The 114,067-nt window shown below is 65.9% G+C and carries 110 protein-coding genes and 1 other RNA gene; 50 read left to right on the top strand and 61 right to left on the bottom strand.

The genetic code is table 11. From position 1 onward, the window contains the following. Positions 1-36: 36 nt before the first annotated feature. Complete coding sequence (locus QO034_RS11170; protein WP_284485613.1) at positions 37-408, bottom strand: helix-turn-helix domain-containing protein; 372 nt, start codon at positions 406-408, stop codon at positions 37-39. Between the two features lie 339 nt (positions 409-747). On the opposite strand from QO034_RS11170, the gene QO034_RS11165 reads away from it, so the two are divergent. Next, positions 748-1,710: an NADPH:quinone oxidoreductase family protein gene (locus QO034_RS11165; RefSeq protein ID WP_284485612.1), complete on the top strand. Its 963-nt coding sequence runs from the start codon at positions 748-750 to the stop codon at positions 1,708-1,710. Here the strand turns inward: QO034_RS11165 and QO034_RS11160 are convergent. Further along, positions 1,707-2,585 (bottom strand): LysR family transcriptional regulator, encoded by an 879-nt coding sequence (locus tag QO034_RS11160; RefSeq protein ID WP_284485611.1) that lies wholly within the window; start codon positions 2,583-2,585, stop codon positions 1,707-1,709. The genes QO034_RS11165 and QO034_RS11160 overlap by 4 nt on opposite strands. Positions 2,586-2,712: 127 nt before the next feature. Here QO034_RS11160 and QO034_RS11155 point away from each other — a divergent pair, with 127 nt between their 5' ends. After that, on the top strand, positions 2,713-2,922 hold the full coding sequence (locus QO034_RS11155; RefSeq protein ID WP_284485610.1) for a DUF1127 domain-containing protein: 210 nt from the start codon (positions 2,713-2,715) through the stop codon (positions 2,920-2,922). A 189-nt stretch (positions 2,923-3,111) separates the two neighbouring features. Then, the gene (locus QO034_RS11150; RefSeq protein WP_284485609.1) at positions 3,112-3,861 is read left to right on the top strand and encodes a Bax inhibitor-1/YccA family protein; all 750 of its coding nucleotides are present in this window, start codon (positions 3,112-3,114) and stop codon (positions 3,859-3,861) included. 83 nt (positions 3,862-3,944) lie between these two features. Here the strand turns inward: QO034_RS11150 and QO034_RS11145 are convergent, their stop codons facing one another. The 7 genes from QO034_RS11145 to gatC all read right to left on the bottom strand — a co-directional run bounded on the left by QO034_RS11145 (position 3,945) and on the right by gatC (position 8,770). Further along, on the bottom strand, positions 3,945-4,631 hold the full coding sequence (locus QO034_RS11145; RefSeq protein ID WP_284485608.1) for a VIT1/CCC1 transporter family protein: 687 nt from the start codon (positions 4,629-4,631) through the stop codon (positions 3,945-3,947). 92 nt (positions 4,632-4,723) lie between these two features. Continuing rightward, on the bottom strand, positions 4,724-4,891 hold the full coding sequence (gene rpmG, locus QO034_RS11140; RefSeq protein ID WP_007814563.1) for a 50S ribosomal protein L33: 168 nt from the start codon (positions 4,889-4,891) through the stop codon (positions 4,724-4,726). A gap of 147 nt (positions 4,892-5,038) precedes the next feature. Beyond that, an RNA gene (gene rnpB, locus QO034_RS11135) (RNase P RNA component class A) lies at positions 5,039-5,484 on the bottom strand. 11 nt (positions 5,485-5,495) lie between these two features. Further along, complete coding sequence (locus tag QO034_RS11130) at positions 5,496-6,161, bottom strand: N-acetylmuramoyl-L-alanine amidase (protein ID WP_284485607.1); 666 nt, start codon at positions 6,159-6,161, stop codon at positions 5,496-5,498. A 20-nt stretch (positions 6,162-6,181) separates the two neighbouring features. After that, complete coding sequence (locus QO034_RS11125) at positions 6,182-6,955, bottom strand: hypothetical protein (RefSeq protein WP_284485606.1); 774 nt, start codon at positions 6,953-6,955, stop codon at positions 6,182-6,184. A 40-nt stretch (positions 6,956-6,995) separates the two neighbouring features. After that, positions 6,996-8,483, bottom strand: coding sequence for an Asp-tRNA(Asn)/Glu-tRNA(Gln) amidotransferase subunit GatA (gene gatA, locus QO034_RS11120; protein WP_284485605.1), 1,488 nt, complete (start codon positions 8,481-8,483; stop codon positions 6,996-6,998). Next, a complete protein-coding gene (gene gatC / locus QO034_RS11115) occupies positions 8,483-8,770 on the bottom strand; it encodes an Asp-tRNA(Asn)/Glu-tRNA(Gln) amidotransferase subunit GatC (RefSeq protein WP_284485604.1) in 288 nt (95 codons plus the stop codon). The genes gatA and gatC overlap by 1 nt, the downstream gene beginning before the upstream one ends. A 127-nt stretch (positions 8,771-8,897) precedes the next feature. Between gatC and QO034_RS11110 the strand changes: the two genes are divergently transcribed. Continuing rightward, the gene (locus QO034_RS11110; protein ID WP_284485603.1) at positions 8,898-9,308 is read left to right on the top strand and encodes a VOC family protein; all 411 of its coding nucleotides are present in this window, start codon (positions 8,898-8,900) and stop codon (positions 9,306-9,308) included. 6 nt (positions 9,309-9,314) lie between these two features. Here QO034_RS11110 and QO034_RS11105 read toward each other — a convergent pair whose 3' ends face one another. Further along, the gene (locus QO034_RS11105; protein WP_284485602.1) at positions 9,315-10,502 is read right to left on the bottom strand and encodes an MFS transporter; all 1,188 of its coding nucleotides are present in this window, start codon (positions 10,500-10,502) and stop codon (positions 9,315-9,317) included. A 135-nt stretch (positions 10,503-10,637) separates the two neighbouring features. Here QO034_RS11105 and QO034_RS11100 point away from each other — a divergent pair, with 135 nt between their 5' ends. Beyond that, positions 10,638-11,330 (top strand): metal-dependent hydrolase, encoded by a 693-nt coding sequence (locus tag QO034_RS11100; RefSeq protein WP_284485601.1) that lies wholly within the window; start codon positions 10,638-10,640, stop codon positions 11,328-11,330. Continuing rightward, the gene (locus QO034_RS11095; protein ID WP_284485600.1) at positions 11,331-12,299 is read left to right on the top strand and encodes a nuclear transport factor 2 family protein; all 969 of its coding nucleotides are present in this window, start codon (positions 11,331-11,333) and stop codon (positions 12,297-12,299) included. Positions 12,300-12,375: 76 nt separating this feature from the next. Here QO034_RS11095 and QO034_RS11090 read toward each other — a convergent pair whose 3' ends face one another. Beyond that, positions 12,376-12,834 (bottom strand): nucleoside deaminase, encoded by a 459-nt coding sequence (locus QO034_RS11090; protein WP_284485599.1) that lies wholly within the window; start codon positions 12,832-12,834, stop codon positions 12,376-12,378. A gap of 61 nt (positions 12,835-12,895) precedes the next feature. Between QO034_RS11090 and QO034_RS11085 the strand changes: the two genes are divergently transcribed. The 7 genes from QO034_RS11085 to QO034_RS11055 all read left to right on the top strand — a co-directional run bounded on the left by QO034_RS11085 (position 12,896) and on the right by QO034_RS11055 (position 20,066). After that, positions 12,896-13,732 (top strand): pseudouridine synthase, encoded by an 837-nt coding sequence (locus QO034_RS11085; RefSeq protein WP_284485598.1) that lies wholly within the window; start codon positions 12,896-12,898, stop codon positions 13,730-13,732. A 197-nt stretch (positions 13,733-13,929) separates the two neighbouring features. Next, the gene (locus QO034_RS11080) at positions 13,930-14,823 is read left to right on the top strand and encodes a 5-bromo-4-chloroindolyl phosphate hydrolysis family protein (RefSeq protein WP_284485597.1); all 894 of its coding nucleotides are present in this window, start codon (positions 13,930-13,932) and stop codon (positions 14,821-14,823) included. 18 nt (positions 14,824-14,841) lie between these two features. Beyond that, positions 14,842-16,032, top strand: a complete 1,191-nt coding sequence (locus tag QO034_RS11075) for a toxic anion resistance protein (RefSeq protein WP_284485596.1) — start codon at positions 14,842-14,844, stop codon at positions 16,030-16,032. Positions 16,033-16,044: 12 nt separating this feature from the next. Continuing rightward, positions 16,045-17,013: a DUF2927 domain-containing protein gene (locus tag QO034_RS11070; protein ID WP_456115090.1), complete on the top strand. Its 969-nt coding sequence runs from the start codon at positions 16,045-16,047 to the stop codon at positions 17,011-17,013. 8 nt (positions 17,014-17,021) lie between these two features. After that, positions 17,022-17,828, top strand: coding sequence for a COG1361 family protein (locus QO034_RS11065; RefSeq protein WP_284485595.1), 807 nt, complete (start codon positions 17,022-17,024; stop codon positions 17,826-17,828). 2 nt (positions 17,829-17,830) lie between these two features. After that, entirely contained in the window at positions 17,831-18,934 is a 1,104-nt protein-coding gene (locus tag QO034_RS11060; RefSeq protein ID WP_284485594.1) for an SPFH domain-containing protein, read from the top strand. A 49-nt stretch (positions 18,935-18,983) separates the two neighbouring features. Beyond that, entirely contained in the window at positions 18,984-20,066 is a 1,083-nt protein-coding gene (locus tag QO034_RS11055) for a TFIIB-type zinc finger domain-containing protein (protein WP_284485593.1), read from the top strand. A gap of 16 nt (positions 20,067-20,082) precedes the next feature. Here the strand turns inward: QO034_RS11055 and QO034_RS11050 are convergent, their stop codons facing one another. Next, a complete protein-coding gene (locus tag QO034_RS11050; RefSeq protein ID WP_284485592.1) occupies positions 20,083-20,502 on the bottom strand; it encodes an Hsp20/alpha crystallin family protein in 420 nt (139 codons plus the stop codon). A 141-nt stretch (positions 20,503-20,643) separates the two neighbouring features. Between QO034_RS11050 and QO034_RS11045 the strand changes: the two genes are divergently transcribed. The 9 genes from QO034_RS11045 to QO034_RS11005 all read left to right on the top strand — a co-directional run bounded on the left by QO034_RS11045 (position 20,644) and on the right by QO034_RS11005 (position 32,166). Then, the gene (locus QO034_RS11045) at positions 20,644-21,324 is read left to right on the top strand and encodes a nitroreductase (protein ID WP_284485591.1); all 681 of its coding nucleotides are present in this window, start codon (positions 20,644-20,646) and stop codon (positions 21,322-21,324) included. Beyond that, positions 21,324-21,761, top strand: a complete 438-nt coding sequence (gene dtd, locus QO034_RS11040; protein ID WP_284485590.1) for a D-aminoacyl-tRNA deacylase — start codon at positions 21,324-21,326, stop codon at positions 21,759-21,761. The genes QO034_RS11045 and dtd overlap by 1 nt, the downstream gene beginning before the upstream one ends. A 5-nt stretch (positions 21,762-21,766) precedes the next feature. Then, positions 21,767-23,746, top strand: a complete 1,980-nt coding sequence (locus tag QO034_RS11035; RefSeq protein WP_284485589.1) for a CocE/NonD family hydrolase — start codon at positions 21,767-21,769, stop codon at positions 23,744-23,746. Between the two features lie 120 nt (positions 23,747-23,866). Then, a complete protein-coding gene (locus QO034_RS11030; protein WP_284485588.1) occupies positions 23,867-25,450 on the top strand; it encodes an ABC transporter substrate-binding protein in 1,584 nt (527 codons plus the stop codon). 1 nt (position 25,451) lies between these two features. Further along, positions 25,452-26,408: an ABC transporter permease gene (locus tag QO034_RS11025; RefSeq protein WP_284485587.1), complete on the top strand. Its 957-nt coding sequence runs from the start codon at positions 25,452-25,454 to the stop codon at positions 26,406-26,408. Between the two features lie 112 nt (positions 26,409-26,520). Continuing rightward, a complete protein-coding gene (locus QO034_RS11020; RefSeq protein WP_284485586.1) occupies positions 26,521-27,336 on the top strand; it encodes an ABC transporter permease in 816 nt (271 codons plus the stop codon). Then, positions 27,336-28,973 carry an ABC transporter ATP-binding protein gene (locus tag QO034_RS11015; protein WP_284485585.1) on the top strand — a complete coding sequence of 546 codons (1,638 nt, stop codon included), beginning with the start codon at positions 27,336-27,338 and terminating at the stop codon, positions 28,971-28,973. The genes QO034_RS11020 and QO034_RS11015 overlap by 1 nt, the downstream gene beginning before the upstream one ends. A 152-nt stretch (positions 28,974-29,125) precedes the next feature. Then, positions 29,126-31,075 (top strand): DUF3604 domain-containing protein, encoded by a 1,950-nt coding sequence (locus QO034_RS11010; RefSeq protein WP_284485584.1) that lies wholly within the window; start codon positions 29,126-29,128, stop codon positions 31,073-31,075. Positions 31,076-31,329: 254 nt separating this feature from the next. After that, positions 31,330-32,166, top strand: coding sequence for an alkaline phosphatase family protein (locus QO034_RS11005; RefSeq protein WP_284485583.1), 837 nt, complete (start codon positions 31,330-31,332; stop codon positions 32,164-32,166). Positions 32,167-32,242: 76 nt separating this feature from the next. Here the strand turns inward: QO034_RS11005 and QO034_RS11000 are convergent, their stop codons facing one another. Next, entirely contained in the window at positions 32,243-34,132 is a 1,890-nt protein-coding gene (locus QO034_RS11000; protein WP_284485582.1) for an acyl-CoA synthetase, read from the bottom strand. 239 nt (positions 34,133-34,371) lie between these two features. Next, complete coding sequence (locus tag QO034_RS10995; protein WP_284485581.1) at positions 34,372-36,192, bottom strand: ABC transporter transmembrane domain-containing protein; 1,821 nt, start codon at positions 36,190-36,192, stop codon at positions 34,372-34,374. Positions 36,193-36,405: 213 nt separating this feature from the next. On the opposite strand from QO034_RS10995, the gene QO034_RS10990 reads away from it, so the two are divergent. From QO034_RS10990 to modC, 4 genes are all read left to right on the top strand, one after another. Then, a complete protein-coding gene (locus QO034_RS10990) occupies positions 36,406-37,281 on the top strand; it encodes a hypothetical protein (protein WP_284485580.1) in 876 nt (291 codons plus the stop codon). 83 nt (positions 37,282-37,364) lie between these two features. Continuing rightward, the gene (modA, locus tag QO034_RS10985; protein WP_284485579.1) at positions 37,365-38,168 is read left to right on the top strand and encodes a molybdate ABC transporter substrate-binding protein; all 804 of its coding nucleotides are present in this window, start codon (positions 37,365-37,367) and stop codon (positions 38,166-38,168) included. Then, positions 38,165-38,863 carry a molybdate ABC transporter permease subunit gene (modB, locus tag QO034_RS10980; protein WP_284485578.1) on the top strand — a complete coding sequence of 233 codons (699 nt, stop codon included), beginning with the start codon at positions 38,165-38,167 and terminating at the stop codon, positions 38,861-38,863. The genes modA and modB overlap by 4 nt, the downstream gene beginning before the upstream one ends. Then, positions 38,860-39,945 carry a molybdenum ABC transporter ATP-binding protein gene (gene modC, locus QO034_RS10975; RefSeq protein WP_284485577.1) on the top strand — a complete coding sequence of 362 codons (1,086 nt, stop codon included), beginning with the start codon at positions 38,860-38,862 and terminating at the stop codon, positions 39,943-39,945. Before modB ends, modC begins: the two co-directional genes overlap by 4 nt. A gap of 58 nt (positions 39,946-40,003) precedes the next feature. On the opposite strand, the gene QO034_RS10970 is transcribed toward modC, so the two are convergent. Further along, positions 40,004-40,264 carry a DUF2312 domain-containing protein gene (locus QO034_RS10970; RefSeq protein WP_284485576.1) on the bottom strand — a complete coding sequence of 87 codons (261 nt, stop codon included), beginning with the start codon at positions 40,262-40,264 and terminating at the stop codon, positions 40,004-40,006. 171 nt (positions 40,265-40,435) lie between these two features. Here QO034_RS10970 and QO034_RS10965 point away from each other — a divergent pair, with 171 nt between their 5' ends. Beyond that, positions 40,436-40,654: a hypothetical protein gene (locus tag QO034_RS10965; protein ID WP_284485575.1), complete on the top strand. Its 219-nt coding sequence runs from the start codon at positions 40,436-40,438 to the stop codon at positions 40,652-40,654. Positions 40,655-41,173: 519 nt separating this feature from the next. Here QO034_RS10965 and ubiV read toward each other — a convergent pair. The 6 genes from ubiV to QO034_RS10935 form a co-directional block, all read right to left on the bottom strand. Next, positions 41,174-42,085, bottom strand: coding sequence for a ubiquinone anaerobic biosynthesis protein UbiV (ubiV, locus tag QO034_RS10960; protein ID WP_284485574.1), 912 nt, complete (start codon positions 42,083-42,085; stop codon positions 41,174-41,176). 5 nt (positions 42,086-42,090) lie between these two features. Beyond that, positions 42,091-43,089 carry a ubiquinone anaerobic biosynthesis protein UbiU gene (gene ubiU, locus QO034_RS10955; RefSeq protein ID WP_284485573.1) on the bottom strand — a complete coding sequence of 333 codons (999 nt, stop codon included), beginning with the start codon at positions 43,087-43,089 and terminating at the stop codon, positions 42,091-42,093. Between the two features lie 19 nt (positions 43,090-43,108). Further along, a complete protein-coding gene (gene ubiT / locus QO034_RS10950; protein WP_284485572.1) occupies positions 43,109-43,615 on the bottom strand; it encodes a ubiquinone anaerobic biosynthesis accessory factor UbiT in 507 nt (168 codons plus the stop codon). A 79-nt stretch (positions 43,616-43,694) separates the two neighbouring features. Next, entirely contained in the window at positions 43,695-44,201 is a 507-nt protein-coding gene (locus tag QO034_RS10945; protein WP_284485571.1) for a hemerythrin domain-containing protein, read from the bottom strand. Further along, entirely contained in the window at positions 44,202-44,735 is a 534-nt protein-coding gene (locus tag QO034_RS10940; RefSeq protein ID WP_284485570.1) for a DUF2478 domain-containing protein, read from the bottom strand. 15 nt (positions 44,736-44,750) lie between these two features. Beyond that, positions 44,751-45,230 carry a hemerythrin domain-containing protein gene (locus QO034_RS10935; RefSeq protein ID WP_284485569.1) on the bottom strand — a complete coding sequence of 160 codons (480 nt, stop codon included), beginning with the start codon at positions 45,228-45,230 and terminating at the stop codon, positions 44,751-44,753. A gap of 106 nt (positions 45,231-45,336) precedes the next feature. Here QO034_RS10935 and QO034_RS10930 point away from each other — a divergent pair, with 106 nt between their 5' ends. After that, positions 45,337-45,750, top strand: a complete 414-nt coding sequence (locus QO034_RS10930) for an Rrf2 family transcriptional regulator (RefSeq protein WP_284485568.1) — start codon at positions 45,337-45,339, stop codon at positions 45,748-45,750. 13 nt (positions 45,751-45,763) lie between these two features. On the opposite strand, the gene QO034_RS10925 is transcribed toward QO034_RS10930, so the two are convergent. After that, positions 45,764-45,904: a hypothetical protein gene (locus QO034_RS10925; protein WP_284485567.1), complete on the bottom strand. Its 141-nt coding sequence runs from the start codon at positions 45,902-45,904 to the stop codon at positions 45,764-45,766. Positions 45,905-46,080: 176 nt separating this feature from the next. Between QO034_RS10925 and QO034_RS10920 the strand changes: the two genes are divergently transcribed. Both QO034_RS10920 and QO034_RS10915 read left to right on the top strand, forming a co-directional pair. Next, positions 46,081-46,788 carry a maleate cis-trans isomerase family protein gene (locus tag QO034_RS10920; RefSeq protein WP_284485566.1) on the top strand — a complete coding sequence of 236 codons (708 nt, stop codon included), beginning with the start codon at positions 46,081-46,083 and terminating at the stop codon, positions 46,786-46,788. An 80-nt stretch (positions 46,789-46,868) separates the two neighbouring features. Further along, positions 46,869-47,615 carry a GntR family transcriptional regulator gene (locus tag QO034_RS10915; protein WP_284485565.1) on the top strand — a complete coding sequence of 249 codons (747 nt, stop codon included), beginning with the start codon at positions 46,869-46,871 and terminating at the stop codon, positions 47,613-47,615. Here the strand turns inward: QO034_RS10915 and hydA are convergent. From hydA to QO034_RS10880, 7 genes are all read right to left on the bottom strand, one after another. After that, entirely contained in the window at positions 47,612-49,027 is a 1,416-nt protein-coding gene (gene hydA / locus QO034_RS10910) for a dihydropyrimidinase (protein ID WP_284485564.1), read from the bottom strand. The genes QO034_RS10915 and hydA overlap by 4 nt on opposite strands. After that, positions 49,014-50,567 carry an amidohydrolase family protein gene (locus QO034_RS10905; RefSeq protein ID WP_284485563.1) on the bottom strand — a complete coding sequence of 518 codons (1,554 nt, stop codon included), beginning with the start codon at positions 50,565-50,567 and terminating at the stop codon, positions 49,014-49,016. The genes hydA and QO034_RS10905 overlap by 14 nt, the downstream gene beginning before the upstream one ends. An 83-nt stretch (positions 50,568-50,650) precedes the next feature. Beyond that, entirely contained in the window at positions 50,651-51,604 is a 954-nt protein-coding gene (locus QO034_RS10900) for a Bug family tripartite tricarboxylate transporter substrate binding protein (protein ID WP_284485562.1), read from the bottom strand. A 21-nt stretch (positions 51,605-51,625) separates the two neighbouring features. Next, a complete protein-coding gene (locus QO034_RS10895; protein WP_284485561.1) occupies positions 51,626-53,125 on the bottom strand; it encodes a tripartite tricarboxylate transporter permease in 1,500 nt (499 codons plus the stop codon). Positions 53,126-53,127: 2 nt separating this feature from the next. Beyond that, positions 53,128-53,607, bottom strand: a complete 480-nt coding sequence (locus QO034_RS10890; protein ID WP_284485560.1) for a tripartite tricarboxylate transporter TctB family protein — start codon at positions 53,605-53,607, stop codon at positions 53,128-53,130. Between the two features lie 465 nt (positions 53,608-54,072). Further along, the gene (locus QO034_RS10885) at positions 54,073-54,498 is read right to left on the bottom strand and encodes a GlcG/HbpS family heme-binding protein (protein ID WP_284485559.1); all 426 of its coding nucleotides are present in this window, start codon (positions 54,496-54,498) and stop codon (positions 54,073-54,075) included. 82 nt (positions 54,499-54,580) lie between these two features. Continuing rightward, positions 54,581-56,722, bottom strand: coding sequence for a malate synthase G (locus QO034_RS10880; RefSeq protein WP_284485558.1), 2,142 nt, complete (start codon positions 56,720-56,722; stop codon positions 54,581-54,583). A 225-nt stretch (positions 56,723-56,947) separates the two neighbouring features. Here QO034_RS10880 and pepN point away from each other — a divergent pair, with 225 nt between their 5' ends. The 10 genes from pepN (at position 56,948) to QO034_RS10835 (ending at position 65,456) form a co-directional block, all read left to right on the top strand. Then, positions 56,948-59,503, top strand: a complete 2,556-nt coding sequence (pepN, locus tag QO034_RS10875; protein ID WP_284485557.1) for an aminopeptidase N — start codon at positions 56,948-56,950, stop codon at positions 59,501-59,503. After that, the gene (locus tag QO034_RS10870; protein ID WP_284485556.1) at positions 59,504-60,244 is read left to right on the top strand and encodes an SDR family oxidoreductase; all 741 of its coding nucleotides are present in this window, start codon (positions 59,504-59,506) and stop codon (positions 60,242-60,244) included. Next, complete coding sequence (locus QO034_RS10865) at positions 60,241-60,675, top strand: hypothetical protein (RefSeq protein ID WP_284485555.1); 435 nt, start codon at positions 60,241-60,243, stop codon at positions 60,673-60,675. The genes QO034_RS10870 and QO034_RS10865 overlap by 4 nt, the downstream gene beginning before the upstream one ends. 72 nt (positions 60,676-60,747) lie before the next feature. Then, positions 60,748-62,337: an Asp-tRNA(Asn)/Glu-tRNA(Gln) amidotransferase subunit GatB gene (gatB, locus tag QO034_RS10860; protein ID WP_284485554.1), complete on the top strand. Its 1,590-nt coding sequence runs from the start codon at positions 60,748-60,750 to the stop codon at positions 62,335-62,337. A 142-nt stretch (positions 62,338-62,479) separates the two neighbouring features. Continuing rightward, on the top strand, positions 62,480-62,734 hold the full coding sequence (locus QO034_RS10855) for a hypothetical protein (RefSeq protein ID WP_284485553.1): 255 nt from the start codon (positions 62,480-62,482) through the stop codon (positions 62,732-62,734). 45 nt (positions 62,735-62,779) lie between these two features. After that, a complete protein-coding gene (locus QO034_RS10850) occupies positions 62,780-63,376 on the top strand; it encodes a hypothetical protein (RefSeq protein WP_284485552.1) in 597 nt (198 codons plus the stop codon). Continuing rightward, a complete protein-coding gene (locus QO034_RS23345) occupies positions 63,330-63,470 on the top strand; it encodes an HNH endonuclease (protein WP_407696757.1) in 141 nt (46 codons plus the stop codon). Before QO034_RS10850 ends, QO034_RS23345 begins: the two co-directional genes overlap by 47 nt. 449 nt (positions 63,471-63,919) lie before the next feature. After that, positions 63,920-64,453 (top strand): thioesterase family protein, encoded by a 534-nt coding sequence (locus QO034_RS10845; protein WP_284485551.1) that lies wholly within the window; start codon positions 63,920-63,922, stop codon positions 64,451-64,453. A gap of 10 nt (positions 64,454-64,463) precedes the next feature. Continuing rightward, positions 64,464-64,913 carry a DUF4177 domain-containing protein gene (locus QO034_RS10840; protein WP_284485550.1) on the top strand — a complete coding sequence of 150 codons (450 nt, stop codon included), beginning with the start codon at positions 64,464-64,466 and terminating at the stop codon, positions 64,911-64,913. Positions 64,914-65,000: 87 nt separating this feature from the next. After that, positions 65,001-65,456, top strand: coding sequence for a hypothetical protein (locus tag QO034_RS10835; RefSeq protein ID WP_284485549.1), 456 nt, complete (start codon positions 65,001-65,003; stop codon positions 65,454-65,456). A gap of 9 nt (positions 65,457-65,465) precedes the next feature. Here the strand turns inward: QO034_RS10835 and QO034_RS10830 are convergent, their stop codons facing one another. After that, entirely contained in the window at positions 65,466-67,400 is a 1,935-nt protein-coding gene (locus QO034_RS10830; protein ID WP_284485548.1) for a coiled-coil domain-containing protein, read from the bottom strand. Between the two features lie 84 nt (positions 67,401-67,484). Next, a complete protein-coding gene (locus QO034_RS10825) occupies positions 67,485-67,742 on the bottom strand; it encodes a BolA family protein (protein ID WP_284485547.1) in 258 nt (85 codons plus the stop codon). 106 nt (positions 67,743-67,848) lie between these two features. On the opposite strand from QO034_RS10825, the gene QO034_RS10820 reads away from it, so the two are divergent. The 3 genes from QO034_RS10820 to cobT all read left to right on the top strand — a co-directional run bounded on the left by QO034_RS10820 (position 67,849) and on the right by cobT (position 71,794). Beyond that, positions 67,849-68,475, top strand: a complete 627-nt coding sequence (locus tag QO034_RS10820; protein ID WP_284485546.1) for a J domain-containing protein — start codon at positions 67,849-67,851, stop codon at positions 68,473-68,475. A 344-nt stretch (positions 68,476-68,819) separates the two neighbouring features. Beyond that, positions 68,820-69,806, top strand: a complete 987-nt coding sequence (gene cobS / locus QO034_RS10815; RefSeq protein ID WP_284485545.1) for a cobaltochelatase subunit CobS — start codon at positions 68,820-68,822, stop codon at positions 69,804-69,806. 113 nt (positions 69,807-69,919) lie between these two features. Continuing rightward, a complete protein-coding gene (gene cobT / locus QO034_RS10810; protein ID WP_284485544.1) occupies positions 69,920-71,794 on the top strand; it encodes a cobaltochelatase subunit CobT in 1,875 nt (624 codons plus the stop codon). A gap of 75 nt (positions 71,795-71,869) precedes the next feature. Here the strand turns inward: cobT and QO034_RS10805 are convergent, their stop codons facing one another. Next, complete coding sequence (locus QO034_RS10805) at positions 71,870-72,223, bottom strand: hypothetical protein (RefSeq protein ID WP_284485543.1); 354 nt, start codon at positions 72,221-72,223, stop codon at positions 71,870-71,872. Positions 72,224-72,359: 136 nt separating this feature from the next. On the opposite strand from QO034_RS10805, the gene QO034_RS10800 reads away from it, so the two are divergent. Further along, positions 72,360-74,150, top strand: a complete 1,791-nt coding sequence (locus tag QO034_RS10800) for an aminopeptidase P family protein (protein WP_284485542.1) — start codon at positions 72,360-72,362, stop codon at positions 74,148-74,150. Between the two features lie 63 nt (positions 74,151-74,213). Next, complete coding sequence (locus QO034_RS10795) at positions 74,214-74,558, top strand: DUF427 domain-containing protein (RefSeq protein WP_284485541.1); 345 nt, start codon at positions 74,214-74,216, stop codon at positions 74,556-74,558. A 97-nt stretch (positions 74,559-74,655) separates the two neighbouring features. Here QO034_RS10795 and QO034_RS10790 read toward each other — a convergent pair whose 3' ends face one another. The 16 genes from QO034_RS10790 to QO034_RS10715 all read right to left on the bottom strand — a co-directional run bounded on the left by QO034_RS10790 (position 74,656) and on the right by QO034_RS10715 (position 92,228). Next, complete coding sequence (locus QO034_RS10790; RefSeq protein WP_284485540.1) at positions 74,656-76,344, bottom strand: chloride channel protein; 1,689 nt, start codon at positions 76,342-76,344, stop codon at positions 74,656-74,658. Between the two features lie 152 nt (positions 76,345-76,496). Next, positions 76,497-78,146, bottom strand: a complete 1,650-nt coding sequence (gene recN / locus QO034_RS10785) for a DNA repair protein RecN (RefSeq protein WP_284485539.1) — start codon at positions 78,144-78,146, stop codon at positions 76,497-76,499. A 39-nt stretch (positions 78,147-78,185) separates the two neighbouring features. Next, a complete protein-coding gene (locus QO034_RS10780) occupies positions 78,186-79,031 on the bottom strand; it encodes an outer membrane protein assembly factor BamD (protein ID WP_284485538.1) in 846 nt (281 codons plus the stop codon). A gap of 128 nt (positions 79,032-79,159) precedes the next feature. Next, a complete protein-coding gene (gene lpxC, locus QO034_RS10775) occupies positions 79,160-80,080 on the bottom strand; it encodes a UDP-3-O-acyl-N-acetylglucosamine deacetylase (RefSeq protein WP_284485537.1) in 921 nt (306 codons plus the stop codon). A gap of 210 nt (positions 80,081-80,290) precedes the next feature. After that, positions 80,291-81,922, bottom strand: coding sequence for a cell division protein FtsZ (ftsZ, locus tag QO034_RS10770; protein ID WP_284485536.1), 1,632 nt, complete (start codon positions 81,920-81,922; stop codon positions 80,291-80,293). A gap of 397 nt (positions 81,923-82,319) precedes the next feature. Next, entirely contained in the window at positions 82,320-83,654 is a 1,335-nt protein-coding gene (gene ftsA / locus QO034_RS10765) for a cell division protein FtsA (protein WP_284485535.1), read from the bottom strand. Between the two features lie 4 nt (positions 83,655-83,658). Continuing rightward, positions 83,659-84,474: a cell division protein FtsQ/DivIB gene (locus QO034_RS10760; protein WP_321169994.1), complete on the bottom strand. Its 816-nt coding sequence runs from the start codon at positions 84,472-84,474 to the stop codon at positions 83,659-83,661. 44 nt (positions 84,475-84,518) lie between these two features. After that, on the bottom strand, positions 84,519-85,439 hold the full coding sequence (locus QO034_RS10755; protein WP_284485534.1) for a D-alanine--D-alanine ligase: 921 nt from the start codon (positions 85,437-85,439) through the stop codon (positions 84,519-84,521). A gap of 105 nt (positions 85,440-85,544) precedes the next feature. Next, positions 85,545-86,483, bottom strand: a complete 939-nt coding sequence (gene murB, locus QO034_RS10750; RefSeq protein WP_284485533.1) for a UDP-N-acetylmuramate dehydrogenase — start codon at positions 86,481-86,483, stop codon at positions 85,545-85,547. Then, positions 86,480-86,776 carry a hypothetical protein gene (locus QO034_RS10745; RefSeq protein ID WP_284485532.1) on the bottom strand — a complete coding sequence of 99 codons (297 nt, stop codon included), beginning with the start codon at positions 86,774-86,776 and terminating at the stop codon, positions 86,480-86,482. Before QO034_RS10745 ends, murB begins: the two co-directional genes overlap by 4 nt. Before the next feature lie 24 nt (positions 86,777-86,800). Beyond that, a complete protein-coding gene (locus QO034_RS10740) occupies positions 86,801-87,067 on the bottom strand; it encodes a DUF2484 family protein (protein WP_284485531.1) in 267 nt (88 codons plus the stop codon). A 40-nt stretch (positions 87,068-87,107) separates the two neighbouring features. Then, positions 87,108-88,295, bottom strand: a complete 1,188-nt coding sequence (locus QO034_RS10735) for an APC family permease (protein WP_284485530.1) — start codon at positions 88,293-88,295, stop codon at positions 87,108-87,110. 6 nt (positions 88,296-88,301) lie between these two features. After that, entirely contained in the window at positions 88,302-89,699 is a 1,398-nt protein-coding gene (gene murC / locus QO034_RS10730) for a UDP-N-acetylmuramate--L-alanine ligase (protein ID WP_284485529.1), read from the bottom strand. Positions 89,700-89,723: 24 nt separating this feature from the next. After that, positions 89,724-90,818, bottom strand: a complete 1,095-nt coding sequence (locus QO034_RS10725; RefSeq protein ID WP_284485528.1) for a UDP-N-acetylglucosamine--N-acetylmuramyl-(pentapeptide) pyrophosphoryl-undecaprenol N-acetylglucosamine transferase — start codon at positions 90,816-90,818, stop codon at positions 89,724-89,726. Next, a complete protein-coding gene (gene ftsW / locus QO034_RS10720; protein ID WP_284485527.1) occupies positions 90,815-91,981 on the bottom strand; it encodes a putative lipid II flippase FtsW in 1,167 nt (388 codons plus the stop codon). Before ftsW ends, QO034_RS10725 begins: the two co-directional genes overlap by 4 nt. A 55-nt stretch (positions 91,982-92,036) precedes the next feature. Further along, the gene (locus QO034_RS10715; RefSeq protein WP_284485526.1) at positions 92,037-92,228 is read right to left on the bottom strand and encodes a hypothetical protein; all 192 of its coding nucleotides are present in this window, start codon (positions 92,226-92,228) and stop codon (positions 92,037-92,039) included. Between QO034_RS10715 and QO034_RS10710 the strand changes: the two genes are divergently transcribed. Then, positions 92,227-93,408: a BaiN/RdsA family NAD(P)/FAD-dependent oxidoreductase gene (locus QO034_RS10710; protein ID WP_284485525.1), complete on the top strand. Its 1,182-nt coding sequence runs from the start codon at positions 92,227-92,229 to the stop codon at positions 93,406-93,408. The genes QO034_RS10715 and QO034_RS10710 overlap by 2 nt on opposite strands. A gap of 42 nt (positions 93,409-93,450) precedes the next feature. Here the strand turns inward: QO034_RS10710 and murD are convergent, their stop codons facing one another. From murD to QO034_RS10655, 11 genes are all read right to left on the bottom strand, one after another. Next, positions 93,451-94,875: a UDP-N-acetylmuramoyl-L-alanine--D-glutamate ligase gene (gene murD / locus QO034_RS10705; RefSeq protein ID WP_284485524.1), complete on the bottom strand. Its 1,425-nt coding sequence runs from the start codon at positions 94,873-94,875 to the stop codon at positions 93,451-93,453. Then, the gene (locus QO034_RS10700; protein WP_284485523.1) at positions 94,872-95,447 is read right to left on the bottom strand and encodes a DedA family protein; all 576 of its coding nucleotides are present in this window, start codon (positions 95,445-95,447) and stop codon (positions 94,872-94,874) included. Before QO034_RS10700 ends, murD begins: the two co-directional genes overlap by 4 nt. Positions 95,448-95,485: 38 nt before the next feature. Further along, positions 95,486-97,165, bottom strand: coding sequence for a tetratricopeptide repeat protein (locus QO034_RS10695; protein ID WP_284485522.1), 1,680 nt, complete (start codon positions 97,163-97,165; stop codon positions 95,486-95,488). 138 nt (positions 97,166-97,303) lie between these two features. Beyond that, a complete protein-coding gene (mraY, locus tag QO034_RS10690) occupies positions 97,304-98,386 on the bottom strand; it encodes a phospho-N-acetylmuramoyl-pentapeptide-transferase (RefSeq protein ID WP_284485521.1) in 1,083 nt (360 codons plus the stop codon). 11 nt (positions 98,387-98,397) lie between these two features. After that, positions 98,398-99,822 carry a UDP-N-acetylmuramoyl-tripeptide--D-alanyl-D-alanine ligase gene (locus QO034_RS10685; RefSeq protein WP_284485520.1) on the bottom strand — a complete coding sequence of 475 codons (1,425 nt, stop codon included), beginning with the start codon at positions 99,820-99,822 and terminating at the stop codon, positions 98,398-98,400. Then, positions 99,819-101,291, bottom strand: a complete 1,473-nt coding sequence (locus tag QO034_RS10680; RefSeq protein WP_284485519.1) for a UDP-N-acetylmuramoyl-L-alanyl-D-glutamate--2,6-diaminopimelate ligase — start codon at positions 101,289-101,291, stop codon at positions 99,819-99,821. The genes QO034_RS10685 and QO034_RS10680 overlap by 4 nt, the downstream gene beginning before the upstream one ends. A gap of 35 nt (positions 101,292-101,326) precedes the next feature. Then, entirely contained in the window at positions 101,327-103,111 is a 1,785-nt protein-coding gene (locus tag QO034_RS10675; RefSeq protein ID WP_284485518.1) for a peptidoglycan D,D-transpeptidase FtsI family protein, read from the bottom strand. Beyond that, positions 103,108-103,458 carry a cell division protein FtsL gene (gene ftsL / locus QO034_RS10670; RefSeq protein ID WP_284485517.1) on the bottom strand — a complete coding sequence of 117 codons (351 nt, stop codon included), beginning with the start codon at positions 103,456-103,458 and terminating at the stop codon, positions 103,108-103,110. The genes QO034_RS10675 and ftsL overlap by 4 nt, the downstream gene beginning before the upstream one ends. Next, positions 103,455-104,450, bottom strand: coding sequence for a 16S rRNA (cytosine(1402)-N(4))-methyltransferase RsmH (rsmH, locus tag QO034_RS10665; RefSeq protein ID WP_284485516.1), 996 nt, complete (start codon positions 104,448-104,450; stop codon positions 103,455-103,457). Before rsmH ends, ftsL begins: the two co-directional genes overlap by 4 nt. A gap of 4 nt (positions 104,451-104,454) precedes the next feature. Beyond that, positions 104,455-104,973, bottom strand: coding sequence for a division/cell wall cluster transcriptional repressor MraZ (gene mraZ / locus QO034_RS10660; protein WP_284485515.1), 519 nt, complete (start codon positions 104,971-104,973; stop codon positions 104,455-104,457). Between the two features lie 991 nt (positions 104,974-105,964). Then, positions 105,965-107,035, bottom strand: a complete 1,071-nt coding sequence (locus tag QO034_RS10655; protein WP_284485514.1) for an Mrp/NBP35 family ATP-binding protein — start codon at positions 107,033-107,035, stop codon at positions 105,965-105,967. A gap of 237 nt (positions 107,036-107,272) precedes the next feature. Here QO034_RS10655 and QO034_RS10650 point away from each other — a divergent pair, with 237 nt between their 5' ends. Next, positions 107,273-107,482, top strand: a complete 210-nt coding sequence (locus tag QO034_RS10650) for a DUF1127 domain-containing protein (RefSeq protein ID WP_284485513.1) — start codon at positions 107,273-107,275, stop codon at positions 107,480-107,482. A gap of 317 nt (positions 107,483-107,799) precedes the next feature. Next, positions 107,800-109,227, top strand: coding sequence for a cardiolipin synthase (gene cls, locus QO034_RS10645; RefSeq protein ID WP_284485512.1), 1,428 nt, complete (start codon positions 107,800-107,802; stop codon positions 109,225-109,227). Positions 109,228-109,240: 13 nt separating this feature from the next. Here cls and QO034_RS10640 read toward each other — a convergent pair whose 3' ends face one another. Next, on the bottom strand, positions 109,241-111,670 hold the full coding sequence (locus QO034_RS10640; protein ID WP_284485511.1) for an ATP-dependent helicase: 2,430 nt from the start codon (positions 111,668-111,670) through the stop codon (positions 109,241-109,243). 84 nt (positions 111,671-111,754) lie between these two features. Then, the gene (locus QO034_RS10635; protein WP_284485510.1) at positions 111,755-112,555 is read right to left on the bottom strand and encodes a glycoside hydrolase family 19 protein; all 801 of its coding nucleotides are present in this window, start codon (positions 112,553-112,555) and stop codon (positions 111,755-111,757) included. A gap of 115 nt (positions 112,556-112,670) precedes the next feature. On the opposite strand from QO034_RS10635, the gene QO034_RS10630 reads away from it, so the two are divergent. Further along, on the top strand, positions 112,671-113,819 hold the full coding sequence (locus tag QO034_RS10630; protein WP_284485509.1) for an alpha-hydroxy acid oxidase: 1,149 nt from the start codon (positions 112,671-112,673) through the stop codon (positions 113,817-113,819). Positions 113,820-113,931: 112 nt separating this feature from the next. Beyond that, a partial coding sequence (locus tag QO034_RS10625; protein ID WP_284485615.1) for a biotin carboxylase N-terminal domain-containing protein occupies positions 113,932-114,067 on the top strand: 136 nt, incomplete at its 3' end.

The raw sequence follows: 114,067 nt of genomic DNA, 5'->3' as shown, positions 1-114,067 counted from the left end.
GACATCCCAGAGCGGATTGTTCAAGCAGGCCGCCCGTCAGGCGACGTCGCTGAGCACGCGCGCCAGTTCGAACAGGCGCCGTCGCTGGTTCTCGGGAATCGCATAATAGGAGCGGACCAGATCCAGCGCTTCCTTGTCGCCCATCAGGTCGGCGGGCAGAACCGCGTCCCCGGCCTCTTCCTTTTCCGCGTCCTGCAATCCTTCGAAGAAGAAACTGACCTCCACCCCCAGCGCGTCCGCGATGTCCCAAAGCCGTGACGCGCTGATGCGGTTCGCTCCGGTCTCATATTTCTGGATCTGCTGGAACTTGATTCCAACCTGCTCCGCCAGTTGTTGCTGCGTCATTCCGATCAGCCACCGGCGGTGCCGCACCCGTTTGCCGACATGCACGTCCACAGGATGAGTCATACGTTTCTCCTTTACCATACCATTTACCCTTCAGGCCCCGCGCGTGGATCAGCCTGCAACCACAGACTACCCCCCCACACCTTGCCGAGTCCCTATTCCAAGACCCGAGCACAGCCATCGCCGGAATACTACGGGCTTTCTGGTTGAATTCAAGTTGCGAGATTCTCGGAAAACGGGAGAGCGTCGGGAAAATCGGCGGCTCTCTGCCCAAAATCCGGAAAAACTTCCCAACCAGCGGCCCGAAAGGACAGAACCATCCCGCCGCCGCCGATTCACGCCGAGTCGTTTGACTCCCGGTGCAAACTGGCCGCAAATCAACAAAAATACAAGGGTTTTGACATGCTGGCCTATCGGATCACCCAGGCGGGAGGACCCGCCCGCCTCTGCGACATTGCGCCCCTGCCCCCCGGACCGGGACAGATCGGGGTCGCGATCCGGCGGTGCGGATTGAACTTCGCCGACCTTCTCACGCAAAAAGGCACGTATCAGGATATTCCCGAGGCACCGTTCACGCTTGGGATGGAATTGTCGGGAATCGTCACCAAAACCGGCGATTCCGTCAACAATCTCGCAGTGGGCGACCGAGTCGCGGTGTTCTCCGGCCAGGGCGGCCTGGCGGAATATGGCGTGTTCGACGCCGGCCGGGCCACCCGCATTCCCGACGGGATGAGCTTCGATGACGCCGCGGCCTTGCAGATCGCCTACGGAACCAGCCACATGGCCCTGAACCACCGCGCCCGGATGCAGCCCGGAGAAACCCTTCTGGTGACCGGCGCGGCGGGCGGCGTCGGGCTGACCGCGGTCGAGATCGGCAAGCTGATGGGCGCGACCGTGATCGCCCATGCGCGCGGCGCGGAAAAGCTCGCCGTCGCCAGGGCCGCCGGGGCCGACCACCTGATCGACGACAGCGAAGACCTGCGCGCCCGCGTCCTCGAACTCGGCGGCGCGGATGTCGTCTATGACGCGGTCGGCGGGGCGGCGTTCAAGGCGGCGTTCCGCGCCTGCAAGCCCGAAGGCCGCCTGCTGCCGATCGGCTTTGCCAGCGGCGAGGTGCCGCAGATCCCCGCCAATCACCTGCTGGTCAAGAACCTGTCGGTGCTCGGCTTCTATATCGGCGGCTACATGAAATTCCGCCCCGACCTGGTGCGGGACAGCCTGGCCTGCCTGATCGGCTGGCACGACGACGGCCGCCTGAAACCGCATATCAGCCATATCCTGCCGCTCGACCGGGTCGCGGACGGGATGGAGCTTCTGCGCAGCCGCAAATCGACCGGCAAGGTGGTGATCCGGATCGGCGACTAGGATACGCTCTGCAATCGCGGCGCGCTGATGCCCGCGAAGGACTTGCGCAACAGATCGGCCAGTTCGGTCACGATCGGGTTGCGCGCCGAATCCGCGCCGTAAAGGTTGATCATCTGCGCGGGCAGATCGGGCAGGCTGCCGCCGTGATCGATCTGCCGCAGATAGGGCGGCTCCGTCCCCTCGATCATCGTGTGCACCGCGAGATCCGCGCTCACCGTCGCCTCGATCGTCCGGTCGGAATCGGTTTCCACCACCATTTCCCAGGCAATTCCCGCCGCGTCCAGCGCCTGGATCGCCCTGGGCCGAAAGGTGCAATGCCGCCCGAAGGCCAGCCGCAGCGGTCGTTGCCGCCAGGCGGACCCGTCTGCCGCCCCGATCCAGACCAGCGGGCGTTCCGCCACGGTCTCGCTGTCGCCGGTCCGCTCCACCTCCGTGGTCAGGATCAGGTCGCACCCGCCGCGCGAGAACTGAAGTTTCAGCGTCTTCGTATAGGATGTGACCAGTTGCACCTTCACCCGCGGATAGGCGGTGTTGAACCGCTGCAGGACCCGTGGAATCACCGGGTAGACGATATCATGCGGCACCCCGAGCACGATCTCGCCCTCGAAGGCCTGATCCGTCAGCCGGCCGATCACCTCGTCGTTCAGCGCCACCATCCGCCGCGCATAGGCCAGAAGCTGCTCTCCCGACGCGGTCAGCGCAATGGTGCGCCCGGAGCGGTCCAGCAGGTCCAGGCCCAGCAGTTCCTCCAGCCGTTTCAGCTGCATGGACACCGCGGACTGGGTCAGGTGCAGGAACCCGGCGGCGCGAGTGACGCCGCCGGAATCCGCGACCGCCACGAACGACCGCAGGGTGGTGATGTCGAGATTTCGCAATATCACGATCCTTGATGAATGCAGCAACAAACATTTGCTTTCAAAATGAACCACAGGCCTCCATATAAATCAAGAAATTTGATTGAGCGGATGAAAATCATCACGAACATCGAAAGGGACATGAACCATGACTTATATCGCCGCATCCCGTTGCCCGCCGGTCGCCCGGCCCTCCCTCGGCGCCCGCATCGCCCGTGCCTACGGCCTGTGGCTGCAGCGCCAGCAGCTCAGGCGGCTGGACGACGCCGCGCTCCGCGACATCGGCATTTCCCGCGCCCAGGCGGAGATCGAGGCCAGCCGCCCGATCTGGGACGCGCCGGCCAGCTGGACACGCTGATCCCCGGCCGCCGAATCAGTGAAAATTCCACCGCCGCCGCCGATCTGCCGGCGGCGGGACGGATTTGTCGATTTTTGCGTATCGAACTCGTCGGAAATACTTGAAAAAGCTTGGTGGCCGCCCGATATTTACCGAAGATTGCCGATGGACCGTTCCACCGGCGCTTCAGTTCTGAAACGGAGACCTTGAATGGCTGAATTCGACACGACTCACATGACGGGCCGGGCGGCGGCCGGAACGCGCGCCGCCGCGTTCGACGAGGGCCTGCGCGCCCATATGAACAAGGTCTACGCGACGATGTCCGTGGGCACCCTGCTGACCTTCATCGTCGCCTGGGCCGTCGGCACCAGCCCGGCGCTGCTGGGCATTTTCCGCGACCCGGTCACGCTGTCGCCGAACATCCTCGGCTGGATCGTGATGTTCGCGCCGCTGATCATGGTCTTTGCCTTCGGCGCCGCCATCAACAGGCTGTCCGTCGCCGGCGCGCAGCTGTTCTTCTACGCCTTCGCCTCGGTCATGGGCCTGTCGATGGCCTGGATCTTCGTCGCCTTCACCGGCTACTCGATCGCGCAGGTCTTCCTAATCACCTCGATCGCCTTTGCCGGCCTGTCGCTCTGGGGCTACACGACCAAGAAAGACATCTCCGCCTGGGGATCGTTCCTGATCATGGGCGTGATCGGCCTGCTCGTGGCGATGGTGGTCAACATCTTCCTGCAATCGCCGGCGATGATGTTCGCGATCTCGATCCTGGGCGTGCTGATCTTCGCCGGGCTGACCGCCTATGACACCCAGAAAATCAAGACCGACTACCTCCAGCACGCCGCGCATGGCGATGCGGAATGGATGGGCAAGTCCGCGATCATGGGCGCGCTGACGCTCTATCTCGACTTCATCAACATGTTCATGTTCCTGCTCCAGCTTTTCGGCAACCGCGAATAAGCCGGCGCTGATCCGAACGCCAAAGGGCCGGTCCTCGCGACCGGCCCTTTTTCTTTGCCCGCCCGCCCTGCGGTGCGGCCCCGTCAGACCAGCGGACCGAAGAGATGGCCGACGCCGGCCGTGACCGCCATCGCGAGGCTGCCCCAGAACAGCACCCGCAGCACCGCCGCCCGGACCGGGGCGCCCCCCAGCCAGGCGCCGGAGGCCCCCAGCAGCATCAGCGCCACCAGCGAAACCACCGCCACCGCCGGAATGCCGACGCCGGACGGCGCGAGGATCGCCGCCAGGACCGGCAAAGCGCCCCCGACGGCAAAGCTCAGCGCCGAGGCCCAGGCGGCCTGCAACGGATCGCCGGCGCTCGTCTCGGTGAATCCCAGCTCCTCGCGCGCATGCGCGTCCAGCGCGTCATGCTCGGTCATCTCATGCGCCACCCGCGCCGCGAGATCCGGCGAAACGCCGCGCGCCTGGAGTCCCTGCGCCAGCTCGTCCAGTTCGTAATCGGGATCGTCCTGCAACGCCTGCAATTCGCGCGCCAGGTCGGCGGCTTCGCTGTCGGCCTGCGCCGAGACGGAAACATATTCGCCCGCCGCCATCGAAAACGCGCCCGCGGTCAGCCCGGCGAACCCGGCCAGCAGCACGCCGCCATGGCCGGACCCGGCCGCGATCACCCCGACCAGCAGGCTCGCGGTGGATACCAGCCCGTCGTTGGCCCCCAGGATCGCCGCCCGCAGCCATCCGGTGCGGGTGTTGTAATGTCCGTCCTTGGGCATCCGCGGGCGTTCCCCCTGTCATCCCCTGCGCACGACGCAAAAGGCCACGCGCGCCGCGTGGCCTTTTCCGGGTCGAGCAATCGAAAGACCGATTACTTGATCTTGCCTTCCTTGTACTCGACGTGCTTGCGAACAACCGGGTCATATTTGCGAACGACCATCTTTTCCGTCATGGTGCGCGCATTTTTCTTGGTCACATAGAAATGGCCGGTGCCTGCGGTCGAGTTCAGGCGGATCTTGATTGTGGTCGGCTTCGCCATCTTGTCTCTCCTGCAACGAAAGGCCCTGGCCTTTCGACGAATTCATATGAAGCTGCGCTTGTACCCACGCAGCACTCCGAGTCAACAGGGGATTTGACCCGATGGCGCGTTTTGACGCGCAGCGTCACGGCACGGGCGCCGGAAAATACGCGCGGAGAGCCTGTAAGCCGGATTCTGTTCCCGGCGGGTCGCCCCGCCGTTCGATGACCATTCCTCTAGGGGCTGCGTCGCCGCAACCCTCAAGCTGCCAACCCGACCCCTCTCGACCAAGGCGGATCCAGCGGCGGTATCCCCGAAGGGACCAGCCCGCGCGGGGGTCCTATTCGGCATTGCTCCCGGTGGGGCTTGCCGTGCCGCCCCTGTTGCCAGCGGCGCGGTGGGCTCTTACCCCACCGTTTCACCCTGACCCGTGCGGATGCTCCTTTGGCGAACCTCCGGTCCGACGGGCGGTCTGTTCTCTGTGGCGCTGTCCGTCAGGTTCCCGGCGGGTTTCCCCGCCGATCCCTGCCCGGCCGTTGGCCGGCACCGTTGCCTTGTGGAGTCCGGACTTTCCTCTCGCGCCTCGCGGCGCCAGCGGCCATCCGGCTCTCCGCGCTCCTGCGATCTAGGCGCTCTCTCCCGTCCGGTCAACGCCAAACCGCGCCGCCAGATCGGCCATCATCGCCCGGTCGGCGGCACCGGCCGGCCCGGTCGCCTGCGGCCGGAACCTTGCGCGAAAGGCCGCCAGCAGCGCCGCCTCGTCCTCGACCGGATAGCCGAACCGCGCCGCGTCCCGCGCGAAATCGCCCGCCTGCCCCGCCTCGGGCCAGACCGCCAGCCCCCGCCGCGCCAGCCGCGACCAGTCGAACCTCGGCCCCGGATCGAACTTGCGCGCCGGCGCCATGTCGGAATGGCCGATCACCCCTTCCGGGCCGATCGACCAGCGCGCCATCACCTGCGGCAGCAGCGCCTCCAGCGCCGCCATCTGCGGCTCGGCGAAGGGATGCGTGCCGCGATTGTCCAGCTCGATCCCGATCGAGCGCGAATTCACGTCTCCCCGCCCGCGCCACGCCCCCGCCCCGGCATGCCAGGCGCGCATCTCCTCGCGCACCATCTGCCAGACGCGGCCGTCTCCGGCGATCAGGTAATGCGCCGAAACCTCCGCCGCCGGGTCGCAGAGACGCGCCAGCGCCGCCTCCGCGGTCTCCATCGCGGTGTAATGCAGGACGATCAGCTCAGGCCGCAGCCCGTCGCGCCGGGGTCCGAAATTGGGTGATGGGCGCCAGCGCACCCCGATCCGCCCGGCGCCGCTCAGTTCCGGACCGCGGTCCGGAACCGGGACGGATCCCAGCCGCAGGCGTAGCCGTCGCCATCCGGGTCGAGCCCGGCCCGGTCGTTTTCCGGCCCGCCGCGCGACAGGAACTCGATCTGCGCCAGGTCGGCGGATGAAAACGTGCGGCAGTTGCGTTCCGCCTTGCCCGCCAGGTTGACGCCGCTGCGGCTGTAGACCCGGGTGCCGACCGGATGGGACGTGGCCAGCGCGAAGGCGACGATATTGGGCTGCGCCGCGTCGCCGCGATCCGGCACCGCGGTCGGCTGCACGACCTGGTATTGCGACCGGTTGCTCTCGATCAGCGCCGCGTCGCCCTCGATGGTGCGGGTTCCGGACACCGCGGCGAAATCGTTCTCCGCCGACAACCCGCTGTCCGCCGTCACCACCGACGGCGTGCCCGCCGAAGCGGCCGGGGCGGCCCCCGTCGACGAGGACGCGGCCAGGACGGCGGCGGTCTGCGCGGCGATGTCATCGCCGGTTCCGCCGCTCTGCGCCGTCGCGGCGCTGCCGGGAAAACGCAGCGGGTCGCCCGGCTGCGCCGGCGGCAGGGTCTCGCTCGACAGCGCCTGCGGCGGGGCCAGCCGCTCGATGGTGGCGGGTCCGCCCGCCAGTTCCAGTTCGCGCGCCCGCATCGCATCCGCCTCGGAGCCGAACCCGGCCCCGGCCGCGCTGTCGGGCATCCGCGGCGCACAGGCCGCAAGCGCCGCCAGGGACAGTCCGAGAGCCAATGTCACCGGGATGAAATTTCGCATCTTCGCCGCCTTTCATCTCTGCCGCGGGATCGGGCGAGTCCTACCACCATCGGGCCGGCTTGGCCACAAACCCCACCGCGCCTTCCAGCGCATAGGCGGTGTTCAGCAGGTCGCCCTCCTCCCAGGGGCGCCCGATCAGCTGCAACCCCAGCGGCAACCCCTGCCGGTCCAGACCCGCCGGCACCGAAATTCCCGGCAGCCCGGCCAGGTTCACCGTCACCGTGAACACGTCGTTCAGATACATCTGCACCGGATCCGCCTCGGTCATCTCACCAAGGCCAAAGGCCGCCGAGGGCGTCGCCGGGGTCAGGATCGCGTCGATCCCTTGTGCGAACACATCCTCGAAATCCTTCTTGATCAGCGTCCGCACCCGCCGCGCCCGGTTGTAATAGGCGTCGTAGAATCCGGCGGACAACACATAGGTGCCGATCATGACACGGCGCTGCACCTCGGGGCCGAAGCCTTCGGCGCGGGTCTTCTCATACATCTCGGTGATGCCGTCACCCTGCGCCAGCTTGGCCCGGTGGCCATAACGCACCCCGTCATAGCGGGCGAGGTTGCTCGACGCTTCCGCCGGGGCGATCACGTAATAGGCGGGCAGCGCGTATTTCGTGTGCGGCAGGCTGATATCGACGATCTCGGCCCCCGCGTCACGCAGCATGTCGGCGCCCTGCGTCCACAGCGCCTCGATCTCGTCGGGCATCCCGTCCATCCGGTATTCGCGCGGAATGCCGATCTTCTTGCCCCGGATGTCGCCGGTCAGCATCGCCTCGAAATCCGGAACGGCCAAGTCGGCGCTGGTGCTGTCCTTCGGATCATGCCCGGCCATCGCGCCCAGCATGATCGCCGCATCGCGCACCGATTTCGTCATCGGCCCCGCCTGATCGAGCGAAGAAGCGAAGGCCACGATCCCCCAGCGCGAACAGCGCCCGTAAGTCGGCTTGATCCCCACGGTGCCGGTAAAGGCCGCCGGCTGACGGATCGAACCGCCGGTATCGGTGCCGGTCGCCGCCAGGCACAGGTCGGCCGCCACCGCCGCCGCTGAACCGCCCGAGGAACCGCCCGGCGTCAGCGCCGCCTCGTCGTTGCCGCGCCGCCAGGGGCTGACCGCGTTGCCATAGGTGCTGGTCTCGTTGGAGCTGCCCATGGCGAATTCGTCCATGTTCAGCTTGCCCAGCATCACCGCGCCCGCGTCGGCCAGTTGCTGGCTCACGGTGGATTCGTATTCCGGCAGAAACCCTTCCAGGATGCGGCTCCCCGCCTGGCTCGGCACGCCCTTGGTGCAGAACAGGTCCTTGATCCCGATCGGCAGCCCGCACATGCCCGGCGCGTCGCCCGCCCGGATCCGCGCATCCGCCGCCGCCGCGCGCTCCAGCGCGATCTCCGGCGTCTTGTGCACAAAGGCGTTCAGCCCGTCCGCCGCGTCGATGGCGGCCAGGCAGGCTTCGGTCAGCTCCACCGATGTGGTTTCCCCCGCGCGCAGCGCATCCCGCGCCGCCGCCAGTCCCAGCTTGTTCAGATCGCTCATCATTCCACCACCTTCGGCACCGCGAAAAACCCTTCGCGCGCATCCGGCGCGTTGGACAGAACCGCCGCCTGCCGGTTGCCGTCCGTCACCACGTCGGCCCGCCGCTTCAGCCGCATCGGCGTGACCGAGGTCATCGGCTCCACCCCGTCCACGTCGACCTCGTTCAACTGCTCGATGAACCCCAGGATCGTGTTGAATTCCGAGGCCAGCGCCGGCAGCGCCGCCTCCTCGACCTTGATCCGGGCCAGCTTTGCCACCCGTGCGGCGGTGTTCTGATCAATCGACATAGGGTTCCTCGTGCTGTGACAAGGGGCGTTTATCGCTGTCGCGCCCCTGTCGCAAGGGGCGCGGGCTTGTGCAGCGGCGGCAACTGGGGTCAAGTCGGACAGAACCGGCCAAACCGCGGAGCGCCCGATGAAACTGACCCTGCACCACATCAACCTGTGCACCGAAAACGTGCCGCGCATGGATGCCTTCTATCGCGACGTGCTCGGGCTTGACCGCGAATCCGGCGGTCTGCCGGTGCTGGAAAAGGAAAAGGGCTATGCCGGGGACGTGGCCTTCGTCACCGACGGACGGGTCCAGACCCATCTCGCCCAGCGCGACGTCCGCGCCGGGTTTTCCACCGGCCAGATCGTCAATCCGGTCAGCCACGGCCATATCGCCTACCGTACCGACGACATCGCCGCCTTCAAGGCGCATCTGGACTCGCAGGGCGTGCCCTATTCGGACTGGGGCAACAGGGCCGTGGCGGGCTGGCACCAGATCTTCTTCTACGACCCGGACGGCAACGTGATCGAGGTGCACCAGGTCGCGGCAGACTGACGGGCCTCAGGCCAGCGGCTGCTCCGCCGCGGCTTGCCGGCTCGGCAGCGAAAAGATCAGCACCAGGCCCAGAACCGCCAGGACCAGAAGCGCCCGGAACGCCATGGCATAGGCGCCGGTGGCGTCGAAAATCGCCCCGGCCAGCACCGGGCCGATCGACCCGCCGAGCGTGCCGAAGAACAGGATCGCGCCAAAGATCGCGCCATGCGCCCGCATCCCGTAATATTCGGCCACCGTCGGCGACACCACGACGAACAGCCCGCCATGGGCAAAACCGTAAACCGCGACAACCGGGTAGAGCAGCCCCGGCGCCTCGGTGGCGGCGAATCCGGCCAGGCTCGCGATCAGCGCCAGATAACAGCCCGCGAAGGCGTTGCGCCCCCCGATCAGGTCCAGCAGCCGCCCGACCGTCAAGCGGCCCAGAATGCTGGCCCCGCCGACAACCGACAGCAAGGCCGCCGCCGCCGGCGGCGTCATGCCCAGATCCATGCCATAGACCGGCAGGTGCAGCGGGATGGTCATCACGGTCACAAAGGTCAGGAACTGCACCGCGCACAGGGTCCAGAACGACCGCGACCGGCGGGCCTGGGAAAAATCCGCGCCGACGCCGGGGCCACGGGCGGCCCGCCCCTCCGGCGCGCCCGGATGCTCCATCATCAGCGCCGCGGCAAGCAGCACCGCAAGGGCCGCCAGACCCAGCACCACGACCGCGCCGCGCCAGCCCAGCGCCACGATCAGCACCGCCGCCATCGGCGGCACCAGAATCTGGCCCAGCGCCGTGCCCACCTTCACCACGGCGGTCATCATCCCGCGCCGGCCCTCGAACCACCGCGCCACCGTGGACAGGGTCACCACGTCATGCGACCCCAGCCCCAGCGGGATCAGCGTTGCAAACAGCAGGAACAGCTGCCATGGGGCGCCGACCTGGGACATCAGCACGAACCCGGCGCCATACGCGGCCCCCGACACCAGAAGCACCCGCCGCGGCCCCAGCCGGTCGCTCAGCGGCCCGACCACCATCGCGAGAATGCCCATTCCGAGAAACGCAACCGAGGTGCAGGCCGACATCAGCGTCCGGGACCAGCCGTACTCGACCTCCAGCGCCTTGATCAGCAAACCAAAGGAAAACAGCAGCCCGATCACCGTGAACTGGATCAGGCATCCGCCGATGACGACACGATATTTCGTCTGCACCCCGATCCCCCGCTGCGGCCACGCCTCAGCCCTAAGCGATCGCGCGGTCCGGGTCCATTGGACATTCGCGAATCCGCGCGATGGATTTTTCTCGTCCCGGTGCTAGGGTCGGGACCAAAGACAACGGAGGACCCCATGAAAATCACCTGGCTCGGACACGGCAGTTTCCGCATCGAAACCGGCGACCTGGTTCTGCTGCTCGACCCCTGGCTGACCGGCAACCCGATGCTGCCCGAAGACCGCCACGACGAAGCCATCGCCGGGGCGACCCATATCCTGCTGACCCACGCGCATTTCGACCACGTGGTCGATGTGCTGCCGCTGACGAAAAAGCTGGGCGTTCCGGTCATCGGGCAATACGATCTGATGGGGTTCTGGGGGGAAACCGAAGGCATCCAGACCATCGGTTTCAACAAGGGCGGCACCGTCGATCCCGGCGGCGCGCGCATCTCGATGGTGACGGCGCAGCACAGTTCGACCTTCTCTACCCCCGAGGGCCTGCGCACCGGCGGCTCCGAAGTCGGCTACATGATCGCCGCCGAAGGCCACACGGTCTATGTCTCGGGCGACACCGACATCATGGCCGACATGGACTGGTTCGGCGACTATTACAAACCCGATATCGGCATCCTCTCCGCCGGCGGGCATTTCACCATGGACATGGCCAAGACCGCCTATGCCGCGAACCGCTATTTCAACTTCCGGACCCTGATCCCCTGCCATTACCGCACCTTCCCGATCCTCGAACAATCGGCGCAGACGCTCGTGGACGCCCTGCCCGGCGTGAACGTGATCGAACCGCAGGTGCTGGAACCGATCGAGATCTAGATGCCTGAGATCCGCGCCTCTCCGGAATTACTGGCTGTGTCGCGGCGCTGGTTTAATGCACTTATCAGCCGCAAGGACAGAGAGTTACAAAATTTCCTGTCCACAAGCGACCATCTTCAGTTCATCGGCAGCGCCGAGGGCGAGACCTGGATTGGTTCTGCCGTGCGGCGGGCCGTTGGCAACCATTTCAGAGAAGTCCCGAATATCCTGAAACGAGAGGAACTTTGGGCCAACGCCTTTGAAAGCCACGAGGTCGGCTGGGCCTTTTCCGCGCACAGGTTCTGGTTCGAGAACCGGCCCAAACCGATCACGTTTCACACTACGCTCGTCTATACGCTCGAAGACGGAAGCTGGAAGATCATCCATCGCCACGCCTCGATTCCAATGCCCAACCTCGAAACAATCGGGTATAACCACTCCGCTATTCAGGCCCTACTGGATGCCGCGCGGCAAGACCTGTCCCTGACCCAGCGCGAAGGGCTGGCCTCGGTCATGTTCACCGACATCGTCGATTCGACGGTTCTGGCCGCCGCCATCGGCGACCGGGCGTGGTCCGCCCTGATCGCCGATCACTTCGCGCAGCTGCGCGGGATCGTCGAATCCCATGGCGGCCAGTTCGTGAAATCGCTGGGCGACGGCACCCTGTCGAGCTTCCCCTCGGCCCGCGCCGCCCTCACCGCCGCCCGCGCGATCCAGACCGGCCTCGCCCGGCAAGACGCCGAACCCCGCCTCGGCCTGCGGATCGGCCTGCATACCGGTGACGTGGTGCAAGCGGAGGGCGATTTCTTCGGCACCGTCGTGAACAAGGCCGCCCGCATCACCGCCCAGACCGGCGCCGGCGAGATCTGCCTCTCCGACGTGACCCGCGCGATGGTGGGCGACAGTGCCGATTTCACCTTTTCCGCCCCTGTCGCCACCCCGCTCCGGGGGCTGGACGGAACCCACCTGATCCATCGGCTCGGCTGGTAGCGGCCGCTTCGCGTGCGCCTGCGCGTATGCACGTGGTATGCATGGCGTATGCACGCGATGCACAGCCCGGTTCCGGTCACTCCCCGCCGCGCCGGTCGCGGAAGAATTCCCGCAGCAGGCCGGCGGATTCGGCTTCGGCCAGCCCGTCGTAGACCTCGGGAACATGGTGCACCTGCGCGTGGTCGAACACCTGCGGACCATGCGCCACCCCGCCCGATTTCGGGTCCGACGCGCCGTAATACAGCCGCGCGATCCGGGCGAAGGCGATGGCCGCGGCGCACATCGGACAGGGTTCCAGCGTGACGTAGATATCGTGCCCCGGCAGGCGTTCCGACCCGGCGGAAGCGCAGGCCGCGCGGATCGCCAGGATCTCCGCATGGGCGGTCGGATCGTTCAGTTCGCGGGTGCGGTTGCCGGCGCTGGCGACGACCCGCCCATCGGGCGCCACGATGACCGCGCCGACCGGCACCTCGCCCCGTCCGGCGGCGGCGCGGGCCTCTGCAAGTGCCTGATTCATCTGGGATTTGAACACCATGCCCAACCCTGCCCCGCAATGTCCGCTTTCGCAAGAAAACAAAATGGTCTAAGGGCGGTTCATGACAGACAAACCGCTCAATCCCGGCGACCGTATCGCCAAGGTTCTCGCCCGCGCCGGCGTCGCCAGCCGCCGCGAGGCCGAACGCATGATCGAGGCCGGGCGCGTCTCGGTCAACGGCGCCAAGATTGACAGCCCGGCGCTGAACGTGACCGGCAAGGACCGGATCGCGGTCGACGGCAAGCCGCTGCAAGAGGCGGAACCGGAACGGCTCTGGCTCTATCACAAGCCACCCGGCCTCGTGACCACCGCCAGCGACGAAAAGGGCCGCAGGACGATCTTCGACGACCTGCCCGAAGACATGCCCCGCGTGATGAGCGTCGGCCGGCTCGACCTCAATTCCGAGGGCCTGCTGCTCCTGACCAACGACGGCGGCATCAAGCGCCGGCTCGAACTGCCGAGCACCGGCTGGCTGCGCAAATACCGGGTGCGCATCAACGGCCGCCCGAAGGACGAGGATTTCGCGCCGCTGCGCAAGGGGCTGGTGATCGAAGGCGAAAGGTTCCAGCCGATGATCGTGACGCTCGACCGCCAGCAGGGCGCGAACGCCTGGCTCACCATCGCCATCCGCGAAGGCCGCAACCGCGAGATCCGGCGCGCGCTGGAAGATGTCGGGTTCACGGTTAATCGCCTGATCCGGGTATCTTACGGGCCGTTTCAGCTCGGCACGCTGAAGCCCGGCGCGGTCGAGGAAATCCGCCGCAAGGTGCTGCGCGACCAGCTCGGCCTGGACGCGGGCGACAGCACCGGCGAAGCGAAGCCGAAGGCCAGGCCGCGCGGCGCCGGCGGCACGGCGGCGGGCCGGCCCCGGACACGCGCGCCCCGGCCCAAGCGCTGACCGGCGCGAACCGGATTACGAGCCCACGGCGCGCCAGTTCCCCCTAGCAAGGCCACCGCCCATGCTCTAAGTTGTCGTTATCGGTTGATGTCAGGGGGTTGGCGTGTCTGCAAACGGCCTACAGAAAATCGCCTATGCGGCGCTGATCGTGCTGATGTTCGGCGTCTGCACCGGCTGGCTCGGGGGGCTTTAGGCGGATGGCGCGGCGCTTTGGCGGCAAATACAGCCCGGACGGTTCCCCGGCGGACCACCCCGCCCCGCCCCGCGGCGCGTTCGACGGCGCGCGGGTGGACCCGGTCGGCGCGCGCGCCAACATTCTTTTCATCCCCGTGATTCCGCTGGTGTTCCTGTCGCTGGGCGACGGGGCCGTCGGGCTGGCGCTCGGCCTCGTGGCGGCGGGTCTGCTGACCTTTGCCGCCTTCCTGCTGCGCGAAGGTCTGCGGGCAGAGGCCGAATTCCACGCCCGCAAGGTCGCCCGCCGCCCGGCCTTTCCGCGCAAGATGGCCGCCAGCGTGCTGACCGGGCTGGGCATCGCCCTCGCCGCCTACAAGACCGAACCGGGGCTGCTGGCGCCGCTGCTCTACGGCGCGGCGGCGACGGGCCTGCACGGGCTGTCCTTCGGCATCGACCCGATGAAGGACAAGGGCATGGAAGGCATCGACAGCTTCCAGCAGGACCGGGTCGCCCGCGTCGTGGAAGAGGCGGAATCCCGCCTGAGCGACATGTCCGACGCCATCAAGCGCGCCGGAGACCGCCAGATGGAGGCGCGCGTCGAGCGGTTCCAGACCACCGCGCGCGATCTCTTCCGCACCGTCGAGGAAGACCCCCGCGACCTGACCGGCGCGCGCAAGTATCTCACCGTCTACCTTCAGGGCGCGCGCGACGCGACCGTCAAGTTCGCCGACGTCTACGCCCGCGGCCGCGATCCGCAGGCCCGCGCCGACTACACCGCGCTCCTGGACGACCTGGAACAGAATTTCGCCGCCCGCACCCGCAAGATGCTGTCGAACGACCATACCGACCTGACCGTTGAAATCGAAGTGCTGCGGGACCGTCTGCGGCGCGAAGGCGTCCGCACGGACCCACAGTAGGCAACAAGGATAATCTGCATGTCTGACACCGTTCGCAAGAAGGCCGAGGAAGCCCTGACCAAGGTCGAGGAAGTCACCGCCGTCATTCTCCCCGAGCCCAGCACCGACATCGTGCCGCTGGAAAAGGCCGACGCCACCGTTGGCTCGGAAATCCGCAGGCGCATGGACGAGATCGACATGGGCGACAGCAATTCCATCGTCGCCTTCGGATCGGCCGCGCAGGCGGAATTGCAGGAAATAAGCCAGGCGATGCTTGCCGACGTGCGCAACAAGGACGTCGGCCCCGCCGGCGACAGCCTGCGCGACATCGTGACCACGATCCGCGGCTTTTCGGTCAGCGAACTGGACGTGCGCCGCGAACGCAGCTGGTGGGAAAAACTGCTGGGACGGGCCGCGCCCTTCGCCAAGTTCACCGCCAATTTCGAGACCGTGCAGGCCCAGATCGACAAGATCACCGACGACCTGCTGGGGCATGAACACACGCTGCTGAAGGACATCAAGTCGCTCGACATCCTCTATGACAAGACGCTGAATTTCTACGACGAACTGGCGCTCTACATTTCCGCGGGCGAGGCCAAGCTGGCGCAGCTCGACGGCACCGACATCCCGGCCAGGGAAGCCGCCGTACAGGCCGCGCCCGAGGCCGATCAGGTGATGGCGGCGCAGGAACTGCGCGACCTACGCGCCGCGCGGGACGACCTGGAACGCCGGGTGCACGACCTGAAGCTGACGCGGCAGGTGACCATGCAGTCGCTGCCCTCGATCCGCCTCGTGCAGGAAAACGACAAGAGCCTCGTGACCAAGATCAACTCGACCCTGGTGAACACCGTGCCGCTCTGGGAAACCCAGCTGGCGCAGGCCGTCACCATCCAGCGCAGCGCCGAGGCCGCCGGCGCAGTGCGCGAGGCCAACGACCTGACCAACGAACTCCTGACCGCCAATGCCGCCAACCTGCGCGACAGCAACAAGGTGATCCGCCAGGAAATGGAACGCGGCGTCTTCGACATCGAAGCGGTCAGGAAGGCCAATGCGGACCTGATCGGCACCATCAATGAAAGCCTCGCCATCGCCGACGAAGGCAAGGCCCGGCGCGCCGCCGCCGAGGCGGAACTGCAGAAGATGGAAGCCGAACTGCGCGACACGCTGGCTTCGGCCAAGGCGCGCAAGGACGGGTTGGGCGACACGGCCAGCGGCGCGGTTCCGGGCTGAGACGTGCGGCGGGTGCGGGCAGCGTCGCTTGGGTTTCGCCCGTGGCTGGCCGGCCTGCTGGGCCTGTTGCTGCTGGCGGGCTGCGACGGGATGGGCCTCAAGACCTCGCCGACGCCCCAGGCGCGCCCGGCGGGGCTGAAGCCCCCCGACACCACGCCCGCGCCGCGCTCCGCGGCCAGCGAGGATCTCGCGCGCTACTACGCCAGGGTGCAGAACGACCTGCTGACGCGGGGCCTGCTGCGCACCGACGGCGGCGGGCCGGACACGCCCTTCTCCGCGGATGCGCTGGCGCGGAATTTCGAGACCATCGCCTTTTACGACGAATACACCACCGGCACCGGCGTCGCGACGCGCGGCAACGGCAAGAGCGGGCACCTCAGCCGCTGGTCCGGACCGATCCGCATCCGCGCCGAATTCGGCGCCAGCGTGCCGCCCGAACAGCGCGAGACCGACCAGGCGCGGGTGGCGGCCTATGCCGGCCGCCTGTCCGCGATCACCGGCCATCCGATCGGCGTGGTGTCCAGGAACGCGAATTTCAACGTCTTCATCGTCGGCGAGGATGACAACGATTTCCTGATCCGACGCCTGGTCGAAGTGATACCGGGCATCAGCCAGACCGAACTGGACCTGTTCCGCAACCTGCCGCGGTCGTTCTACTGCCTCGTGATCGCCGTGTCCGGCAGCCGCACGCCCTATCAGTACACCCGCGCCGTCGCCCTGATCCGCGCCGAACATCCCGACCTTGTGCGCCAGTCCTGCATCCACGAGGAAATCGCCCAGGGCCTCGGCTTGCCCAACGACAGCCCCTCCGCGCGCCCGTCGATCTTCAACGACGACGACGAATTCGCGCTGCTGACCAACCACGACGAACTGCTGCTGAAAATGCTCTACGACCCGCGCCTCGAACTGGGCATGACAGCGGACGAAGCCCGCCCCGTCGCCCGCATCATCGCCCGCGACCTGATGGGCCAACAGTTGTGAGCGCCCCGATGAGAAAACTGGATCTAGTTCAAATCCGACACACTGAAAAAGACAACAAACCAAACAAATCCGATTTGCTCGGAGATGGTAAGATCGCTCTAGGCGTTGTCATCGGCGCCATTCTAACAATCATTTTTTGGAGTATATTTTTTGGCGGGAGAAGCTTCGGTGCAGGCTCAGCATCGAATCTCTCTTGGCTGAGCGAACTAATCACTCCCCTGATCGCGCTTACCTCACTATTTATCGCATCTCATGCGCTTCACGAGCAACGCAAAGCGCGGCAAGCGGGCACCGATCCCGTAATTCTGATACACTTGGGAAACCGTGAAGATGCACGGATACTTTCTACGCTTGAGGTAAGGAATGTTGGCGCAGGGGCTGCACTAAATGTGACCGTCCAATCGACGGCTGATTTATCAAAGTATTTTCCAGACAGAATAATTACAGACTTAACCAGTATTCAGACAATAAAAACGATCCCTCAAGATCACTCAATTTCATACAATTTTGGGCTTGGGCACAAGTTGTTAAAAGATCCAATAGTTGAACCACTGCTGTTCGAAGTAAGCTACGAGGACATAGAGGGAAACCGCTACTCAAGCAAACAAGTAATTGATGTAGAAGAACTAAAGGCACAGAGGGCCGACGAAGGCCTAGCAGCAAGAACTGCCAAAGCAACCGAGGCAATCGCAAAGAGTTTGCGCGATAGTCAAAGTGGCCAATCGCCCCTTCACATATTGACGCAAGCAGTAGACGAAGCCCGCAACGAAAGGCAGGCTTTATTAGCTTCCCTGAAAAGAGAAAAGGACATCTGACCATGGGCATCTTCGACTTCCTGAGCGGCGAATTCATCGACGTGATCCACTGGGTCGACGACACCCGCGACACGATGGTCTGGCGCTTCGAACGCCAGGGCCACGCGATCAAGTACGGCGCCAAGCTGACCGTGCGCGAAGGCCAGGCGGCGGTGTTCATCCACGAGGGCCAGCTTGCCGATGTCTTCACCCCCGGCCTCTACATGCTGGAAACCAACAACATGCCGATCCTGACGACGCTGAACCACTGGGATCACGGTTTCAAGAGCCCCTTCGTGTCGGACATCTATTTCGTCAACACGACCCGGTTCAACGATCTGAAATGGGGCACCAAGAACCCGATCATCCTGCGCGATCCCGAATTCGGGCCGACCCGCATCCGCGCCTTCGGCACCTATTCCGTGCGCGTCACCGACCCGGCGAAATTCCTGACCGAGATCGTCGGCACCGACGGCGAATTCACCATGGACGAGATCAGCTTCCAGATCCGCAACATCATCGTGCAGGAATTCTCGCAGGTGATCGCCGGATCCCGGATTCCGGTCCTGGACATGGCCGCCAACACCTCCGATCTCGGCAAGCTGATCGCCGCCGCGATCTCGCCCACCCTGCAGAACTACGGGCTGACCATCCCGGAACTCTATATCGAGAACATCTCGCTGCCCCCGGCGGTCGAAGCGGCGCTGGACAAGCGCACCTCGATGGGAATGGCCGGGGATCTGGGCAAGTTCACCCAGTATTCCGCCGCCGAGGCGATGACGGCGGCCGCGAACAACCCGGCGGGCGGCGGCATGGCCGCCGGGCTCGGCGCCGGGATGGGCATGGCGATGGCGGGCCAGATGGCGCAACAGGGCCCCTGGGGCGCGAAACCGGCCCCGGCCGCACCGCCGCCGCCGCCGGTCGAACATGTCTGGCACATCGCCGAAGGCGGCGAAACCAGGGGCCCGTTCTCCAAGGCCACCATGGGGCGCATGGCGGCGGACGGCAGCCTGACCCGCATCACCTATGTCTGGACCGCCGGCCAGGACGGCTGGCTTGCCGCCGAGGACGTGCAGGAACTGGCCCAGCTCTTCACCGTGCTGCCGCCGCCGCCGCCCGCCCCATGACGACCGCTTCATCTTTCCCCAAATACTCCCGCCGGAGGCGGCAGATCCCGTGACCGAACACCGCTTTCCGTGCGAGCAATGCGGCGCCGATTACCGCTTCGATCCGGCCCGCGGCCTGCTGGTCTGCGACCATTGCGGCGACACGCAGCGCATCGACGGCGGTCCCTGGGGCGGCGCCAGCCTGCGCGAACTCGATTTCGACGCGGCCATCGCCCGGAACCTGCCGGAGGCCGAGATCGAGGAAACCCGCGTTCTCACCTGCCCGAACTGCGCCGCGCAGGTGGAATTCGACCCGGCGACCCATGCCGCGGAATGCCCGTTCTGCGCCACCCCGGTGGTGACGGACACCGGCACCAGCCGCCATATCAAGCCGCGCGGGGTGCTGCCGTTCCAGCTGGACGAACGCGCCGCCCACAAGGCGATGACCGACTGGCTGGGCCGGCTCTGGTTCGCGCCGGGAGGGCTGCGGGACTACGCCCGCAAGGGGCGCAGGATGCAGGGGATCTATGTCCCCTACTGGACCTACGACGCCGATACGGCCTCGCGCTACAGCGGCCAGCGCGGCACCATCTACTACACCACCCGCACCGTGATGCAGAACGGCAAGCGGGTGCAGCAGCAGGTGGCGCAGATCCGCTGGACCCCGGCCTCGGGCCGGGTCGCGCGGTTCTTCGACGACATCCTCGTGCTGGCCTCGCGCAGCCTGCCGAAATCCTACACCGACGCGCTCAGGCCCTGGGATCTCGCGGCCCTGCAACCCTACCAGCCGCAATATCTGGCCGGGTTCCGCGCCGAAGCCTATACCGTCAGCCTTCAGGACGGCTACGAAGAGGCCCGCCAGCACATGGCGCGGGTGATCGAACGCGACGTGCGCTTCGACATCGGCGGCGACCAGCAACGGATCACCGCGCTTGAGACCAACGTCCGCGATGTGACCTTCAAGCATGTGCTGCTGCCGGTCTGGCTCGCCGCCTACAAATACCAGGGGCGCACCTTCCGCTTCGTCGTCAACGGCCAGACCGGGCGTGTCCAGGGCGAACGGCCCTGGTCGGCGATCAAGGTCTTCTTCGCCATCGTCGTCGGCCTGGCCGTCGCGGCGGGCATCGGCTACCTCTCGGCGACCAGCCAGTAGCCCGCCGCGAGGCGTTTCAGCCCTTGGAAATGGAAATCTTCCGGGCGGCGCTGGCCTCCTTCGGCGACAGTTTCGGCACCGTCACATGCAGCACCCCGTCCTTCATCCTGGCGCTGGCCTTGCTCGCATCCGCATCCGCGGGCAGCCGGAACGACCGCCGGAACGCGCCATACTGGCGTTCCGAGAAATACCAGGTGTCGCCCTTCCTTTCCGACTGGGTCTTCTTTTCGCCCCGGATCGTCACCACCCCGTCCTCGACCGACAGGTCGATATCCGCGTCGGTGACGCCGGGAAGCTCCATCGAGATGTCATAGGCGTTCTCGCCGCCCGAAGCCTCGGCGGCCGGGTTCAGCCAGTCGGCGAGCCGGGCGCCCATGCTCCGGAACGGATCGTAAAGCGACGGCCAGAGACCGCTGTGTTCCGTCTTTTCCACCATGTCGGGGTCCTCCTTTTGCTGAGATGCGGAATCAATATGCAGGAACCAAGATATTTGCATTGATCCTGCTCAAATCGTCCGGCCCTTGCGGTTCCCGCCCCGCGCGGCCATCCTGCGGCGGACGCGGCACGGAGCGACAGGATGACCCTCACCCACCCCGATCTGGACAGGCTGTTCGCAGCGCGGCAGTCCTGCCGCGGCTTCGCTCCGGACCCGGTGCCGCGCGACGTGATCGAACGCATCGTCGGCACGGCGCGGCGGGTGCCGAGCTGGTGCAACGCCCAGCCCTGGCAGGTGACGCTGACCAGCGGGGCGGAAACCGACCGGTTCCGCGCGGCGCTGCGCCAGGAGGCGGAGACCGGCACGCCGAACCCCGACCTGCCCTGGCCCACCCGCTATGCCGGCGTCTACCAGGACCGCCGCCGCGCCTGCGGCTTTCAGCTTTACGACGCGGTGGGCGTCGCAAAGGGCGACCGCGCCGGCTCCGCCCGCCAGATGATGGAAAACTTCGACCTCTTCGGCGCGCCCCATTGCGCCATCGTCTCAAGCCCCGCCGATCTCGGCCCCTATGGCGCGATGGATTGCGGCGGCTTCGTCACCGCCTTCACTCTCGCCGCCCAGGCGCTCGGCGTCGCCAGCATCGCCCAGGCCGCCGTCGCCTCCTACGGGCCGTTCCTGCACCGCTATTTCGACATCCCGGACGACCGGCTGATCCTCTGCGGCATTTCCTTCGGCTATGCCGATCCGGACCACCCCGCCAACGGGTTCCGCACCGCCCGCGCCGAGGTGGCCGAAATCGTCGACTGGCACGGAGACGCCTGATGCGCGCGCTCGTCCAACGTGTCAGCGAGGCCAGCGTCACCGTCGACGGAACCGTCATCGGCGAGATCGGACAGGGCCTGCTGATCCTCGTCTGCGCGATGCAGGGCGATACCGGGGCCGAGGCGGCCAGGCTCGCCGCGAAGATCCCCAAGCTGCGCATCTTCAGGGACGAGGCCGGCAAGATGAACCGTTCGCTCGCCGATATCGGCGGCGCGGCACTGGTGGTCAGCCAGTTCACCCTCGCCGCCGACACCTCGCGCGGCAACCGGCCGGGGTTTTCCAGCGCCGCCGCACCGGCGGAGGGCGAACGGCTCTACATGTCTTTCGCCGCCGAACTCGCGGCGCAGGGGCTGACCGTCGCCACCGGCGCCTTCGGCGCCGACATGGCGGTGGCGCTGGTCAACGACGGTCCGGTCACGATCTGGATGGAAAGCTGACCGCCATGCCCGACGCCCGCAACACCCTGCGCGAGATCGAGGAATTGCCTGATATGGGCATCACCCTCGCGGACGGCTGCCGCCTCTCCGCCCGCGTCTGGCGTCCGGTGGATGCGGATGCCGACCCGGTGCCGGCGATCCTGGAATACCTGCCCTACCGCAAGCGCGACGGCACCTGCGCGCGGGACGCGCTGACCCACCCGTATTTTGCCCGGCGCGGCTATGCCTGCATCCGCGTCGACATGCGCGGCAATGGCGACAGCGACGGGCTGATGACCGACGAATACTCGGCGCAGGAACTCGCCGACGCGGTCGAGGTGGTGCACTGGCTCGCCGCGCAGCCCTGGTGTTCCGGCGCGGTCGGCATGATGGGGATCAGCTGGGGCGGCTTCAATTCCCTGCAGGTGGCAGCACTTGCGCCCGACCCGCTCAAGGCGATCATCACGCTCTGTTCGACCGTCGACCGCTTTGCCGACGACATCCACTACAAGGGCGGCTGCCTCCTGAACGAGAACCTCGGCTGGGGCGCCACCATGTGGAGCTATTCCTCCCGCGCGCCCGACCCGGCCCTGCGCCCGGACTGGCGCGAAATCTGGCTGGACCGGCTGGAACACGAACCCTTCCTGCCCGCCACATGGCTGCGCCATCAGCGCCGCGATGCCTATTGGCGGCACGGCTCGGTCTGCGAGGATTACGGCGCGATCAAGGCAAAGGTTCTGGCCATCGGCGGCTGGGGCGACGCCTACAAGAATGCAGTGCCGCAGATCGTCGGCAATATCCCCGGCAGCAAGGGCATCCTCGGCCCCTGGGTGCACAAGTATCCGCATTTCGCCGTGCCCGAACCGCGCATCGGCTTCCTGCAGGAGGCGCTGCGCTGGTGGGACCGTTGGCTCAAAGGCATCGGCACTGGGGTCGAGACCGACCCGGCCAGCCGCGTCTACCTGATGGACGGGGTGCGCCCGGCGCGCTGGTATGAAACCCGTCCGGGCCGCTGGCTGGCCGATCCCGGCACCCGGCCGCGCCGGATGCACCTGACCGATGCGGGCCTGTCGGAGACCGGCGCCCCCCTGTCGCGCAAGGTCTGCTCGCCGCAGGATTGCGGCGCGGAGTCCGGCGAATACTGCGCCATCTGGCTGGGTCCGGAACTGCCCGGCGACCAGCGGCGGGACGACGCGCTCTCCGCCTGTTTCGACAGCCCGCCGCTGACCGACGACGCCGCCATCGTCGGCGCGCCGCGCCTGCGCCTGCGGCTGGCCTCGGACAGACCGCAGGCGCAGATCGCGGTGCGGCTCTGCCATGTCCACCCGGACGGGGCCAGCACCCGCATCACCTACGGCGTCCTGAACCTCAGCCACCGCGACGGAGCGGCCGAGCCGACGCCGCTGCGGCCGGGCCGGGAATACGACGTCGAACTCGCGCTCGACCACATCGCCTACCGGGTGCCGGCGGGCCATCGGCTGCGGGTGGCGGCCTCGACCGCCTGCTGGCCGCTGGTCTGGCCCGCGCCGGAAACCGCCACCCTCACCCTCACCGGCGGCGCGCTCGACCTGCCGCTCTGCGACGCGGCGGCGACGCCGGGCTGGACATTTCCGCCGCCCGACGCCGACGCGCCCTGGCGGAGCCGCGAACTGCGCCCCGCATCCCACCTGCGCCGCCGCGAGACCGACCTGACCACCGGCACGGTGCACCTGGCGATCGAGGACGACTTCGGCAAGCTTCAGGACTCCGACCACGGGCTGATCGCCGGTTCCGTCGCCCGCGAACGCTGGAGCATCCACCCCGACGACCCCCTGTCGGCGCGCGGAACCTGCCACTGGACCGGCGAACTGGAACGCGGCGACATCCGCCTGCGCACCGAGGCCCGCTGCGAGATGTGGAGCGACGCCACCCACTTCCACCTGACCGCCCGGCTCCGGGCCTACGAGAACGACGCCCTGGTCCACGATCGCACGACGACCGACCGGATCGAACGCGACCACCTTTGACCGGCGCGCCCATTTGTCGGGCATTCCCCCTTGCGGCACGGGCAGAAATACGCAAACCTTGACTCACCAATCAACAAAAACTGCGCAGCAAGCGCGATTGAAACAACCGGGAGCTTCCATATGACCAATCCACTCGACTTCATGGCCGGACGCGTCGCCGCGGGCAAGATGAGCCGCCGCGAATTCATCGGTCGCGCCTCGGCGCTGGGAATAGGCGCCGCCATGGCCGGCACCATGTTCGCGCAGGCGGCGCGCGCCGCCGGTCCGGTCAAGGGCGGCACCCTCCGGATGGCCATCCAGGGCGGGTCGACCACCGACAACCTGGACCCGGCGCTGACCACCAACGCGGCCGGCCTGATCCTGATCCGTCTCTGGGGCGAGCCGCTGGTCGAACTGACCGACGATGGCGGGTTGCAGGGCAAGGTGGCGGAAAGCTTCGAAGGCTCGGCCGACGCCGGCACCTGGCGGTTCCGCATCCGTTCCGGCATGAGCTTTTCCAACGGCCAGCCGGTCACACCCGCCGATGTGGTCGCGACGCTGGAACGTCATTCCGACGACGAATCCAAATCCGGCGCCCTGGGCCTGATGCGCGATATCAAGGATGTCCGGGTCGATGGTCAGGACGTGGTGATCGAACTGTCCTCGCCCAATGCCGACCTGCCCTATCTGATGTCGGACTATCACCTGCCGATCCAGCCGAACGGCGGCAAGGACGACCCCAACGCCGCCATCGGCACCGGCCCCTATGTCCTGAAGGAAGCGGACATGGGCGTCCGTTTCGTCGCCGAAAGGAACCCCCACTACTGGGGCGACCTGGGCCATGCCGACACCCAGGAACTGCTGGTCATCAACGACGATACCGCGCGGGTCGCGGCGCTGCAGTCGGGCCAGGTCGACATGATCGACCGGGTTCCCCCGCGCACCGCCGGCCTGGTCGCCCGGGCGCCCAACATCAACGTCCACAAGACTTCGGGTCCGGGCCATTACGTATTCATCATGCATTGCGATACGGCCCCCTTCGACAACAACGACCTGCGACTGGCGCTGAAATACGCGATGAACCGCGAGGAAATGGTCGACAAGATCCTGTTCGGCTATGGCTCGATCGGAAATGACACGCCGATCAACGCCTCCTATCCGCTGTACACGCCGCTGGAGCAGCGCAGCTATGACCCGGACAAGGCCGCGCATCACTTCAAGCAGTCCGGCCATGACGGTCCGATCCTGCTGCGCACCTCGGACAACTCCTTCCCGGGGGCCCCGGACGCGGCGGCGCTGTATCAGCAGAGCGCGGCGGCGGCGGGTATCAAGATCGACATCAAGCGCGAACCCAACGACGGCTACTGGTCCGAAGTCTGGAACAAGCAACCCTTCTGCACCAGCTACTGGGGCGGGCGTCCGACCCAGGACCAGATGTATTCCACCGCCTACCTGTCGACGGCGGACTGGAACGACACAAGGTTCAAGAACGAAAAGTTCGACCAGTTGCTGTTCGCCGCCCGCGCCGAGATCGACCAGGCCAAGCGCAAGCAGATGTATGTCGACATGGGCCAGATCGTGCATGACGAAGGCGGGTTGATCTGCCCGATGTTCAACGATTTCGTCGAAGCCACCAGCACCCGCATCGACGGCTGGGTCGAGGGCGTGCAGGGCCAGATCCTGATGAACGCCACCGCCCCGCTCAGGATGTGGGTGAACGAGTGAGATGTCCCAGATCCTCAAGCTACTGGCTCAGCGCATCGCGCTGAGCCTCCTGTTGCTGTTTCTGGTTTCGATCCTGATTTTCGCCGGAACGATCATCCTGCCGGGCGACGTTGCGCAATCCATTCTCGGCCAGTCCGCGACGCCCGAGGCGCTGGCCAACCTGCGCGCCGAACTGGGGCTGAACGATCCCCCCCTGACCCGCTATTTCGCCTGGCTCGGCGGCATCCTCCAGGGCGATCTGGGCACCGCGCTGACCAGCGGGCAAAGCATCGCGGACGCCATCGGCACCCGTCTGGGCAACACCTTCTTCCTGGCTTTCTGGGCGGCGCTGGTCGCCGTGCCGCTGGCGATCTTCCTCGGGCTTCTGGCGGTGCGCTACCGCGACCGCTGGCCGGACAAGCTGATCTCGGCGGTGACGCTGACCTCGATCTCGATCCCCGAATTCCTGATCGGCTACGTGCTGATGTATTTCATCTCGGTCCGGCTCGGCTGGTTTCCTTCGGTGGCGATGATCAACGACGGCATGAACCTCGGGCAGAAGCTCAATGCCATCGCCCTGCCGGTCATGGTCCTGACGCTGGTGGTGCTGGCGCACATGATGCGCATGACCCGCGCCGCGATCCTGAACGTGATGCAATCCGCCTATATCGAAACCGCCGAACTCAAGGGGCTGTCCGGCTTTGACGTGATCCGCAAGCACGCCTTTCCCAACGCCATCGCCCCCATCGTCAACGTGGTGATGCTTAACCTCGCCTATCTCGTCGTCGGCGTGGTGGTGATCGAGGTGGTCTTCGTCTACCCCGGCATGGGCCAGTATCTGGTCGATCACGTCTCCAAGCGCGACGTGCCCGTGGTGCAGGCCTGCGGGCTGATCTTCGCCGCCGTCTACATCGGGCTGAACATGATCGCCGACGTCGTGTCGATCCTGACCAACCCCCGGCTGAGGCATCCAAAATGAGTTCTTTCCCGAAAAAACTCATTTCGTGCGACCAAGCGTCTTTGCGCAGTAAAGGCGCGGGGAGGCACCCGGCCGCAACAGGGCAAGCCGCCCTCACCCCGGAGATCGCGCGATGAAGAACATCCCCGTCTCCGCCATGATCGGCCTCTTCTTCACCGCGCTCTATTTCCTGATGGCGATCTTCGCGCCGCTGCTCGCCCCCTACGGCATGGCCGAGGTAGTCGGCGGGGTGTGGGAACCCTCCTCCGAACAGTTCCTTCTGGGCACCGACAGCATCGGGCGCGACCTGCTCAGCCGGATGATCTACGGCGGGCGCACCACCATCTTCATCGCCACCGCCGCGACGCTGATCAGCTTCGTCACCGGGTCGATCCTGGGCTTTCTCGCGGCGGTCAGCGGCGGCTGGATCGACCAGGCCCTGTCGCGCTTCGTCGATCTGATCATGTCGATCCCGACGCTGATCTTCGCGCTCGTCGTGCTTTCGGTGATGCCGGTCACCGTCCCGGTGCTGATCCTGGTCATGGGCCTTCTGGACTCGACCCGCGTCTACCGGCTGGCCCGCGCCGTCGCCGTGGACATCACGGTGATGGACTATGTGGAAGCCGCCCGCCTGCGCGGCGAAAAGACCGCCTGGATCATCTTCCGCGAAATCCTGCCCAACGCGCTCAGCCCGCTGGTCGCGGAAATGGGGCTGCGGTTCATCTTCGCGGTGCTCTTCGTGTCCACCCTGTCCTTCCTCGGCCTCGGCGTGCAGCCGCCCCAAGCCGACTGGGGCGGGATCGTGAAGGAGAACAAGGAAGGCATCGTCTACGGCATCCCGGCGGCGCTGGTGCCCGCCTTCGCCATCGCCACCCTGGCGATCTCGGTCAACCTGGTCGCCGACTGGGTGCTGAACCGCACCACCAGCCTCAAGGGAGGGCGCGGCTGATGTCCGATCCGCTCGTCAAGGTCCGCGACCTCAAGATCGGCGCGACAGTCTATCCGCCGGGGGAAAAACCGAAGGAGATCGAGATCGTCCACGGCGTCGATTTCGACCTGAAGAAAGGCGAGGTGCTCGGCCTCATCGGCGAATCCGGCGCCGGCAAGTCCACCATCGGGCTGGCCACCATGGCCTATGGACGCGGCGGGGTGGAAATCACCGGCGGCGAGGTCTGGGTCAATGGCCGTGACATCCTGCAATCCGGCCTGCGCGACGTGCGCCGCCTGCGCGGCGGCGAAGTGACCTATGTCAGCCAGTCCGCCGCCGCCTCCTTCAACCCGGCCAAGAAGATCATGGAACAGGTGACGGAGGCCGCGATCCGCCACAACAAGTTCTCCCGGCGCGAGGCCGAATCCCGCGCCGTCGATCTCTTCACGAGGCTCGGCCTGCCGAACCCGGAAACCATCGGCAACCGCTACCCGCACCAGGTCTCGGGCGGGCAGCTGCAACGCTGCATGACCGCGCTCGCCCTCTGCCCGGAACCGGATCTCGTGGTCTTCGACGAACCGACCACGGCGCTGGACGTGACCACCCAGATCGACGTGCTGGCGGCGATCAAGGAGGCGATCCGCGACACCGGCGTCGCCGCGCTCTACATCACCCACGACCTCGCCGTGGTGGCGCAGGTCTCCGACCACATCATGGTGCTGCGGATGGGCGACATGGTGGAATACGGCACCACCGACCAGATCATCAACGCGCCGAAAGAAGACTATACGAGGGCGCTGGTCTCGGTCCGCTCGATCAAGCATGTGGAAAAACCGCCGACGCCGGAACCGGTGCTGTCGGTCAGGAACATCACCGCGCGCTACGCGGGCACCCGGTTCGACGTGCTGCACGATGTCACCGTCGACCTGCATCCGGGCCAGACGCTGGCCATCGTCGGCGAAAGCGGCTCCGGCAAATCCACCCTCGCCCGCGTCATCACCGGCCTGCTGCCCCCGCGCGAGGGCCGGATCGACTTCGCCGGCCGCAGCCTGTCGCCCGACCTCGCCGGGCGCAGCCGCGAAGACCTGCGCGAACTCCAGATGATCTACCAGATGGCCGACGTGGCGATGAACCCGCGCCAGACCGTCGGCACCATCATCGGGCGGCCGCTGGAATTCTACTTCGGCCTCAAGGGGCGCGAGAAACAGAAGCGCATCCAGGAACTGCTCGACGCGATCGAACTGGGCGACGGTTTCCAGGACCGCTACCCGGCGGAACTCTCCGGCGGCCAGAAACAGCGCGTCTGCATCGCCCGCGCGCTCGCCGCCAAGCCGAAAATGATCATCTGCGACGAGGTGACATCGGCGCTCGACCCGCTGGTCGCGGACGGCATCCTGAAACTGCTGCTGAACCTGCAAAAGATCGAGGATGTCGCCTATCTCTTCATCACCCACGACCTCGCCACCGTGCGCGCCATCGCCGACAGCATCGCGGTGATGTATCAGGGCCGCGTGCAGCGTTACGGCGGGAAGACCGAAGTGCTCAGCCCGCCGTTCGACGATTACACCGACCTGCTGCTGTCCTCGGTGCCGGAAATGAAACTCGGCTGGCTGGAAGAGGTGATCGCCCACCGCAAGATGGAAAGCGCCGGGCACTGATCCCGCCGGCCGCGGCCGCGCCGATGCGGCCCTCAATGAATCCTTGCCCGGCCCCCCTCCGGCTGGCAAGATCGGGCAGGATTGCGATGACATTTGCGCGCCCGATCCTGCCTTCCGCATCCGGGCGTTTTCACCTGGCGAGGATATTGCACATGACACGATTTTCAACCGGATCGGGACTGCTGGCCTGCATGCTGGCGATCGCAGGCGGACCGGCGCCCGCGCAGCAGAATGTCGGCATCGCAGGCGCCGCGACCAAGGAAAACGTCAGGGTCGCCACCCCTGACAGACCCTATTCGCCCTATGCCGACCGCAAATTCCCGACGCGGCCCTTCTTCGGCGACACCCATCTGCACACGGCCTTCTCGATGGACGCCGGGGCCTTCGGCGCAAGGCTGACCCCGCGCGACGCCTACCGCTTCGCCCGCGGCGAACAGGTGATGTCGAACACCGGCCAGCCGGTCCGGCTGTCGCGCCCGCTGGATTTTCTCGTGGTGGCCGACCATTCCGACAACATGGGCTTCTTCCCGGATCTCTTCGCCGGCAAGCCCAGCGTGCTGGCCGACCCCACCGGCCGCAAGTGGTATGACATGATCAAGGCCGGAAAGGGCAACGACGCCGCGATGGAGATCATCGTCGCGTTTTCGCACAACACCTTCCCCGACGATCTGATGTATTTCCCCGGCACCCAGGGCTACAAGAACGCCTGGCAGCAGACCATCGACGCCGCCGAGGCGTTCAACGATCCGGGCACTTTCACCGCCTTCATCGGCTATGAATGGACTTCCAACACCGACGGCAACAACCTGCACCGCAACGTCATCTTCCGCGACAACGCCGACCGGGCCGGGCTGGTGCAGCCCTTCACCGTCTACCCGCCCTTCGGCAGCGACGATCCGGTTAAACTCTGGGAATGGATGGCGAATTACGAGGAAAAGACCAGCGGCAGCGTCCTGGCCATCGCCCATAACGGCAACCTCTCCAACGGCATCATGTTCCCGGTCGAACAGGCCTTCGGCAAGGCGCTGGACGCGGATTACGCCAAGACCCGCGCCAAGTGGGAACCGCTCTACGAAGTCACCCAGACCAAGGGCACGGGCGAGGCCCATCCCTTCCTGTCCCCGAATGACGAATTCGCCGATTTCGAGCTTTGGGACAAGGGCAACCTCGACGGCAGCACCGCCAAGACCAACGACATGCTGCAATACGAATATGCACGGCAGGCGCTCAAGAACGGGTTGCTGCTTGAGAAGACGCTGGGCACCAACCCCTACCAGTTCGGCATGATCGGCAGCAGCGACGCCCATACCGCGCTCGCCGCTCTGGGAGAGGATAATTTCTTCGGCAAGACCGTGCCGCAGGAACCCGGACCCGACCGCATGAAGGCGGTCTTCGTCGACAACAAGGAAACCGGCGTGCAGATCTTCGACTGGGAGGTCGGCGCCTCGGGCTATGCCGCAGTCTGGGCCGAGGAGAACACCCGCGCCTCAATCTGGGACGCGATGCAGCGTCGCGAAACCTACGGGACCACGGGGCCGCGCATGGCGGTGCGCTTCTTCGGCGGCTGGGACTTCGCCGCCGCCGATGCCCTCGACCGGACCCCGGCCACGGTCGGCTACGCCAAGGGCGTGCCGATGGGCGGCAACCTCGCCACCGCGCCCGAAGGGGCCACCGCGCCCACCTTCCTGACGGCGGCGCTGCGCGACCCGATCGGCGGCAATCTCGACCGGATCCAGATCGTCAAGGGCTGGATGGACGCCGAAGGGGCGCTGCACGAAAAGGTCTTTGACGTCGCCTGGTCCGGCGACCGCAGCCCGGACCCCGAGACCGGAAAGGTGCCGCCGGTGGGCAGCACGGTGGACGTGGCCACCGCCACCTACACCAACTCCATCGGCGCACCCGAACTGGCGGCGGTCTGGACCGATCCGGAATTCGACGCGTCGCAACCGGCCTTCTACTATGCCCGCGTGCTGGAAATCCCGACCCCCCGCTGGACGGCCTACGACGCCGTGCGCTTCGGCAGCACGCCGCCGGACGGCGCCCGCATGACCATCACCGAACGCGCCTACACCTCGCCGATCTGGTATCAGCCGCCGGGCTGAACCCCGCGGCGGCGCGTTCACGGCCCGTCGGGCCATCGCTGCGCGCGCCCCGTCAACCCTTCCGCGGACCCGGTTTCCGCACCCCGCGTATGCACGCCGTCTGCACGCGGTATGCACGGGCTGCACAGCCGCCCCGGCCAATGAAACAAGGGGGTTAACGTCAAATACGCGCCCCGGCGGTTTTTCCGCCCCGCCCGGTTGCCTTTCGCCTCCGTCTCCGTTCTTGTCGCAGCGCGGGCCAGACGGAGAACCCCATGCAGAACAAGCTCCTCCTCATCCTCCTCGACGGTGTACCGGAACGCAATTTCCGCCGTCTCTTCGGAAACCTCGAAGGCTGGGTCCGGTCAGGCGACGCCCGCGTCTGGACCCACCGCGCCGTGCTGCCGTCGATATCCGCCAGCTGCTATGCCTCGATCCACACCGGCGTGTCCCCGCAGGTACATGGCAGCACCGGAAACGGCAACGTGTTCCGCCTGTCCCAGCCCGATGTCTTCTCCCAGACCCGCGCCGCCGGCGGCGTCACCGGGGCCGTCGCCCATTCCTTCTGGTCGGAATTCTTCAACCGGCATCCCTTTGATTTCGTTCGCGATATCGAATATGACGAACCCGACAGCGCGACCATCAACCACGGCCGGTTCCACACCATGACCGCCTATGGCCACGCCAACCAGATGACGCCGTCGGATGTCGATCTCTTCGCCACCCTGACCAGCCTGTGCCAGCGGTTCGGCCTGGATTACGGGATGCTGCACAGCTGCACGCTCGACAGCATGGGCCACCGTTTCTTTCACGACTGCACCGAGATGGACCACGCCTGCGCGGTGATGGATGAAATGCTCGCGCCCTTCATCCCGCGCTGGCTCACCGCCGGATACGAGGTGATCGTCACCGCGGATCACGGCCAGGACGACCGCGGCCATCACGGCGGGTGCGGGGCGCTGCAACAGGACACCGCGCTCTACTATTTCGGCCCGGCCGACGGCCCGCCCGAAGGCACCGTGATCGACCAGCTGCAACTGGCTCCGACGATCCTGTCCCGCCTCGGCGCGCCGATCCCCGAAACGATGCAGGCGACCCCGTTTCTGCGCTGACGCGAAGGGGGCGCGCCCATCCGGACGCGCCCCAAAAACCATTGTGATTCTATAGGCTTGACCGATTCCCGCCGGATCAGGCCGCCCATTCCCAGGGCTGCGCGAAACCGCCGAGCACCCTGGCGACATCCGCTTCGTCGGCACCGTTCCGGGACAGCTGCGCCACCAGTCCGCGTTTCCTGTCGTCGATCACCGACGCGACCCGCGCCTGCACCTTGGCGTCTTCCAGCGCGGCATTGTAGATCCGCGTGATCGCATGCTTGCGCAGGTCCGGCTTGAACACCTTGCCGACCGCCGTCTTGGGAAGCTCGCTCAGGATCGTGATGTGTTTGGGCCGGGCGGCCCTCTCGTGCACGTGCACCTGGCAATATTCCAGCAGTTCCTCGGGCGTCACCGTCTTGCCTTCAACCAGTTCGACGAAGGCGCAGGGCAATTCGCCGGAATGTTCGTCCGGCTGTCCGATCGCGCCGGCGAACGCCACCGCGTCATGACCCAGAAGCGCCTCTTCGATCTCTGCCGGGTCGATGTTGTGGCCGCCGCGAATGATCAGGTCCTTCGCGCGCCCGGTGATCCAGAGATAGCCATCGCTGTCGATCCGGCCAAGATCACCGGTCCGCAGGAATTTTCCGTTGAAATAGAGGTCCTTGTTCTTGTCGGCCTCGGTGTAGGTATGGCCCACGTAGACGCCCGGATTGGAGATGCAGATCTCGCCGATCTCGTCCACCGCCGCCTCCACCGGCCCGTCCGGCGACGCGTTGTAGATCTTTACATCCGTATAGGGGAACGGAATTCCGATGGAGCCGATCTTCTTTTCCCCGTCAACCGGGTTTCCGGAGACAAGGCAGGTCGCCTCGGTCAGCCCGTAGCCTTCGATGATCGTCACCCCGGTCGCCTTTTCAAAGCGCCTGAACAGTTCCATCGGCAGCGGCGCGGAACCGGAAAACGCCTTTTTCACTGTCGAGATATCCGCGTTCACCGGGCGCTGCATGGTCGCCGCGATTGCGGTCGGCACGGTGACGATGAAGGTCGACTTGTAGCGTTCGTTCAGCTTCCAGAAATTGTCGAACACCCCCTCGCCGCGATAGCCCTGCGGGGTCGGGAAAATGACGTGGCTGCCGCAATAGACCGCCGCCATCAGGATCACATGGCACGCCATGACGTGGAAAAGCGGCAGCGGACACATGATGTTGTCGTCCGGCCCCAGCAGCAATTCGCCGCCGACCCAGCCATTGTAGACCATGCCCGAATAGGTGTGCTGCGCGACCTTCGGCATGCCCGTCGTGCCGCCGGTGTGGAAATAGAATGCGACCCTGTCGCCGTCGCTGTCGGCAAAGCTCAGCTTGGCCGGCTGCCTGGCGAGTTCCTTGTTGAAGTCCTTGTAATCCGCATGGGCGAGATGTTCCCTGTCGGGCATCTTCGGGCGGATCAGCGGCACGATCCAGGACTTGGGCGGCGCCAGGTAACGGTTCAGGTCGACTTCAAGCACCGTATCCACGTCGGGCGCGTGGCGCACGGCTTCGGCGGTTTTCTGGGCGACATCGGTTTTGGGGAACGGCTTCAGCGTCACCACGACCTTGGCCTTGGTTTCCCGCAGGATCGACGCGATCTGTTCGGGTTCCAGCAGCGGGTTGATCGGGTTGGCGATCCCGGCAACGGCCCCACCCAGAAGGGTCAGGACGGTTTCGTTGCAGTTGGGCAGGATATAGGCGACCACATCGTTTTCGCCGACACCAAGCGACCGGAACAGGTTGGCCGCCTGGCTTACCTTTTGCAGCATGTCCGACCAGGTCAGCGTTTCCGCCTTGTCTTCCGGCCCGGACAGGATCTGATAGCTGATCGCCTTGTTGCCCGGAAACTTCTTTGCCGTCCGCGACAGCATCTGGAACAGGGTGGCGGGAACATCCCGGTCCTCCCATGGCATTTCGTTCTCTATGGCATTACGATCCGCCATGTTTGCGATCGGCATTCTCGCGTCCTCCCCTGATGGCCCGGTTCCGGGTTATTGTGTCCGATCAAAATGGGGGTAAATCGGTTGCTGCGCAAGACATTGGACCACACCGCCCCCGGTTCGCAGCGCCTGACGTCGCGAAACAACGGCGGCTTCGCGACCGGATCGGCGGGTGGCGGGGATATGCCAGCCGCACCGGCCCTTCAGGGAGACCCGCGGGCGTCCCCGAACCACCGGAGATCCGGCCCGCGGACCGCCTATTCCGCGGCCAGCCCGTCGGTGAACTGTAGTCGCGCCAGCCGCGCATAAAGCCCGCCCTGCGCCACCAGTTGATCGTGCGATCCTTGCGCCACGATCCGCCCCTGATCCATGACGACGATCCGGTCGGCCTTCTTCACGGTCGCAAGCCGGTGCGCCACGATCAATGTCGTGCGGCCGGAACTGAGCTCGTCGACGGCGCGCTGCACCGCCCGTTCGCTTTCGGCGTCCAGCGCGCTGGTCGCCTCGTCCAGAAGCAGGACCGGCGCGTCCCGCAGGATGGCGCGGGCAATCGCGATTCGCTGTTTCTGCCCGCCCGACAACATCACGCCCCGTTCGCCAACCTCGCTGGCATAACCGTCGGGCAGCGCCATGATGAAGTCGTGGGCCGCGGCGGCGCGCGCCGCCTGTTCCACTTCGGCATCGCTGGCATCGGGACGCCCGAAGCGGATGTTCTCGCGGGCCGAGCCGGCGAAGATCACCGGATCTTGCGGCACCAGCGCGATATGCTTGCGAAACGCATCCCGCGACATATCGGTCAGGGCCACCCCGTCCAGGAGAATCCGCCCGCCGTCCGGGTCATAGAACCGCTGGATCAGCTGGATGATGGTGGTCTTGCCAGCCCCCGAAGGCCCGACGAAAGCGACCGTTTCGCCCGGCGCGATGTCCAGCGCCACGTCGTCCAGCGCAACGGTGTCCGGGCGCGCAGGGTAGCGGAAGGACACATCCAGAAATTCGATCCGGCCGCGCACCGGCTCCGGCAGGCTGACAGGCCGGGCGGGGTCCTGGACGCTATCGGTGCTATTCAGCAGTTCGACCAGCCGTTCCGTGGCCCCTGCCGCGCGCTGCAATTCGCCCCAGATCTCCGAAAGCGCCGCGACGGACCCGGCCACCATGACCGAATAGATCACGAACTGGATCAGCGCGCCTTCGCTCATCGCGCCGTCGCGCACGTCCCGCGCACCCATCCACAAAACGCCGACGATGCCGGTGAAGACCAGGAAGATGACGATCACCGTCATCAGGGCGCGGACGCGGATCCGGTGCCGCGACACGGAAAACGCGGTTTCGGTCATCTCGGCGAACTGCCGGCGGCTGACGGCTTCATGGGTGAAGGCCTGAACCGTCTGAACCGCGCCCAGGGCTTCGGAGGCATTTCCGGAACTGGCGGCGATCCAGTCCTGGTTTTCCCGGCTGAGTACCCGCAGACGCCGGCCGAGAACCAGGATGGGCACGATCACGGCGGGCACGATCAGCATGACCAGTCCGGTCAGTTTTCCCGATGTCAGCAGCATCAGGACCAGCCCGCCAACCAGGATGAGCGCATTGCGCAGCGCGATGGAAATCGACGAGCCGAGCACCGACTGGATCAGCGTCGTGTCCGTGGTGATCCGACTCAGGACCTCGCCCGTCATGATCCGTTCGAAGAACACCGGGCTCATTCCGATGACCCGGTCGAACACGGCCATGCGGATATCGGCGACCACCCGTTCGCCCAGCCGGGTCACGAGCGCGTAGCGCAGCCCGGTGCCGACCGCCAGCAAGCCTGCTATGGCAAGGGCCGCGATGAAATAATTGTTGAGAATGGCCCCGTCCCGGACCCGGAAATTGTCCACCACCCGGCGCACCGCCAAGGGCAGCGTCAGCGACACGCAGGCGGTCAGCACAAGCGCCATCATCGACGCGACGATCAGCCCGCGATAGGGCGACATGAAGGGCCACAGGGCCTTCAGCCCGGTGATCTCCTTTGAGCGGGCGCGCTCTTCGGTCGCGCCGGGGGCGGCGGCTGCCGGAATGTTCGCCGTTTGCGCACGGGCCATGGATCGTCCTTCGGTCACGGTTTCCTGCACCGCGCGATCGATCGGCGGTCTGGTCCCGTTTCATGGCGGCGCAAGGCGCTGGGGTCAAGCGGCCAGATGCCGCGCCGGTCGCGGCGCGCGGGCGTCCGGCCGCACGTCAAGCGGTTTGACGCTCCGTCGCCAAAGCGGTAGCTGACGAGGATCAGCATCTGTCGGGAAGGTCGGCCACCGTCCATGCATGTCATTCTCCACACCGGCGTGCACTGCACCGACGAGGACAGGATCTTGAAGTGTCTTCTGCGCAACCATCAGGAATTCTCCGACCGGGGGGTCGCCGTTCCCGGCCCCGGAAAATACCGCGACCTGCTGGGGCAGACCTTTCGCGCGATGGAAACCTCCGGGATCGCGCCCGATGCCCGCGATGTGGTGATGGAGGCCATCCTGGACAACGAAACGGCGGATCGGATGATCCTGTCCAATGCGTTCTTCTTCGGGTCCAGGCGCCAGGCCGTTTCCGGCGGTCAGTTCTACCCGTCGGCCCCGGCGCGGGTGGCGCAGATGCAACGGTTGTTCGCCGGCGACCGGCTGGACCTCTTCATGGGTATCCGCAATCCGGCCAGCTTCCTCCCCGAGGTTCTGGGCAAGGCCGGCCCGCAGCAGCTCGCAGAGGCCCTGGACGGGGAAGACCCCCGCAGCCTGCGGTGGTCCGATTGCTTGAAGGAAATGCGCGCCACCGCCCCGGATCTGCCGCTGACCATCTGGTGCAACGAAGACACGCCGCTGATCTGGGCAGAGATCATACGCCGGATGGCCGGGCTTGAACCGGGCCGAAAGATCACCGGCGGGTTCGATCTTCTGGGCGAGATCATGACCGCGGAAGGGATGGCCGGTTTTCGCGCCTACCTGCAAAAGCACCCGAAACTGACCGAGCCGCAGAAACGCGCCGCCATGGTGTCCTTTCTGGACAGGTTCGCCATTCCGGAGAAATTCGAGCAAGAACTGGATCTGCCGGGTTGGACGCAGGACCTCGTCGCGGACCTCACGGAAATCTACGACGCCGACATGCAGCGCATCCGGGACATTCCGGGGGTTCAGGTGATCCTCCCCTAGGAGCGCTGCGGCAATTCCACTTGCATCGCGTCGCCGCGGCTTGCGATACCTGTCCTCATGTTTTCTGGCGGAGACCGACACAGATGATCCCCGAGCCGATCCGACGCCGGATGGCAGCTGTCCTGTTCGGCCTCGTGCTTGTCGGCGCTGCGCTGCTCGGCGCGCCCAGACCGGCCCCGGCGGGCGAAGCCATCACCGTTTTCGCCGCCGCCAGCCTGAAAACCGCGCTCGATGAGATCTCTGCCCTCTATGCAGAAGGCGGCGGCACGGCGGTGGTATCGCTTGGCGGCAGCGCGGCCCTGGCGCGGCAAATCCAGTATGGGGCGCCGGCGCAGGTCTTCATCTCGGCCAATACCGCGTGGATGGACGCGCTCGAATCCGGCGGTCTGATCGACGCCGCTTCGCGGGTGAACCTTCTGACCAACCGGCTGGTGCTGATCGCGGGCCGCGACGTGCAGACCGATCTTGCCATCGCACAGGGGTTCGATCTGGCGGGGGAACTGGGCAGCGGAAAACTGGCGATGGCGCTGGTGGACGCGGTGCCCGCCGGAATCTACGGCAAATCCGCCTTGCAGTCGCTGGGCGTCTGGGACGCGGTGGAACCCAAGGTGGCGCAGGCCGACAATGTCCGCGCGGCCCTGATGCTGGTCGCGATGGGGGAAACGGATTTCGGCATTGTCTATGCGACCGACGCCGCCGCAGACCCGCGCGTGCGCGTGATCGGCCTGTTCCCGCCGGAAAGCCATCCGCCAATCCTCTACCCGGCGGCTGTCGTCGCCGGACCGGCGCAGGACCAAGGGCAGGCGTTTCTGGATTTTCTGCGTACTCCGGCCGCAACCGAAGTCTTCCTGCGTCAGGGATTTGGCCTGGCGGAGAGCGGTTCGTGACCGACTGGCTGCAACCGGCGGAGTGGCAGGCGCTGGCCCTGTCCCTGCGGGTCTCGTTCTGGTCCACCCTGCTCAGCCTGCCGCTGGGCGTGCTCGTGGCCTATGCGCTCGCCCGCTGGCAGTTTCGCGGCAAGCAACTGCTGAACGGGCTGGTGCATCTGCCGCTGATCCTGCCGCCGGTCGTGACCGGATACCTGTTGCTGCTGACCTTCGGCCGCCGGGGCCTGCTGGGGGCCTGGCTGGAAGACGCGTTCGGCCTGGTGCTCGCCTTCCGCTGGACCGGGGCCGCGCTGGCGGCGGCAATCATGGCCTTTCCGTTGCTGGTGCGCGCGCTTCGGCTGGCGATCGAAGCCGTCGACCCCAAGCTGGAAGACGCCGCCGCGACCCTTGGCGCATCGCGGTTCTGGGTCTTTGCGACGGTCACGCTGCCCTTGATCCTGCCGGGACTGATTGCCGGAGCGGTCCTGGCCTTCGCCAAGGCGATGGGCGAGTTCGGCGCGACGATCACCTTCGTATCCAACATCCCCGGACAGACCCAGACCCTGCCATCGGCCATCTACACGTTCCTGCAGGTGCCCGGCGGCGAATCCTCGGCGCTGCGCCTCGTGGTGGTGTCCGTCGTGGTGGCGATGTCGGCCCTGCTGGTGTCCGAACTTCTGGCGCGGCGGGCCGCAAGGCGGGTGGCCGGCGCATGAGCCTTTCGGTCGACATAACCCATCGTCTCGGCGCGCTGGACCTGTACATCGCCTTTCAGGCGCCCACCGGAATCACCGCGCTGTTCGGACGCTCCGGAACCGGGAAAACCACCGTGATCAACGCCGTCGCCGGCCTGCTACGACCGGAAAGCGGACATATCGAACTGTCCGGAGAGATCCTGTTCGACGCAGAGGCCGGCATCTCCCTGCCGATTCACAAGCGCCGCCTGGGCTATGTGTTTCAGGACGGGCGGCTTTTCCCGCACTTGTCTGTGCGCCAGAACCTGACCTTCGGCCAGAGGTTCGCGGCGGGCTCCGGCGGCCTTTCGCTGGCCGATGTCTGCGACCTGCTTGGCATCGCGGGCCTGCTCGACCGTCGGCCCGGCACCCTGTCCGGCGGCGAAAAGCAGCGGGTCGCCATCGGACGGGCGCTGCTGTCGCGGCCCCGGATGCTGTTGATGGACGAACCGCTCGCCGCGCTGGATTCCGCCCGCAAGGCCGAAATCCTGCCGTTTCTGGAACGCCTGCGCGATCAGACGGATATCCCGGTTCTCTACGTCAGCCATTCGGTTGCCGAGGTCGCCCGGCTCGCCACGACCGTCGTCGTCCTGGAAGCCGGCAGGGTGGCCCGGTCCGGACGCGCGGAACAGATCCTGTCGGACCCGGACATGGTCCGGCAGCTGGGGGTGCGCGAGGCCGGCGCGGTGCTGCCCGCGAAGGTCAGGGCCCATCACGCCGACGGGTTGAGCGAACTCGACATTTCCGGCGGCCGGCTGTTCCTGCCACGGATGGACGTCGCACCGGGCACGACAACGCGCGTCCGCATCCTGGCGCAGGACGTCATCCTGTCCCGCGATGCCCCTGTCGGCCTGTCGGCGCTGAACATCCTGCCGGTCCGCATCATCGCCCTGCACGAAGGCAACGGACCCGGCGTGATCGTGCAGATGCAATCGGGCGAGGACCGCCTGCTCGCCCGGATCACCCGGCGTTCGGCGGACGCCATGGTCCTGAAGGAAAACGAGAATGTCCACGCGGTGGTGAAATCGGTCTCGATTGCAAGAACGGATGTCGGGACCGCGTGACGCGGGAGACCGCCACCCCGGCGGCCTGGTCCGGTTCCCGCTTTGATCCCGGCGGGATTCAGTTCATCCCCAGCGCTTCCTTGTACATCTCGAGAATCGCCTCTTCCTCGGCGATGTCGTCCTTGTCGCGCTTGCGCAACGCGATCACCTTGCGCATCACCTTGGTGTCATAGCCGCGGGCCTTGGCTTCGGCCATGACCTCTTTCTGCTGATCGGCGATGTCCTTTTTCTCGGCTTCAAGGCGTTCGACCCGTTCGATGAACTGTCGCAGTTCGGTCGCTGTCACTCGGTAACTGGTGTCCGTGTTCGTATCGCTCATGTCCGGGCTCTCCGTGAGTCTTGCGTGGCGTGGAACCTGCCGGATACGCCCGCAGCGGCCGGTCCGCAAGACGGAACCCCATCCGGTGAACGCGGCCGGCCCGACATCCCGGTTGCCTCATGCGGGATCATCCGCTAGGCGCAACGCACAGATACCAACCCGGAGTTCCCTATGTATGAAATCATGATCTGGGCCGGCGCGGCCCTGTCTCTGGTGGGACTTTGCGGCCTGGTCTGGTGCATTCTGCGCGTCGCCAGGGCGCGGCGCGCCAAGCTTGCCGACGACCAGATGCGCGCCATCCTGCAATCGGTCCTGCCCGTGAACATGGGCGCATTGTTCCTGTCCGTGATCGGACTGATGCTCGTGGTCGTCGGCGTGATCCTGGGCTGATCCCTCGGCTGTAAACCCGTGAACGGGTTTCTCAGGTGTTGACGCTTGCGTTTCATTTCCGACGGTGCAGGTCAGCCGTGGCGTTTCAATCTGGCGGATTTCGAACGGGGCTTGATCCGGCCCCTTCTTCCCGGCAAGCCGGGGGAGTGGCGCGAGTGGTCCAGAGGCGTGTCTTGAGGTGCGGGCCTTTGAAACGCTTGCAGAAAAATCGCCGCAAAGCATGCAATCCATTGGCAGTTCCTTTTTCCGCGCCCATCGGCATGCCGCCTCGGGAAAAGGGGGCGAAGATCACGCCTTCGGCCCTTTTCGCGGCGGATTGCGCGCCAGGATCAATGCATTGGCCGATCGCCGTGGCCTGCCGGCGGCGATCAGGTTCTCACCGGGGCGGGCCTCGGACAAGGCCGCAGTGAGCGACCGGCTTGCCGCCCATCCCACGCCTGGCGGCAGGAGGCACATCCCGACGCAGCCGGTTGGGAAAGCGCAGCGGCCCGATACGTCCTGTGACCGGCCCTTCCCCGATCAGACCGCCGCGGCTGCGGCTATGCGCCGATACCCTGCCTGACCGTGATAGAACCCGTTGGAAAACGAAGTCCCGCCGCAAAGTTCGCGCAGCGCGGCTTCCGCCGCGTCCAAGCCACGGGTGCTATCCAGAGCATCCCGGAAGACGGTGGCCACCGCCACCATATCAATCGCTTGCGGCATCAGCCGCAGATGGGTGATGCCGCAAGCGATCATTTGTCCGGCTTCAGGCATCAGGTCCATGTAGCTTTCCGACTGGGTCTGAATGCCATTCACGCGAAGGATCGGGCGGTCGTCGGTGGTGCGCAATGGCATGCCGTCGGCATCTTCCTCGCAGACGAACTGGCAGTTGTCCTTGGTCCGGCCATGGGCGCGCGCGTGGTAGCACCGTGCTGACACCGCGAGCGAAACACGGCCGAATACCTGGACTTCCACCCCCAACCCAAGGTCGCGCGCCGCCGCCGCGGCCACGGCAATCGCCGGACCCGGCATTTCGGCAGGCAAACAGACATGTGTCGCGCCCTGAGCGGCCATCCAGGCGATTGTCGCCTCGTTATACGCGTTCATGAAGGGGCCGATGCGGTGCGGGCGTTTCCCCCGCGCGAACAGGCCCGCGGCATTGTTGATCTCGATTTCCGGGCTATCCATGCTGGCGAGATCGGCGGTCGCCTTGCGTTCGCGTTTCAACATGACCTCGGCCAGAGACGACAGGATCACCGTCTTGCCGCCGCGCTCCAGCCGCTCGATCGTGGCGGGCAGATCGCCCTCGTGGAAGGGCGCACGCTTGGAGCAGATCACCTCGCCCAGATAGACTTCGTCGACCGGCGCTTCGTCGGCGATACGGGCGTAGAAGTCCCGCCGCGTTTCGGCGGACCAGTGATAGGCGATGGGGCCAAGGGTCAGTTTCGTCATGTCGCTCACCGCCATTTCTTTGTCTCGAACGCGCCCTGGGTCTGTTTCTGCCCCTCGGTAAGGGCAACCAGGTCGGCGATATTCGCCGCGCGTCCCGCGCGAATGTCGTCCACGGCCTGCCGGAAGGTCGAAACCACGCCGCGGACATAGCTCTTGGACCGCTGGCGCCCTTCGATCTTGAACGCATGCACTCCGGCGTCGATCAGGTCGGGGAGCAGCCGGGAGAGGTTCAGGCTGATCGGCTCCTCGAAGGCATAATAGCCCTCGGGCCGGTGCGATGCCGTGTAGCGGCCCTTGCAGATCGTCGGGTAGCCTGCCTTTTCGTCGGACCCGAAGCAGTCGATGGTGAAACCGGCGAGTTGCGAGGACATCGATCCGTCCTCGTGGCGTTTGTATTCCACGTCCGAGGCCGGAGAGCACACCCCGTCCATGTTGGTCGATTGCCCGGTCAGGTAGTTGGTCAGGCTGCATCGGCCCTCGACCATCAATCCATGATTGCCGAAAATGAAAGTCTCGATCTCGCAGGGGATTTCCTTGCGGATCTCGCGGATCTCGGGGATCGTCAGGATGCGCGGCAGCACAACGCGCTTCACACCGAAATTCTCGCAATAATACCGGATCGCTTCGGGACTGGAAGCAGCGGCCTGAACCGACAGGTGCAGGCGAGATCCCGGATGGGAACGCGCGATGTAGTCGGCCACGCCCATATCCGCGACGATGAAGGCATCCACCCCAAGCCGCGCGCCGGTATCGGCGGCCTGCCGCCACAGATCGACCTTGCCCGCAGGCGGGTAGGTGTTCAGCGCCAGCAACACCTTGGCGCCCCTTTCATGCGCATAGACGACCGAGGCGGCCAGTTCGTCGGGGGTGAAGTTCAGGCCGGGAAAATTGCGCGCATTGGTGGCATCCTGAAAGCCGCAATAAACCGCATCGGCGCCGGCATCGACGGCGGTGCGCAGGGCGGCCGGCGTACCGGCCGGGCAGATCAGTTCGGCTAGGCTCATGGGGCGGGATATCCTTTCTTCACGTTGGATAGGCGCGTCGCAGCCTTGCCAGAATGGCGCGGCCGGCGGGGCCGAACATCTCGGCGGTTTCCTCGGCAATGGACCCATCGACATCGTCGAGCGCATTGCGAAGCCGCACCACGGCTTCGGTATCGCCCGTTACCTCCAGGTCGCGGGAAAAGAACGCGGCATCGCCATCCTCTTCGGAGTCGATCAACTCCAGAAGCAACATGAACTTCCCCCGGATTGTGGCGCCGGCCTCGGGTGCCGCATCGCGCGGGACAGCCCGGAAGAGCAGCGCTTGCGGATCTGGCCGCAGGTGCAGGGCAAATGGCAGTTCCACCGGATCGATCACGAAATCGGTCCCCTGATGTGGCCCGAGCCGCGCGAAGAGTGACGGATGCTGCCTTGCGATACGCCGGACCACGCGGTTCAGGACCGGTTGCACGATCAAGCAGGACAGCCGGGCGAGGACGGGCATAGCCGGGCCGGTGGCGCGGAAGAATGTATCGGGGCTTGCGCTCATGACTTAGGCATTCGAATTGCACGCGCGGCAGATCCGGGTCCGGACGGCCTGGGCGGTATGACAGAAGGGATTGAGTGGGTCATCGCCGAACCGTTTCATGTCCGGGCGATTGCATTTCCGTTTCGAACCGCGGAAAGAGCACCTCGTTCTCGAGGTATCTGTGTTCGTCGAGATCTTCCGCCAGTTTGCCGAGCCCGGCATAGAGCCTGCGCCAGGATCCGCAGGCGTCGGGCGGCAGACGGAATCCGTGCGTAATGGCCGCGATCCGGTTCAGCGCGGTCTCGTGGTCCGCGTGGTCATGGCGCAAGCGGGCGAATGCATCTTGCACCTGCCCGAAATTCCCCTCTTTCAACGCGGGAAAGACAACCGCTTCCTCCTGATGAATATGTGCCTCGAGACGCCGGGTGACGGCTTGCAGTGCCTGCGTAAGGCCGTGCGGTGCATCGACGTCGTCTGCGTGTCGGGTTTCCACCTTGCGGGCCAGCCTGACGAGTTCCGGCAGTTCCTGCCTGTGGGCCTTGAGGAAACGCTCCCGGATGTAGGTCATCAGCGCCGGCGTCGGCATTTCGGTATCTGTGAACAGCATTCACACCTCTTCGAAAATGGTGGGGTGCGGCCGGACGGCCGTTCGGCACCAGTTGAGGATTGCCGCCTCTTCGGGCGGCAGCGCCGTTTCCATCCCATCGGCAAAACGTTCGAAGGCGCAGCGGTGGGTGTCGGTCAACCCCGTCAGAACCGGCACCCCTCGGCCAAGCGCCTCGGCGATCAGGGTGCGGAACCCGCGCCCTTCGGCCTCGCTCAGGCCAAACTTGTTCAGCACGATCAGATCGGCCCCCTCCGCGGCCAGGCGTGCGGCAGAAAGGCCGACGCCATCCTCAAGCGCAGCGGCGTCCATCCGGCAGGCGCTCGATCCGGTGCCCAGATCCTGCATGATCCGAACCACCGGCCCATCCGGCAACAACCACAAATCGCTGTTGCAGTGGATGTTTGCCCCATCCTGTCCGGTGGCCTTAAGAGCGCCGAGAACCTTGAAACCGTCTTTGCGCAATTGCGCGACCACGGCCTCCAATAGGCGGTCGGTTTCCCCACGCTCCTCCGCCGAAACCGTCGCAAGACGCATGACCTTTGCCTTTCCTCAGCCCTGTTCGAAGCGCGGGAAAAGCACGTCGTTTTCCAGCGCGACATGCGCGGTCAGATCATCGAGGAACTTATCCGTTCCGGCATAGAGCGCGCGCCAGGACCCGCAGGCGTGATCGGGAGGCGTCAGGTTGTCGGTCATTTCGCGGATCTGCTCTATGCCTTCGGCGTGATCGTCATGGTCGGCGCGCATGACTGCGAGGGGATGCTCGATGCCTGGTCTCCCGCCCGCGCGCATCGCCGGGAAAAGGATCATCTCTTCCTTCGCCATGTGTTCCTCCATTTCGCGGCCGAGGGCGGTCAAGGCTTCCGCCAGACCTTTCGGCGACTGCGGATCCCCGGCATGCACCGTGCCGACTCTTTCGGCGAGTTCGATCAGGCCGGGCAGCTCGGAACGGTGGGTCTGGTGGTAGCGCGACAGGATATGATCGATCAAAGCGTCCGTTTCTGTCGGGGCTTCGGCGGTGGTGGCTGTCATGGCAAAGCTCCCGGAGATTGAGGATTCTTTCGAGTCAATTGGCATTTGATTTACGGATTACACTTGTGTAATGCGCATTGTAAATACCAAATCATGGAGTTACCTTTTGCGCCTTACGTCCTTCACCGATTTCGGGCTGCGTGTCCTCATGCGGATGGCGGGTTCGCCCGACCAGCCATTCACCACGGCGGAATTGGCCGAAGAGTTCCGTGTGTCGCGCAATCACTTGGCCAAGGTGATCTCGTCGCTGTCGGCCATCGGCTATCTGGATACTCGCCGCGGCGGCGGCGGCGGTGCGATGCTCGCGCGGCGCCCCGAGGACATTCGGTTGGGCGATGTCGTTGCCTATCTCGAGGCAGATCAGGCGCTGGTCGAGTGTTTCCTGCCTGGCGGCGTCGCATGCACCCTGACGCCGCACTGCCGTCTGAAAGCGCGGCTGGCCGACGCCGAAGCCGCCTTCCTTGCGGATCTCAACCGCAGTTCTCTGGCGGATTGTGTCTATCGCCCGATTGAAGCGTGACGCGCCGCCAGGGTCATGACGGCAAGCGTAGCGCCATCGTCAACACGGTGCGCGTCTCGAATGCGGCGCAGAAGAAACCCGCCGCGGTGTTGAACCGCGGCGCGAAGGGGACGACCGCTCCCATGTCGGCTGCACCGAAGACCATCATCACCAAGGCAGGTGTCCTGGACACCAGGGGCGCCTCATCTCGCATGTCAGCGCGATGTGTTTCCTGGGCGTGGGATATTGAACAAGCCAAACCATCTATATATTGTATTCATTATTATATTAAAAGCAGCACGTCACCGGAGGCCGGGAAACCGAAAGAAGATGGATCAGAGAAACAGGACATTGATCGGCGTTCTGACGCCGTCTTCGAACACCGTGCTGGAACCGCTGACAAGCGCAATCATGTCTGATGTTCCGAACGCGAGCGCGCATTTCTCTCGTTTTCGGGTCAAAGAAATTTCGCTGAGCGACAAATCCAATGAACAGTTCCGAATTGAGCCCCAGATGATTGCCGCGGACCTTTTGGCAGACGCCTGTGTAAACTCCATTGTGTGGAGCGGCACTTCGGCAAGCTGGCTGGGTTTCGAAAAGGACCGCGAGATGTGTGAGATGATCAAGGACCGGACAGGGATTACGGCGTCTTCCTCGGTGCTGGCGATCAACGAGGCGCTTGAACGGCTCGACGTGGACTCCTTCGGCCTTGTCACGCCCTACGTCGAGGACGTACAGCGGCTGATCGTCGCCAACTACAAGATCGCCGGCTTCGAGTGCCGCGCGGAACGCCACTTGGGTGAAACCGTCAATTTCGCTTTTTCCAACGCGACGCATGACACGGTGCGCCGCCTTGTATATGAGGTTGCAGAGAGCAAGCCCGGTGCGATTGCCATAATGTGCACGAACATGCAGGGCGCAGCGATCGCGCGCGAACTGGAACAGGAAACCGGGATTCCGATCCTGGATTCCACGGCTGCCGCGGTATGGGGCGGCCTCCGCACCGCGGGCCGTGACACCAAGGGCCTGTCGCGCTGGGGATCGATGTTCGACCTTTGATTCGGCTTGGCGACAGCGTCGCCCGGCGGAGCATGAAGAAATTCTCCGGGCATCCCGGTGGAGCGGAATTGGAGGAAGTCATGGCATTGCAGGCACGCCCCACGGTCGCATCTCAGGGTGCAAAGCGCGTCAGAAAGCCCATCAACCGTCAATCGTTGCACGACTACGTGGTGACCCATCTTCGTCAAATGATCGTGTCTGGCACGCTGGCGCCGGGCGACAAGATCGACGTGACTAGGCTTGCCGAGACGCTGGATGTGTCCCTGACCCCGATCCGTGAAGGACTAAAGGTCCTGGCCGGGGAAAAGCTGGTTCAGCTTGTGCCGAACAAAAGCGCGCGGGTGGCCCCGATCACCGTGGAAGACACGGTGAAGCTGTTCGATGTGATCTCCGGGATTGAGGCGCTGGCGGCGGAACTGACCGCATCCCGCATCACGCCGGCCCAACTTGAAAAGCTCGAAGCGCTGCACAGCGACATGCGCGATTTTTCCCGGCGGGGTGAGACGAAGTCCTACTTTGCCCTCAACAAGAAGATCCACGACCTCCTGGTCGAATATTCCGGCAATGAAATCCTGGGCGAGGTCCGCTCGCAGCTGGCCCGCCGGGCTGAGCGGGTGCGCTTCCTTGCGCTGGCGTCGAGTGAACACCGGCTTTCGGCCTTGCAGGATCACGAGGACCTGATGGAGGCCCTGCGCCAGCGCAAGCCGGACGAGGTGCACCGGATCTGGCGCGCGCACCTGATCAGTTCCGGCCAGGAAACCTGCCGGATTCTGGTTCAGATGCGGGCGATGGCGGCTGAGAAAGCGACATCGCAGCACAAGACCTAGACCATCTCGGACCGGGCGCGGGTGCAGTATTCCCCGCCCCCTTTCGCGCCGACGATCTTGTTGTCGCGCACCACGGTGCGACCGCGGCAGATGGTCCGGACGGGCCAGCCCTTGACCTCCAGCCCTTCGTAGGGCGTATAGTCCGAGCCGTGATGCAAAGCGCCTTGCGTAATTGTCTTTTCCATCTCGGGATCCCACAGCACGATATCGGCATCCGCCCCGATCGCGATCGAACCTTTCTTCGGATATAGTCCGTAGATCCGCGCCGGGTTCGTTGCCGTCAGAGCGACGAACCGTTCGGCTGTTATTCGTCCTTTGCTGACCCCTTCCGAGAACAGGATCGGCAGTCGGGTTTCGACGCCGGGAATGCCGTTCGGCACCCACCGGAACGAGGTGCGGGCGTTGGGGTTGTCTTTGCCTGTATTGTTGCGCCCCTGATAACGGAAGGGGGCGTGGTCCGAGCTGAACACGTCGAAGGTGCCGTCCTTGATGCCGCGCCAGATTGCTTCCTGGCTCGCCGAGTCGCGCGGCGGCGGCGAGCAGACGTATTTCGCACCCTCGAAGTCCATGTTCAATCCCTTCAGGTCGTCCATGGTCAGCTGGATGTACTGGGGGCAGGTTTCCGCCAGCACGTTCAGGCCGCGCCGACGTGCCCACTGGATCTGTTCCATTGGATCTTCACCCGAGACATGGACGATCATGATCGGGATCTCGCACAGCTGGGCGTGGCTGATCGCGCGATGGGTCGCCTCACGTTCCGCGATCTGGGAATGGGCGATGCCGTGATAGTAGGGAGCAGTCTTGCCCTCCCGCTCAAGGCGGGCGGCCATGTGCTTGATCGCATCATGCCCTTCGGCGTGCACCATCACCAGCGCCCCCTCGCGCCTGGCGACATCGAAGACTTCCAGCAATTCCCTGTCGGTCAGCATCAGGTCGTCATAGGTCATGAAAACCTTGAACGACGTATACCCGTCCTTCACCAGCGCAGGCAGTTCCTGGCCCAGCACCTGCGGTGTGGGGTCGGAAATGATCATGTGAAAGGATACGTCGATGAAGCAGTTGCCCTCTGCCTTGGCATGATACGCCTTCACGCATTCCCGCAGCGACTTGCCTTTTTCCTGCAATGCGAAGGGCAGAACGGTGGTGTTGCCGCCCGCGGCGGCCGAGCGGGTGCCGGTTTCGAAATCATCCGCCATGACGGTGCCGTCCGATGTGGGCTGTGCGAAATGCACATGGCTGTCGATCCCGCCGGGCATCACCAACAGGCCGGTCGCGTCGATTACCTCATCCGCGCCTTCCATCCCCCTTGAAATCTGCGCGATCCTTCCGTCGCGCACACCGATATCCGCGACAAATCGGTCGGATGCAGTGATGACGGTTCCATTTCGGATGATGAGGTCAAATTCGGGCATGCGGGGTTCTCTCGGCTTCTTTCCGTGGACTGGGTCCGCCCGACAGGCGGGCGGGTATGGTTTCGGGGGGGATCGCGCACGTTTCGCAGCGCGTATAGATCCGTCTGTAGGCTTCCTTGAAACGGTCCGTTTCCTGTTCGGCCTGCTTCAGCAACGGCGCGATTTCCGCGTGACGTTCAAGGATTTCATCTATCAGGGCGGCCTCGTCGATGTTGCTAAGCTTTCCATCGGCCAGGATTTCCTCTCCTGCGACGAAGACCCTGTCGATGGCTGCGCTGTCGGTGGCGAAGACAAGCTGATGCAACAGGTTGTTTGCGGGCACGAAGGAAATGCTGTCCAGGCGGAACACCGTCAGGTCAGCCGAATAACCGGGGCAGACTCGGCCCAGGTCGTCGGCGCGGCCAAGCGCCGTGGCACCGCCGATCGTGCCGGCGTGCCAGGCTTCTTTCGCGCCGACCCATCGTTCGGGTTCCTGATCCGCGACCTTGTTCACCAACGCGGCCATGTTGACGACGCGCATCATGTTCAACGTCTCGGTCGAGCCGCAGCCGTCGCTGCCCAAGCTGACGTTCACCCCGGCATCCAGCAATTGGCGAACCGGCGCGATGCCCGAGCCGAGCTTGAGATTGCTGGTCGGGTTGTGCTGCACGCTGGCTCCGCTGCGCGCGATGGTGTCAATATCCTCGGGCGTCAGCCAGACCGCATGGATCAGGCTGGTCTTGGGCTTCAGGAAGCCAAGGGAATCGAGATGCTGGAACATCGTCTTGCCATACATCCGTTGCGCGGTGACGGCTTGCAGGCGCGTTTCGTGAATGTGGATGTTCACCGGCAGGTCGAATTCATCGGCAAGGGCGCGTGCATCGATCAGGAACGCGTCCGAACATCGCTGTGGCGCCGAGGGGGACACCAGGTAGGACACCCTGTCGGTCGAAGGATGGCGGCTGCGCAGCAATCCACGGACATAGGCCAGCACCTCGTGCGGGGGAGTGGATTTCGTCTGCGACAGGCGCTCCAGCAACTCAGGCGGAAACTCTTCCTCGACAAAGGGGACGGCGCGAAAGAAGGGGCGGTCGAACAGCGAGACGCCGATCAGGGCGCGCAGGCCGATATCCTCGTAAGCGCTGACAGCCGCCTCGACATGCTCGGGCACAAGAACGGGGCTGACGTTCAGATCGTCGACCAGGGTCGTGGTGCCGGTGCGAACTGCCTCGATCGCGCCTATGAGCGTGCGCAGGTAGACATCGCGCGCGGTCAGCGGCAGCGGTGTGACCGGGCGCACGTAGTTCATCCAGAGTTCCAGGGGCAGATTGTCATAGCGCCCCTTGTAGAAATGCTCGTGAGAATGGTGATGGCCGTTGATCAGCCCCGCGGTGACAAGTTTATTCCGGGCATCGACCACCCTGCCCTCTGGCGGGGTCTCGCCAGTCGGCCGCACATCGGCGATGTGCGAGCCGCGCAGGACGATATCGAAGGGTCCGTTCTCCCGCTCGGGGCGGTCGCCGGGAAGAAGCTGACAGCCCACAAGAGTCGTGCTTGGCATGGTCATGTTCCTGTAGTTGCCAGATCGTCGAAACCGAGCCGCGGCAAGGGTTCCCTTGCCGCGGTTTGCGTTGACAAAGCCGGTCAGCCGCCGATGGCGTCATACAGTTCCTTCAGGTCTTTCTGCTCGCGGGCAAGAAGCTCGCCGAAGGCTTCGGCATCAAGATAGCCGACCCGCGAATTGATCGTGTTGATCAGGCGCAGGAATCCTTCGTCCTCGACCAGTTTGCCGAAGGCGTCGCTCATCATCTGGACACGGTCCTCGGGGGTTCCGGCCCTGGCCAGCACGCCGCGCCAGAAGTGCCAGACGATATCCACGCCCGCTTCCTGGCATGTGGGCACGTCGGGCAACTTTTCCCAGCGCTCAAGGTCGGTGGCGCAGATCGCCTTCAGGGTGCCGGCTTCGATATGATCGCCGACCACGCTGGGCGCGCCGGCATAGGCCATGGTGTTGCCCCCCAGCACCTGGGCGATAGCCGGCCCCCCGCCGCCGAACTCGATCCCTTTCATCTGGGTTCCCGTCTTCAGCTTCAGCATCTCGAAGGCGACATAGGTGAAGCCGTTCTTGTTGTCAGAGCTGTAGATGAGCTTGTCGGGGTTTTCCTTGGCATAGGCGATCATCCCGTCCAGGTCGTCGAACGGCGCATCCGCCGCCGCGACGAACACGGCGGGCGAATAGTTTATCCGCGCCACCGGCACGAAGGCGTCGATGTCATAGGGCAGATCCTCGACCTGAGGGCGCAGGGAGTTGATAGTCGGATCCCCGAACAGGACAGAGTAGCCGTCGGCGTCACCCTGGGCCAGTTCGGCGGCAGCGACGACGCCGCCGCCCCCTGCCCGGATGACCGAAATCATCGGCTGGCCGAAATATGCTTCGGCCACCGTGGTGATGATGCCGGCATGCAGCGAGTGTGAGCCGCCCGGCGGGTACGGTGTCACGAACCGGATCGGCTTTTCGGGAAATTCCTCGGCCAGCGTGGCCGACGCGCCGAGCGTTCCGAGAATCGCCCCCAGCGCCAGTCCCTTGATAATGCGCATATTCTTACCTCCTTGTTATGGTTATTCTTCTGCTGTTCTCGCCCGTGCCCGCTTGCGGAGTGTCTGGAAGGCCATCCACGACAGGACAGTCACGAGGAGAAGCACGATGGCCCCGCTGATCGGTCGGCTGACAAAGATCGAGAGGCTGTTGTCGGAAAACACCAGCGATTGGCGCAGGGCGCTTTCCAGTCCGGGCGCAAGCAGCACGGCGATCACCAAGGGCGGGATCGGCACGTCTGTCTTGCGCATCAGGTAGCCGGCGAAACCGCCGCACACCATGATTACGAGGTCAAAGATGCTGGAGTTCACCGCGTAAGCCCCGGCAAAGCACATCACGGTGACCAGCGGGTAAAGGATGCCTGACGGGACCAGCGTGATCTTTCTGAGGTGCCGGATGGCGAAGTAGCCGAAGATCAACAGCAGGATATTGGTCAGGATCAGCAGAACGAACAGACCGTAGACAATGTCACCCGACTTCGTGAACAGAAGCGGCCCCGGCAGCAGGCCCTGCGCCATGAAGGCACCCAGCAGCACGGCAGTGATGGTATCGCCGGGAATGCCGAACACCAGCATCGGGATCAGGGCGGCGGGGCAGACGGCGTTGTTGCCGGCCTCGGCCGCAGCGACGCCTTCGATCGAGCCCTTGCCGAATTCCTCGGGCTTTTTGGAGCCCCGCCTGGCCAGCCCGTAGGAGATCCAGCAGGAGATTTCCGCTCCAAGGCCGGGCAAGGCGCCCAGCACCACGCCGACACCCGAGGAGCGGAGGATCGTCCGCATCGACCCCTTGACATCGAGCCAGCTTGCGCCGCGCTCGTTCCTTTGCTGGCCCACCGCGTCGATCGCTGGTGCGCCGCGTTCGGCCTGAAGAAGGATTTCACTCAGTGCGAACATGCCGATCAGCAGCGGAATGAGGGAGATGCCGCCCATCAGGTCGGGCATTCCGAAGGTGTAGCGCATCTGGCCCGTCATCGGTTCCAGCCCGATGATCGCAAGCCCGATGCCAAGGGCGGTACTGATCAGCCCCTTGGTCAGACTGTCGCCGCTGACCGCGGACACCATGGTCAGCGAGAACAGGAACAGCATGGTGAACTCGGGCGAGCTGAACTTGAGCGCCACGGTCGCCAGCGGTGCGGCGACGAAGATCAGCACCATCGTCGCCAGCATGTCCGCGATGACGGAAGCGTAAAGGCTCATCTCCAATGCGCGCCTGCCCTGTCCCTTCCGGGCCAGTTCATGCCCGTCGAGCGCCGTGGCGGCCGCAGCCGCGGTGCCCGGCGTATTGATCACGATCGCGGGGATGGAACCGCCGTAGATTGCCCCCTTGTAGATGCCGAGCAGGAAAGGAATCCCGATCGTGGCATCAAGGAAGAAGGTGAACGGGCTGAGCACCGCGACCGCCATGGTTGCCGTCAGCCCGGGCAATGCGCCGACAACGATCCCCGCCGCCAGTCCCAAGACGGCGGCGCCGATGCTCAAGGGGGTCATGACAAGGGCCAGACCTTGGGCGATCAGGTCCAGCATGGTCAGAAGATCCCTCCGTGCGGCAGCAAGATCCGCAGCACTTTCTCGAACAGAACGTAGACGCAAAACGGAAATATCAGGGCAGAGGGCAGAATGACCCGCAGGTTCCGGAAGTTGAGCATTGGCGCCATGACAAGGATCAGCACCATGGAGGAAACGACCATCCCGATCATGCGGATGGCAAAGAGATAGACGACCAGGAGAGCCGCGATCGACAAGAGCCGGATGATGCCGATACCGCTCTCGAAGAAGGGAGCGATGCGGTCAGCGTCACGCGGACCCTGAATGGCTTTCTGTGCGCCGAGCGCGATACCGCTGAGGATCAGGAATGCACCGCTGAGGATCGGAAAGAATGCCGGCGAGTCCATGTTCGAAATATCGCCAAGATGCGCACCCGAAATCTGCGCTGGCAACAAGAGCAATATCGCCGTTCCAACCGTGACAGCCGCAACGGCCACGGCCATGTCCGCGCCAAAGCGCATGGCTGTCTCTCCCGGTTGTCTTGGCCGCAGAATCGGCGCGGCTCTTGTTATTGGCCAAATGCTAGCAAAATTTAATATTTAATACAATATTTGATCCAGGCTCGGGACTCGCGACCAGAACATGCGGTCTGGGTTTTGCTCAGCGCGGAGATGAAGAGTTCGCCGCATCTGCCGTAACGGGCTGCGATACGTCGCCAGTCCTTGAGGCGGGCGAAGAGGTTCTTGATTCCGTGCCGCCGCTTGCAGAAATCTCGGTTGTGGCTGGCCGGGCTCTCGCGTCCGCGCCGCGCCGGAAGGCAAGCCGCGTCGCTCATCTGCCCGGGCAAGGAAAAGATCCGCAGCCCCCCTTCCGCCGCAGACCGGGTTCAGATCGGAGTTTTATCCGCCGTTCGTTCGAGCCATGGCGCGCGACCGCGGCCCTGCCGTTTTCGCCAGCGGCCCGCTACGTCCGGGGCTCCGCTCCGATCAGATCTCGCCGGTCAGACCGGCCGCCTCGATCCCGGCCATAGCCGCGATGGCGTCGTTGTCCGAGGTGTCGCCGGTCACACCGACCGCGCCGACCACGGCGCCTTTCCTGTCGCGCACGAGGACGCCGCCGGGCACCGGAACGAACTGGCCGTTGAACAGCCCGTTCATCGCGCCGATGAAATAGGCCTGCTGTTCGGCACGCGCCATCTGCGCAGTGCCGGCCATGCCCAGCATGACCGACCCGAAAGCCTTGCCATGGGCCACCGCGAAACGCCCCGGCGCCGCGCCGTCCTCGCGCTCGAACGCCTGCACATGGCCACCCGCATCGACCACCACCACCGACATCGGTTTCAGCTCCATTTCTCGCGCCTTTTCCAGCGCCTTGCGTATGATGGTGCGCGCCTTGCGCAATGAAATCGTCATGTCCGCCTCTTTCCCTGTCTCAAAATGACCTGATGGGGCCGGAAACGCGAAACCTCCGGCCCCTTCGTTCCGACCCGGCGCGTCAGCCGGCGGCCTTCAACTGCAATCTCCGGGCATGGAGCACCGGTTCCGTATAGCCCGACGGCTGTTCGCGCCCCTTGAAAACGAGGTCGCAGGCGGCCAGGAAAGCGATGCCGTCAAAACCGGGCGCCATGGCCCGATAGAACGGATCGCCGGCATTCTGCCCGTCCACGACCGCCGCCATCTTCTTCATCGCCTCCATCACCTGGGCTTCGCTGACCACGCCGTGATGCAGCCAGTTGGCAATGTGCTGGGCCGAGATCCGGCAGGTGGCGCGGTCTTCCATCAGGCCGACATTGTTGATGTCGGGCACCTTGGAACAGCCGACACCCTGGTCGATCCAGCGCACCACATAGCCCAGGATGCCCTGCGCGTTGTTCTCGACTTCGCGGACCTTCTGCTCGTCGGTCCAGCGCCGGTAGGTGGCCAGCGGAATGTCCAGCACGGCGTCCACATGCGCCCGCCGACCGCCGGCCTTGAGTTTCTCCTGCACCGTGAAGACATCGACCTTGTGGTAATGCAGCGCGTGCAGCGTCGCCGCCGTGGGGCTCGGCACCCAGGCGGTGTTGGCGCCGGCGCGGGGATGGGCGATCTTCTGGTCCAGCATCGCCTCCATCATGTCGGGCATCGCCCACATGCCTTTGCCGATCTGCGCCCTGCCCTGCAACCCGCATTCCAGGCCGATATCGACATTGCGGTCTTCGTAGGCGCCGATCCAGTCCTTGCGCTTGATGAAATCCTTGCGCGAGAACGGCCCGGCCTCCATCGAGGTGTGGATCTCGTCGCCGGTGCGGTCGAGGAACCCGGTATTGATGAAGCAGACCCGGCTTTTCGCCGCCTCGATGCACTGTTTCAGGTTGACGCTGGTGCGCCGTTCCTCGTCCATGATGCCGATCTTGACCGTGTTGCGCGGCAGGCCGAGCGCGTCCTCGACCATGTCGAAGGTCCGCGCGGCAAAGGCGACCTCGTCGGGTCCGTGCATTTTGGGTTTCACCACATAGACGGAGCCCTTGACCGAATTACCGCCCTCGCGCCCGAGGTCGTGCATGGCGATCAGCACGGTGATCATCGCATCCATCAGCCCTTCGTAGGTCTCGTTGCCGTCCCGGTCCAGGATCGCCGGGTTGGTCATCAGATGGCCGACATCGCGCACCAGCATTAACGCCCGCCCCTTCAGCGTCAGGGGGCTGCCGTCCGGCGCGGTATAGGTCCGGTCCGGGTTCAGCGCGCGGGTCATCGACTTGCCGCCCTTCTCGACGGTCGCCGACAGGTCGCCCTGCATCAGTCCCAGCCAGTTGCCATAGGCGAGCACCTTGTCCTCGGCATCGACGCAGGCCACGGAATCCTCACAGTCCATGATCACGGTCATGGCGCTTTCCAGCAGGACGTCGGCAAGCCCCGCCTGATCGCGGCTGCCGATCGGATGGGTGCGGTCGAACACCAGTTCGACGTGAAGCCCGTGGTTGACCAGGACCACCGCATCCGGCGCTTTCGGATGGCCGCGATAGCCGACGAACTGCGCCGGGTTCACCAGCGGGTGATCGTCCACCAGCAACGCGCCGTCGTTCACGTAATAGCGGCGCGCATCCGCATGGCTCGTCCCGGCGATCGGAAAGGCTTCGTCAAGAAACACCCGCGCCCGCGCCACGACCCGCGCCCCGCGGCCGCGGTCGTAGCCGCCGGCGGGCGGCTGGCTGCCCATGGCATCGGTCCCGTAGAACCCGTCATAGAGGCTGCCCCAGCGGGCGTTGGCGGCATTCAGGGCATAGCGGGCGTTGGTGACGGGCACCACGAGCTGCGGTCCCGGCACATGGGCGATCTCGGGATCAACATTGGCGGTATCGATTTCAAACGCCGAACCTTCGGGCAGGAGATACCCGATCTCTTCCAGGAACGCCTTGTAGGCGTCGTGGTCATGGGGCTGGCCGCGCCGCTCCAGATGCCAGGCGTCGATCTGGCGTTGAAGTTCTTCGCGCCGCTCCAGAAGCGCCCGGTTCTCGGGACCGAGATCATGCAGGACGCGCGACAGGCCGGACCAGAAATCGGCAGGCGACACGCCCGTTCCGGGCAAGGCCCTCTGTTCGATGAAATCCGCCAGTTCGGGTGCGATCCGCAGCCCGTCGATCAGTCTCCTGTCACTCATTCCCGGTCCCTCTGTCAAAATGTGTGCCGTCGTATGCCGAAGGGTTGTTAGAACGAAAGTTTCCGATAGGCAACATGCCGAACACCGGCGAAACGGCTTCCCCTGCGAGGCGCGCCCTTGCCGGCCAGATGCGCGCGCAAATGCCGGGGAAAAGAGCGGGGAAAGGTCGCTTGCGGGCCCGGGGCGAAGTTCCTAACCTGCGCCCACTGACACAGAGAGGCCCCCATGCGCGACGCCGCCCCCACGACGATCTTCCTGAAAGACTATTCGCCCTTCGGTTTCACGGCGGAGTCGGTTCATCTGCGGTTCGACCTGAACCCCAACGCCACGCGGGTCACGAGCAGGATCGCGTTCAGCCCGAACCCGGACGCCACGGATCGCCGGTTTTTCCTGCATGGCGAAAACCTGAAGCTGATCAGCGCCCGCATCGACGGCAAGGACGTCACCCCGGATGTGACCGGGGCGGGCCTGACCTGCCCGGTGCCGGATGCGCCTTTCATCTGGGAAGCCGTGGTCGAAATCGACCCGGCCAACAATACCGCGCTCGAAGGGCTCTACATGTCAAACGGCATGTACTGCACGCAATGCGAAGCCGAAGGGTTTCGCAAGATCACCTATTATCCCGACCGCCCCGACGTGCTGAGCGTTTTCACCGTGGACATCCACGGACCGCACCCGGTGCTGCTGTCCAACGGCAACCCGGTCAAGGCCGACAGGCACAGCGCGACCTGGCACGACCCCTGGCCCAAGCCGGCCTACCTGTTCGCACTGGTCGCGGGCGACCTGATCGCGCATTCGGACAGTTTCACCACCTGTTCGGGGAACAAGGTCGCGTTGAACCTCTGGGTGCGTCCCGGCGACGAAGACAAATGCGCCTTCGGGATGGAGGCGCTCAGGAAATCCATGGCCTGGGACGAAGAGGTCTATGGCCGGGAATACGATCTGGACGTGTTCAACATCGTCGCGGTGGACGATTTCAACATGGGCGCGATGGAAAACAAGGGGCTGAACATCTTCAACTCCTCCGCCGTCCTGGCCAGCCCCGAGACCGCGACCGATACCAATTTCGAACGTATCGAGGCGATCATCGCGCATGAATATTTCCACAACTGGACCGGCAACCGGATCACCTGCCGCGACTGGTTCCAGCTCTGCCTGAAGGAAGGGCTGACCGTCTTTCGCGACAGCCAGTTCACCAGCGACATGCGCAGCGCGCCGGTGAAGCGCATCACCGACGTGATCGACCTGCGCGCCCGCCAGTTCCCGGAGGATCAGGGACCGCTGGCGCATCCCGTGCGCCCGGAAAGCTTTCAGGAAATCAACAACTTCTACACCGCGACCGTCTATGAAAAAGGCGCCGAGGTGATCGGGATGCTGAAACGGCTGGTGGGCGATGCCGCCTATGCCGAGGCGCTGGACCTCTATTTCGCCCGCCATGACGGCCAGGCCTGCACCATCGAGGACTGGCTTGCGGTGTTCGAAGAGGTGACGGGCCGCGACCTGACCCAGTTCAAGCGCTGGTATTCGCAGGCCGGAACGCCGCGCCTGTCGGTGGCCGAAGACTGGGCCGACGGAACCTATACCCTGACCTTCACCCAGACCACGCCGCCTTCCGCCGCCACACCGGAGCCGAAGCCGCTGGTCATCCCGATCGATGTCGGCCTGCTCGGCGGCAACGGCGACGAGGTGCGCCCGACCGAAACGCTGGAAATGACCGGGGCGACGCAGAGCTTCCGTTTCGACGGGCTGGCGGCGAAACCGGTCCCGTCGATCCTGCGCGGGTTTTCGGCCCCGGTGGTGCTGGAGCGCGAGATGACATCGGCCGGCCGGGCCTTCCTGCTGGCGCATGACACCGACCCGTTCAACCGCTGGGAATCCGGCCGCGCGCTGGCGCGGGCAACGCTGATGGACATGATCCGCGACGGCGCGGCACCCGGAGCCGACTATCTCGACGGCATGCTGTCGGTCCTGCGCGACGACACGCTCGACCCCGCTTACCGGGCGCTGATGCTGGCGCAGCCGGGACAATCCGAATTGGCCGCCGCGCTTGCCGAAGACGGCACGACACCGGACCCGCACACGATCTGGCAGGCATCGGAAGGGCTGAAACAGGCGCTCGCCCAGCACGCGCAGGACGTTCTGCCCCGCATCCTCGCCGATTGCCGGGTCGACGGGGCCTACCGCCCCGACCCGGACCAGACCGGCAAGCGCGCCCTCGGCGGCGCGGCCCTGTCGTTGCTGACCCGCCTGGACGGCGGCGTCCAGGCCTCGGCGCAATATGCGACGGCGGACAACATGACCCTGCAACTGTCGGCCCTGTCCTGCCTGCTGTCCGCGCAGAAGGGCGAAGAGCAGGTTCTTTCCTTCTACCAGCAATGGAAGGCCGACCGCCTTGTGATCGACAAATGGTTCGGGCTTCAGGTCATGCAGGCGGCCCCGAACAAGGCCGTGGCGGTGGCGGATGCACTGACCCGTCACCCGGATTTCAACTGGAAGAATCCCAACCGCTTCCGCGCGACATTCGGCGCTCTTGGCATGAACCACGCGGGCTTTCACGCGTCCGACGGATCCGGCTATGCATTGCTGGCCGATTGGCTGATCCGGCTCGATCCCGTCAATCCGCAGACCACCGCGCGCATGTGCAGCGCCTTCCAGACCTGGCGGCGATACGATCCGGCCCGCCAGACGCTGATCGGGGCACAGCTGGACCGGATCCTCGCCGCTCCGGACCTGTCCCGCGACACGACGGAAATGATCTCCCGGATCAGAGAGGTGACATAGATGCGCAAAACCCTTCTAGTCACAGGGGCCAGCGCCGGCATCGGCGCGGCGTCGGCCCGGCTCGCCGCGACCCGGGGCTACGACCTGATCGTGAACTACAACAGCGACAGGGCAGGAGCAGAGGCCGTCGCATCCGACGCCCGCGCCGCCGGCGCGCGGGCTCTGATCTGCCAGGCCGACGTGGTCGACCCGGAGCAGATCACGGCCATGTTCGCACGGATCGACGCCGAATTCGGCAGGCTCGACGCGCTGGTCAACAACGCCGGCGTGGTGGACCAGACCGCCCGCGTGACCGACCTGACCCACGCCCGCCTGCGCCGGATGTTCGACATCAACGTCATCGGCGCGATCCTCGTCGCGAAAGAGGCCGTTTCGCGGATGCTTGCGCAGGGCGACGGGGGCGCAATCGTCAACATCTCATCCGCCGCCGCGCGTCTTGGTTCCGGCAACCAGTATGTCGATTATGCCGCCTCCAAGGCTGCCATCGACATCTTTACAAAGGGCCTGTCCGACGAGGTGGCCGGCGACAACATCCGGGTCAATTCGATCCGCCCCGGCCTGATCGACACCGACATCCACGCCAAGGGCGGTGAACCCGGCCGCGCCGCACGGCTGGCCCACATGGTCCCGATGAAGCGCACCGGATCGGCGGAGGAGATCGCAGACGCGGTTCTCTACCTGCTGTCGGATCAGGCCAGCTATGTCACCGGCACGGTTCTGGAGGTCACGGGCGGACGTTGACAGCGGACGTTTTCGTCTTTGTGCGCCCGGGCCGGTCCCGGCGCACGCTGGCCGTGCTGATCCCGGTCTACGCGACCCTGATCGGACTGTTCGTCCTGGTCGATGCGGCCTGGTGGGTGATCGGTCTTCTGGCGCTGCCGACCCTGCCCGCGCTCTGGGATCTCTGGCGCAACCCGAGCGCCGGCGTCCGGCTCGACGCGACAAGGATCCGCTGGCACAGCGGGCGGCGCTCGGGCGCGCTGGCGCTGAATGAAATCGACCACATGCGGTTTGACACGCGGTGGGATTTCTCGGTGCGGGTCAGCGCGGTGTTGAAGGGCGACAAACGCGTGCATCTCCCCTTTGAATCCACCCCGCCGCATCGTGAGTTCGAAACCGCTTTCGAGGATCGAAGGATCCCGGTGAAACGGACGCATTTTTCGTTTTTCTGATCCGTCCGCGGCCCTTGCCCCGCAGGGCGGGCTGGCCTAGAAGGCAAGGCGACATCGACAAGAGGCTGCCCCATGCTGGACCTGAGCTATACCGCCCCCAAGGCCAAGACCATCGCAGGTGCGAAATACGACTGGGAACTGGTGATCGGCATGGAGGTGCACGCCCAGGTCAGCTCCAACGCCAAGCTGTTTTCCGGCGCCTCGACCAAATTCGGGGCGGAACCCAATTCCAACGTGGCCTTCGTGGACGCGGCGATGCCGGGGATGCTGCCGGTGATCAACGAATATTGCGTCGAACAGGCGGTGCGCACCGGGCTGGGCCTGAAGGCCGAGATAAACCTTGTAAGCGCCTTTGACCGCAAGAATTATTTCTATCCCGACCTGCCACAGGGCTACCAGATTTCACAGCTTTACCACCCCATCGTCGGCGAAGGCGAGGTTCTGGTCGAGATGGGCGAAGGCGTGGCCCGCAAGGTGCGGATCGAGCGCATCCATATCGAGCAGGACGCGGGCAAGTCGATCCATGACATGGATCCAAACATGTCCTTCGTCGATCTCAATCGCACCGGGGTTGCGCTGATGGAGATCGTATCCCGCCCCGACATCCGCGGCCCGGAAGAGGCGGCGGCCTATGTCACCAAGCTGCGCCAGATCCTGCGCTATCTCGGGACCTGCGACGGCAACATGCAGAACGGCAACCTGCGGGCGGATGTGAACGTGTCGATCTGCCGGCCCGGGGATTATGAGAAGTATCAGGAAACTCAGGACTTTTCCCATCTCGGCACGCGCTGCGAGATCAAGAACATGAACTCGATGCGCTTCATCCAGCAAGCCATCGAGGTCGAGGCGCGGCGGCAGATCGCCATCGTCGAGGCCGGCGGCGCGGTGGTGCAGGAAACCCGGCTCTATGACCCGGACAAGGGCGAAACCCGGTCGATGCGGTCCAAGGAAGAGGCGCATGATTACCGCTATTTCCCCGATCCGGATCTCTTGCCGCTGGAGATCGAACAGGCCTGGGTGGACGAGATCGCGGCCAGCCTGCCGGAACTGCCGGACGAGAAAAAAGCACGGTTTGTCAAGGACTTCGAACTCTCCAACTATGACGCCTCTGTGTTGACCGCTGATCTGGAAAGTGCCGGATTTTTTGAAAGGGTGCTCCAATGCATAGATTCATCTGGACAAGTATTGGTCAGAACCAGAGAACGTATGGACCCCGACAACTCGCTGCCAAAACTTCCGATGGTAGATGGGAAATTCGCAGCAAACTGGATTATCAACGAGCTATTTGGGCAGTTAAAGAAGTCTGAACTAGGAATTGAAGCCAGTCCTATTTCGCCGGAGCAATTGGCGTCGTTGGTCTTGCTTGTAACCAAGGGCGACATCAGCGGCAAGATCGCCAAGGAACTCTTTGAAATCGTTTACAAGGAAGGCGGCGACCCGGCCGAGATCGTCGCCGCGCGCGGGATGAAACAGGTCACCGACACCGGCGCCATCGAGGCCGCGGTGGACGAGATCATCGCCGCCAACCCGGCGCAGGTGGAAAAGGCCAAGGTCAACCCGAAACTGGCCGGCTGGTTCGTCGGACAGGTGATGAAGGCGACCGGCGGCAAGGCCAACCCGGCCGCCGTCAACCAGATCGTGCAGGCCCGGCTGGGGCTGTAACCCGCCTGTGCCAGGCGTGCATACGCTGTGCATACCGCGTGCATACGCGGAGTGCAGCCGGGCGCGCAGTCAGATCCGCCTTCGCCGCGCCATTGCCAAGGGCTCCTATGCGATCTAGCGTCAGGTCGGCACGGGGGCCGGGATGAGCTACGCCAATACCGAGGCGCTGAAGGAGCGGACGCGCGAGCGGGTGCCGCTGCAATGGGCGGCGACGCAGATCGAGGCGTTCGACGACACCGGGAGCTGGGGCGACGAGGCGGAGGCGGCGTTTGCCGAGGTGCTGCGCTCAGGCAATGGCGCGGCAGCGGAGATGCTGCGGGCGATGCGGTCGTTTCTGGGCGAGAACGACATGATGGCTATTCTGACGGTGATAACGATGCGGTTGACCGAACTGTGACGCAATTGGCACAACAGTTACTATGTTTGGTTCGCGAGGAAAAACATGACATTCAGCAAATCTCAACGAGAAAGATTCCGAGAAAACCTCATTCTATTGTCTCCACCTGCGATCGTTCTGGAGAAGTTTGATTATCTCTGCTATCTGTGCGACGAGCGTCAGTTCGAGGATAGACTCGAAGATTTGCTGAAGGATGCTTGTCGGATGGCGAACTGGACGGTTCCTTGGGAACCAGAAGGTGTTCGCCTTACATTCAAAGCCAAAGTTCTAGACCACGACCATCCTGAATTCAAAAAAGATGTCGGCGGAGAGAATACTCCAGGAGAGGAACAATGCTACAGACGCGGTTTCGTGCATGGATTTGTCGCGGCAAAACAAAAAGTGGAACCGCTGACCGATGCGATCAGTCTACTTGAACCAATGGAAAGAGAAATCTGGCGTTGGCGAGCCGCTGAATTGCATGATCGCAGCGCCCTCTTTCGGGAATCAATTGAGGAACCAGACTACCCTTGTAAAATTCGATCAACTTTGCGGCGCTCAGGACTATCCCCAAAAAAAACGTTTCGCTGTATTGGAACGAGACAACAGAAGATGTGTGATTTGTGGCATATCTGCAAAAGATGGAGCGGTTTTACAGGTTGATCATATTGAACCGGTCGCGAAGGGAGGTTCAGATGAAATGAACAATCTGCAAACTCTCTGCTTCGACCGCAATAGTGGAAAGTCCGACAGCTAGCACCTTTATCCCTACCAATCCTTCTCTCATCAATCTGCCCCTGCGTCGGGCGGACACGTTGAAAAATCGGCGCGCGAAAATGACCTGGGCTCGCAGGGAGCGTTTGATCTGAAATGGCGAAGTGAGCCCCCACCCTACCGAAACGTACCGATGGATGACGCAAGATTTTCGCCCGGAACAAGGCCGAAGGCCGCCGGGCGAGCGCCGGCCCGTCCCGGCGGGTTGGCGCTTTGGGCACGGAGCGCGCCGAATGGAGGTCGTGCTACCATGGCTGCCATATCGAGGTGAACGATTGTTGGATGCGCCATCCCACGGGCAGGCGCGCGCCCGGCTGTGAACCAGGAGTCACCGCTTGCCGGGCGCGCTGGAAATACGGGGACAGTCTGCCCCCTACACCTCGTGAACAATGCCGGTTAGGGTGGCGGAAAAGTTCAGAAGGAGAGTTGCCGATGCCTGCCCCATTCATGTCGAGCGTGATGACGGTGAAACCGGACTGGATCGATTACAACGGCCATCTGAACATGGCCTATTACAACGTGCTGTTCGACGCCTGCGGGGACGAGGCCTATGAGCTCCTGGGGCTGGGGCCGGACTATGCGAGGACGCGGGGGTTCACGACCTATACGGCGGAGTTCCACATCTGCTACCTGCGCGAGCTGCACGAGGGCGACCGGGTGCGGGTGAGCCTGCAGCTGGTGGATCATTCCGACAGGAGCTTTCACACCTACCAGGAACTGTATCACGAGGACGGCTGGCTGGCGGCGACGGGCGAGGCGCTGGGGCTGCATATCGACATGAGCGGGCCGAAGGTGGCGCCCTTCCCGCCGGACGTGGCGGCGAGGTTCGCGGCGATGGCCGAGGCCCATGCCGCCCTGCCCCGCCCCGAGCGCGTCGGGCGCAGTATCGGGATAAGGCGCAAGACCGGCAAGGCGGCTGGCACTGGCCCCGCCACTGGGCTAGGGTCGCCGGACAGGAATCTCTGAAGGCCAGAACATGCCACTATTCGAGTACAAGGTCGTTCCCGCTCCGGCGAAGGGGGCCAAGGCCAAGGGCGTCAAGACGGCGGAAGGGCGGTTCGCCCTGTCCATCGAGGCGGTGCTGAACGACATGGGCGCGGCGGGGTGGGAATACCTGCGCGCCGAATTGCTGCCCAGCGAGGAACGCAGCGGCCTGACCGGATCGACGACCAACTGGCGCAACGTGCTGGTGTTCCGCCGGGAGCGCGACAGCGAGACGGAGGCGTTCAGGCCGCGATTGCTGGATGCGCCGGGTGCCGCGGCCCCCGCCAGCGTCCCGGCTCCGTCGGTGATCGCCGACGCCGACCTTGCCGGCAGCGGCGCGGAGGAGCCGGACACGGCGGATGATCCCGCCCGCGCGGAACCGGACGCGGCGAGTGCGGAACGGGCGGTTCTGCGGGCGCTGCGGTCGACGGATCAGCCGTGACGGCGGGGATTGTCAGCGGATCGGGACGGGTCTAGGTTTCCCGCGTGAGCGGTGCCGCGACCATGCGCGCCGCCCGGATGCGAAAGCGTGATGCCGATGGCCCTGACCGAGTCCCAGCGCGATTTTGTCGAGATCTTCGTCCTGGGTCGCTCCGCGCCCATCGACACCGGGGGCGATGACCCGCTGGCGGTCTGGAACTCCGCCAAGGAAAGCACGGATGCCGGCATTTCCGCCCTGCAGGCGGCGATACGGTCCTACAAGCATCCCGATCTGGACAACATCGCCGATGCGGGGCTGAACGGTGTGACCGAAGGCAACCAGACGGCGATGATGCGCGCCCTGATGGAGTTCCGGGGCGCCGCGCCCGCGGATCGCGCGAAAAAGGCGGTGGCGCTGGTGCAGCAGGTCGATGCCTATCGCGGCTTTCTGGACAGCAACCGGGTCATTGCGCTCTGCGAAAGGAACCCGTTCGGCGTGTCGGTGCCGATCCGGGCACAGCTGGGCGCCGCCCTGGACCGGATCGCCGCCATCGCGGCCCGGTAGTCACCTCTCTCAAAGACGTCCGTAGTTGTCGATGAATGTCTGAAGACGCGGCTTGATCGTGTTCTGCAGGTAGTCATTCAGCGCGTCCCTGACCGCCTGCTGGCCGCCCAGGGCGGTGAAATGCCGGGTCTCCGTGGTGAAGTCGTTTCCCGGATAATACACCTTCGGGGTCTTGTTGGCGCCGGTTTCCAGCGTCGCGTGAACCCGTGCGGTGATGGTGCTGCGCTTCAGGAGACTGTCCAGCAGCGTATCGACATTGACCGGATCGCCGTTCGGCTTGCGGGCTTCCAGAACGCCATTCGCGTCCGAACTGAGGTTGCCGCCGAAGAACGAGACGTGAATGGCGCAATCGGCATAGGTGGAGCCGCTGTCCGGAAAGGATTTGCCGATGATCCCGAGGGCCTTTTTCCAGATTTCGGCGTTCGCGGGCTTGTATTGCGCGAGCAGCGCGGCGTTCAGATCGGCGGTGGCGGTGGCGACGGTGGCCTTGCCGGTCAGGGCCTTGCCCGCGCAATCGACGACGATGGTGTTGCGCACCATCGGCACCAGTTCCTTGAAGGCCGGATCCTCGCGCAGAAGCAGGATCGCCTGCCGCTCGGCCTCGCGTTGCAGCTTGCGCTGCGCGAGCGCTTCGGCCTTGGCCTTTGACGCCCGCGCGTCAAGGATCTCCTTCAGCTTCGCCTCGATCTGGGCTTCGATCTCGGGCGTCAGCGTGTCGATGTCGGCGCTGTCGTCCAGCCCCTGCTCCAGCCCTTCGAGCACCGCCTCGTCGATCAGCAGGTCGTCGACCGGGACCGGATCGCCCTCGCGCGGCAGGGCGGCGATCTGTTCCGCGCTGGCGCGGGCCGCCGCGATCAGCCTCGGTCTGTTGTCGTCGGACCGTTTCCGGCGCAGCGCCGCATTGCCCGCGTCGACATCCTGATCCAGACCAGCGATCAGGTCGAAAATGCGCGAGATCCCGAGCGCGGTGTCCCCCTTGGCCGCCGATTTGCCGATGAAGTCGGATTCGTTGCGGCGCGCGGATAGACGGTCCTGGAACGATTTGCGCGTCAGTCCGGTATCGGCGACGGGGGCATCCTCCGCGATGCCGTCAAGCGCGGCGCTCAGGGTCTTCGCGGTGTCGGCCAGTTGGGAGAAGGCCCCGGCCAGAGCGGCGTTCATCTGGTCGATCACGGATTTCGCGTCCTGCACCGTCATCGCGCGGGCGGCGACCGGGACGAGATCGATGTCGCATTGCTCTGCGGCGTCGGCCGCGGCCCGCGCGTCGTTCGCATCCTTGCGGATCTTCTGCTTCAGCGCCGTGGCTTCGGCGATCATGGTGTCGACGGACCGTTGCGCCGCATCCCGTTTCTTGCGCTGCGCCTCCGCGTTCGACACCAGCGCCGCGCGTTCCGCGTCCAGGGCCTTCAGCTTCGCGCCCTCGGTCTGAAGCCTGGACACGGCCAGGAAATAGGTCTTGTGAATGCTCTTGCTGACAGCGGGATTCGGTGTGATGCCCTGAAACTCGGCGATCCAGTCCCGGATCGCGTCGGGCAGGTCCGGCACCGGTCTGGCCAGCGCCGGATAGGCCGCTTCCAGATCGAGGCGCGACATGTTCGCGGAATCGACTTCGCGCTGAAGATCCCGGATGTCGGCGTTTAGAAGCAGCAGCGTGTCCTCGTCCACCGTCAGGGCGGATTGCGCGTCCTGCAGGACGGACTTCTCCGCGTCGATCCGCTGCGTCAGCCCGGCCTGAAGCTGCCGCGACCGGGCGATCCGGTCCCGCAGCGCGGCTTCGGCCGCCTGGAGCCGGACCTTTTCCTTGCGCAGCCTGTGGGCTTCGGTCTGAGGGTCGGCTTCGCCCTTCTCGGTCTTGAGCGTTCCGGCGAGAACCTGCTGTGCCGCCAGCAAGGCGCGCATGTCGGGGAGCGCCGACAGGTCGATAGCGGCTTTTGCAACGCGCATGATCAAGATCTCCGACACGCCCTGAAAACCGACGCTAGGGGGCCGCCGCGTCTTTGTCCAGCCGCCTGTGCGGCATCGGCCGGTTCAGCCGTCGATGTCCAGGGACAGGGCGTGGATCCGCCCGACCAGCTCCGGGCCAAGCGCCGAATGGACGGCGCGATGGCGCTGGATGCGGGACTGGTCCCGGAAAGCGTCGGCCCGGATCGTCACGTTGAAATGGCTTTCCCCGCCGTCCCGGTAGCCCGCATGCCCGCGATGCCGCTCGCTGTCGTCCACCACCGTCAGGACGCTCGGCGCGAAGGCGGATTGCAGGCGGGTTCTGATCTCTTCTGTCACGCTCATATCATCAATTGCCGCAAATATTTTGCCGCACCCTCTTCTATCTGCCGGGACATTGACTAAACTCCTGTCTCCGACTCGAAAATGCTGCGTCCGAAAGGGATCCGCAATGACAAAATCAGACCCGTTTGGATTCGACATGTCGATCAAGTCGGCCAAGAAAAAGAACCCGCGCGGCCGGCGGGGGATGTCGGGCGCATCCGAAACCTCCGTGCGGCAGTGCGAACACGAAGGCTGCGAGGAGCCGGGAAAATTCCGCGCGCCCAAGGCGCCGGACGTTCTGGACGACTATTTCTGGTTCTGCCAGCAGCACGTGCGGGAATACAATCTCAAATGGAACTTCTTCGACGGCACCACCGAAGCGGAGATCAACGCGCAGCAATCCAAGGACAAGGTCTGGGAACGCGCGACGAAGCCGATGGGCGACCCGGAAGCCCGCGCCTGGGCCAGGCTGGGCATCGAGGACCCGCACCAGGTGCTGGGCGCCAACGCGACGCAGAACCCGGGCCGCAGCAACGGCGCCGGCAAGCGGCTGCCGCCCACGGAGCGCCGGGCGGTGGAAATCCTCGACGCCAGGGACAGCTGGACCAAGACCGAAGTGCGCGCGGCCTACAAGAAGCTGATCAAGGTGCTGCATCCGGACATGAACGGCGGCGACCGCAGCCAGGAAGAACAGTTGCAGGAAGTCGTCTGGGCCTGGGACCAGATCAAGGCCAGCCGGAATTTCAAGGACTGAGCGGTGCGGGGGCGCTGCCCCCGTCCGCCTGCGGCGGACTCCCCCGGAGTATTTCGGCAAAGATGAAGGGGGGAACCATGTTTCTCTTCTTGCCGCAAATACTCCAGGGAGTTTGAGGGACAACGTCCCTCAAGGCCCGCGTGGCCTGAACGCGAATGGATCGCTTGCGCCGAAGGCGCGCCTTTCCGGCACGGCGCGGACGACGCCCTCACCCCCTCCCCGCCGCGAGATCGCTTGTCTCGGGCCGAAATTCCCGCCGCCTTCCCCTTGCCCTTGGCCGCGTTATGTTGCACGACGTGCGGGTTCGGACCCCATCCGGGGGACAGAGGAAAAGGACGACGGGCATGGCCGATGGCGCAATGGACATGAATGCGAAGCCGACCGAGGAGATTTCGGTGCGGGAAGTCTTCGGGATCGACACTCCGATGACGGTCAAGGGATTTGCAGACCGCACCGACCGCGTGCCCGAGGTGGACCATACCTACAAGTTCGATCCCGACACCACGTTGGCGATCCTGGCCGGGTTTTCGCACAATCGCCGGGTGATGATCCAGGGCTATCACGGCACCGGCAAGTCGACCCATATCGAGCAGGTGGCGGCGCGGCTGAACTGGCCCACGGTGCGGGTCAACCTCGACAGCCATATCAGCCGGATCGACCTGATCGGCAAGGACGCGATCAAGCTGCGCGACGGCAAGCAGGTGACCGAGTTCCACGAGGGCATCCTGCCCTGGGCCCTGCGCAACCCGACCGCCATCGTCTTCGACGAATATGACGCGGGCCGGGCCGACGTGATGTTCGTGATTCAGCGAGTGCTGGAGCATGACGGCAAGCTGACATTGCTCGACCAGAACGAGATCATAACGCCGAACAAGTATTTCCGCCTGTTCGCGACCTCCAACACGGTGGGTCTGGGCGACACCACGGGGCTTTACCACGGGACCCAGCAGATCAACCAGGCGCAAATGGACCGCTGGTCTCTGGTGGCGACGCTGAACTATCTGAGCCACGATGCCGAGAGCGCCATCGTGCTGGCCAAGGCGCCGCATTACAACACCGAGAAGGGCCGCAAGATCGTCGGCCAGATGGTGACGGTGGCCGACCTGACCCGGACCGCCTTCATGAACGGGGATCTTTCCACGGTGATGAGCCCGCGCACGGTGATCACCTGGGCGCAGAACGCCGAGATCTTCCGCAACGTGGGCTATGCCTTCCGCCTGTCGTTCCTGAACAAGTGCGACGAGCTGGAGCGGCAGACCGTCGCCGAGTTCTACCAGCGCTGTTTTGACGAGGAACTGCCGGAAAGCGCGGCGAGCACCGCCTTGGGGTAGGTCTTGCGCCGCGGAAATCGCGCCGGGGGCGCGATGCCTCCGGCGGGAGTATTTCGGGCAAGAGGAAGCGGGCGCGGCTTGTCATTTTATGCGATGCGGGGTGAGATGGGCTGATGGCACAGAAATCCGACAATCCGGCCGATCCCTTCAAGAAGGCTCTGGCCGAGGCCACCAAGGTGATGGCCGACGATCCCGATCTGACGATCAGCTACACGGTCGATCCTTCGGGCCTGTCGGGCGATTCCATGCGTCTGCCGCAGGTCAGCCGGCGGATGACGCGGGACGAGGTGCTGCTGGCGCGCGGCACCGCCGATGCGCTGGCGCTGAACCGCAAGTATCACAGCGACAAGACCCATGCGCGCTATGCGCCGCCGGGCGAGATGGCGCGCGATCTCTACGAGGCGATGGAAACCGCGCGCTGCGAGGCGATGGGCGCGCGCGACATGCCGGGCACCGCGGGCAATATCGACGCCAAGATCGGCCACGAAGCGCAGCGCAAGGGCTATGACCAGATCAGCGAGGCGTCCGAAGCGCCGCTGGCGGTTGCGGCAGGCTACCTGATCCGCCATCTGGCCACGGGCCGCGATCTGCCGGCGGGCGCGCAGAACGTGATGGAGCTGTGGCGCGGTTTCATCGAGGAGCAGGCGGGCGACCGGCTGGACGATCTGAAGGACATCCTGGCCGACCAGACCGAATTCGCGAAATTCGCCCGCAAGGTGATTTCGGATCTCGGTTATGGCGACCAGCTGGGCGAGGACCCCGACAGCCAGGACGACGACCAGGAAGATCAGGCCGAGGACGATACCGAGGACGATCAGACCCCGGACAGCACCGGCGAGGACGACGACGACCAGGCGGCGGATGCCGATCCCGAGCAGAGCCAGGAGGACCAGCAGGACCAGGCGCAGGCGCAGCTCAGCGCCGACGACCTCGCGGACCAGGACATGGCCGAGGACGCGGAGATGCCCGAGGGAGAGGCGCCGCTGGAGCCGCCCGTCCCGCAGCCGGTTTCCGATGCGGACCCGAATTACAAGGTCTACCGGACCCAGGACGACGAGGAGATCGCCGCCGAGGATCTGGCCGATCCGGTCGAGCTGGAACGGTTGCGGGCCTATCTCGACCAGCAGCTCGAACCCCTGAAGGGGGCCGTCAGCCGATTGGCCAACAAGTTGCAGCGCCGGCTTCAGGCGCAGCAGAACCGGAGCTGGGAATTCGACCGGGAGGAAGGCATTCTGGATGCCGGCCGTCTGGCCCGCGTGGTCGCCAACCCGACGACGCCGCTGTCCTTCAAGGTGGAGAAGGACACGGAGTTCCGCGACACCATCGTGACGCTGCTGCTGGACAATTCCGGCAGCATGCGGGGGCGGCCGATTTCCATCGCGGCGATCTGCGCCGACGTGCTGGCGCGCACCCTGGAACGCTGCAACGTCAAGGTCGAGATCCTCGGCTTTACCACCAAGGCCTGGAAGGGCGGCATGGCGCGCGAAGCCTGGCTGAACGATGGCCGCCCGCAGCAGCCGGGCCGTCTGAACGACCTGCGCCATATCATCTACAAGCGCGCCGATGCCCCCTGGCGGCGGGCGCGGCCGAACCTTGGACTGATGATGAAGGAAGGGCTGCTGAAGGAAAACATCGACGGCGAGGCGCTGGAATGGGCGCATCGCCGGATGGTGAACCGGCGCGAGGCGCGCAAGATCCTGATGGTGATATCGGACGGCGCGCCGGTCGACGATTCGACCCTGTCGGTCAACCCCGCGAACTATCTGGAAAAGCACCTGCGCGACGTGATCGCGATGGTGGAAAAACGCAAGCAGGTCGAACTGCTGGCGATCGGGATCGGCCATGACGTGACGCGCTATTACGACCGCGCCGTGACCATCACCGATGTGGAGCAGCTGGCCGGCGCGATGACCGAGCAGCTTGCGGCGCTGTTTGACAGCGACCCGCGGGCGCGGGCGCGGGTCATGGGTATCAAGCGGGCGAGTTGACCGGCGACCGGATCGTTCGGTCCGGCGCGGGCCGCGGGCGGATCAAGGCCATCGGCCGGACCGGTTCCATGCCGGTCAGTTCCCCGGCCCCCGGTAGCTTTCGCTGTAACAGGCGCTGTTCAGGCCGGTGACGTTGCGCAGGGAGGTCACCTCGGTCCCGTCGGCGTTGAATTCCACCTGCCAGTAGGTCAGGCCGATGAAATAGCCGTTGGAATCATAGGCGTTGGTGGTGGCGCAGAGGCTCGGAGCCCCGTTGCGCTCGCGGATCGTCGAGAATTCGGGGGTGCTGAGATGATCGGCGCCGCCCGCCTTTTCCGCCAGCGCCTGAAGCGCCAGGTCGGGCAGGTCGGGCTTTTGCCCGGTTCCCTCGGCAAGCCCGGCCAGCGGAGCGAGGACCAGGCAGCAAATGGCGAGAGCGTTGCGTGTCATCTATCGGAATTCCCTGTTGCCGGTCGAGCCTAGCAAATCCGGAATCGCCCTGCCAGTGACAAGCGGAACGGGGCACTGGACATTTGGGCAAGGGGCGGACAGGGTCCGGGCAGATCAGGTATCAGACAGGTCCGCGATGTTTCAGACGTTCGAAGTCACAGCCCGCCCGGAACAGGGTCCGCCCCGGTTGGCCCGCCTGCGCGAGACGATGCGCGCAGCGGGGCTGGACGGGTTCCTGGTGCCGCGCGCCGACGCCTATCAGGGCGAATATGTCGCCGATCACGACGCGCGCCTGGCCTGGCTGACCGGCTTCACCGGGTCCGCCGGATTCTGCGCGGCCCTTCCGGATGTCGCGGGGGTTTTCGTCGACGGGCGTTACCGCACCCAGGTGAAATCGCAGGTGGCCGATGTCTATACCCCGGTGCCCTGGCCCGACCGGGGGCTGGCGGACTGGCTGAAGGAGCAGTTGCCGGACGGAGGACGAGTCGGCTTCGACCCCTGGCTGCACACGGTGGCCGAGGTGACGCGCTGGACCGAGGCGCTGAGCGGCAGCGAAATCGAGATGGTGCAAAGCGCCAATCTCGTCGATACGATCTGGGAGGACCAGCCCGAGCCGCCGAGCAACCCGGTGAAAGCGCATCCGCTGGAATTCGCCGGACAGTTCGCGGCGGAGAAATGCGCCGCGCTGGCCGGGGAATTGCGCAAGGCGGGGCATCGCGCCGCGGTCCTGACGCAGCCGGATTCGATCATGTGGCTGCTCAATATCCGGGGCAGCGATATCCCGCGCAACCCGGTCGCGCAGGGGTTCGCGGTGCTGCATGACGACGGGCGCGTCGATCTGTTCATGGAGCCGGCCAAGCTGGCGGGCGTGAGGGACCATCTGGGCGCGGCGGTCACGGTGCAGGCTCCGGACGGGTTTCTGGACGCGCTCGCCGGGCTGACCGGTCCGGTGCGCCTGGACAAGGCGAGCGCGCCGCAGAAGCTGGCGGATGTGCTGGGCGCGGCGGTCGCGTTCGGCGACGATCCCTGCGCGCTGCCCAAGGCGCGCAAGAACGCCGCCGAGATCGCAGGCAGCGCCGCCGCGCATCTGCGGGACGGGGCGGCGGTGGTCGAACTGCTGTGCTGGCTGGACGCGCAGCCGCCGGGCAGCGTGACCGAAACCCAGGTCGTCACCCGGCTGGAAACCTGCCGCCGCAGGGACAACGCATTGCAGGACATCAGTTTCGACACCATCGCCGGAACCGGCCCCAACGGCGCGATCATGCATTACCGGGTCAGCGAAGACACCGACCGCCGGCTTCAGGACGGGCATCTGCTGGTGCTGGACAGCGGCGGGCAGTATCTGGACGGCACCACCGACATCACGCGGACCGTCGCCATCGGCCAGGTCGGGCCGGAGGAGCGCATGGCCTTCACCCGCGTCCTGCAGGGGATGATCGCCATGTCGCGCCTGCGCTGGCCCAGGGGGCTTGCCGGACGCGACATCGAAGCCGTCGGGCGGATGCCGCTCTGGCTCGCGGGGCAGGATTTCAACCACGGGCTCGGCCATGGCGTCGGCGCCTACCTGAGCGTGCACGAGGGGCCGCAGCGGCTCAGCCGGCTGTCGACCGTGCCGCTGGAAGCGGGGATGATCCTGTCCAACGAACCGGGCTATTACCGCGAAGGCGCGTTCGGGATCCGGATCGAGAACCTGCTGGTGGCGCAGGAGGCCCCGGATCTGCCCGGCGGCGATCACGACCGCGCCATGCTGTGCTGGCGGACGCTGACCTTCGTGCCGATCGACCGGAGGCTGATCGAAACCGATCTGCTGAGCGCCGCGGAGCGCGGCTGGCTGAACGCCTATCACGCCGAGGTCCGGGAAAAGATCGCCCCGCGTCTGGGCAAGGCCGCGAATGTATGGTTGGATGCGGCAACGGCGCCGATCTGACCGACGGTCGCCTTGGTATCGCGGCCCGGAACCGGGCCGCAGTTCATTTTGGGAGGATTCGGGATGTCCGATCACATTCGGATTCGCAAGCTCGCCGGAACCTGGACGGTGCGTTCGGGCGGGGCGGTTCTGGGGGAAAGCACGCAGGCTCTGGAACTGAGCGAGGGGGATTATCCGCCCGTGGTGTATTTCCCGCGCTCCGACATCGCCATGGCGATGCTGGATCGTTCCGAAAAGACCACCCATTGCCCGCACAAGGGAGACGCCAGGCATTTTCACATCGTGAACCGGTCGGACACGGTGGAGGATGCGGTCTGGAGCTATGAAACCCCGCTGGACGCGGTCGCGGCCATCAAGGATCACCTGGCGTTTCGCACCGGGGAGCGTGTCACCGTCGAGCAGATCTGAGCCTGCGGACCGGGGCTCCGCCCCGGACCCCGGAGTATTTCCGGCAAGAGGAAGGCGCCGGGCGGTCTTTCCCGTCGCGAAGTCGGGGCGGCGGTATTCAGGAGTGTTCTTCGGCCGCTGTCGCGGCCAGTGCGCGGTTGTAGGATTTCAGCGCGTCGATATGGAACAGGGCCCCGACGAGGCGCGGCGTTCCGTCGTCCTTGTCGAGGATCACCACCGGCACGAATCCGTCATCGCCGCGATCCAGCAGCGGCATCGCGGTTTCGAGGGTCGTCGACGGGGTGATGCAGGTGCCCTGCGCGATCAGTTCCGCGCAACGCTCCGGGTCGGCGGCGCGGTCGTCTTCGGTCGTGCGCATAACGACGCCGGCGCGCAGCATCGACAGCAGGTAGGCCTGGGGTCCGGCGGCCAGGTGGATGTCGCGCCGTTTCAGTTGCGTCAGGAAGAACGACCGGTCCACGAGTCGCGACGCCAGCGCGGTGGACATGCTGACGGAGACCATCACCGCCAGTCCGATCTGCCAGTCGCCGGTCAGTTCGAAGACGATGAGCGTGGTGGAGATCGGCGCCCCGAGAACCGCGGCGGCGACCGCCCCCATCCCGGCGAAGGCATAGAGCGTGCGGGCGCCGGACATGTCCGGCAGGAAGCCGGTCGCGATATAGCCGAAGGCCAGTCCGGTCAGCGCGCCGACCATCAGCGAGGGGGAAAAGACCCCGCCGCCCATGCGTCCGCCGAAGGTGACGGCGACGGCGGCGACTTTCAGGATCGCGAACACGATGGCGTCGTTGAGCGGAATCTGCCCCTTCAGCGCGAGCAGGGTGGTTTCATAGCCGACCCCGATGATGTGCGGATAGAAGATCGCCATCCCGCCGAGCAGGGCGCCGGCGAGCGCCGGGCGCAGCCAGCGCGGCAGGCCGATGCGGGACTGAACGCCGTTTCCGACGTCTTCGGCGAAAAAGATCGACCGCATGAACACGGCGGCGATGCCGCCGCAGAGCAATCCGAGGATCAGGAAGGCGGGCAGTTCGGCATAGAATTGCAGCGGCCCCGGCGTGATCAGGTTGAATTCCGCCACATCGCCGAAATTCAGGCGGTTGATGACCGTTCCCGCAACGCTGGCGATGACGATCGGCGCGAAGGCATGGACGGCGAAATGGCGCAGCACCACTTCGAGCGCGAAGAGCGCCCCGGCGATCGGCGCGTTGAAACTGGCGGAGACCGCGGCCGCCACGGCACAGCCGAGAAGGTCGCGCCCGGTGATGCCATCCGCGTGAATCCGGTTGCTGACCCATGTGGCGATGACCCCCGCCATGTGCACCACCGGGCCTTCGCGGCCGGAGGAACCGCCGGAGCCAAGCGTGATCAGCGACGCCGCCATCGAGGCCAGGCCTTCGCGGGTCTCGACCCGCCCGTCGCGCATCGCCGCGCCTTCGATCACGTCGGCCACCGCGCGCACCCGCCCGTCGTCGGTGAAACGGTGCAGGATCAGGCCGACCGCCAGCCCGCCCAGGATCGGGATGGTCAGGATCCAGTACCAGGGCAAAGATTCGGCGAAGCTGTGCAGGTTCTGCACGTCGTCGGTTCCGTAGAGCGTCGATTGCAGCGCGGAAATGCCGAGCCGGAACCCGAGGGCCGCGAACCCGGCCCCGATTCCGATGGCGAGCGCAATGAACCAGAACTGGATCTGGCTGGGTCCGCGGCGGCGCACGACCCGCAGCCCGTCGCGAAAGACGGCTGCTCCCAGGGAGAGCTGTTGCGACAGGTAGGAGCGTTCGGGCTTTGCCATCGGCGATTTCGTGACTGGTTTCCCACCTGTCTAGGACAGCGGTTCCGGGCGTGAAACCCTTTTCGCGGTCGCGCGTCGGAAAGCCGGCCGGTGTTGCAACGGGACGGAGGCGCGGCGCGCCGGTTCCGGGTTTTTCCGGGATTGCGCCCGGCCTATCCGGCCAGCAGCTTGCGGGCGGCGGCGCGGGCTTCGTCGGTGATCGTGTCGCCCGCCAGCATGCGGGCGATCTCGTCGATCCGGTCGGGCTCCGACAGGGCCGCGACGCTGGAGACGGTCAGACCGTCCGTCACCTGTTTGTGCACCCGCCAGTGATGCGCCCCACGCGCCGCGACCTGGGGCGAATGCGTGACCACCAGGACCTGTCCGTTCTGCGCCAGATCCGCCAGCCGCCGGCCCACCGCGTCGGCGGTGGCCCCACCGACGCCGCGGTCGATTTCGTCGAAGATCATCGTCACGCCGCTGTCCTGCCCGGTCAGGCAGACCTTGAGCGCCAGCAGGAACCGGCTGAGTTCGCCGCCGGATGCGATCTTGTTCAGCGCGCCCGCCGGGGCGCCCGGATTGGTGGCAACGGTGAAGGTGGCCGTGTCGCGCCCGTCCGGGCCGGGATCGGCGGCGGTCAGGATGGTCCGGAACTCCGCGCGTTCCATCTTCAGCGGCGACAGTTCGGCCATGACCGCCGTATCCAGCGCCGCCGCGGCGGTGGCGCGCGCCGCGGACAGCCGCCCGGCGGCGGCATCGTAGCCCGCCTGCGCCGCCCGCAGGTCGGCCTGCTGCCGCGCCAGGTCCGCATCGCCCGCGTCCAGCGCCGCCAGCCGGTCGCGCAGGCCGCCGGCGAAATCCCCGAGATCGTCCGGCGCCGCGCCGTGCTTGCGGGCGAGCGCGCGGATGGCGAACAGGCGTTCTTCGACCGCTTCGAGTTCCAGCGGATCGAAATCCAGGGTTTCGAGGCTGTGGTCGACCCCGGATTGCGCCTCTGCGAGTTCGATCAGCGCCCGGTGCAGCGCGGCGAGCGGCGCGTCCAGCGTGCCGCCGGCGCGATCCGCCGCGCCGTCGAGCCAGCGCACCGCCTGCCCCATCGCGCCTTCCGCCCCCTCGTTGCCCAGAAGCTGCGCCGCGCGCAGGATGTCGTCGCGGATGCGGGCCGCGCCCTGCATCGTGCGCCGCTTCAGGTCCAGCGCCGCGTCCTCGCCCGGTTGCGGGTCCAGCGCGTCCAGTTCGGCGACCGCGTGGCGCAGAAATTCCTCTTCGTCGCGGATCGCGTCGAGCGCCGCCTGCGTCGCGGCCACCGCCTTGCGAGCGGTGGCGAGTCCCGACCAGGCGGTCCGGGTCGCGGCGCGCGGCGCGTCGAGCCCGCCGAAGGCATCCAGCAGCGCGCGGTGTCCGCGCGGGTCCAGCAGGCCCCGGTCGTCGTGCTGGCCATGCAATTCGACCAGGGTTTCGGACAGGGCGCGCAGCACTTCTCCGGAACAGCGGCGGTCGTTGACCCAGGCGGTCTTGCGCCCGTCGGCCGTGTTGACGCGCCTCAGGATCAGTTCCGCGCCGCCGGGCAGGCCCGCCTCGGCCAGCACCGCATGGGCCGGATGCCCCTTGTCCAGATCGAACAGGGCGACCACCTCGCCCTGGTCCGCCCCCTGCCGCACGAGATCCGCGCGCCCGCGCCAGCCCAGCACGAAGCCCAGCGAATCCAGAAGGATGGACTTGCCCGCCCCGGTTTCCCCGGTCAGCACGTTGAGACCGGGCTGAAACGAAAGGTCCAGCCGGTCAATGATCAGCATGTCGCGGATATCAAGGGCGCGCAGCATCCGGACCATCCGTGCGGCCGGGTGTTCCCCCGCCCAGAGCTAGAGCCATTCGCCCCTGACCGACTGCCGGTAGATCTTGCTGAGCCAGTTGTCCCCGCGGTCGTTCATCCCGAGCCCCTGCCCGGCGAGCAGGTCATAGGCGTCCTGATACCATTCCGAAGCCCGGTAGTTGTACCCGAGAATCGCCCCCGCGGTCTGCGCCTCGTCCGCAAGGCCGAGCGACAGGTAGGCCTCGATCAGACGGAACAGGGCTTCGGCGGTATGGGAGGTGGTCTGGAAATCCTCGACCACGACGCGGAACCGGTTGATCGCGGCGGTGTAATGCTGGCCGCGCAGGTAGTACCGCCCGATTTCCATTTCCTTGCCGGCCAGGTGATCGAAGGCAAGGTCGAATTTCAGGATCGCCGAGGTCGCGTATTCGCTGTCGGGATAGACCTCGATCACGGTGCGCAGCGCCTGCAACGCCTGGAAGGTCAGGCCCTGGTCGCGCCCGACCTCGTCGATCTGATCATAGTAGGACAGGGCCAGCAGGTATTGCGCATAGGCGGCATCCTCGTCCGCCGGATAGAAATCTATGAACCGCTGCGCCGCGGCCCGGCTGTTGGGATAGTCCTGGCCTTCGTGATAGGCATAGGCCTGCATGATCAGCGCCCGTTTCGCCCAGGACGAATAGGGGTAGAGCCGTTCGATCTCGGAAAAGTAATAGGCCGCATCGTCTTCACGCGACCGCGCCAGTTCGTATTCGCCGCGTTCGAAGATCTGGTCCGGCGAATATCCTTCCAGGGACTCGGTGCGGTCGGCGCCGAAATTGCCAGAACATGCCGCCATAACAGACAGAAGAAGAACGGTGCCGGTGATTCTGGCCCTGACCTTGCAGCCGATCATGCTTGACTAACCTCATCGCCTTACTGGGGATTATCCCGCTTGCGGTCGGGTCTAGCACATTAATTTCGGGTACAAAACGCCTTAAAGCTTCCGGGTCCGCCGATCGTGACCGGCGGCTGGCCGCCGGTTCACGCCACCTGCGGAATTTCCGACCAGACCAGGCCCTGCCCCGGCAGACGCGCCGCCTTTTCCCCGTCGCAGACCACCATCCGCACGGCGCCGGGCGTCGCGAAGAGTTCGCGCAGCAGGGTGTTGGTCAGCGAATGACCGGCGCGTTCACCGACATAGCGGCCCAGAATCGGCCCGCCCGCCAGCGCCAGATCGCCGAGCGCGTCCAGCATCTTGTGCCGCACCGCCTCGTCCGCGTGGCGGAAGCCGCCTGGGCTCAGCACCCTGTCGCCATCGACCACAACCGCGTTGTCCAGGGTTCCGCCCAGGGCCAGCCCGTGTTCATGCATCGCATCCACGTCCGCCTGACGGCAGAACGTGCGGCTGTCGCAGAGTTCGCGGGCGAAGGCGCCGTTGCGCATGTCGAGCACCCGCGACTGACGGCCGATGGCCGCGTCCACGAAGTCGATATGGAATTCGATCTCGAAACTGTCGGACGGATGCAGCGTCGCGCGGGCGCCGTCCTTTTCGACGGTCACGGTCTTCAGGATCTCCAGAGCGACGACCGGGGCCGCCTGCGCCACCACGCCGCCGGCCATGATGCCGCGCACGAAAGGCGCGGAAGACCCGTCCATGATCGGCACTTCGGGGCCGTCGATTTCGATCAGTGCGTTGTTCACGCCGCAACCGGCCAGCGCCGCCATCACATGTTCGACGGTGGACACGGAGACGCCCGCGTCATTCACCAGCCGCGTGCACAGCGGGCTGCGATCGACCCGGTTCCACAACGCGGGGATCACGGCATTGCCCAGTTCGATGTCGCTGCGGCGGAAGCGGATCCCGTGACCGGCCCGCGCCGGACGCAGCACCATTTTCGCCGGCGCACCACTGTGCAGACCGACGCCTTCGAACGTCACCGGAGCTTTCAGCGTATTTTGCACGACTGGCCTCTAACCCTTGCTCCAGCCTCGACCGGGCTGGCGTGAAATGAGTTAAGCGGGTCGGGTCAATCTCTCAACTCAATCTTTGCAACCGAATGAAACATGTCTGTAACAATTCGGCAGAACCCCGCCGCGCACCGGGCAACATGTTGTTCTTAATAATTAAAAGGCCGCCCGAAGGCGGCCTTTTACGTCACGAATGTGACCGGCTCAATTGGCCTGGCGGCGCAGGAAAGCCGGAATTTCGATCCGGTCGTGTTCCGGGTCCGTTTCAGGGTGGCGCTGTTCCGCTACGTCAGCCTGACGCATCGGGGGCTGCTGGCGAATGGTCTGCGCGACCCGTTCGCCGGGCGTATCCGCGGCATGGCCCGTCATCCGGTTGATCAGGGAGTTCACGGTAAACCGGGGCTTCTGGGAGGCTGCGGCGGCCGGTACCGAGGCTTGCGCCGGCGCGGCGCTCGACGGAACGGCCTTGACGTTGTTCACCGCGGCCTGAAGCCGCGCCAGCGTCTCGGGCGACGGTGTGCCGGGCGCGGGCCTGCTCGGCGCAACGAAGGTTTCGGGATCGGTGTCAAACGCCTCCGGCTGCGGTTCGAAGGCCGGCATTTCCGGGCGATAGGCCGGCGGCGGCAGGCCGTCGTCCTGACCGCGTTCGTCCCGGCCGGATCCGAACAGATCCTCCGACCCGTCCATTTCCGCCATCTCGCGATCGTCGATCCGTTCGAACAGCGAAGGCTCCTCGGCGGCTTCGGCCACGGCGGCGGCCACCGGCTCGGGCCGGACTTCGTCCGTGTCGCGCGCGGCCTCGGCGGAAACCGTCTGGCGCAGCGGCGCGGACATCGGGCGGCGTGGCACCGGCATATCGGTCTGCACATCAACCGCGTCGATTCCGGTGGCGACGACGCTGACCCGCATCACGCCGGCCATCTCGGTGTCGAGCGTGCTGCCGACGATGATGTTGGCGTCCGGGTCCACCTGTTCGCGGATGCAATTGGCGGCCTCGTCCAGTTCGAACAGCGTCAGATCGTGCCCGCCGGTGATGTTGATCAGCACGCCCTTGGCGCCGCGCAGGCTGATTTCGTCCAGCAGCGGGTTGGCGATGGCCTTTTCGGCGGCCTGGATGGCGCGGTCTTCGCCCTCGGCCTCGCCGGTGCCCATCATCGCCTTGCCCATTTCGTCCATCACCGCGCGCACGTCGGCGAAATCGAGGTTGATCAGGCCGGGCCGCACCATCAGGTCGGTCACGCCCTTGACGCCCTGGTAAAGCACGTCATCGGCCATGCTGAACGCTTCGGTGAAGGTGGTCTTCTCGTTCGCGAGCCGGAACAGGTTCTGGTTCGGAATGATGATCAGCGTATCGACGACCTTTTGCAGCGCCTCGACGCCGTCTTCGGCCTGGCGCATCCGCTTCGCGCCTTCGAACTGGAAGGGCTTGGTCACGACGCCGACGGTCAGCACACCCAGTTCGCGGGCGGCCTGCGCGATGATCGGCGCGGCGCCGGTGCCGGTGCCACCGCCCATCCCGGCGGTGATGAAGCACATATGCGCCCCGGCCAGATGGTCGACGATTTCCTCGATGCTTTCCTCGGCCGCGGCCGCGCCGACGCTGGCCCGCGCCCCGGCGCCCAGTCCTTCGGTGACTTTCACGCCAAGCTGCACCCGGTTCGCCGAAGCGTTTTGCTGCAGGGCCTGCGCATCGGTGTTGGCGACGACGAATTCGACCCCGTCAAGCTGCTTCTCGATCATGTTGTTGACGGCGTTCCCGCCCGCGCCCCCGACACCGAACACGGTGATCCGAGGTTTCAAGTCATCCTGTCCGGGAATCGTAAGGTTCAGTGTCATCAAGAATGTCCGCCTGTGCTGCCTGCCCGCGTTTCCGGGCGTTTTTTCGTTCAATTACAGCGATTGTATCGCCGTCAAGTCCGGTCGTCACCAAAAAAACGGCAAAAACCCACAAAATATGGCAGAAAGAATGCGGAAACCGGCAGCATTTCGCCTTTCCTCCCCTTATATAGCGGGATTCGAGACGATGACCACCAGACACAGGTCCGAGGCGACCCCGCGCAAGCGCGCGCGCCCTGTCCGGCCAGATCCGGCCCTGTCGTTTCTATCGGGGGGTCCTGCTCGATCCCCATGCGCCACCTCATTCCCGGATGGCGTCGTATTTTCAATACCATGGCCCGGCGTGGCTGTCACGCGCCGATCGTGGAAATCCACGGCATCCGGCGACTTCGGCGGATCACCAGTTGTCGCGGAACCACTTGACCGCGCGCCGGAAGGACCGGGCCGGGTAGCGGTCGACCGGGATGTCGAAGTCCCACCATTCGTCCTGGGGATGCGCCGCGAACAGCGACAGGCCGACCGCACTGGCAAAGCCGGGACCGGTGGCGGCCTGCGGCAGGCCGTGCACACGCAGCGGACGGCCGAGCCGCACCTGCTGGCCCAGGATGCGGCTGGCCAGCCCGTCGAGGCCGGGGATCTGGCTGCCGCCGCCGGTCAGCACGATCTGCTGGCTGGGCAGATGCTCGAACCCCGCCGCGTCCAGCCGGGCGCGCACCTCTTCCAGGATCTCTTCGACGCGCGGGCGCATGATCCCGATCAGTTCCGCGCGGCTGACGCGCCGGCGGTCATGTTCGTAATCGCCGGTGTCGCCGCCGATCTCGATCATCTCGCGGTCGTCCATGCCGGTGGCGTGCACACCGCCGTAGAAGGTCTTGATCCGTTCCGCGTTGGCCGCCGGGATGCCCAGCCCCATGGAAATGTCGCTGGTGACGTGATCGCCGCCCATGCGCACGCAATCGGCAAAGATCATGTGCTTCTTCATGAAGATCGACACGCCAGTGGAGCCGCCGCCCAGGTCGATGCAGGCCGCGCCCAGTTCCTGTTCGTCCTCCACCAGCGCCGAGATGCCGCTGGCATAGGCCGAACTGGCGATCCCGGCCAGTTCCAGGTCGCAGCGCTTGACGCAATGCACCAGGTTCTGCACCGCGTCCGCATCCACCGTCAGCATGTGCATGTCCACGGACAGGGTCTGTCCGAGCTGCCCGCGCGGGTCCGACAGGCCGGACCGGTGGTCGAGCGCGAAATTCACCGGCTGGGCGTGCAGGACCTCGCGCCCGGCGCCATATTCCGGCACGTCGCAGGCGGCGAGCACGCGGGCGACTTCGTGTTCGGTGACCACCTGCCCTTCGAGCTCCATGCGCGCGTCAAGCCCGTAGCTGCGCGGATTGGCCCCGGAAAAGCAGGCAATGACGTGATCGACGCGGATATCGGCCATCTTCTGCGCCGCCTGCACCGCCGTGCGGATGGCGCGTTCGGTTTCCTGCATGGCCGACACTTCGCCGAACTGCACGCCGCGCGACCGCGTCGTGGCGGCGCCGATGACACGGAACCCCGACTGCCCGGCCAGCGAGCCGATGGAATTGTCTTCGCTCAGACGTTCGGCGCCGTCAAAGCGCAGAACCAGGCAGGCGGTCTTGGAACTCCCGACGTCCAGGATCGCGATCACCCCGCGCTGCAACGCCTGCCGCCGCATCTGCCGCATGGCTCGCTGTGTATGGTAGAAATCTGCCATTCTCTTACTGCCCGTTCTGATTGATATCGCGGATTCGCCACCAGTTCTCCGTGGCCTCGGCCGTCATTCTGAGAGTCGGACGGTCCGCCAACCGCATGTCGATCACCGCCACGTCGCGGTCCAGCATGTCCTGCGCCTCGCTCAGGGCGATCACCCGTTCCAGCGCCCGCACCGGGCCTTCCGCCGGCAGGAGGATGCGCTGCTCCCGGTCTAGCACCACGTCCCACCGGCGTTCGCCGACCCGCACGAACCCGCGCAGGCGGTCGCCAAAGGGCCTGGCCGCCTCGTGCAGGGCCAGCGCCTGCTGCACCGCCCTGTCGGCCCCGTCTCCGGCGATCAGCGGCAGGTCCATCCGGTCGGCGCGGCCGGGAATCGACTGGATATGGGCGCCGGTCTCGTCGAGAAGCAGCACGCCCTCGCGGGTGCGCCAGACCAGCACCGGCACGCGTTCGGCCACGTCGACCTGCAACACGCCGCCGGGCCGGATGCGCACACTGACCGATTTGACCGGGGCCAGCTCCGCGATCAGGCCGCGGATTTCTTCGAGGTCGAGATCGAAGGAACTGACCGGAAATTTCAGCGGCACCTTCCCGCGAATATCGGCGGACAGGCTCGCCCCGGCCCCGTCGATCGCCATCAGCCCGACCATGAACTCCGGGCGCTGCTGAATGTCTTCCCGGATCTGGACCGCCGCCTGAAGCAGGGCGTCCCGGCGTCCCGCGTCGGCGAGATAGGCCACGGCCGCGCCCAGGACCATGGCGAGCGGCAATCCGACCTTCAGCCCGCGGCGGATGCCCGGCGTCAGCATCCAGCGCTGCATCCGGTAGCGCAGGCGCGAGGGCGCGGGGTCGCGCGCGAACGGCGTCAGCGGTTGCACGAGGCGTCCTCCACCATCCAGCGGCACAGCGCGCCAAAGCCCATGCCCGCCGCGCCCGCCTGTTCCGGCGTGAGCGAAGTCGGGGTCATCCCCGGCTGCGTGTTGGTTTCAAGCAGGATCAGCCCATCCACGCCGCGCGCTTCGTCCCAGCGGAAATCGGTGCGGCTGACACCGCGGCAGCCCAGCGCCTCGTGGGCGCGCAGGGCGTAGTCGAGGCACAGGTCGAAGATGTCGGTGGGGATGTCGGCGGGCACCACGTGGCGCGACCCGCCGGGCTTGTATTTCGCGTCGTAGTCATACCAGCCGTCGGTCAGGATGTCGGTCACGGTCAGCGCCCGGTCGCCCATCACCGTGGTGGTCAGTTCCCGCCCCGGCGCGAAGGTTTCGACCATGACGTGATCGGGCATGTCGGCGGACAGGACCGGCGGGCCGTTCGCCGCTTCGTTGACGAGATAGACGCCGACGCTCGACCCTTCGTTGTTCGGCTTGACCACATAGGGCGGCGGCATCGCATGGGCGGCCATCACATCGGCCTTGCGGCAGATCAGGCTGTCGACCACCGGCAGGCCCCCCGCGCGGAAGGCGGCCTTGCTGCGCTGCTTGTCCATCGCCAGAGCCGAGGCCAGAACACCGGAATGGGTATAGGGGATGCGCAGCCATTCCAGCAGGCCCTGAACGCAGCCATCCTCGCCCCAGCGGCCATGAAGGGCGTTGAACACCACGTCCGGAGCCAGCGCGCGCAGCCGTTCGGACAGATCCGGACCGGCGTCCAGTTCCGTCACCTCAAATCCTTCGTCCCGCAGCGCGGAGGCGCATTCGCGCCCGCTGGACAGGGAAACCTCGCGTTCCGCCGAGGGTCCGCCCATCAATACCGCCACAGTCCGGGGTGTCCTGCTCGACTGACCCACGACACATGCCTCGATGTCCCGGACCCTTGAACCGGTCCGTGTTATTCTCAGTCCCCTGTGCGCACCACGTCCGTTTATTTGCCTGTTCGGATTCGCGGTCAGAGGTTAACGATCATCCGCGGGTTCGCCGACCCGCATGATTTCCCACTCTAGCGTGATCCCGCTGGAATCGTAAACCTTTTTTCGCACCTCTTCGCCCAAACCTTCGAGGTCGGCGGCGGTGGCATCGCCGGTGTTGATGAGGAAGTTGGAGTGTTTCGGACTCATCTGCGCGCCGCCCCGCCGCGCGCCGCGCATCCCGGCGGCGTCGATCACCTTCCACGCCTTCAGGTCATGCACGTCATCGGCCCGCCCGGTGCTGGAAAACCCGGCCGGGTTGCGAAAGGTCGATCCGGCGCTGCGGTCTTTCGTCGGCTGGGTCTCGTCGCGCTGGCGAAGCTGCCGGTCCATCCGGTCGTGCAGGGTGTCGGGGTCGCTCACGGGGCCGGTCAGGGTCGCCTCCACCAGCACCGCGCCGTCCGGCAGGTCGGACTGGCGATAGCGCAGGTTCAGGTCCTCGGGGGTGAGGGTGACGATCTCGCCGCGCCGCGTCACGGCGCGGGCCGAGACCAGGTGATCGGCGACGTAGCTGCCGTAGCAGCCGGCATTCATCCGGACCGCGCCGCCGATGCTGCCGGGAATGGTGCGCAGAAAGGTCAGGTCGATGCCCGCATCCGCCGCCTTGCGCGCCACATGGGCATCCAGCGCCGCGGCGCCCGCTGTCACTGTCGCGCCGTCGACCGTGATCGCGTTGAACCCGCGTCCCAGCCGGACGACCATCGCGCGCACGCCGCCGTCCCGCACGATCAGGTTGGACCCGACCCCCATCGGAAAGACCGCGATCTCGGGCGACAGCCGCGCCAGCACCCGCGCCAGATCGTCGATATCCGCAGGCTGGAACAGCCAGTCGGCGGGTCCGCCGACCCGGAGCCAGGTCAGGTCCGCAAGCGGCCGCCCTTGGCTGATGCGCCCCCGCGCGCCGGTCTCCGCCGGGTTCGCTGTCATTTCCGCTCTGCCCGGCCGCGCAGGGCGCGACCGCCCAGCGTGCCCATCACGACGGTGAACAGCGCCGGGAGGATTCCGCCCGTCAGCCAGACAAAGGGGCCGAAGGCGGTTTCCTCCTGTCCGGCGGGAATCATCGCCAGGCGCACGATCAGCACCAGCGCCACCGCGAACAGGCCGACCGGCAGCGCCCAGAGCCAGCGCCCGGTCAGAAAGCGTCCGGCGACCAGCCCCGCGATCGCCCCCAGCACCATCGCGGTCAGAGGCAAATAGGCGATTGTTCCTGCCACATCCATGTCGTCATCCTTCCGGTTCGCGGATCAGTGCCGCGTCAATGTCTTGTCCCGGAACCGCCGTTTCAGCCAGCGGCCCAGGAAGATCACGGGCCAGCGCAGAACCGACATGCCCGCCAGCAGCACCGCCAGGCCGATCCACGGACCGTTTTCATAGGTGACATACCCCAGCAGGGGAATGCCGACCGCGATCAGGGCATAAGCGGTCCGCCAGTGATTGTCACGGCTTGGCAGCAGCGCCAAGAGGTTGGCCACCAGCGCCCAGAGCGCGGCGAGAACGAGGGACAGGGTCATGGCGTCTCCGTTGAAGAAGCGGCGGAAAGGACCGGCCGCATCAGGCCAACCCCGTCAGCGCGACGATCAGCGCGCCCAGCGACATCACGAATCCGGCAAGCGGCACCGCCATCGGAACCCGGAAGGGCGCGGATTTCACGCGGCGCTTTTGCAGGATCAGGGCCAGGTTCACCAGCACGAAGACCCCCAGCAGGATCGAGGAGGTCGTTTCCGCCAGGGTGGCGAAAGGCACGTAGAGCGCCCCGAGCACGACCGCCGCGCCCAGAAGAAGCGTCGCCAGGGCCGGTGTCCCGAACCTCGGATGCGCGTGGTGAAACACCGCCAGCGCGCCGTTGCGTTTTCCCAGACCGAACAGCACCCGGCTGGCCATGACGATCTGCGCCAGCACCCCGTTCAGCGCGGCGAAGACCGCGATGGCCGACAGGAAGGCCCCGTCGCCGCCCCGCGCCGTGCTCCAGACCAGGGCCAGCGGGCTTTCGCTGACCGACAGGGCGGACAGCGGCACGGCCCGCACCGCCGCCAGCGCCACCAATGCATAGACGACAGTGGTCAGAAGCAGCGAGACCAGGATGGCGAGCGGCAGGGTCCGCGACGGGCGATCCACTTCCTCGGCCATGTTCACGATGTCCTCGAACCCGATGAAGGCGAAAAAGGCCAGGACCGCGCCAAGTCCGACGCCGCCCCAGGCGATATCCGCGGGCAGCGTCCAGTCCGCCGAGGGCGCGGCCCCGAGACCGGCCCAGATCACCAGAAAGAGGCCGGACAGTTCGATCAGGGTGAAGACCGCGACCAGCGCCAGGCTTTCCAGAACGCCGACAACCGCCACCGCGGTCAGCGCCGCGCCGAGCAGCAGGATCGCAAGCGTCGCATCGATATCGATCGCATGGGTCAGATAACCGACCCCGCCGCGCAGCACCGCCCCTGCCGACAGGGTGCCGGCGGCGACGATGGCGAGACCGACGAGAAGCGCCAGCGCCTGGCTGTTCAGGCCCTGCCCGACAAAGGCCGCCTCGCCCGCCGCCTCCGGCAGGCGGGTCGAGAATTCCGCGTAGCTGAGCGCGGTCGGCGCGGCGATCAGCCCTGCCAGCAGGAAGGACAGCGGCGCGTGAATGCCCGCGTCGCCGACCACGGCCCCGACCAGAACGTAAATTCCGGCCCCGACCATGACGCCGACCCCGTAGGCGGTCAGCAGACCCGGACCGATGCGACGCTTGAGCTGGTCCGCCATGTCGCTTCAGCCTTTCAGCCGCTCCGGCAGGGCGTTGGCCCAGGCGCTGATTGTGCCGGCCCCGAGACAGACCACCATGTCGCCGGGCTTGGCCTGTTCCCGCACGAGCCGTTCCAGATCGTCCTCGGACACGATGGCGCGGGCGTGGCGGTGGCCGTGCCGGATCAGCCCCGCGACCAGATCGTCGCGGGTCGCGCCTTCGATCGGGTCCTCGCCGGCGGCGAAGACTTCGGCGATGGCGACCACGTCGGCATCGTTGAAACAGGCGCAGAAATCGTCGAACAGGCTGTGCAGACGGGTATAGCGGTGCGGCTGGTGCACCGCGATCACCCGGCCGTCCGTGGCCTGCCGCGCCGCCTTGAGCACCGCGGCGATTTCGACCGGGTGGTGGCCGTAATCGTCGATGATGGTGACGCCATCCACCTCGCCGACCTTGGTGAAGCGCCGGTTGACGCCGCCGAAGTTGGCCAGTGCCGCGCGGATCTCTTCGATCTTCATGCCCAGGTGGCGCGCCACCGCAACGGCGGCCAGGGCGTTCGACACGTTGTGATCGCCGGGCATCGGCAGGGTGCAGCCCGAAATCACCTTGTCCTCGGCCTGGAGCAGGATATCGAAATGGGCGATCCCCGCCTTGTAGGTCAGGTTCACGGCCCGCACATCGGCCTGGGCGTTGAAACCGTAGGTGACGACGCGCCGGTCGCTGATCCGTCCGACCAGCGCCTGAACCTCGGGATGATCGGTGCAGCAGACCGCCAGCCCGTAGAACGGGATATTGCTGACGAAATCGTAGAACCCGTCGCGCAGCCGGTCGAAATCGCCCCAGTGCTCCATGTGCTCCGGGTCGATATTGGTGACGATGGCAATGGTCGCGGGCAGACGGTTGAAAGTGCCGTCGGATTCATCGGCTTCGACCACCATCCATTCGCCCTGACCCATCCGGGCGTTCGATCCATAGGCATGGATGATACCGCCATTGACCACGGTCGGGTCGAAATGCCCGGCCACCATCAATTCCGCCATCATCGTGGTTGTAGTGGTCTTTCCATGGGTGCCCGCCACGGCGATGTTGGATTTCAGCCGCATCAGTTCGGCCAGCATTTCCGCCCGGCGCACGACCGGCAGCCCCCGCCGGCGTGCCTCGTCCAGTTCCGGGTTGCCACGCTTGATCGCCGAGGAAATCACCACCACCTCGGCCTCGCCCAGGTTTCCGGCCTCCTGTCCGACGAAGATCCGCGCGCCCATATTCGCGAGCCGGTCGGTGATCCTGGACGCCTTGAGATCGGACCCCTGGATCGTGTAGCCATGGTTCATCAGCACCTCGGCGATGCCGGACATGCCGATCCCCCCGATGCCGACGAAATGGATCGGCCCCACGTCGAGGGGCAGTTTGGTTGCGGCGTTCATTGCAGGGCTTCCATCCTTCATGGCTCAGTCCGTCCTTTCGGCGAGTTCAGTGACCAGAGCGACCAGACGCGCGGTGGCGTCCGGCATCCCCGCGGAAAGCGCGGCCTGGCTCATGTGCAGGGCCGCTTCCGGATTGCTCAGGACGGCGGCCATCTGCGCCGCGAGCGCGGTGACGTCAAGGGCTTTTTCCGGTATCATGATCGCGGCGCCCGCCTCGACCAGTCCGCGCGCATTGGCGGTCTGGTGATCGCCGGCGGCAGCGGCAAAGGGAATGAGGATCGACGGCCGCCCGATGACGGTGAGATCGGCGATGGACGAGGCCCCGGCGCGGCTGATCACGAGCTGGGCTTCGGACATGCGGCGCGGAACGTCCTGAAAGAACGGTTGCACCTCCGCGCCGATGCCCTGCGCCGCATAGGCGGCGGTGACGCGCTCGATATCCTCGGGGCGTGCCTGGTGGCTGACCCTGAGATGCCGGCGGATCGGGTCCGGCAAGGCGGCGATCGCATCCGGCACCACGTCCGACAGGATGCGCGCCCCCTGGCTGCCGCCCATCACCAGCAGCGACATCGGGTAGTCCCCCGGCGGGATATAGGACGCGCCCGCCCGGTCCAGCACCGCGCCGCGCACCGGGTTGCCCACATGAATGCCGTTCGCGCCTTCCGGCAGGTCGGTCGGCCAGACGCCGCAGGCAACGCAGACGACGCGGGTGGCGAAGATCTGGTTGACCCGGCCCAGCACGCCGTTCTGCTCGTGGATCATCCGCGGCAGTTTCAGCAGCACCGCCGCGCCCAGCGCCGGGATCGACGGGTAGCCGCCGAAGCCCACGACCACATCGGGACGGTCGCGCCGCATCTGCCGCGCCATGCTGAGCACCCCGGCCGCGATCCGTGGCGCGACCATCGCCTTCGCCACCAGCCCGCCGCGGGCAAAGGTGGCGCTTGAGACCTCGGCGATCTCGGTCGAATGGGGAAACCCCTTGGTGTAACGCGCGCCGCGCGCATCGGTGGACAGGCGCACGCGCCACCCCGCCCGCAACATCCGTTCGGCCAGGGCCTGGGCCGGGAACATGTGCCCCCCGGTGCCGCCCGCGGCCATCAGCAGCAGCGGCTGGCTCATCGGCCGCGTCCCCGCAGCAGGTCGCCGAATTCTCCCTGCGGGCGGCTCCGCGTCATCGCCAGCAGCATACCCACCGCGATGCCCCCCGCGATCAGCGAGGACCCGCCGTAGCTGACGAAGGGCAGCGTCATGCCCTTGGCCGGCAGCAGCCGCACCGCGACGCCCATGTTGATCATCGCCTGCACCCCGAAGATGCAGGCCAGCCCGGTGCCCGCCAGCCGGATGAACGGATCGCGTTCGCGCATCAGCCGGAACAGGGACCGCACCACGATAAGCGCATAGAGCGAGATCAGGATCAGCACCAGCACCAGCCCGTATTCCTCGGCCGCCACCGCGACGATGAAATCCGTATGCGCATCCGGCAGCGACCATTTGACCTGGCCTTCGCCGACACCGACGCCGAACAGCCCGCCTTCGCGGATGGCGTTGGTGGCATAGCCAAGCTGCGTCGTCGGGTCCACATCCGGCGACAGGAACCCGTCGATCCGGCGCGCGAAATGCTCGGACCCCGAATAGGCCAGGGTTCCGCCCAGAACCACCAGCCCCGCCATGGCCACCAGCAGCAGCATCGGCGCGCCGGCGACGAAATACATCACCCCCCAGCCGAACAGGATCAGGCTGGCCTGCCCGAAATCCGGCTGCAAAACAAGCATCGCCACGATCGACGTGCAAAGCGCGAAGGACCACAGGGTGCCCGGCGGCCCGTTGATCTGCTGGCTTGCCGCCATCAGCCAGGCCGCCACGACGATGAACCCCGGCTTCAGGAACTCCGACGGCTGGACCGAGGCGAAACCGAGCGAATACCAGCGCACCGCCCCCTTGCCGAAATCGGTGCCGAAGAGCGGCAGGAAGGCCATCGCGACGAAAGCCCCCAGGAACCCGATCACCGCCAGCCGCCGCACCAGGGTCGGTGACATCATCGACGTCAGCAGCATGGCGACCAGCGCCAGGCCTCCGAAGAACGCCTGCCGCGACACGTAGTGAAACGGTTCGAGCCCGTTGCGCGCGGCCAGGGGCGGCGACGCCGCGAGCCCCAGCAGCAGCCCGATGACGAACAGGATCAGCACACAGGACATGGACCACTTGTCCAAAGTCCGCCACCATTTGGGAAGAATAGGCTCACCGCCCCGTTCCGGGACAGCGCCATACACCATTTCAGTCATGGTCAACCGCCGTTTTTGCCTCTGATCGCCCCTTTGCGGGGTCTGTGGCCGGAGGCTACAGCAAAATCGCCCGCCAGACCAGCGTCTTCCTGCGGCGCGGCGCCGGAATGCCCGCTGGCCCCGCGCCCGGCGGCGGCCGGACCGGGTGCCCGCCGCGCCCCTGACCCGCCGGTTTCGCATCCGGCCCGCCGCCCGGCTCTTCCTGGCGCTTTGCATTGCCCGCCGAGCCGGCGTAAAGCCCGCGCATGAACTATGAAACCGTCATCCTCGGCGCCGGCGCCGCCGGACTGATGTGCGCCGCCCATGCCGGGCCCGGCGTGCTGGTGGTGGACCATGCCCGCGCGCCCGGCGAAAAGATCCGCATCTCGGGCGGCGGCCGCTGCAATTTCACCAACCTGCACACGGGACCGGACAATTTCCTGTCGGCCAACCCGCATTTCGCCAAGTCGGCTCTGACGCGCTACACACAATGGGATTTCATCGACCTGGTGAACCGCCACGGGATCGCCTGGCACGAAAAGACGCTGGGGCAGCTTTTCTGCGACGGTTCGGCGAAACAGATCGTGGCCATGCTCGTCGCCGAACTCGACCGCGCGGGCGGCACGCTCTGGCTTCAGACCAGCCTGCGCGACCTGGCCGCGCGCGAGAGCGGCTTTGATCTGACGCTCGAAAGGGAAGGCGTCCGCCATGCGGTCCACTGCCGCAACCTGGTGCTCGCGACCGGCGGCAAGTCGATCCCGAAAATGGGCGCGACGGGCCTTGCCTACGACATCGCCACGCGATTCGGCCTGCGCGTCACCGAAACCCGCCCCGCGCTCGTCCCGCTCACCTTCCCCGAAGGCCGTTTCGCTGGTCTCGCCGGAGTCTCCTGCCCCGCGCGCCTGTCCAACGACCGCGCCAGCTTCGACGAGGCGCTGCTGTTCACCCATCGCGGTCTCTCCGGCCCCGCGATCCTGCAACTCTCCTCATACTGGCGGGAAGGCGAAGAAATCGCGGTCAACCTCTTCCCCGATCTCGACCTGCCGACCCACCTGCGCGAACAGCGCCGGCGGGAGGGCCGTCGCCGGATCGCCACCATACTCGCCCGCTACCTGCCCGCAAGGCTGGTGCAGCATCTCGGCACGACCCTCCCCCTCGCCGAACGACTCGCCGATCAGTCCGACGCCAGGCTGGCCCAACTCGCCGCGGCACTCACCGACTGGCGCCTCACCCCCTCGGGCAGCGAAGGCTACCGCACCGCCGAAGTCACGCTGGGGGGCATCGACACCGCCGCGCTGTCCTCAAGAACCCTGCAGGCCCACGCCGTCCCCGGCCTCTACGCCATCGGCGAAGCGGTGGATGTGACCGGCTGGCTCGGCGGCTACAATTTCCAATGGGCCTGGGCCTCCGGCCATGCCGCCGGCACCGCCATCGCCGCCACGCCCTGACCGCTCTTCATCTTTGCGACAATACTCCGGGGGCGACGCGCGTCAGCGCGGCGGGGGCAGAGCCCCCTGCCCGGCCAGCCCCTTGCGCACCTCGGCGGCGAAATCGTCGCCGCGCTGTTCGAAATTGTCATACTGGTCGAAACTCGCGGCCGCCGGCGCGAGCAGAACCGTATCGCCGGGTTCCGCGTCGCGCATCGCCTGCGCCACCGCCTCGGCCATGGTGCCGCAGACCACCCTGTCCGCATCCACCTGCAAGGCGAAGCCCGCCGCCTCGCGGCCGATCACATAGGCCCGGACCACGCGATCCGTGGCGCCTGCAAGCCCGGACAGGCCGCCTTCCTTCTGCAACCCGCCGCAGATCCAGCGAATCCGCGCAAAGGCGCTCAGCGCCTTGACGGCGCTGTCCACATTGGTCGCCTTGCTGTCGTTCACATAGGTCACGCCGCCGGCCTGCGCCACGATCTGGCTGCGGTGCGGCAGGCCCGGATAACTGTGCAGGGCGGTTTCGATGGCGCGCGGCGCCAGCCCGAGCGCGCGGCACACGGCGAAGGCGGCGCAGGCATTCTGGTGATTATGCGCCCCCGGCAGGCCGGCAATGGCGCGCAGGTCGATCGAGACGACCTGCCGGCCCCTGCGGTATTCGGCGAGAAACCCCTTGCGGGCGAACACCCGCCACCCCGGCCCGCCCGGTTTCCGCGTCACCGAGACGCGGATCACCCGGTCGTCGGCGGGACCTTCGGACAGTTGCCCGGCGAGATAGCCGCCCTCCGGCTCGTCGATGCCGATGACGGCGCGATCCGGGCCGCCCTCGGCGAACAGGCGCCGTTTCGCTGCGAAATAGCCGCCGATGCCGCCATGCCGGTCCAGGTGATCCGGAGACAGGTTGGTGAAGACGGCGATATCGGGCGTCAGCGCGCGGGCGAGTTCGGTCTGGTAGCTGCTGAGTTCCAGAACCACGACCTCGCCGTCCACGGCCGGGTCGATGTCCAGAACCCCGCGTCCGATGTTGCCGGCAAGCTGCGCCGGCCGCCCCGCCGCCGTCAGGATGTGATGGATCAGCGCCGAGGTGGTGGATTTGCCATTGGACCCGGTCACCGCCACCACGCGGGGCGCGGTGTCGAACCCGTCCCAGTCCGGCGTCGCGAAAGACCGGAAGAACAGGCCGATGTCGTTGTCCACCGGCACGCCCGCAGCCAGCGCGGCGGCGACCACCGGGTTCGGCGCCGGGTAGAGATGCGGAATGCCCGGGCTGACGATCAGCGCGGCGACATCCTCGAAGGCCCCCGCCTTCGACAGATCCCGGCAGGCCAGCCCCTCGGCCCCGGCCCGTTCCCGCGCCGCCGGGTTGTCGTCCCAGCAGACCGGCACCGCGCCACCCGCCTGCAACGCCTGCGCCGCGCTCAGCCCCGACCGCCCGAGCCCCAGAACCGCCACATGCTGCCCGGCCATTCCCTGAACTGGGATCATTGCCGCCGCCCCCCGTGTTTCCTTTTCCTGTGGTGCCACAGAGCGATCAATCCGGCCGCCGTCAAGAAGATTGCGACCGCCAGCCCGAGATGCAGGTGCAGGTCCAGATGCCCGAAGACCGAACGGATCGCCTGCCCCGCGCCAAAACCCAGCGCACAGAAGACCAGCGCCCAGAGCGTGCAGGCCAGAAGATCGAGCACCGCGAACCGCGGCCAGTTCAGAGGCGACGCGCCCAGCATCAGCGCGCCCAGCGTCGTCATGCCCCAGACAAAGCGGAACCCCAGGATCACCGCCACCGGATGCCGGTCCAGCCGCGCCCGCAACAATCTGACCGGCCCGCGCGCCAACTGCCTCTGCACGAACGCCCGCTGCCCCGCGTAGCGCCCCATCAGGAACACCCCGTTGTCCACCAGCACCGCCCCCAGCACCACGGCCCCCACCACCGCGGCAAAGGACAGCAACCCGCGATGCGCCAGCACGCCGCCCAGGAACGCCACCGTGTCGCCTTCAAGGACGGTGCCGGCAACGATGCCCCGCAGCCCATAGCCCTGAACCAGCGTTTCAAGCGACATGGCAGCGGCGGATCCTGGAAATACGGATCGGCACGGGGTCAGTCCGCCTCGCCGGGCGCCGGCCCGGCGGCTTTCTCATCCAGGAGGAATTCAAGATTTCCGCGCGCTGTTATGGTTTTCGGATGATCCGCTCCCAGGGATGTTTCGAGAATCATGACCGCCTCGCGGAAGAGCCCCTCGGCCTCGGCATGCCGCCCCTGCGCCCGAATTACACCCGCGAGGTTGTTGAGGCCGGTAGCATAGTCGGGATGGCTTTCCCCGATCGTCGCACTGTCGATCTCCAGCGCCTCGCGGAAGAGCCCCTCCGCCTCCACATACCGCCCCTGCACCCGAACCACCCCCGCAAGGTTAACGAGTTGGGTGGCATAGTCGGGATGCGCCTCGCCGATCGTCGCCTTGCCGATCTTCAGCGCCTCGCGATAAAGCAACTCGGCCTCGTCATACCGCCCCTGCGCCCGAATAACCACTGCGAGGTTGTTTAGCTGGGCGGCATAGTGAGGATGCGCCTCGCCGATCGTCGCCTTGCCGATCTCCAGCGCCTCGCGATAAAGCCCCTCGGCCTCCTCATACCGCCCCTGCGCCCGAACCACCCCCGCAAGATTATTGAGATGGATGGCATACTCGGGATGCCCCTCCCCGATCGTCGTCTTGTCGATCTTCAGCGCCTCGCGATAATGCAACTCGGCCTCCTCATACCGCCCCTGCGCCTCAACCGCCATCGCGAGGTTGTTGAGGCGGGTGGCATGATCGGGATGCCCGGCGCCGATCGTCGACTTGTCAATATCGAGCGCTTCGTTCAAGAGCTTTTCCGCGCGCTCGTATTCTCCACCCGCGCGCAGACTTGTGGCGAGGTTGCTCAAGGCCGTGGCGGTTCTGGGGTCGGCATCGCCCATATTCTTTATTGCGAACGCAACGAGGTCTTCGTCATTTCGAATTGCGTCGCGGTATCGGCCGTCGCGCCAAAGAAAAGTTCCGGCTTTGCGCAGATTGTCATAGCTCGGTTCGAGCCGGGCCGCCCGCGCATAGTGGTCGGCGGCCTCGGCCCAACGAACCTCTCCCTCGGCAATCTGCCCGCGTGCATAGGCGGCCTCCGCCGCACGGCGGATCGCCAGTTCCTCCTTTTCCTCGACCTCCGCAAACAGCGCGTCCGCCTTGCCGGTGTCGCCGGCGGCCAGCGCCGCCCGCGCGGCCTGCAATTTCGCCTCGGGAACGTCGCCCCGCAACTCCGCCAGCCGGGCCTCCAGCTCGACGATCCGGGCCGTGGCCTCTTCATAGGCGGCGGGTAGGTCTGCGAGACGGCGGGTGACTTCGGCAAGTTCCTGTTCCAGCCGCGCGCGGTCCTCGGCATGGGCCTGGTCCAGTTCGGCGGTGATCTGTTGTTTAAGGTAAAGCTGCCGTTCCTCGAACTGCGCCAGCGTCATGGTGATCACCGGTTCGGGCGGCGCCGCTTCGGCGACTTTCTCCGGGTCGGCCATCACGACTTGGCCGTTATCGCCCAGATTGATCTGGGTGCCGGATCCGGTCTGGACCGGGCTGTTGTTCCCGGTCCGGATCGCCGGCGCCGGGTCCGGTTTCGAACCGCCGGGATCGAAGCCGAACCAGCCTGCGATGGCCGCCACGACGACAAGCGCCGCCGGAACCACGACTTTCAACAGGCCGACAATCGCGGTCGCCCCGTCGCGGTTATCCGGGTCTCTCCACCAATTGAAACGTCGCAAGGCCATGTCCTCTTGCAATCGCCGCAATCATAGCATGGCGGCGATCAGGCAAAAAGTCATGCTGCACCGCGGCGGCACGCGCCCGGTGCAGGCGTGTCACCCCCCGGATATCACGATTTCACGCAGTGCAGCGGCGCGTTACCGGACCTTGAGCGTTGCCAGTCCGATCATCGCCAGGATCAGCGAGATGATCCAGAAGCGGATCACGATGGTGGGTTCGGCCCAGCCCTTCTTTTCGTAATGGTGATGGATCGGGGCCATCAGGAAGACGCGTTTGCCGGTCTTCTTGAAATAGAGCACCTGGATGATCACACTCAGCGCCTCGACCACGAAAAGCCCGCCGACGATCGCCAGCACCAGTTCGTGTTTCGTCACGATGGCGATAGCGCCAAGCGCGCCGCCAAGCGCCAGGCTGCCGGTATCGCCCATGAACACCGCCGCGGGAGGCGCGTTATACCACAGGAATCCCAGGCCGCCGCCGAACAGCGCCGCCGAGAAGATCAGGATCTCGCCGGTGCCCGGCACGTAATGCACGTCGAGATATTCGGTGAAGTCGACGCGGCCCACCGCATAGGCGATGACGCCGAGGGTCGAACCCGCGATCATCACCGGCATGATCGCCAGCCCGTCCAGCCCGTCGGTCAGGTTCACCGCATTGGCCGCCCCGACGATGACGCAGATCGAGAACGGGATGTAGAAATAGCCGAGGTTGATCAGCGTGTCCTTGAACACCGGCAGGGCCAGCTGCCCCTGAAGCTCTTGCGGATGGTATTGCGCCGCCCACCAGGCCGCGATGGCGGCGATCAGGATGCCGAGCGCCAGCCGCAGCCTGCCCGGAACGCCGGAGGTGTTCTGCTTGGACACCTTGGCGTAATCGTCGGCGAACCCGATCACCGCGTAGCTGAGGGTGACAAAGAGCACCAGCCAGACGAACGGGTTGTCCAGACGCGCCCACAAGAGCGTCGCCGTCACCAGCGCCCCGACGATCAGCAGACCGCCCATGGTCGGGGTGCCGGCCTTGACGAAATGGCCCTCCGGGCCGTCGTCGCGGATCGGCTGGCCCTTGCCCTGCCGCCTGCGCAGCACCGCGATCAGCGGGCGCCCGAAGAGAAAGCCGAAGACGAGCGCGGTGAGAAACGCGCCGCCCGCCCGGAAGGTGATGTAGCGAAAGAGGTTGAAGAAGTCCCCGCCGTCCGACAATGCAGTCAACCAATAGAGCATTTCAGCGGGTCCTACTCATCATCTTGTGCCAAATTCGCCGCTTCGCCATGACCCATTTTGCGGATCGCGTCAACGACCAGGCCGAGATCCATGCTGAGCGATCCCTTGGCCAGAACCGCGTCCCCGCCGTGCAGGCGGTGGCGCAGCGCCGCGGCGCAATCGGCGCTGGTCGCATGAACGCCGGCGCGTTTTTCCGGTGGCAGCGCGTCATGCAGCGCCCGCATCAGCGGGCCGATGCAATGGACCCGATCGATCCGCGCCATCGCGGGCAGGTCCGCGAGGCCTGCGTGCAGCGCTTCGGCGTCCGGTCCCAACTCCTTCATGTCGCCCAGAATGGCGATGCGCCGCCCCCTGTCGGTCTCGGTCGCGGCCAGCACCTCCAGCGCCGCCGCCATCGAGGTCGGGTTGGCGTTGTAGGCGTCGTCCAGCAGGATCAGCGCCTGGTCCGGGTCGCCGGGGTCCAGCGGGACGCGTTCGCGCACCCCGCGCCCCTTGTAGGGCGACCAGCGGCCAAGGCTGAGCACCGCCAGCGTCGGGTCCGCGCCAAGCGCAGCGCAGGCCGCCAGCGCCCCGAGTCCGTTCATCGCGAAATGCCGCCCCGCGGTGGCGATCTTGAAGATCACCGGCGCGCCCAGGATCTCGGCCCGCGCGACGGTGGTGTCGCCCTGCACGGCCACGTCGATCAGCCGGTAATCCTGCGCCTTGCGCCCGAAGGACAGGCAGGTGGCGCCGACAGCGGCGGCCTTGTCACGTAGGATCGCCGCCTCGCCGATATCGGCATTGAGGATCGCGGTCCCGCCCGGCTCCAGCCCGTCGAGGATCGACGCCTTTTCCACGGCGATGGCCTCGATGCCGTCGAAGGCCTCAAGGTGGGCGGCGGCCACCGTGGTGATCAGGGCGGCATGCGGCCGGGCCTGCCGGGCCAGCGGCGCGATCTCTCCCGGATGGTTCATCCCGATCTCGATCACTGCATATTCGGTGTCGCGCGGCATCCGCGCCAGGGTCAGCGGCACGCCCCAGTGGTTGTTGTAGCTTGCCACGCTGGCATGGGTCCGGCCCTGGTCGCCCAGCATGCGGGCCAGCATCTCCTTGGTCGAAGTCTTGCCGACGCTGCCGGTGACGGCGACGATGCGGGCATCGGTGCGGGCGCGGGCGGCCCGGCCCAGGTCTTCCAGCGCCGCCTGCACATCCGGGACGACCAGCAGCGCCGCGCCGGCGACCACGCCATCGGGCACATGGCTGACGAGCGCCGCCGCGGCCCCCGCCGCCAGCGCCTGCGCGACGAAATCATGCCCGTCGCGGGCGGCCTTCAGGGCGACGAAAAGATCGCCGGGAGCCAGCGTCCGCGTGTCGATGGACACGCCGCTGGCGCTCCAGTCGCCCTGCGCCTGCCCGCCGGTCGCGGCCGCCGCACCCGTTGCCGTCCAAAGCGTCATGCGATGCCTCCGTCCAGCGCGGCGACCGCGACGCTCGCCTGTTCCGCGTCGTCGAACGGCAGCACATCGTCGCCGACGGTCTGGCCGGTCTCGTGGCCCTTGCCGGCGATCAGCAGCGCGTCGCCGGGGCCGAGCCCGTCGACCCCGCGCAGAATCGCTTCGGCGCGGTCGCCGATCTCGGTGGCCTCGGGCGCGCCCGCCATCACCGCGGCGCGGATCAGGACCGGGTCCTCGCTGCGCGGGTTGTCGTCGGTGACGATCACCAGGTCGGCATGCTCCGCCGCCGCCTGCCCCATCAGCGGGCGCTTGGTCACGTCCCGGTCGCCGCCGGCGCCGACGATGGCGACGAGGCGGCCCATCACATGCGGGCGCAGCGCCGACAGCGCCTTGGCCACGGCGTCGGGCGTATGGGCATAATCCACGAACACCGCCGCCCCGTTGGCGCGGGTCGCGGCCAGTTGCATCCGTCCCCGCACCGTGGTCAGGCGCGGCAGTGTGTCGAACACGTCGCCCGGCGCATCGCCGCAGGCAATAGCGAGCCCGCAGGCCAGCAGCACGTTTTCCGCCTGGAATCCGCCGATCAGGTTGAGCCGGGTCTGGTAAACCCGGTCCGCGTAGCTGAACCGCAGATCCTGCCCGGTGGCGTCGAACCGCTGCGCCAGGAGGTTCAGGTCGCCGACGCCATGCCCGGTGGTGAGGATCCGTTGCCCCCGCGCCGCCGCGATGGCGCGCATCTCCGGGCCGCGCCCGTCGTCCAGGTTGATCACCGCAGCGCCTTCGGGCGGCAGGACGCGCCGGAACAGCCCCGCCTTGGCGGCGAAATAGGCATCAAAGGAGTCGTGGTAATCCAGGTGGTCCTGGGTGAAATTCGTGAACCCCGCCGCCGTCAGATACACCCCGTCGAGCCGCCGCTGTTCCAGCCCGTGGCTGGACGCTTCCATCGCCGCATGGGTGATGCCGGCCCTGACCGCCGCCGCGAGCGTGCGGTGCAGGGTGATCGGCTCGGGCGTGGTGTGGGCCAGCGGCGCGGCCCAGGCGCCTTCGACGCCGGTCGTGCCCAGATTGATCGCCGCGTGGCCGAGCTCCGTCCAGATCTGGCGCAGGAAGGTGGCGACCGAGGTCTTTCCGTTGGTGCCGGTCACCGCCGTCATGATCTCCGGCTGGGCGCCGAACCAGAGCGCCGCGGTAAAGGCCAGCGTCTGGCGCGGGTCCTCGGTCACGACCACCGCCGCGTCGGAGGCGGCCAGTTCGGTTTCCGCCAGAGCCGCGCCGGCGGAATCCGTCAGGATGGCGGCGGCCCCCATGCGCAGGGCGTATTTGATGAATTCGCCGCCATGAACGCGGGTGCCGGGCAGGGCCGCGAAGAGAAACCCCTCGCGCACATCCCGGCTGTCCACCGCAAGCCCGGAAACCACCGGGTCCAGCCCGCCCCGCGCGGTCAGCGCCAGCTGACTGAGAGACTTGGCCACCGGCGACTCATCAGTGTTCACAAGACCATCCCCCGTCAGTTCGACGTCAGCCTTATAGCAGCCGGATGTGCGGGTTCAATGTCCGGCCGCAGGCCCAGGAGCGGCGCGATGCGGCCGATCATCTCGGCCGCCACGGGCACCGCCGTCCAGCCCGCCGTGCGGCGCGGTTCGCTGCCGGAGGTCTCGGTCGGTTCGTCCAGCGTCACGATCAGAACGTATTTCGGATCATGCGCCGGGAACATGCTGGCGAAGGTGGCGATCACCTTGTCCTCGTAATATCCGCCACGGGGCTTTGGCTTGTCCGCCGTGCCGGTCTTGCCCGCCACCGCATAGCCGGGCACTTCGCCAAAACTGGCGGTGCCGTCGGTCACGACCTGCCGCAGCATGCTTTGCGCGGCGCGGGCGGCGCCCCTGGACATCACGCGCGGGCCGTATTTCGGCCCGTCCTGCTTCAGGATCGTCGGGCTGACGTAATGCCCGCCATTGGCGATCGCGGCATAGCCCGCCGCCAGATGCATCGGGCTGGTGGACAGCCCGTGGCCGTAGGAGATCGTCATGGTGCTGAGTTCGGACCAGTTCCGGGGCAACAGCGGCTCGCCGCCCGCCGCCTCGACGATTTCGAACGGTGTCGCCCTGAGCATGCCGAGCGAGTCCAGGAACGCTTTCTGCCGGGCCGACCCGATCTGTTGCGCCAGCCGCGCGGTGCCGATGTTCGACGATTTCACGATCACCTTCGTGACCGACAGCTCCTTGCCGTAATTGCGGAAATCCCGGATGCGGAACTTGCCCCAGCGCAACGGGCCGCGAATGTCGATCATGGTTTCCGGACCGACCAGCCCCAGGTCCATCGCCTGCGCCGCGGTGAAGATCTTGAAGGTCGATCCCAGTTCATAGACCCCCTGCACCGACCGGTTGAACAGCGGGCTGACCGACGGATCGTCTCCGCTGGCCGGAGGGCGCGGGCGGTCGTTGGGGTCGAAATCCGGCAGCGACACGACCGAGATCACCTCGCCCGTGTGCACATCCATCAGGATCGACGTCGCGCCCTTGGCGTTCATCAGCTTCATGCCGCCGTAAAGCACCCGTTCGGCCGCCGCCTGCACCGTCAGGTCGATGGACAGTTGCAGCGGCGCGCCCCCGTTCGCCGGATCCCGCAGGAAGGCGTCGAACTGCTTTTCCACCCCGGCAACGCCGATCACCTCGGCGGCGGTCACGCCTTCCTTGCCGAAACTGGCACCGCCCAAGACATGCGCCGCCAGCTTGCCGTTGGGATAGAGCCGCATCTCGCGCGGCCCGAACAGCAGGCCCGGATCGCCCAGGTCATGCACCGCCTGCTTCTGTTCCGGGCTGATCTTGCGCTTGATCCAGACGAATTTCCGCTTGCCGGTGAAATCCCGGATCAGGCGCGCCTCGTCGAGATCCGGAAAGATCTTCGCCAGCCCCCGGGCAGAGGCGACCGGATCGACGAGGAACGGCGGCTGGGCATAGAGCGAATGGGTCTCGAAATTGGTCGCCAGGATGCGCCCGTCGCGGTCGACGATATCGGCCCGCTGCATCGCGATGGCCGATCCCGCGGCGCTGGCCACGGGTTCGACCGCTTCCGACGTGGCCAGCAGCCCCATCCGCGCCCCGACGACGGAAAAGGCGCAGAAGAAGAACAGCCCCAGCACCAGCAGGCGCCCTTCGGCGCGCACGCGGGCGCGGTCGCGCATGTCCTCGTGGCGCCGACGCAGGTTTTCGCGTTCGATGGCGTCAGGGTTCTCGCCCTTGGCGCGGGCGGACAGGATGCGGGCGAGCGGGCGCAGCGGCGTACGGATCATAGCGGTTCTTCCCCGGCCATGCTGGAAACATCGACCGCATCGGTGATCGGGAGCAGCGACACGGTCGGAAAGCTCACCTCGTCGATGCGCCCGAACTGGTCGGGCCGCAGCGGCAGAAGACCCAGCCGGTCGAAATTGATCTCCGCCAGTTCCGCCAGACGGTCCGGGCGGTTCAGATAGGCCCATTCCGCCCGCAGCACGCTCAGCCGCACCTGGGCTTCGCCGATCTCGCGCTGCAACCGCTGGGTGTCCGACAGCACCCGCTGGGTGGCATAGTTTTCCCGGTAGGCCCAGAAGGCCAGGCCGAAGACCGCCATCGCGGCCAGGACATAGGCGACGCTCCTCATCCGCGGACCTCCCTGAGCAGCGGCATGCCGATGGCGCGGGCGTCCACCGGCCCTGCCGGGGCGTCGGTGCGGATGGCGACCCGCAGCTTGGCGCTGCGCGACCGCGGATTCTCGGCCAGCTCGCGGTCGTCCGGGCCAATGGCCTTGCGCGATTTCAGGATGAACTGCGGCGCCGCGCGTTCGGTTTCCGGCGCGAACCGGTTGGCCCGCCCGCCCTGGCCCGCGCGATCGGCCAGGAACCGCTTGACCATGCGGTCCTCGATGGAATGAAAGGTCACGACCGCCAGTTTGCCGCCCGGCCGCAGGGCGCGTTCCGCCGCCATCAGCCCTTCGAACAGTTCCCGGTATTCCTCGTTCACCGCGATGCGCAGCGCCTGGAAACTGCGGGTCGCCGGATGCGATTGCCCCGGCCTGGCGCGCGGCAGGCAGGATTCGATGATCGCCGCCAGGCACAGGGTGGTGGTGATCGGCGCATCCGCCCGTTCCCGCACGATGGCGCGCGCGATCCGCCGGCTGGCGCGTTCTTCACCATAGTGGAACAGGATATCCGCCAGGTTGCTTTCGCTGGCCGCGTTGACCAGATCGGCGGCCGACGGCCCGGCCTGGGACATCCGCATGTCCAGCGGCCCGTCCTTCATGAAGGAAAACCCACGTTCCGCCCGGTCGAGCTGCATCGAGGACACGCCGAGATCCAGCACCACCCCGTCGAGATCGGACGCATATTCGTCCATCCGCGAAAAGACGCCGGGTTGCAGGACCAGCCTGTCGCCATACTCCGCCGCCCAGCCCCGCGCCATCTCGAAGGCCAGCGGGTCCCGGTCCACCGCGATGACCCTCTCGGCTCCGGCCTCCAGCAATCCGCGGGTATAGCCTCCGGCCCCGAAGGTCCCGTCGAGCCAGACGCCCGACACCGGGGCGACCGCGGCAAGCAACGGGCGCAGCAGAACGGGAAGATGCGGGTCGGCAGCGTCCGGGGGAACCGCGGAAGCCATGCCGTCACGCCCCGTCCCGTTCACCCGCTCTGGGGTTGTCCAGAAATTCCATCGGATCAAAGTCATCGGGTTGCTCATCCAACCAGGCCTCGGACTTGGCCAGTTCTTCGGTTTCGTAGGTTTCGGGCTTCCAGATCTGGAAGGTATCGCCGGCGGCGATGAAGAACGCCTCGCCCTCGAGACCGATCTTTTCCCGCAGCCTGGCGGGCAGGACGAGCCGCCCGGTTTCATCCACGTTGGTCGGAAAGGATTGCCCGTGGAACATCCGCTGCAGGGCCTTGCGCTCCATCGAACCGCGCGGCAGGGCGTCGATCTTGGCATCGACCTCGTCGATCGCCTCCATCGTGTAACATTCCAGGAACTTGCGGCGATGATCGCCGTAGACGATGACCAGTTCCGGGGAAAGTCCCGAGGTCCAGCCGGGATCGCCGGCTTCCAGCACGCGGCGAAACGAGGCCGGGATAGACACCCTGCCCTTCGCATCCACCTTGTGGTGGCTTTCGCCCCTGAACCTGCGGCCCACTTGCCCCGTCCTTTGTTCTGCGCCCCGCGTCTGCGTCTCCGCCCCCCTTGAATGGAAAACGGCGGGTTGATCCGCTGCCACCGATCAACCCGCCGCCCTCGTCCCGCTGTGCGGGGTGTCCAGTCGCGCGCGCCACCTGGGGGGATGTCTGCTCGCTCGCGCGCCGGATCTCTTGGTCTGATGAAGCCGAAGCCTGTATGAAACCTGCTTTTTGTTGGTCGGGGTCGTTTGGTGCCCCTGCTGTCTTCTTCATCCGATGAACAAGGGATACCGTGGGAATTCATGGTCTGGCAAGGGATTTTTCGTTAATAACTCCCTAAATCTTGCTTGTGATGCGTTAAGAAAACAACATCTAGAGGCCAGTTTCGGCGAATCCTTGGAACAGCTTGCGTAAGAATGCGGGAATGAACACTAAATATGGTAGATCTGAGACCCCACCAAAATATCCCATGATTTCCCGAATAAATCGCACCGTCTGCCATCAGCCCGAACATGTTTCCAGTTTGTTCCTGCCTTTTGGACTGTGGACCCGGATGAATCACCGTCAGATCACCCGGAATTCTGATTCGATGGCTCGGCTGAACCGCCACGTCCCATCAATTCCCGTGAGCCGTTCACAGGCCATTGCGCCCCCCGGCCGGCGCCACGATCCCTATTCCCGCGGCGCGAACGGAAACCGGATCGGTTCAAACCCGTCAGCATCGGGGCGCGGCGCGCCTTGACGAAACCTGCACGGAATCGAAGGACCGGCAGTAGCGTCAGCGGCAGCCCGGAAACTGACTCACGGCGGGAATCATCTGCGTCAACGTGGGGCTGGCAGGCGTCCATCCCGGTGACGCCACCGGCCCGTTCGGCCTGAACGCCCGGCCCGGCGGCTGCGCCGCACGAACGGCGTGTCATCGCCGAAGCGGGACATCACCGCCGTCTGCGACGAGGTCTTCACCTCGCTCGGCGTGATCACCGGCATTTTGTCCCGCTGAGAGGGCCAGTTTCAGGCCACCCCGCCCCGGATCAGCCGGTCCGCGATCTGCGCATAGGATTGCGCCATCGGCCCATCCCCCGCCGCGACCGGGGTGCCTTCATCCCCGGCGATCCGGGTATCGAGGTCGATCGGAAGCGTGCCCAGAAGCGGAACCCCCAGCCGGTCTGCCTCGGCGGCCACCCCGCCCTGCCCGAAGATGCGGTGGCTGCTCCCGCAATCGGGGCAGACGAACATCGACATGTTCTCGATCAGCCCCAGCACCGGGGTCTTCAGCGTCGCGAACATGTCCAGCGCCTTGCGCGCGTCGATCAGCGCCACGTCCTGCGGCGTGCTGACGACGATGGCCCCGGTCAGCTGCGACTTGGTGCAAAGCGTCAGCTGCACGTCCCCGGTGCCCGGCGGCAGGTCGACGATCAGCACGTCGAGCCGGCCCCAGTCGACCTGCCCCAGCATCTGCTGCAACGCCCCCATCAGCATCGGGCCGCGCCAGACCACCGCCTTGCCTTCCTCGACCATGAAGCCGATCGACATCAGGGTCACGCCATGGGCGTGCAGCGGGATGATCGTCTTGCCGTCCGGCGATTCCGGCCGCCCGGAGACGCCCATCATCCGCGGCTGGCTGGGTCCGTATATGTCGGCGTCCAGCAGCCCCACCCTGCGCCCGGCCCGCGCCAGGGCCACGGCCAGGTTCGACGCCACGGTGGATTTGCCGACCCCGCCCTTGCCGGAAGCGATGGCGAGGATGCGGTCGACCCCGCCGGGGCGCACCGGCCCGTCCTGCGGTTTCGGATGGCCGCCGATCTTCAGGCCCGGCGCCGCCGGTTTCGCCGCCGGGCCATGGGCGGTCAGCGCCACGCTGACCGATGTCACCCCGTCCAGCGCCGCCACCGCGGCCTCGGCGGCGCGGCGCAGCGGCTCCATCTGCTGCGCGATCGCGGGCGACGGAGCCTCGATCACGAAGCGCACCGCGCCGTTCTCGACCGACAGCGCGCGAATCATGTCCCGCCCCACGAGGTCGCCGCCATCCGGCAGGACGAGCCGCTGAAGGCAGGTTTCGATCTGTTCCCGTGTCACGCCCATGCCGTTCTCCTTCGCATCCCGCCGCTTTACGCAGCGTCCTAAGGCAAGGCCGCGCAAATGGCGACCGGCCCCCGCCCTGTTTTTGCCCGTTCGCCCGAAAAAACGCCATTTCACCCATGCGGATGCTGCATGGCAGCATTGTTTCCCCACCCTATTGTGCAACTGCAGCATTCGGCTATCTTAGAGACAAGTTAGGGCGCTAACAGGCGCCGCAGGAAAACACGAAGGTTAACGATTATGGCCAGTTACAGCCTCGCCGGCACGAACGACCGCCCGCTGTCCGGCGGCTGGCTGGCCGAGGTGAAATCCCGGTTCGCCCGCCATCGGCTGTATCGGAAGACGTTGAAGGAACTTTCGGAACTGGACCCGTGCCAGCTTGCCGATCTGGGGCTGACCCCGACCATGCTGCCACGCGTTGCCTACCAGGCCGCATACGACATCTGCTGACCGGCTCAGCGCACGACACAGACAAGATCAGGTCCTCCTCTCCTCCTCCCTGGATGGCCTGTCCTAGCGGCGACATCTCTCCTCCTCCCTGATGTCGCCGCCCTTTTATACCGGTCCAAGGACCGGGTTCGGATGCATCGGGCGCTCTCCTCCTCCCTGCGCCCGGTGTTTGAAGAGAACGGCGACACCTCTCCTCCTCCCTGGTGTCGCCGTTTTCCGTCCCTCCTCCGACGCAACCGTTCCGGCTGTTGCCTGCAATCGCCAAATGGTCTTTGCTGCGCGGAACGGGCCCGCGGCCGGAGGCGCAAGCGAACCAGATGATCCTGCTGGCGATACATATCCTGATCGTTCTCGGACTGATGGTCCGGGTGCTGCTGCGCGACGAACTCGCCGCCACCAGCCGTCTGGCCTGGATCGTGGTCATCGGCCTGCTGCCCTATTCCGGCGTCATCATCTATTTCCTCTTCGGCGAAGCCAACCTCGGCTATTCCGCCAGCGGCCGCATCGCCGCCGTCGCCCGGCAGATCCAGAGCCACAAGCAGGACCTCGTCCCGGCCGTCCCCGACGCGCTGCCGGCGGTGCCCGAACGATACCGGTCGGCCTTTGCCTACAGCGAATCGATCAACGGCTTTCCGGCCCTGCCCGGCAACGCGGTGGAACTGATGCCCGACGCCGCCAGCGCCCGCGCCCGGCTGATCGCCGACATCGACGCCGCGCGCCATCACGTGAACGTGCTCTATTACATCTGGCTGGACGACGAGACCGGCACCAACACCGCACGGGCGCTGATCCGGGCGGCGCAGCGCGGCGTGACCTGCCGCGTCATGGCCGACGGGCTGGGCTCGCGCAAATTCGTCCGCTCGCCGCTCTGGAAGGAGATGGAGGCCGCCGGCGTCCGGGTCGCGGTGGCGCTGCCCATCGGCAACCCGGTGATGACGGTGCTGAAAAGCCGCATCGACCTGCGCAATCACCGCAAGATCACCATCGTCGACGGCGAAATCACCTATTGCGGCAGCCAGAACTGCGCCGACCCGGAATTCCGGGTCAAGGAAAAATACGGCCCGTGGATCGACATCATGCTGCGCGTCACCGGGCCGGTGGTGGCGCAGAACCAGCTCCTGTTCGCCAGCGACTGGATCGCCCATTGCGGCGGAACGCTGCAGGACTTCCCGGTCCATGCCGAACCGCAGAAACCCGGAATCGTGGCGCAGATCATGGGCGACGGTCCCACCGAACGGCGGCTGGCGACGCCGCACCTGTTTTCCGCCCTGATGAATTCAGCCGAACGCAGCGTCACCATCACCACCCCGTATTTCGTACCCGACGCCATCGTGGTCGAATCGATCTGCGCCGCCGCCTACCGGGGTGTCGATGTCGTCATGGTCCTGCCGCGGGTCAATGATTCCAAGATCGTCGCGGCGGCAAGCCGCTCCTCCTACCGGCGGCTGCTGGCGGCGGGGGTCGCGATCCACGAATTCGAAGGCGGGCTGCTGCATGCCAAGACCATGACCATCGACGGGCTGATCAGTTTCGTCGGCTCGTCCAATCTCGACCTGCGCAGTTTCGACCTCAACTACGAAAGCAACCTGCTGCTCTGCGACGCGGATCTGACGCGTCAGATCATGGCGCGGCAGGACGACTACATCGGCCAGTCATCGCGTGTCCGCATCGACGAGGTGAACGCCTGGCCAATCCACCGGCGCATGTGGAACAACGCGGTCGCCACGATCGGCCCGATCCTCTGACGCCGGGCGCGGATCAGAACGGGATATCGTCGCTCGCCGACACGAAACGGGACACGACCTTCTTGGTGCCGGCCTTCTCGAAATCGATCTCCAGCTTGTCGCCCTCGATGCCGATCACCGCGCCATAGCCGAATTTCTGGTGGAACACCCGTTCCCCGAGGGTGAAACTGCTCACCGCGTTCATGTCGATCACCATGTTGCGGGCTTCGCCGGGCTGCGACAACCCGCGCTGCCCGGCGCGGGCCTGAAGGCGTTTCCAGCCCGGTGAATCGTACCCGTCGGCGCGGGCGGCGCGGGCCGCCAGGTCGGTTCGCGGCGTGGCCACCGGGGCCGCCGCGCCGTAGCCGCCGCCATAGAGCCCCGGCGGAGTCAGCACCTCGACGTTTTCCGCCGGAAGTTCGTCGATGAAGCGCGACGGCATCTGCGACTGCCACTGGCCAAAGACCCGCCGGTTGCCGGCAAAGGAAATCGTGCAGATTTCCTCGGCCCGCGTGATCCCCACATAGGCGAGGCGGCGTTCTTCCTCGAGCCCCTTGACCCCGCTTTCATCCATGCTGCGCTGGGACGGGAACAGCCCGTCCTCCCAGCCCGGCAGGAACACCGCGGGGAACTCCAGCCCCTTGGCCGCGTGCAGGGTCATGATGCTGACCTTCTCGTCCCCGCCCTCCTGCTCGTTGTCCATGATCAGGCTGACATGTTCGAGGAATCCCTGCAGGTTCTCGAACTGCTCCAGCGCCTTGACCAGTTCCTTGAGGTTCTCAAGCCGCCCCGGCGCCTCGGGCGTCTTGTCGTTCTGCCACATTGCCGTATAGCCGCTTTCGTCCAGTATGACCTGCGCCAGTTCCACATGGCCGACCGGCGGCGGGCTTTCGACCGAGCGCACCGGCCCGTCCCCGTCCTCGATCACCGCGTCGTCATCCTCCACCACGATCCGGGGGCCGCGGGTCATCTCGCGCCAGCGCGCGATCCCGTCGACCAGTTCGCCCAGTGCAGCGCCGCCCCTGCCCCGGATCAGCCCGTCCCGCACCGCCAGCCGCGCGCCCTCGAGCAGGGAAACGCCATTGGCGCGCGCAATGGTCTGGATGGTCTGCTGCGCCTTGTCGCCCAGCCCGCGCTTGGGCGTGTTGACGATGCGTTCGAAGGCCAGATCGTCGTCGGGGCTGGTGACGACGCGGAAATAGGCCATGGCGTCGCGGATCTCCATCCGCTCGTAGAATCGCGGGCCGCCGATCACCCGGTAGGGCAGCCCGATGGTCAGGAACCGGTCCTCGAAGGCGCGCATCTGGTGGGACGCGCGCACGAGGATCGCCATTTCATCCAGATTGAAAGGCCGCAGCCCTCGGGTTCCCCGTTGCAGGCTCTCGATCTCCTCACCGATCCAGCGGGCTTCCTCCTCGCCGTCCCAGTGGCCGATCAGCCGCACCTTCTCGCCGCCCTCGGCGGCGGTCCACAACTCCTTGCCCAGCCGGCTTTCGTTGCCGCGAATGACGCCCGAGGCGGCGGCGAGGATATGCGCCGTGCTGCGGTAATTCTGTTCCAGCCGCACCACATGGGCGCCGGGGAAATCCTTTTCGAACCGCAGGATGTTGCCCACCTCGGCCCCGCGCCAACCATAGATCGACTGGTCGTCGTCGCCGACGCAGCAGATGTTGCGATGCCCCCCCGCCAGCAGCCGCAGCCAGAGATACTGCGCCACATTGGTGTCCTGGTATTCGTCCACGAGGATATAGCGGAACCAGCGCCGATACTGCGCGAGCACGTCCGGATGGTCCTGAAAGATCGTCACCATATGCAAGAGCAGGTCGCCGAAATCCACCGCGTTCAAGTCGCGCAGGCGGGTCTGGTATTGGCCGTAAAGCGCCACACCCTTGCGGTTATAGGCCCCGGCATCGGCGGCGGGCACCTTGTCGGGCGTCAGCGCCCGGTTCTTCCAGCCGTCGATCACCCCCGCCAGCTGCCGCGCCGGCCAGCGCTTGTCGTCGATCCCCGCCGCCGAGATCAGTTGCTTCAGCAGCCGCAACTGGTCGTCGGTATCGAGGATAGTGAAGTTGCTTTTGAGCCCGGCAAGTTCGGCGTGCCGTCGCAGCAACTTTACGCAGATCGCGTGGAAGGTACCCATCCATCTTATAGGATCGCGCAGGTCAAACGGCGTTTTCCTAAGACGCTCACCCATTTCACGCGCAGCCTTGTTGGTGAAGGTCACTGCCAGGATTTCGTTCGGAAGTGCTGCGCGAAGAGTGACCAAATGGGCCACACGCGCCATCAAGGCTTTAGTCTTGCCGGTGCCGGCCCCCGCCAGCATCAGCACCGGACCGTCCAGACGCTCGACCGCCTCGCGCTGCGCCGGGTTCAGACCGTCCAGATAGGGCTGCGGCCGCGCGGCCATCGCGCGCGCGGACAGCGACGCGCCTTCGAAGGCGTCCATGTCGTCGAAACTGCTCATGGGCGCAATGTAGACCAGTCCCGGCCGCAGGAAAAGGGATGTTCGCGGCTTGTTCCGCGCATTTCCCCGCGACCGGCCCGCGGATCAGGTGATATCGCGCAAGACCTGCAACAGCGCGTCGCCCTGGACGCCGAAATGCGCCGCCGCCGCCTCCCGCGCCGCCCTGGTCTTGTCGCCCATCAGCCCGTCGATCGGCCCCGGATTGAACCCCGCGTTCAGCAGCAGCGCCTGCCATTCCGCCGTGCTCACCTCGCCGGTCAGCGCGGCAAAGGCCCGGCCGGTCTGCACCTCCCGGTCGGCGAGGCCGTGGGTGCCGCCGTTGATGCCCTTGGTCACCATCAGCACGTCGTCCGCATCCGCCCATTCCAGCAGGCTCCTGCCCGACCGGTGCGTTCGCGCCAGATATTCCGCCGCGATCAGCCAGCACACATCCGGATCGGCGGCCCGGTCCGGGTTGTTCACCAGGTCCTCGCCGATATGCTCGCCGTAGCGGCGGTAATTGTCCTTGCCGGTCAGTTGCAGATAGCCGCGCCCGCGATAGCGCCAGCCGTCGCCCGACGCGGTGTCGCCATTGCCCATCCGGTTGCGATAGACCCGGTTGGCGATCTTTTCCGGCTGGCGGGCGAACTGGTGGGTTTCCGCCTCGGACGAGAAATGGCGGCGAAAGATCTTCCACAGCCCGGCGGCGGAATAGTTCAGGTTCTCGAACCGGGTGCGGAACCGCGCGCTTTCATGGGCGCATTGGCCGATCAGCGCCGCGCGGCGGCGGTCGTTGTCGATCCCGATCCGCTGCAACCTGTCCTCGACGGACTGCCAGGCCGCAAAGGCCGCGCCCGCGGTGACGGAAGAGGACGCGCAGACACGAATGGCGGATTCGATGCTCATAATTCTCTCCTGAATAACTGTCTGAAAAAGACAACCATAGCATGTTTTCCGGTTCCGGACCAGCACGGCGCGATAACGGGCTTGCGCCCGCCGCACGCTCGGCTGACAAAGACGCATGGACCTGCACAGCACATATCCCGGCGTCATGGATCTGAAATGGCGCGCCGAGAAACGGCTGCCGAAATTCGTCTGGGAATATCTCGACAGCGGCACCGGGACCGAAGCCACCAAGGCCCGCAACCGCGCGGCGCTGGACCGGGTCGGCTTCCTGCCGTCGATCCTGCACGGTCCCATCGACCCGGACCTGACGACGCGCTTTCTGGGCCGGGACTTTCCGATGCCCTTCGGCATGGCTCCGATCGGCATGTCCGGGCTGATCTGGCCGAACGCGGAACCCCTGCTGGCGCGGGCCGCCGCCGGGGCCGGCCTGCCGTTCTGCCTCTCCACCGTCGCCAGCCGGAATCCCGAGGACATCGCCCCCCATCTGGGCGACCACGCGTGGTTCCAGATGTATCCGCCGAAAAAGGAAGACATCCGCCGCGACCTGCTGGACCGGGCGCGCGCCGCCGGGTTCACGACGCTGGTGCTGACCGTGGATGTGCCGATGGCGTCGCGGCGCGAACGCCAGACCCGCTCCGGCCTGACCCAGCCGCCCCGGCTGACGCCCCGGCTGCTGGCGCAGATCGCGCTGCGGCCCGCCTGGGCGATGGGCATGGCGCGCACCGGAATGCCCCGGATGCGCACGCTGGACAAGTATATCGACGGATCGCGGAAGAACCTGCCGCCGACGGCGCATATCGGATATATCCTGCGCACCTCGCCCGACCGGGATTACGTGGCCTGGCTGCGTGATCACTGGGACGGGCCGTTCATCGTCAAGGGCGTGATGCGCTCCGAGGACGCCGCCGGGATGGAAGAGATCGGCGTCGATGCGCTCTGGGTCTCCAACCACGCCGGGCGTCAGTTCGACGGCACCCTCGCGACCATCGAAACCCTGCCCGGCCTGCGCGCCGCGACCCGCCTGCCGCTGATCTTCGACAGCGGGGTCGAGGGAGGTCTCGACATCCTGCGCGCCCTGGCACTCGGGGCGGATTTCGTGATGTTGGGCCGCGCCTTCCACTTCGCCCTGGCCGCGCTTGGCGACCGGGGTCCGGCGCACCTGATCGAGATCCTGGCCCTCGACATGCAGGCCAACATGGGCCAGATCGGGGCGCATGACCTTTCGGCCCTGCCCGACGCGATCGACATGCGCTCGCTGGCCTGACGGGCCGCGCCCCGCCGCCACGATTTTTTTCCGCTCCGCGGGTTCTTCCCGTTTACCTAGGGGAACATTGCCCCTAGAGATGCTGCAAGCGCATTCAAGCCGCAGGGGCCCCATGACCGAATTTTCCAAGATCCTGATAGCGAACCGTGGTGAGATCGCGATTCGCGTGATGCGGGCGGCGAATGAGATGGGCAAGCGCACGGTCGCGGTCTATGCAGAGGAGGACAAGCTGGGCCTGCACCGGTTCA

This window comes from Sedimentitalea xiamensis (assembly GCF_030164465.1).
Taxonomy (GTDB): domain Bacteria; phylum Pseudomonadota; class Alphaproteobacteria; order Rhodobacterales; family Rhodobacteraceae; genus Sedimentitalea; species Sedimentitalea xiamensis.
The sequence above is the reverse complement of the archived record's forward strand: the minus strand, read 5'-3'. Positions and strand labels throughout refer to the sequence as shown.

Bases quoted from the DNA above. Each gene is read 5' to 3' on its own strand.
- ubiV (WP_284485574.1), bottom strand. From the start codon at position 42,085: ATGACGAAACTGACCCTTGGCCCCATCGCCTATCACTGGTCCGCCGAA.
- QO034_RS11065 (WP_284485595.1), top strand. From the start codon at position 17,022: ATGAGAAAACTGGATCTAGTTCAAATCCGACACACTGAAAAAGACAAC.
- QO034_RS10745 (WP_284485532.1), bottom strand. From the start codon at position 86,776: ATGGATGTGGCAGGAACAATCGCCTATTTGCCTCTGACCGCGATGGTG.
- QO034_RS11100 (WP_284485601.1), top strand. From the start codon at position 10,638: ATGAAAATCACCTGGCTCGGACACGGCAGTTTCCGCATCGAAACCGGC.
- QO034_RS10795 (WP_284485541.1), top strand. From the start codon at position 74,214: ATGTCCGATCACATTCGGATTCGCAAGCTCGCCGGAACCTGGACGGTG.
- QO034_RS10945 (WP_284485571.1), bottom strand. From the start codon at position 44,201: ATGCTGTTCACAGATACCGAAATGCCGACGCCGGCGCTGATGACCTAC.
- QO034_RS11165 (WP_284485612.1), top strand. From the start codon at position 748: ATGCTGGCCTATCGGATCACCCAGGCGGGAGGACCCGCCCGCCTCTGC.
- mraY (WP_284485521.1), bottom strand. From the start codon at position 98,386: ATGCTCTATTGGTTGACTGCATTGTCGGACGGCGGGGACTTCTTCAAC.
- QO034_RS11025 (WP_284485587.1), top strand. From the start codon at position 25,452: ATGTCCCAGATCCTCAAGCTACTGGCTCAGCGCATCGCGCTGAGCCTC.
- QO034_RS11155 (WP_284485610.1), top strand. From the start codon at position 2,713: ATGACTTATATCGCCGCATCCCGTTGCCCGCCGGTCGCCCGGCCCTCC.
- QO034_RS10780 (WP_284485538.1), bottom strand. From the start codon at position 79,031: ATGATCGGCTGCAAGGTCAGGGCCAGAATCACCGGCACCGTTCTTCTT.
- QO034_RS10725 (WP_284485528.1), bottom strand. From the start codon at position 90,818: ATGAGCCAGCCGCTGCTGCTGATGGCCGCGGGCGGCACCGGGGGGCAC.
- QO034_RS11050 (WP_284485592.1), bottom strand. From the start codon at position 20,502: ATGGTGGAAAAGACGGAACACAGCGGTCTCTGGCCGTCGCTTTACGAT.
- cobT (WP_284485544.1), top strand. From the start codon at position 69,920: ATGGCACAGAAATCCGACAATCCGGCCGATCCCTTCAAGAAGGCTCTG.
- rsmH (WP_284485516.1), bottom strand. From the start codon at position 104,450: ATGGCTTCCGCGGTTCCCCCGGACGCTGCCGACCCGCATCTTCCCGTT.
- QO034_RS10940 (WP_284485570.1), bottom strand. From the start codon at position 44,735: ATGCGTCTTGCGACGGTTTCGGCGGAGGAGCGTGGGGAAACCGACCGC.
- QO034_RS10965 (WP_284485575.1), top strand. From the start codon at position 40,436: ATGTATGAAATCATGATCTGGGCCGGCGCGGCCCTGTCTCTGGTGGGA.
- QO034_RS11150 (WP_284485609.1), top strand. From the start codon at position 3,112: ATGGCTGAATTCGACACGACTCACATGACGGGCCGGGCGGCGGCCGGA.
- QO034_RS10885 (WP_284485559.1), bottom strand. From the start codon at position 54,498: ATGACGATTTCATTGCGCAAGGCGCGCACCATCATACGCAAGGCGCTG.
- ftsZ (WP_284485536.1), bottom strand. From the start codon at position 81,922: ATGACACTGAACCTTACGATTCCCGGACAGGATGACTTGAAACCTCGG.
- ftsL (WP_284485517.1), bottom strand. From the start codon at position 103,458: ATGAGGAGCGTCGCCTATGTCCTGGCCGCGATGGCGGTCTTCGGCCTG.
- QO034_RS11125 (WP_284485606.1), bottom strand. From the start codon at position 6,955: ATGCGAAATTTCATCCCGGTGACATTGGCTCTCGGACTGTCCCTGGCG.
- QO034_RS11080 (WP_284485597.1), top strand. From the start codon at position 13,930: ATGGCGCGGCGCTTTGGCGGCAAATACAGCCCGGACGGTTCCCCGGCG.
- QO034_RS10790 (WP_284485540.1), bottom strand. From the start codon at position 76,344: ATGGCAAAGCCCGAACGCTCCTACCTGTCGCAACAGCTCTCCCTGGGA.
- recN (WP_284485539.1), bottom strand. From the start codon at position 78,146: ATGCTGCGCGCCCTTGATATCCGCGACATGCTGATCATTGACCGGCTG.
- dtd (WP_284485590.1), top strand. From the start codon at position 21,324: ATGCGCGCGCTCGTCCAACGTGTCAGCGAGGCCAGCGTCACCGTCGAC.
- cls (WP_284485512.1), top strand. From the start codon at position 107,800: ATGATCCTGCTGGCGATACATATCCTGATCGTTCTCGGACTGATGGTC.
- QO034_RS11170 (WP_284485613.1), bottom strand. From the start codon at position 408: ATGACTCATCCTGTGGACGTGCATGTCGGCAAACGGGTGCGGCACCGC.
- QO034_RS10990 (WP_284485580.1), top strand. From the start codon at position 36,406: ATGCATGTCATTCTCCACACCGGCGTGCACTGCACCGACGAGGACAGG.
- QO034_RS11060 (WP_284485594.1), top strand. From the start codon at position 17,831: ATGGGCATCTTCGACTTCCTGAGCGGCGAATTCATCGACGTGATCCAC.
- QO034_RS11090 (WP_284485599.1), bottom strand. From the start codon at position 12,834: ATGGTGTTCAAATCCCAGATGAATCAGGCACTTGCAGAGGCCCGCGCC.
- gatB (WP_284485554.1), top strand. From the start codon at position 60,748: ATGCTGGACCTGAGCTATACCGCCCCCAAGGCCAAGACCATCGCAGGT.
- murB (WP_284485533.1), bottom strand. From the start codon at position 86,483: ATGACAGCGAACCCGGCGGAGACCGGCGCGCGGGGGCGCATCAGCCAA.
- QO034_RS10640 (WP_284485511.1), bottom strand. From the start codon at position 111,670: ATGAGCAGTTTCGACGACATGGACGCCTTCGAAGGCGCGTCGCTGTCC.
- QO034_RS10740 (WP_284485531.1), bottom strand. From the start codon at position 87,067: ATGACCCTGTCCCTCGTTCTCGCCGCGCTCTGGGCGCTGGTGGCCAAC.
- QO034_RS10715 (WP_284485526.1), bottom strand. From the start codon at position 92,228: ATGCGCGGGCTTTACGCCGGCTCGGCGGGCAATGCAAAGCGCCAGGAA.
- QO034_RS10880 (WP_284485558.1), bottom strand. From the start codon at position 56,722: ATGAGTGACAGGAGACTGATCGACGGGCTGCGGATCGCACCCGAACTG.
- QO034_RS11145 (WP_284485608.1), bottom strand. From the start codon at position 4,631: ATGCCCAAGGACGGACATTACAACACCCGCACCGGATGGCTGCGGGCG.
- QO034_RS10840 (WP_284485550.1), top strand. From the start codon at position 64,464: ATGCCACTATTCGAGTACAAGGTCGTTCCCGCTCCGGCGAAGGGGGCC.
- QO034_RS11015 (WP_284485585.1), top strand. From the start codon at position 27,336: ATGTCCGATCCGCTCGTCAAGGTCCGCGACCTCAAGATCGGCGCGACA.
- QO034_RS10905 (WP_284485563.1), bottom strand. From the start codon at position 50,567: ATGCCAAGCACGACTCTTGTGGGCTGTCAGCTTCTTCCCGGCGACCGC.
- QO034_RS10915 (WP_284485565.1), top strand. From the start codon at position 46,869: ATGGCATTGCAGGCACGCCCCACGGTCGCATCTCAGGGTGCAAAGCGC.
- QO034_RS10855 (WP_284485553.1), top strand. From the start codon at position 62,480: ATGAGCTACGCCAATACCGAGGCGCTGAAGGAGCGGACGCGCGAGCGG.
- QO034_RS10800 (WP_284485542.1), top strand. From the start codon at position 72,360: ATGTTTCAGACGTTCGAAGTCACAGCCCGCCCGGAACAGGGTCCGCCC.
- murC (WP_284485529.1), bottom strand. From the start codon at position 89,699: ATGAACGCCGCAACCAAACTGCCCCTCGACGTGGGGCCGATCCATTTC.
- QO034_RS11045 (WP_284485591.1), top strand. From the start codon at position 20,644: ATGACCCTCACCCACCCCGATCTGGACAGGCTGTTCGCAGCGCGGCAG.
- QO034_RS10870 (WP_284485556.1), top strand. From the start codon at position 59,504: ATGCGCAAAACCCTTCTAGTCACAGGGGCCAGCGCCGGCATCGGCGCG.
- gatC (WP_284485604.1), bottom strand. From the start codon at position 8,770: ATGTCGATTGATCAGAACACCGCCGCACGGGTGGCAAAGCTGGCCCGG.
- QO034_RS11030 (WP_284485588.1), top strand. From the start codon at position 23,867: ATGACCAATCCACTCGACTTCATGGCCGGACGCGTCGCCGCGGGCAAG.
- QO034_RS10635 (WP_284485510.1), bottom strand. From the start codon at position 112,555: ATGAGCATCGAATCCGCCATTCGTGTCTGCGCGTCCTCTTCCGTCACC.
- QO034_RS10895 (WP_284485561.1), bottom strand. From the start codon at position 53,125: ATGCTGGACCTGATCGCCCAAGGTCTGGCCCTTGTCATGACCCCCTTG.
- cobS (WP_284485545.1), top strand. From the start codon at position 68,820: ATGGCCGATGGCGCAATGGACATGAATGCGAAGCCGACCGAGGAGATT.
- modC (WP_284485577.1), top strand. From the start codon at position 38,860: ATGAGCCTTTCGGTCGACATAACCCATCGTCTCGGCGCGCTGGACCTG.
- QO034_RS10805 (WP_284485543.1), bottom strand. From the start codon at position 72,223: ATGACACGCAACGCTCTCGCCATTTGCTGCCTGGTCCTCGCTCCGCTG.
- QO034_RS10820 (WP_284485546.1), top strand. From the start codon at position 67,849: ATGACAAAATCAGACCCGTTTGGATTCGACATGTCGATCAAGTCGGCC.
- gatA (WP_284485605.1), bottom strand. From the start codon at position 8,483: ATGAGCGATCTGAACAAGCTGGGACTGGCGGCGGCGCGGGATGCGCTG.
- QO034_RS10760 (WP_321169994.1), bottom strand. From the start codon at position 84,474: ATGCAGCGCTGGATGCTGACGCCGGGCATCCGCCGCGGGCTGAAGGTC.
- QO034_RS10845 (WP_284485551.1), top strand. From the start codon at position 63,920: ATGCCTGCCCCATTCATGTCGAGCGTGATGACGGTGAAACCGGACTGG.
- QO034_RS10700 (WP_284485523.1), bottom strand. From the start codon at position 95,447: ATGTCGCTTGAAACGCTGGTTCAGGGCTATGGGCTGCGGGGCATCGTT.
- QO034_RS11010 (WP_284485584.1), top strand. From the start codon at position 29,126: ATGACACGATTTTCAACCGGATCGGGACTGCTGGCCTGCATGCTGGCG.
- QO034_RS10850 (WP_284485552.1), top strand. From the start codon at position 62,780: ATGACATTCAGCAAATCTCAACGAGAAAGATTCCGAGAAAACCTCATT.
- QO034_RS10970 (WP_284485576.1), bottom strand. From the start codon at position 40,264: ATGAGCGATACGAACACGGACACCAGTTACCGAGTGACAGCGACCGAA.
- QO034_RS11035 (WP_284485589.1), top strand. From the start codon at position 21,767: ATGCCCGACGCCCGCAACACCCTGCGCGAGATCGAGGAATTGCCTGAT.
- QO034_RS11110 (WP_284485603.1), top strand. From the start codon at position 8,898: ATGAAACTGACCCTGCACCACATCAACCTGTGCACCGAAAACGTGCCG.
- QO034_RS10630 (WP_284485509.1), top strand. From the start codon at position 112,671: ATGGACCTGCACAGCACATATCCCGGCGTCATGGATCTGAAATGGCGC.
- modA (WP_284485579.1), top strand. From the start codon at position 37,365: ATGATCCCCGAGCCGATCCGACGCCGGATGGCAGCTGTCCTGTTCGGC.
- pepN (WP_284485557.1), top strand. From the start codon at position 56,948: ATGCGCGACGCCGCCCCCACGACGATCTTCCTGAAAGACTATTCGCCC.
- QO034_RS10890 (WP_284485560.1), bottom strand. From the start codon at position 53,607: ATGCGCTTTGGCGCGGACATGGCCGTGGCCGTTGCGGCTGTCACGGTT.
- QO034_RS10900 (WP_284485562.1), bottom strand. From the start codon at position 51,604: ATGCGCATTATCAAGGGACTGGCGCTGGGGGCGATTCTCGGAACGCTC.
- QO034_RS10685 (WP_284485520.1), bottom strand. From the start codon at position 99,822: ATGACGCTTTGGACGGCAACGGGTGCGGCGGCCGCGACCGGCGGGCAG.
- ubiU (WP_284485573.1), bottom strand. From the start codon at position 43,089: ATGAGCCTAGCCGAACTGATCTGCCCGGCCGGTACGCCGGCCGCCCTG.
- QO034_RS10825 (WP_284485547.1), bottom strand. From the start codon at position 67,742: ATGAGCGTGACAGAAGAGATCAGAACCCGCCTGCAATCCGCCTTCGCG.
- QO034_RS10655 (WP_284485514.1), bottom strand. From the start codon at position 107,035: ATGGGCGTGACACGGGAACAGATCGAAACCTGCCTTCAGCGGCTCGTC.
- QO034_RS10735 (WP_284485530.1), bottom strand. From the start codon at position 88,295: ATGGCGGACCAGCTCAAGCGTCGCATCGGTCCGGGTCTGCTGACCGCC.
- ftsA (WP_284485535.1), bottom strand. From the start codon at position 83,654: ATGGCAGATTTCTACCATACACAGCGAGCCATGCGGCAGATGCGGCGG.
- rpmG (WP_007814563.1), bottom strand. From the start codon at position 4,891: ATGGCGAAGCCGACCACAATCAAGATCCGCCTGAACTCGACCGCAGGC.
- QO034_RS11095 (WP_284485600.1), top strand. From the start codon at position 11,331: ATGCCTGAGATCCGCGCCTCTCCGGAATTACTGGCTGTGTCGCGGCGC.
- ftsW (WP_284485527.1), bottom strand. From the start codon at position 91,981: ATGACTGAAATGGTGTATGGCGCTGTCCCGGAACGGGGCGGTGAGCCT.
- murD (WP_284485524.1), bottom strand. From the start codon at position 94,875: ATGATCCCAGTTCAGGGAATGGCCGGGCAGCATGTGGCGGTTCTGGGG.
- QO034_RS11005 (WP_284485583.1), top strand. From the start codon at position 31,330: ATGCAGAACAAGCTCCTCCTCATCCTCCTCGACGGTGTACCGGAACGC.
- QO034_RS10710 (WP_284485525.1), top strand. From the start codon at position 92,227: ATGAACTATGAAACCGTCATCCTCGGCGCCGGCGCCGCCGGACTGATG.
- QO034_RS11020 (WP_284485586.1), top strand. From the start codon at position 26,521: ATGAAGAACATCCCCGTCTCCGCCATGATCGGCCTCTTCTTCACCGCG.
- QO034_RS10650 (WP_284485513.1), top strand. From the start codon at position 107,273: ATGGCCAGTTACAGCCTCGCCGGCACGAACGACCGCCCGCTGTCCGGC.
- QO034_RS10995 (WP_284485581.1), bottom strand. From the start codon at position 36,192: ATGGCCCGTGCGCAAACGGCGAACATTCCGGCAGCCGCCGCCCCCGGC.
- QO034_RS10935 (WP_284485569.1), bottom strand. From the start codon at position 45,230: ATGACAGCCACCACCGCCGAAGCCCCGACAGAAACGGACGCTTTGATC.
- QO034_RS10830 (WP_284485548.1), bottom strand. From the start codon at position 67,400: ATGCGCGTTGCAAAAGCCGCTATCGACCTGTCGGCGCTCCCCGACATG.
- hydA (WP_284485564.1), bottom strand. From the start codon at position 49,027: ATGCCCGAATTTGACCTCATCATCCGAAATGGAACCGTCATCACTGCA.
- QO034_RS10675 (WP_284485518.1), bottom strand. From the start codon at position 103,111: ATGATCCGTACGCCGCTGCGCCCGCTCGCCCGCATCCTGTCCGCCCGC.
- QO034_RS11075 (WP_284485596.1), top strand. From the start codon at position 14,842: ATGTCTGACACCGTTCGCAAGAAGGCCGAGGAAGCCCTGACCAAGGTC.
- QO034_RS11085 (WP_284485598.1), top strand. From the start codon at position 12,896: ATGACAGACAAACCGCTCAATCCCGGCGACCGTATCGCCAAGGTTCTC.
- ubiT (WP_284485572.1), bottom strand. From the start codon at position 43,615: ATGAGCGCAAGCCCCGATACATTCTTCCGCGCCACCGGCCCGGCTATG.
- QO034_RS11000 (WP_284485582.1), bottom strand. From the start codon at position 34,132: ATGCCGATCGCAAACATGGCGGATCGTAATGCCATAGAGAACGAAATG.